Origin of the sequence: Streptococcus oralis, assembly GCF_001983955.1 — a bacterium.
GTDB lineage: Bacteria > Bacillota > Bacilli > Lactobacillales > Streptococcaceae > Streptococcus > Streptococcus jiangnanensis.
This window is the reverse complement of record NZ_CP019562.1, coordinates 1496280-1608733: the sequence shown is the minus strand read 5'-3', so window position 1 is coordinate 1608733 and position 112454 is coordinate 1496280. Positions and strand designations below refer to the sequence as shown.

Genomic DNA, 112454 nt, shown 5'->3' with positions numbered 1-112454 from the left:
CTTGCCAAGTCTCGCGGATATTTTTGTCTATACGGCAGTGGGCTGTCTATTTGCCTGGCTGACACGTTATACGAAGAGTATCTATCCCTCTTATTCGATTCATATTGTTAATAATATCATCGCAAACCTACCATTTTTACTCACTTTTCTACATAGGGTCTTGGGGTAAAAAACCAAAAGACTTGCTTTTCAGTCATAGAGGAGGTCATCATGTATAAACATTTATTTTTCCTAGATTCAAAAAAAATAGATTGGTTGACGCCCTATATTCTAGACTTGGCTTCTGACACCATTGCCTTTAATGTTTTTGTGCTAACCTTTGTATCTGTTGTGGTCTTTTATTTCCTAAATCCCATGCTATCTTTAATGGCTATCTTCTTAGGGGGTGGTTATGTGGTCGTATTTTGGATACTCAAATGGTTTGTTTTGGAAAGGCTAGAGCTTAAGGATGACGTGTAGGGAAGTCTGTTTGGTGGGGAGGATAGTTTTATGGTCATTTTCAATAAATGTCATGCCTTGTTTTTGGGATTTTTAGTCTTTGCAATCGTTGGTGCAGCGGGATATTCCGTCAATCAAGGAGATTATTTTCAACACCAGTACACATTCATTATGATAAAGAGTCTCTTGCTTTTCCTTAGTTTTGGCTATGCGAAATGGTTTGATATGATTTCTTTGGGGATGTTAAGCAGGAAACAACTCTTGCTGTTCATTGGAATCTTTCTTTTCACTGTGCTGGTAAGTATTAGCTATCATGCTTTTTTCTCAGTTGTTTCTGGTGCTTCGGTTCAACATCTTGAGGAAGCTAGTAGAGGACTTTCGCTTTCCTTTATTGTTAGTGCCACAGTTTTAGCACCAATCCAGGAGGAACTCATGTTCAGAGGACTTCTTCAGGGGGCTGTATTTGAAAATTCTTGGCTGGGGCTTGTGCTGACATCCTCTCTCTTTTCTTTCATACATGAACCTTATGATATTCCTTCGTTTTTCTATTATTTACTCGGGGGCTTGTTACTGGGCTTTGCTTATAAAAAGAGTCAAAACCTATGGGTCTCCACTTTAGTTCATATGTTTTACAACAGTTTGCCACTCTTAACTTATATTTAATGAAAATCAAAGAGCAAACTAGGAAACTAGCCGCAGGTTGCTCAAAGCACTGCTTTGAGGTTGTAGATAGAACTGACGAAGTCAGCTCAAAACATGTTTTTGAGGTTGCGGATGAAACTGACGAAGTCAGTAACATATACCTACGGCAAGGCGATGTTGACGTGGTTTGAAGAAATTTTCGAAGAGTATAAAATGATTTGTTTTGGAAAGACTAGCACTAAAGGATGACTTGTAGGGAAGTCTGTTTGTTGAGGAGGATAATTTTATGGAGTTTTTTGATAAATTTCATGCCTTTTGTTTTGGATTTTTAGTACTACTAATCGTCATTACAGTTCCTTATACGATTAACCATAGGGATTTTTTTCAAAATGAATCTGCATTGATTATTGTAAGTCTTCTTGTAACCGCGCTGAGTGTTGCTTATGCTAGAAAGTTTGAAATGATTTCTTTTGGGATGTTAAGCAAGAAAGAACTTTTGCTTTTCATTGTAATCTTTCTTCTAAGTATACTTGAGACACTGGTTTATATTCATTTCTTCGCTGTTTCTTCTGGCGCAGGAGTTCAACACTTGTCGGAAGTTAGCAGAGGAATTTCTCTGTCTTTGATTTTGACTTCCTCAGTTTTTGGACCCATCCAGGAGGAACTTATTTTCAGAGGACTTCTTCAAGGTGCCGTTTTTGACAATTCTTGGTTAGGGCTTGTGCTAACTTCCTCTCTCTTTTCTTTCATGCATGGACCTTCTAATGTCCCTTCGTTTATTTTTTATCTACTTGGGGGCTTGTTGCTGGGCTTTGCTTATAAAAAGAGCCAAAACTTATGGGTTTCTACTTTAGTTCATATGTTTTACAATGCTTGGCCACTCTTATATTATTTATAAAAATCATGAAAGGTAAGCAGAAGATAGTGCTTGCCTTTTCTTTCTATAATGATACCCAAGCCAATCCAGAGGCTTTTCTTTGAGAATCAGGTGTGGACCGGTTGACGAATAGGCCAAAAACTAGTAGAATAGTAAGGAAACTTTATACGGAGGAAAGAAATGGACTTGGGTGATAATGAGCTAACGCTGACCCCGATACCAGGGAAGAGCGGTAAGGCTTATATGGGAAGCTACCCTGATGGGAAGCGCGTCTTTGTAAAAATGAACACCTCTCCAATCCTACCTGGCCTTGCCAGAGAACAAATCGCTCCTCAATTACTATGGACTCGTCGTTTAGCGGATGGTCGTGATATGTGTGCTCAGGAATGGCTGACGGGCAAAATCTTGACCCCTTACGATATGAATCGCAAGCAGATTATCAATATCTTGAACCGCCTTCACCGCTCGCGTCCCTTGATGAAGCAGTTGAGCCGTTTGGGATATACCATGGAAACACCAGTTGATTTGCTACGTTCTTGGCAGCAAGGAGTTCCAGAAATCTTGAAGCAGAACCACTATTTGAACAGTGTGATTGCTGAGCTAGGTAAGACGGTTCCAGGTTTTAGGGAAGACCATGCAACGATTGTGCATGGGGATCTTCGTCATAGTAATTGGATTGAGACTGAGAGTGGACTTGTTTATCTAGTGGATTGGGATTCGGTTCGCCTGACGGATCGTATGTTTGATGTGGCGCATTTGCTATGCCACTACATTCCAGATCATCAGTGGCGTCAATGGTTGAGAGACTACGGCTATAAGTACAATCAGACAGTGTTAGATAAATTGTATTGGTATGGTCAGTATTCTTACTTGAACCAGATTGCCAAATACTGTGAAAATCAAGATTTAGACAATGTAAACCGGGAGATTTATGCCTTGCGTGTCTTCCGTGACAAGTATGGAAAGAAGAGATGAGAGTTAGAAATCGTAAAGGGGCGACAGAATTACTAGAGGCCAATCCTCAGTATGTGGTCCTCAATCCCTTGGAAGCTAAAGGGAAATGGCGAGACTTGTTTGGAAATGATCATCCTATTCATGTAGAGGTTGGAAGTGGGAAAGGGGCCTTCGTATCTGGAATGGCCAAGCAAAATCCTGACATCAACTATATCGGGATTGATATCCAAAAGTCGGTATTGAGTTATGCCTTGGATAAGGTATTAGAAGTTGGAGTGCCCAACATCAAGTTGCTGTGGGTAGATGGTTCAGATTTGACAGACTACTTTGAAGACGGTGAGATTGATCGTCTCTACCTAAACTTTTCAGATCCCTGGCCTAAAAAACGCCATGAAAAACGTCGTTTGACTTACAAGAGTTTCTTGGATACCTTCAAGCGCATCTTGCCTGAGAATGGGGAAATCCATTTCAAGACAGACAATCGTGGCTTGTTTGAGTACAGCTTGGTAAGCTTTTCTCAGTATGGGATGAAACTCAATGGGGTTTGGTTGGACTTGCATGCCAGTGATTTTGAAGGCAATGTCATGACGGAATATGAGCAAAAATTCTCCAGCAAAGGTCAAGTGATCTACCGAGTTGAAGCAGAATTTTAAGAAATAGCTTGTAAACCAGCCGTTTGAGTGCTAATGCTTTACATAAATTGACAAACGTGCTATACTGATAGTAAGAATATGAGAAAGAGAGGCGGGGAAATATCTTCGCCTCTTGCTTATGAGGAGGTGGACGCAATCGCAACAATCGTAGAATTAGTCAGAGAAGTTGTAGAACCTGTCATCCAAGCACCTTTCGAGCTCGTGGATATCGAGTATGGAAAGATTGGCAGTGACATGATTCTCAGTATTTTTGTAGATAAACCCGAAGGAATTACCTTGAACGATACGGCAGACTTGACAGAAATCATTAGTCCTGTCCTAGATACTATCAAGCCCGATCCCTTCCCAGAACAATATTTCCTAGAAATCACCAGTCCAGGCTTGGAACGTCCTTTGAAAACCAAGGATGCTATCGCTGGAGCAGTTGGGAAATACATCCATGTCGGGCTCTACCAAGCCATTGATAAGCAAAAAGTCTTTGAAGGAACTTTGGTATCCTTTGAAGAAGACGAGTTGACCATGGAATATATGGACAAGACACGTAAGAAAACTGTCCAAATTCCATACAGTTTAGTATCAAAAGCACGTTTAGCAGTAAAACTATAGAAAAGAAAGGATAGCTTTTGAGGATTCAAAAGTAAAAAGAACATGAGTAAAGAAATGCTAGAGGCCTTCCGCATTTTGGAAGAAGACAAGGGAATCAAAAAAGAAGACATCATCGACGCAGTAGTAGAGTCGCTTCGTTCCGCCTATCGCAGACGTTATGGTCAGTCTGATAGCGTAGCCATCGACTTCAACGAAAAAACAGGTGACTTTACAGTTTATACTGTCCGTGAAGTTGTAGATGAAGTATTTGATAGCCGTTTGGAAATTAGCTTGAAAGATGCCCTTGCCATTAATTCAGCCTATGAACTTGGTGACAAAATCAAGTTTGAAGAAGCGCCAGCTGAGTTTGGTCGTGTAGCAGCCCAATCTGCTAAACAAACCATCATGGAAAAAATGCGCAAGCAAACACGTGCTATCACTTACAATACTTATAAAGAACATGAACAAGAAATCATGTCTGGTACAGTAGAACGTTTTGACAACCGCTTTATCTATGTCAACCTTGGCAGCATCGAAGCCCAATTGTCAAAACAAGACCAAATCCCTGGAGAAGTCTTTGCTTCCCACGACCGTATCGAAGTCTACGTTTACAAGGTTGAAGACAACCCTCGTGGTGTCAACGTATTTGTTAGCCGTAGCCATCCTGAAATGATCAAACGCTTGATGGAGCAAGAAATTCCAGAAGTTTACGATGGAACTGTCGAAATCATGAGCGTAGCCCGTGAAGCTGGTGATCGTACGAAAGTTGCCGTTCGTAGCCACAATCCAAACGTGGACGCTATCGGGACAATCGTTGGACGTGGTGGTGCCAATATCAAGAAAATCACCAGCAAATTCCACCCAGCTCGCTACGATGCCAAGAGCGATCGCATGATTCCTGTAGAAGAAAACATTGACGTTATCGAGTGGGTAGCGGATCCAGCTGAATTTATTTACAATGCCATTGCTCCTGCTGAAGTTGACCAAGTTATCTTTGATGAAAATGACAGCAAGCGTGCCTTGGTCGTTGTACCTGATAACAAGCTTTCTCTTGCCATCGGTCGTCGTGGACAAAACGTTCGCTTGGCAGCTCACTTGACGGGTTACCGTATTGATATCAAGTCTGCCAGTGAGTTTGAAGCTATGGAAGAAGCAGGTCAAGTTGATTACGCAGTTGCGGATGAATTGATCGAAGAATAAAAGCTGCTAGAGGAGGGAAAGATGAAAACAAGAAAAATCCCTTTGCGCAAGTCTGTTGTATCTAACGAAGTGATTGATAAGCGTGATTTGCTCCGCATTGTCAAGAACAAAGAAGGAGAGATCTTTATCGATCCGACAGGCAAGGCCAATGGCCGTGGCGCTTATATCAAGCTAGACAATGCAGAAGCCCTAGAGGCCAAAAAGAAGAAAGTCTTTAACCGTAGCTTTAACATGGAAGTGGAAGAAAGCTTTTATGACGAGTTGATCGCCTATGTGGATCACAAAGTAAAAAGAAGAGAGTTAGGACTTGAATAAGCAAAAGATTAGCAATCTCTTGGGACTTGCTCAACGAGCAGGCAGGATCATATCGGGTGAGGAATTGGTGGTCAAGGCCATTCAAGACCAGAAAGCCAAGCTAGTCTTTCTAGCCCATGATGCTGGTCCCAATCTGACCAAGAAGATTCAAGATAAAAGTGACTATTATCAAGTAGAAGTTATAACCGTGTTTTCAACACTGGAATTAAGCATAGCAGTCGGAAAATCGAGAAAGGTTTTGGCTGTGACAGATGCTGGATTTACAAAGAAAATGAGGTCTCTTATGGAATAGAAGAGGAGGACATGATTTGTCTAAGAAAAGATTGTACGAAATCGCAAAAGAACTTGGAAAAGAAAGTAAAGAAGTTGTAGCGCGTGCAAAAGAGTTGGGCTTGGATGTAAAAAGCCACTCATCGAGCGTGGAAGCTGCTGCTGCTGAACAAATCGCAGCTAGCTTTAAACCTGCACCTGCTCCTAAGGCAGAAGCAAAACCTGCAGCACCAAAAGCAAGTGTAGAAAAGAAAGCGGAAAACCCTGCGTCAGCTAAACCAGTAGCCGCTAAGGAAGAAAGCAAATCAGCTACACCTGCAGCTCCTAAGGAAGAAAAAGTGGTGGCCGCAAGACCACAGAGCCGAAATTTCAAGGCGGAGCGTGAGGCGCGTGCCAAAGAGCAGGCAGAGCGACGCAAACAAAACAAGGGTAACAACCGTGACCAACAACAAAACGGCAACCGTCAGAAAAACGATGGTCGTAATGGTGGCAAACTTGGTCAAGGAAACCGCGACAATCGCCGTTTCAACGACCAAGGGAAAAAACCACAAGGTCAAGGAAATCGTGGCAATGATCGCCGTCAGCAACAAGACTTCCAGCCAAAACAAGCTGGACCACGTGTTGACTTTAAAGCCCGTGCAGCAGCCCTAAAAGCAGAGCAAAATGCAGAGTACGCACGCTCAAGTGAGGAGCGCTTCAAACAATCGCAAGCTGCCAAAGAAGCCTTGGCTCAAGCTAATAAACGCAAGGAGCCTGAAGAAATCTTTGAGGAAGCTGCTAAGTTAGCTGAACAAACTCAGCCAGCTGTAGCAGTAGCTCCTGTAGCGAAAGAAGCGCCAGTGGATACACGTCGTAAAAAACAAGCTCGACCAGACAAAGAACGTGACGATTATGATCACGAAGAAGATGGTCCTAGAAAACAACAAAAGAATCGAAGTAGTCAGAATCAAGTGAGAAATCAAAGAAATAGTAACTGGAATAACAACAAGAAAAATAAAAAAGGGAACAAGCAAAACAACCGTAACCAAACTCCAAAACCTGTTACAGAGCGTAAGTTCCACGAATTGCCAACAGAATTTGAGTATACAGATGGTATGACTGTTGCGGAAATCGCAAAACGTATCAAACGTGAACCAGCTGAAATCGTTAAGAAACTCTTTATGATGGGTGTTATGGCCACACAAAACCAATCCTTGGATGGAGAAACCATTGAACTCCTATTGGTAGATTATGGTATCGAAGCCAAACAAAAGGTTGAAGTGGACAATGCCGACATCGAACGTTTCTTCGTCGAAGATGGTTATCTCAATGAAGATGAATTGGTTGAGCGTCCACCAGTTGTGACCATCATGGGGCACGTTGACCATGGTAAAACCACCCTTCTAGATACCCTTCGTAACTCTCGTGTTGCGACAGGTGAAGCAGGTGGTATCACTCAGCATATCGGAGCCTACCAAATCGTGGAAAATGGCAAGAAGATTACCTTCCTTGATACACCTGGACACGCGGCCTTTACATCTATGCGTGCGCGTGGTGCATCTGTTACCGATATTACCATCTTGGTTGTAGCAGCCGACGATGGTGTTATGCCTCAGACTATCGAAGCCATCAACCACTCAAAAGCGGCCAACGTTCCAATTATCGTGGCTATCAACAAGATTGATAAACCAGGTGCCAACCCAGAACGCGTTATCGGTGAATTGGCAGAGCATGGTGTTATGTCAACAGCTTGGGGTGGTGATTCTGAATTTGTTGAAATCTCAGCTAAATTTAACCAAAATATCGAAGAATTGTTGGAAACAGTCCTTCTTGTGGCTGAAATCCAAGAACTCAAGGCAGATCCAACAGTGCGTGCTATCGGTACGGTTATCGAAGCTCGTTTGGATAAAGGAAAAGGTGCGGTCGCAACTCTTCTTGTGCAACAAGGTACTCTGAATGTACAAGACCCTATCGTTGTCGGAAATACCTTCGGTCGTGTACGTGCCATGACCAATGACCTTGGTCGTCGTGTCAAGGTTGCTGGACCATCAACGCCAGTTTCTATCACAGGTTTGAACGAAGCGCCAATGGCGGGTGACCACTTTGCTGTTTACGAAGATGAAAAATCTGCGCGTGCAGCCGGTGAAGAGCGTGCAAAACGTGCTCTCATGAAACAACGTCAAGCTACCCAACGTGTCAGCCTTGAAAACCTCTTTGATACGCTTAAAGCTGGTGAGCTTAAGTCAGTTAACGTTATCATCAAGGCCGACGTACAAGGTTCTGTTGAAGCCCTTTCTGCCTCACTTCAAAAGATTGACGTAGAAGGTGTCAAAGTTACCATCGTTCACTCAGCAGTCGGTGCTATCAATGAATCTGACGTGACCCTTGCGGAAGCTTCAAATGCCTTTATCGTTGGTTTCAACGTACGCCCTACACCACAAGCACGTCAACAAGCTGAAGCTGACGATGTAGAAATCCGTCTCCACAGCATTATCTACAAGGTTATCGAAGAGATGGAAGAAGCCATGAAAGGGATGTTGGATCCTGAATTCGAAGAAAAAATCATCGGTGAAGCAGTTATCCGTGAAACCTTCAAAGTGTCTAAAGTGGGAACCATCGGTGGATTTATGGTTACTAGCGGTAAGGTTACTCGTGACTCTAAAGTTCGTGTTATCCGTGACGGTGTCGTTATCTATGACGGCGAACTCGCAAGCTTGAAACACTACAAAGACGACGTCAAAGAAGTTACAAACGGTCGTGAAGGTGGATTGATGATTGATGGCTACAATGATATCAAGACTGATGATGTGATTGAGGCTTATGTCATGGAAGAAATCAAGAGATAAGATTTTTGCTCCTTTCTTAGGTGGTGAGGGACGCAAGCAAACCGATGGTTTCATTGCTTATTTTTGAGCCTAGTGTCTCAAAAATCCCCTGTGATAGGACTGATAAATCAGTTCCATCACTTTCACCACAGCGAAAGAAGCGAATGAGTTCAAATTGCACTTCGTTTCAATTTGAACTGAAAATCAATAAATTTAAAAATAGCTAGGTCTGCTGGCCTAGCTTTTGGTTCAAAGTAGAGAAAGGAATATCATGGCAAATCATTTCCGTACGGATCGTGTGGGCATGGAAATCAAGCGTGAAGTCAATGAGATTTTGCAAAAGAAGGTCCGTGATCCACGTGTCCAAGGTGTGACCATCACAGATGTTCAGATGCTAGGTGATTTGTCTGTAGCCAAGGTTTACTACACCATTTTGAGTAACCTTGCTTCGGATAATCAAAAAGCCCAAATCGGGCTTGAAAAAGCAACTGGTACGATCAAACGTGAACTTGGTCGCAATTTGAAATTGTACAAAATCCCAGATTTGACCTTCGTCAAAGACGAATCCATCGAATATGGAAACAAGATTGACGAAATGCTACGCAATCTGGATAAGAACTAAGAAAGAGGGGCAACCCTCTTTTTTGTTGCCAGAGTAATCTGTTTGCTAATCATCGATATGTTGCCCTTGTAAAACGCAGTTTAAAAAATTTGTAAATTTCAAATAGTATGATATGATAAAGCTTGATATAAATGAAAAACGGAGAGATATATGGCTAAACAAGATATAGCTATGCAAGTACTGCAACAAGTGGTGAAATTACCCGTAGTCAAAGTTGATCGAGAGAAATTTTTGGTGGAAAAGTTTTCTAAGGAATTAGATCGCAAGGATATTGCAACCTTATTAGAACAAGGGCCGACGGCTTTATTACCCCAGGAAAGCTTGGATAGAGTGGCCAAGGCCTGTATTAAGGATAATGTCCTGTTAGCCAGTGGCACTTCGGTATTGGCAGGTCTACCTGGAGGCCTAGCTATGGCAATCACTATCCCGACAGACGTAGCCCAGTTTTATGGTTTTTCATTGAAATTAGCTCAAGAACTAGGGTATATTTACGGATTTGATGATCTTTGGGCATCGCGCAATGAGTTAAGCGAGGAAGCTAAAAACACACTCCTACTGTATCTCGGTGTGATGCTGGGAGTAAATGGCGCAGGTGCCCTGCTTCGATCAGGCGGTGTGACAGTAGCCAAGCAAGTCATAAAAGTAGTGAACAAGAAAGCCTTGACAAAAACTCTTTGGTATCCAATTTTAGAAAAAGTTTTGAAGATTTTTGGAGTCAATCTGACAAAAGGAGGCCTAGCCAAAGGGATGGGGAAAGTGATTCCTATCCTAGGTGGAGTCATTTCTGGGGGCTTAACCTTTGCGACTATGAAACCGATGGGAGAAAGATTGCAACAGGAACTGTCCAAACTAGTCAACTACAATGAAGTTCAATATCAAAAAGATGTTGATATTATCCGAAAAGAGGTCGAAATCATCGAAGGAGAGTAACATGGGTCTCATAAAAATGTTAGCTAAAACTTACGGGAATTACTTTTTTACGATGCAAGGTTTAAAAGTGATGAAAACAATGAAAAAAGATGACAATCTTGTTGTTGGTCTAGGGAAGTTATTTCTTGTAGATAAGTTAATGGATACGGCTCACTGGTTAGCAAAACTGGAGGATAAAGAATGATTCTTGCGTTAAAAGAGTCATTTTAAAGAAAAATGAAAGAAACTAGCAGGAACTCCACTGCTAGTTTTTTAATCTCTTTCCATATGGTATAATATAAGCAGTAAAATCATTTTATACTCTTCGAAAATCTCTTCAAACCACGTCAGCTTCACCTTGCCGTACTTAAGTACAGCCTGCGGCTAGCTTCCTAGTTTGCTCTTTGATTTTCATTGAGTATTAGAACATACAATGGAGGTCGTCATGGACAATATCATCGATGTGTCAATTCCCGTTGCAGAAGTGGTGGACAAGCATCCAGAAGTCTTGGAAATCCTAGTAGAGCTCGGTTTTAAACCACTTGCTAATCCCTTGATGCGCAATACAGTCGGTCGCAAGGTATCGCTCAAACAGGGTTCTAAGCTTGAAGGAACTCCTATGGACAAGATTGTCCGCACACTGGAAGCGAATGGTTACGAAGTGATTGGATTAGACTAATGGCAGATGAACGGATTCATATCCTACGGGATATTTTGTTAGAATTGCACAATGGCGCCTCTCCTGAGTCAGTTCAGGAGCGTTTTGATGCGACCTTTACAGGTGTGTCAGCCATCGAGATTTCTCTCATGGAGCACGAGCTGATGAACTCAGATTCGGGTGTCACCTTTGAAGACGTCATGGAGCTTTGTGATGTCCATGCTAATCTTTTTAAAAATGCTGTTAAGGGTGTTGAAGTAGAGGATACCGAGCATCCTGGCCACCCCGTTCGCGTCTTTAAGGATGAAAATCTGGCCCTCCGTGCTGCCTTGATTCGCATTCGGAGATTGTTAGATACCTATGAGTCTATGGAAGACGAGGAAATGCTGGTAGAGATGCGCAAGGGTTTGGTCCGTCAAATGGGGCTTTTGGGGCAATTTGATATCCACTACCAGCGCAAGGAAGAGCTCTTCTTTCCTATCATGGAGCGTTATGGACACGATTCACCTCCAAAAGTTATGTGGGGAGTGGATGATCAGATCAGAGAACTCTTTCAGACAGCTCTAGCGACGGCTAAGGCACTACCAGAAGTGCCGATTAGCAGTGTAAAGGAAAACTTCGAAGCTTTTGCGACAGAGTTTGAAAGTATGATTTTCAAGGAAGAGTCTATCCTTCTCATGATTCTTCTTGAGTCCTTCACCCAGGATGACTGGATTCAGATTGCGGAGGAGAGTGATGCCTACGGCTATGCCATCATCCGTCCGTCTGAGAAATGGGTGCCAGAACGTCAGAGTTTCGTTGAGGAAAAGAGCGCAGAGGAGCCCGTGCAGCTAGACACGGCTGAAGGTCAAGTTCAGCAAGTTATCGATACACCAGAAGGCCAGTTCACCATTACCTTTACCCCTAAGGAAAAGGAATCAGTGCTGGACCGCCATAGTCAACAGGCTTTTGGGAATGGCTATCTCTCCGTCGATCAGGCCAACCTCATCCTCAATCACCTCCCTATGGAGATCACTTTTGTCAATAAAGACGATATTTTCCAGTATTATAATGACAATGCGCCAGCTGATGAGATGATTTTCAAACGGACGCCGTCCCAAGTTGGGCGCAATGTTGAACTCTGCCATCCGCCTAAGTACCTAGAAAAGGTGAAGGCTGTTATGAAAGGTCTTCGTGAAGGTAAAAAGGACAAGTATGAAATGTGGTTCAAGTCAGAGTCGCGAGGCAAGTTTGTCCACATCACCTATGCTGCGGTACACGATGAAAACGGAGAATTTCAAGGGGTGTTGGAGTATGTTCAGGATATTCAGCCCTACCGAGAGATTGATACGGACTACTTCCGTGGATTAGAATAAGGAGAATCAATGAGTTACGAACAGGAATTTATGAAGGAATTTGAAGCTTGGGTCAATACCCAGATCATGATCAACGACATGGCGCACAAGGAAAGTCAAAAAGTCTACGAAGAAGACCAAGACGAGCGTGCTAAAGATGCCATGATTCGCTACGAAAGTCGCTTGGATGCTTATCAGTTCTTGCTTGGTAAGTTTGAAAACTTCAAAGCAGGCAAGGGGTTCCATGATTTGCCAGAAGGATTGTTTGGTGAACGAAACTATTAAAATTCAGATACTTTCTTGATTTTTTGCCAAAATCTTGATAGAATATCTTTATTAAATCCTTGTCAGAGCAGGGATTTTTTATTGAAAGGATTTTATCATGTCAAAGAAACTCCAACGTAAAAAACAATTGCGAAATAGCCTTCGTCGCTCAGGTGCCTTTTCAAGTACGGTGACCAAAGTTGTCGAAGAGACCAAAAAAGTCGTGAAACACGCAGAAAAATCTGCCAGCGAAGCAGGAAAAGTTGTCTCTAAAAAAGTGGAACAAGCAGTAGAAGCGACCAAGGAACAAGCTCAAAAAGTAGCCAATTCAGTAGAAGATTTCGCAGCTACTTTGGGTGGCCTCTCAGAAGATCGTGCTAAGACTTTCTATGATGAGGGGATCAAGTCGGCTGCTGACTTTAAAAACTGGACTGAAAAAGAACTCCTTGCCTTGAAAGGAATTGGCCCAGCTACCATTAAGAAATTAAAAGAGCACGGAATCAGCTTCAAGTAATCTTTCTTGCCCCTTGCATTTCCGAGAAAAACTTGCTACAATAGAGCCATTAGAGGTGTTTTGGATCCCACATTTTACAGAAAGTGGCGGTGCTGAGAAGTCCACAAATGTGTCAAAACTGGTTGCTGATGGATGAAAAATGAAATAATATTGTCTTTTTATTATAAAGACGAGAGTTGCGGGCTCTGCCCGAAATTGGGTGGTACCGCGGATAAGCACATTCGTCCCTGTCATGTAGATGGCAGGGGCGATTTTTTGTAGAAAGCGAGGTAGAAGGATGACAAGAGCAACATTGCCAGAACGTTTAGAAACCGAACGGCTAGTCTTGCGAGTCCGTACCGTGGCTGATGTTGTGGATATCTTTGACTATGCCAGCAGGCCAGAAGTTTCCTACCCAGCAGGCTTTCCGCCCGTCAAGAGCTTGGAAGATGAGATTTATTATCTGGAGCATATTCTGCCCGAGCGTAATGAAAAGAACGATCTTCCAGCGGGCTATGGAATTGTCGCTAAAGGAACCGATAAGGTCATCGGCTCTGTTGATTTCCCTCGTCGTCACGAGGATGATGTCTTGGAGATTGGCTATATCTTACATCCAGACCATTGGGGTCTAGGTTATGTTCCAGAAGCAGCGCATGCCTTGATTGACCTAGCTTTTAAAGAACTGGGTCTTCATAAGATTGAACTGACTTGCTTTGGGTATAACCTTCAAAGTCAACGAGTCGCAGAGAAACTTGGCTTTACCTTAGAAGCTCGAATCCGAGACCGTAAAGATGCCCAAGGCAACCGCTGTGACGATTTGAGATACGGCTTGCTGAGGAGTGAGTGGGAGGAGATTTGATGCATCTTTTCATCATTGGGGCTCCAGCTTCTGGGAAAATGACGATTGGTCAAGAGTTATCTCGACTGACAAATGCTACCCTCTTTTATAACCATCAAGCCATCGATTTTGCACTAGAAATCTATCAGGACTATACAGAGGAAATGTGGGAATTTGTTCGTGGAATTACCTTTTCTTTCCTTGGAGCAAGTGCTAGGAATCAGCGATCTGTGATTTTAACAGACGTAATTGATTTTTCAAATCAGTACCAGCTGCTGTATTTGAAGCAAATTCAGGATCTGTTGGATGATTATCATCAAGAGATTCTGTTTGTTGAGTTGGAAACGACACTTGAAGAGCGCTTACGTCGAAATCGAACGGAGAATCGATTAAAGCATAAACCCTTAAAACGACATATTGAGGTATCTGAAAGAGAAATTTTGGAGACTGCTGAAACACTTCAATTAAATTCCCAACATCAACCGAATGAGTTGCACCACTACTTTAAAATAAATAATACGAATCTGTCTGCAGAAGAAGTTGCCAAGCAGATTCAAAATAAAATGAATACAATAGAGAAAGGACACACACATGTCTAAAGAACTTTCACCTAAGTACAATCCAGCCGAGGTTGAGGCTGGTCGTTACCAAAAATGGCTTGATTCCGATGTTTTCAAGCCTTCAGGAGATCAAAAAGCTAAGCCTTATTCAATCGTGATTCCACCACCAAACGTAACTGGGAAACTCCACCTTGGTCACGCTTGGGATACAACCTTGCAAGATATCATCATCCGTCAAAAACGTATGCAAGGCTTTGATACGCTTTGGCTTCCAGGGATGGACCACGCGGGGATTGCGACTCAGGCTAAGGTTGAGGAGCGCTTGCGTGGTGAGGGCATTTCCCGCTATGACCTTGGTCGTGAAAAATTCCTAGATAAAGTCTGGGAATGGAAAGACGAATATGCCACTACCATCAAGGAACAATGGGGCAAGATGGGCCTCTCTGTAGACTACTCTCGTGAGCGTTTCACTCTTGATGAAGGTTTGTCAAAAGCTGTCCGCAAGGTCTTTGTGGACCTTTACAAGAAAGGCTGGATCTACCGTGGTGAGTTTATCATCAACTGGGACCCAGCAGCTCGCACAGCCCTTTCTGATATCGAGGTGATCCATAAGGACGTCGAAGGTGCCTTCTATCACATGAACTACATGCTAGAAGATGGTTCACGCGCCCTTGAAGTTGCGACAACTCGTCCTGAGACCATGTTTGGGGACGTTGCCGTTGCGGTCAATCCAGAAGACCCACGCTACAAGGACTTGATTGGAAAAAATGTTATCCTTCCAATCGCTAATAAATTGATTCCAATCGTTGGGGACGAACACGCAGATCCTGAGTTTGGTACTGGTGTCGTGAAAATCACGCCTGCCCACGATCCAAATGACTTTTTGGTTGGTCAACGCCATAACTTGCCACAAGTTAATGTCATGAACGACGACGGAACCATGAATGACTTGGCCTTCGAATTTGCAGGCATGGACCGTTTCGAAGCTCGTAAGGCAGTCGTTGCTAAGTTGGAAGAAATCGGTGCCCTCGTTAAAATCGAAAAACGTGTCCACAGTGTTGGTCACTCTGAACGTACAGGTGTCGTGGTTGAACCACGCTTGTCTACGCAATGGTTCGTCAAGATGGACCAATTGGCTAAGAACGCTATCGCCAACCAAGACACAGAGGACAAGGTAGAATTCTACCCACCTCGTTTCAACGATACCTTCCTCCAATGGATGGAAAATGTCCACGACTGGGTTATCTCTCGCCAGCTTTGGTGGGGTCACCAAATCCCTGCTTGGTACAATGCTGAGGGTGAAATATATGTCGGCGAAGAAGCTCCAGAAGGTGACGGTTGGACTCAGGACGAAGACGTCTTGGATACGTGGTTCAGTTCGGCTCTTTGGCCATTCTCTACCATGGGCTGGCCGGATGTCGACTCAGAAGACTTTAAACGTTATTATCCAACATCAACTTTGGTGACTGGTTATGATATTATTCCGTTCTGGGTGTCTCGGATGATTTTCCAAGGTTTGGAATTTACTGGCAAGTCGCCATTCAAAAATGCCTTGATTCATGGTCTCATTCGTGATGAGCAAGGACGCAAGATGTCGAAATCTCTCGGTAACGGGATTGACCCGATGGATGTTATTGATAAGTACGGAACAGATAGCCTGCGTTGGTTCCTGTCAAATGGTTCTGCACCAGGACAAGACGTGCGCTTCTCTTACGAGAAAATGGATGCTTCTTGGAACTTCATTAACAAGATCTGGAACATCTCTCGCTACATCCTCATGAACAATGAAGATTTGACTCTTGAGCAGGCAACTGCCAATGTGGAAAAAGTGGTTAACAAGGAAGCTGGAAATGTCACAGACCGCTGGATTCTCCACAACCTCAATGAAACGATCGGCAAAGTTACTGAAAACTTTGACAAGTTTGAGTTTGGTGTAGCTGGCCACATCCTCTACAACTTCATCTGGGACGAGTTTGCGGACTGGTACGTTGAATTGACCAAGGAAGTCCTTTATAGCGAAAATGAAGAAGAGAAGGTCATCACACGTTCCGTTCTCCTTTACACTTTGGACAAGATCCTTCGTCTCCTTCACCCTATCATGCCGTTCGTGACAGAGGAAATCTTTGGACAAATCTCAGAAGGCTCTATTGTCATAGCAGAATACCCAACTGTTAACCCAGCCTTTGAAGACCTTGCTGCTCACACTGGTGTCGAAAGCCTCAAAGACTTGATTCGTGCAGTTCGTAATGCGCGTGCGGAAGTAAACGTAGCACCAAGCAAGCCTATCACAATCCTTGTTAAGACAAGCGATAGCGACTTGGAAACCTTCTTTAACAGCAATGTCAACTACATCAAACGCTTCACAAATCCAGAACACCTGGAAATCGCATCAACCATCCCTGCACCTGAACTCGCCATGTCAAGCGTCATCACTGGAGCAGAAATCTACCTGCCACTGGCAGACCTCCTTAATGTCGAAGAAGAACTAGCTCGTCTCGACAAGGAACTCGCTAAATGGCAAAAAGAACTGGATATGGTCGGTAAGAAGCTCTCTAACGAACGCTTCGTAGCCAACGCCAAACCAGAAGTCGTTCAAAAAGAACGCGACAAACAAGCCGACTACCAAGCCAAATACGATGCGACCGTAGCACGTATTGATGAGATGAAGAAATTAGTGAAATAAATATTATAAAAAGGAAAAATAAAATGAGTTGTAAAATTAAGGTCTTTTCCCACACAATAGAACAAAATAGTTCTGGCAAAGAGTTACAATGTTATTTAATCGGAATGAAATTAAATGATTACTTAAATAATCTTCCTTCAGATTATCAAGACTACGATATTCAGCGAGGTATCGTTCGTAATAATTATTTAGATAATATAGGAAAAGATATTATAAAAGGTAATCATCTCCCAATAATAACTTTGACTACAGATAGTTCGATTGACAAAGAAAATGATTTAATTGAAGGTTTTAAAATATTAGATGGTTTACAAAGAACCTTTAGAATTCACCAATTATATCTTTTCTTAAAGAAAATATCGGAGGAAGAAATTAAGAATGAAATTTTTGATGTAGTTAAAAGTGAGAATAAAAATGATTTTAGAAGAAAATACCGTTCTGAATGGAAATTATCTGATGAATTTTCTTACACTGTTTTAGAAGCTAGAAACATTGTTGAGACTTTTATAAATTATAGAAAGGAATTAGTTCCTAATAATTTGCTTGATATTTTTGATAGGGAACAGTGGTTTGAAGTTTGGGAAAATTTATTAATTGAAGACGAGATTAGAAAAATGATCCTTTTAAATGCTGGTCACAAACCGATGAATAACTATCATCAGTTAGAATTGCTATTTTTAAATCAACTTTCTCTTATAAAGAAAGAGTTCTCAAAAATCGAAATAGTTAGAGGAAAAGATATGTCTACATTGGCATATGCAAAATCTCGAAAAAAGCATCAATTTTATTTTGCTCACATTATTGAAACAATTTTATCATTTTTAAACGAGGATGTAGTTACTTTAAATTCATCGCTAATCCAATCTATTCAAGAAGGGGACGATGCATCCATTCGTATACAAGAGAATCCTGAAATCATTTCTGAAACAATTAATTTTCTACTGGAGTTTGATGATATTTTAGATTCTCAATTTGGTAACGAAGGAACTAAATGGATTGCAAAAGATACAGTTTTAACAGCAGTTGTTGTTGCAATTTCTAGAAAAGGAATTTCATATAAAGATTTTATTGAACTTTTAAATAAATATCCTAACAAGTTGAATGTTGAAGGTTTCAATGATTGGAGAAAAACTCTTGATATTTCTAGTATAAATATTGGAAAACATACTAAGGAAACCGTTATTTTAGGTATTTCAGATTTTATAGAAAATCATAATCTTATAAATTGGAAGTTATATTCTGGAGGGTTAAATGACTAATTTGATAAAAATAGATTTTACCCCCGTATCAGACTATATAATAGAGAAGGATGTAGGTGATGACCTCTTAGATCAATTTGAGTTTCTATCAATTAATGATGATTATAATTTTGATGATTTTACTGAAGATAAATTTTTCGAGTGGTTTGGATACTACTTTAATAACGACTATTTAAATGAAATAGATATTTTTATTAACAACTATTTTCTGCCACTAGGTCTATCATTATATCTTGCACTATACAAAATCATTTGTGAAAATAGTAATGCTTTAGATAGTTTTATTGATGGCGGCGATAGTCTTTCTGATCTTATTACTGATAGCAGTTATTCAATTGAAAATTTGGGAATTGAAGATATAAATATTAATGAATCATTCAAGATTAATCATTCAACTTTTTTTATTAAAAATGATGAAGCTGACGCTCAAAGCGAACTTGAAAAATTCAACAAATTATGCAAGTTTATCGGGGAGAACATCCCAAATTTAATTAAGCAAATTCAACTTCTAAATGCTTTAACAGAATTTAATTTTGCTTCTCAAACAAATGATTGTATTTTTATTTATTCAAAACCTGAAAAGGAGTTGGCTCTTGAAGATTTGATAAGCAAATTGAAACTTTATTCAATTATTATTAATGGCAAGACAATTCATAATCCGGTCACAGTAAGTAACATTACTTATCAAAATATAGATGTTTCATTTGAAAATAACTCTGTACAGTATAGACAATTTGATGATATTGCAAATCTTTTGAGTCAGTTTAACAGCGAAAATCGTCTTCTTTCTAAATTTTTAATTCTTTATCAAATATTAGAAAATTTTGAAATAAAACATGATGTTGTAAAAGCAATGAAACATGGTGGCCAGTTTAAGGTTAGAGATTTCACGAAAATTGCCAACAATTTACCGACAAGTGAGTTAGCTTATCTTAAAAAGATTCTAAAAGAATTATTTAAATTAAGCTCTCAAGAAATCACTACTAATGGAAATCCTGTAAATCGTCATATATTAGATATAGTCAGAGATAGTTGGAATTATATTAACTCTAAAGGAGTTGATTTAAATAAGTTGAATTACCAACTAGAACAGATTGGCTTAGATAACGTTCAATTAGCTAATTTTTCTAATTTAATTATGAATTCTTCTGCAAGTAAATTTAATAACTTACAGAAGAATTCTAAAGAAGAGCAACTAATTAATTTTTTAGCTAATAGTATCTATAAACTAAGATGTTCTATTGTACACTATAAGACTCATGAATTTCATCTAAATGATGGTACTCTAGATAATATGGCAGAATTAAAATTATTTTTAACAGATTTTTTAGTACCACTTTTACATAAAATTATTTCAATTTCAATATTCTCTGATATTAGCCCAGTTGCATATACAGATAATAAATTAATTCTATTCTAATTTTAAAAATAGAAAGCAGGTTACTACATGACAAATTCTGTAAGTTCGAACCGACCTGAGAAGTACAACATTGCAGCTTTCTTCTCAGGTGTTGGGGGAATTGAGTTGGGATTTGAACAGACCAACGAGTTCAGAGTGGTGTATGCCAATGAATTTGATAAGTATGCGCGTCAGACTTATCAGTTAAACCATCCAGATACCTATTTGGATGGTCGTGATATTCACGATGTTCAGCCGGAGGATATTCCAGCTGAGCGCGTGGATGTGATTATGGGAGGATTCCCTTGTCAGGCCTTTAGTATTGCGGGTTATCGCAAGGGCTTTGATGATGATCGTGGCGATCTTTTCTTCGAATTGCTTCGCATGATTGAGGGGTGCAAACCTCGCGCTATTTTCATCGAAAACGTCAAGAATATGGTCGGTCATGACCATGGCAATACCTTCAAGGTTATTCGTGAAGCCTTGACTGAGAACAACTACTTTATCAAGTGGAAGGTTCTTAACGGGAAAGACTATGGGAATATCCCACAAAACCGTGAGCGGATCTATATTGTTGGTTTTGATACCAAGGAAGCTTATGACTTGTTTGAGTTCCCAGAGGAAATCAAGCTGACTACGAGTCTTCAGGATGTGATTAACTTTGGTGATCAGCTAGACGAGGTCTACTACTACCGTGAAGGCAAGCAGAATTTCTATGACCAGTTGAAATTTGAAGTCACCAGTCAAGATACAGTTTACCAATGGCGCCGTCAGTATGTCCGTGAAAATAAAAACGGTGTTGTCCCTACCCTGACAGCAAATATGGGAACAGGTGGACACAACGTTCCATTGATCTTGACAGACAGCGGCGAGATTCGTAAGTTGACTCCTAAAGAAACCTTTAATGTTCAAGGCTATCCTAAATCCTTTAAAATCCCAGAAGGTGTTTCTAACGGTCAGCTCTATAAACAAGCTGGAAATAGCGTAGTTGTTCCTGTGATTAAACGCATCGCAGAGAATGTTGCCAAGGCTTTAAATGAGGGCCAAGGGCAATCTCAACTTGATCGCTCTGGAAAATTCGCCATTATCTACACCAAAATGAACGGCCAGTTTGAAGGCCAATCCTATGTCAAGGATTTTGTGGATAGCTATGACCAGGCTCTTGAAAAAATCAAGGCTTATGACGATGGTTTAGCCGTTTTATCAGACGAAGAGTATTTGAGACTCGTAAAAAAACAAGGCAAACTCGAATTTTACAGTATTAATTAACGAATATATAAGAGGATTAGTGAAAAACTAATCTTCTTTTGATATACTGAAAATAGAAAAGAGGGTGCTTATGTGGGAACATCTAAAGTCTGAACAAAAAGACAAATACAAAACCTTAATTACCAACTTCGCTAGTTTGAGCCAAGCTTTCTCTCAAAAGGCAGAATCTGAAGATGAGGGACAAACAGAGAATTATGTGGCTCCGATTGTTAACTCCAAGTTTCAGGAGACTGTTTTCCAGAAGGCTTTTAATGCCGTAGGGGAAGATATTGCCAATACTTCTTATGATGCTTCTGTCGTTGTGGATGAAAATCATAAATACCTAGTGGGTATCAAGTCTTTTGGGATTAATTCTGGAGACCAAAAAATCGCTCAGTTCAAGAAAGATTCTCAATCTTGGACAGACTTGTTGGGTGATATCAAGTTTCATGCAGATATTGCTGCTGATAAAGAAGCAGCAGACAAGGAAAACTATCAACGTTATGAAGAGTTGGCACGAAAGATTTCGACTTTGAGAAACCAGAGAATCGAGTCCTCTAAGGCACAAATCAAGGGTTTCAACTCGGATTCGGTCAATGTTGAAGCTGTTTATCACGTTCTGATGCCAACACCGAAGGGGGAAAATCCTAAAATTTTTGTTGGGGAGACGACTTATTTACCAGTCGATATTGATAATCTGGTCATTGAGGGCTCAACTACCAAAAATAATCCAACCAATTTTCGTTTTACAGATGGGAAACACCACTACAAGTACACCGCAGCTGACAGCCAGCTTCATATGACCTTTAACAATAAAGACATTGTTGTAGATACTTGGGACGTCCATTATATCGAAGACCCTTTTTCTCTCTTTGAAAATCTTCATTTGCTGACAGCTGAAAAGGAACAATCCGATATCTTAGAAACAGTGTCTTGGGTGATTACAGATAAACATGGAAATGTGGAAGAAAACTCTGGTTTCAATGCCTTTAACGGCGGTTCAAAATTAGCTAAGAAAGATCGCCTGCCTCGAATTTTAAAGATTCAAGATAAATTTAAGGATAGTCTGGCTCCAGAGGAACTAGCTTTTGTGAGCTTCTCTCTGGAAGAAATACTCTTGAAGAAATGGACCAGCAAGGAAGAAAAAGCTCAGATGAAGGCTATTCGTGAGGACTTGATTCACTTTGCTCACAATACTGGCAATGAAAAACTCATTAAAGAAATTGAACAGCTGGTTTATCGTCCAGTTAGCGAGGTTTACATTCCTCTGCCTGACTCCAAAAATTTCCATGATGAAAGACCTGATTTCTTTGGTCCTAGATTTGGGACTTTTGAACCCGGCACTAAAAAACTAGCTCTACCAAAAGAGGAAAGAACTTTTAAATTACGTTTCTTATCTTCTGGTGATGTTATTAACGCCTATATCAACCAAGAAGCTGGTAAGGCGATTCAGTCAACTGATAAGCAAGAAATCCTTGGAAATTGGATCTTGCGTGGTGTTTTCCAGTTGAAAGAACGAGAAGTCTTGACAGGTCAACGACTCAATGAGCTGGAAATCAACGGCATTCGATTGACCAAATTTAAAAATGGTGAAATTGGTATTGAATTCATCTGGCTTGATACCGAAAACCCACCTAGCGATGCTATCGGCTGGGTAGCAAAGAAATAAAAAAGTCCTGTCACTTTCTCTCATTAAACCTTTGACTATTCCGCAAAATTATCGTACAATAAAGAGTACATGATAAAATGAGGTCAGAGTCTGTTTGCTCTGGCGATAGTAGTAAAAATGAGGAGAAACGCTTTGGAATTAGAAGTATTTGCTGGGCAAGAAAAAAGTGAACTATCTATGATTGAGGTAGCGCGTGCTATCTTGGAACTTCGTGGTCGCGATAATGAGATGCATTTTAGCGATCTTGTAAATGAAATTCAAAACTACCTTGGAACATCAAACAGCGATATTCGTGAAGCCTTGCCTTTGTTCTACACAGAGTTGAACTTTGACGGTAGCTTCATCTCACTTGGAGACAACAAATGGGGTCTTCGTTCATGGTATGGTGTAGACGAAATTGACGAAGAAATCATCGCTCTTGAAGAAAGTGATGATGATGAAGTAGCACCAAAAGCTAAGAAGCAGCGTGTCAATGCCTTCATGGATGGAGATTCAGATGCCATTGACTACAATGCGGATGATCCAGAAGACGAAGACGCATACGAAGCAGATCCAGCTCTTTCATACGATGATGAAAATCCAGATGATGAGAAAAATGAAGTGGAAGCTTACGATGCGGAAATAAACGAAATCGCCCCTGATGACTTGGGTGAAGACGTGGATCTCAACGAAGAAGACGACGAGTTTTCTGACGATGACGCTGAAACAAGTGAAGAAGAGTAAAGTGCCTTAAGAAGGAGATCGCTGGATCTCCTTTTTTGTTCCTTGAGCGTGTTGCCCGTTTGAATGCGGATCTTTAGTTTTTTTCTGAAAACAATCTCCTTTTTTGATCTTTTACCAATTCGGGTTGACAAATGATCTGCTTTGAGGTATTATATTGTTCGGGCACCTCTTTTAGAGGTCGGGGCTCCCTAGTTACTAGGGAGCTGTTTTTGTTTTTTCAGGAAGTTTTCTTGAAATGTCGTTATTCATAAGGGTCTTGTTTTCTATCTCCCCTCGTAGTTAACAAGACCTTGAGCATTTTAGAAAGAGGAATCTATGTCTACGAAATATATTTTTGTAACTGGTGGTGTGGTGTCGTCTATTGGGAAAGGGATTGTCGCAGCCAGTCTGGGGCGTCTCTTGAAAAATCGTGGTCTCAAAGTGACTATTCAGAAGTTTGACCCTTATATCAATATCGATCCGGGAACCATGAGTCCTTACCAGCACGGGGAAGTCTTTGTGACAGATGATGGAGCTGAGACAGATTTGGACTTGGGTCACTATGAACGTTTCATTGATATCAATCTTAACAAATATTCCAACGTGACCACTGGTAAAATCTACAGTGAAGTTCTTCGTAAAGAACGCCGTGGCGAGTACCTTGGCGCAACTGTTCAAGTCATTCCTCATATCACAGATGCTTTGAAAGAAAAAATCAAGCGTGCTGCTGTAACGACTGACTCTGATGTCATTATCACAGAGGTTGGTGGAACTGTTGGGGATATCGAGTCCTTGCCATTCCTAGAGGCCCTTCGTCAGATGAAGGCAGATGTGGGTGCGGATAATGTCATGTACATTCATACAACCTTGCTTCCTTATCTCAAGGCTGCTGGTGAAATGAAGACCAAGCCAACTCAACACTCTGTAAAAGAATTGCGTGGATTGGGAATCCAGCCAAATATGTTGGTCATTCGTACAGAAAAACCAGCTGGTCAAGGAATTAAAAACAAACTAGCTCAGTTTTGTGACGTGGCTCCAGAAGCTGTTATCGAGTCTTTGGATGTCGAACACCTTTACCAAATTCCATTGAACTTGCAGGCGCAAGGCATGGACCAAATTGTCTGTGATCATTTGAAATTAGATGCACCAGCAGCGGATATGGCAGAATGGTCAGCTATGGTGGACAAAGTCATGAACCTGAAAAAACAAGTCAAGATTTCTCTCGTTGGTAAGTATGTGGAGTTGCAAGATGCCTACATCTCTGTGGTCGAAGCCTTGAAACACTCTGGTTATGCCAACGACGCAGAAGTGAAGATTAATTGGGTCAATGCCAATGATGTGACAGCAGAAAATGTGGCAGAGCTCTTGTCGGATGCGGACGGAATCATCGTACCAGGAGGTTTTGGCCAACGTGGTACGGAAGGGAAAATCCAAGCCATCCGTTATGCGCGTGAAAATGATGTTCCAATGTTGGGTGTCTGCTTAGGAATGCAGTTGACTTGTATCGAGTTTGCTCGTCACGTTTTGGGTCTTGAAGGTGCCAATTCTGCTGAACTTGCACCAGAAACAAAATATCCTATCATTGATATCATGCGTGATCAGGTTGATGTTGAAGATATGGGTGGAACCCTTCGTTTGGGACTTTACCCATCTAAGTTGAAACGTGGTTCTAAGGCAGCAACTGCTTATCATAATCAAGAAGTGGTGCAACGTCGTCACCGTCACCGTTATGAGTTTAACAACGCCTTTCGTGAACAGTTTGAGGCAGCAGGTTTTGTCTTTTCAGGAGTTTCACCTGATAATCGTTTGGTCGAAATTGTGGAAATTCCTGAAAATAAATTCTTTGTGGCTTGTCAGTATCACCCTGAACTTTCCAGCCGTCCAAACCGTCCAGAAGAACTCTACACTGCCTTTGTTACTGCAGCAGTTGAAAATAGTAACTAGTTATCTTCTAATCTCTGAGAATAATCTCAGAGGTTTTTTGCTTGCATATTTAGGATAAGATTTGCAAAAAAAATAGATAGTGATATAATTAACATAATAAATCCTAAGGAGGAACTACAATGAAAAAAATCACACTATTTGGTTTGTCTCTAGCAGGTCTAGCTTTACTGACTTTTCCTCATTCAGGGCAGGCATTTGAGCTTAAAGAAGAATGGGTTATTAAGTGTGGAGTGCAGTATCAAGATGGCAAGATTCTTCGTTTTAACAATGGTCATGAAGTGGATATCAAAGTCTTGGATTTGCCAAAAACCGAGAAAATCGAGTGGACGGTTAGTCTCAATGGTCAAGATCAGACTGTCAATTTCCTAGGTCAAGAAAAGGACAAGTCTATGATTGGTGTAGAGGGGCGTTACCTGAATTTCTATGTTCCATATGGCTATAGAGGAGATATCAAGGTAGAAGCCAAGAGCGGAAATGAAGTAAAGACCTGGTCAACGAAAGTGGTTGACGATGTACATCATGAAGGTGGAAAGAGAGGCTACTACCGTATTAACGAATCAAATGATCAATACACTTACCTTGATGCTAAATGGGACTATCAAACCAAGACTTACACTGCCACCTTACCAGAGACTGTCAATGGTCAAAAAGTTTATGCTTGGAAAGACCTTGACAATGGTGAGTTAAAACTTACAAAACCAGAATCTATCAGTCATTCCTACAAGGGGGGAGGAGCCTTCCGAGAACTTTATCCGATTGTAAAAGCAGAAAGCTGGCTAAAATCAGACCAAAATTGGTACTATCAAAAACAAGGCCAACTAGTTCAAAATGCTTGGGTTAAAGACAATGGAACTTGGTACTTTATGAATGATAAAGGGATTATGTTTAATCAAACTTGGCTCTATCAAGGTGGCAAATGGTATGCCTTTAAATCATCAGGAGCTATGATTGCTAGTGATTGGCTTTACGACCAAGGCAAGTGGTACTATTTATCAACTTCAGGCTCTATGAAAGCAAGCACTTGGATTTTTGACAAGGGAGAATGGTATTATGTAAGTTCTTCTGGTGCCATGATTGCGAATGATTGGGTCAAAGACAATGGTAAGTGGTATTATCTAGCTTCATCAGGTAAGATGCTTCGCAATACCTACACACCAGATGGCTACTACGTTGGCAACTCAGGTGCCTGGCAATAAGAATTAGACTCACTGAGGTAAGAGATTTTCCTTGCTCGTATACGGCTTCCCTATTTGTCCTAGAGCCCTTTTTGTGTTACAATGAATGGTATGAAAGCTAAGAAATTATGGATGACTGGCTTGACTGTGGCTGGTCTAAGTGCCCTTGCTTTGGGGGCTAAAAAAGCAGCAGATAACCACAAACTCATGAAGACTCAAGAAGAGTTGACCGCTATCGTGCGCGAACTTTTCTCAGATATGGGTGAGATTGCGACCCTCTATGTTCAAGTCTACGAAAGTAGCCTAGAGCGACTCGTCGGAGGAGTCGTTTTCGAGGATGGTCGTCACTATACCTTTGTCTATGAAAATGAAGACCTGGTCTATGAGGAGGAAGTCTTATGATTACTCCCAATAGTATAGAAGAACTAGCAGGTTTTGTCGAGCAAGATGGCAAGAAGGTCTTCCTTTTTGTGGCAGACTGGTGTGGCGATTGTCGTTATATCTATCCATCCTTGCCAGAGATTGAGGAGACCAATCCAGAGTTCACATTTATTCGAGTGGACCGAGACCAGTATCTGGATCTGGCCAAACTCTGGGATGTGTACGGCATTCCTAGCCTTGTTGTGCTAGAAAAGGACAAGGAAATCGGCCGTTTTGTCAATCGCGACCGTAAAAGCAAGGAAGAAATTAACGACTTTTTAGCAGGACTGAAATAGGAGAAGAGGGAAACAATGATTTTTACATATAACAAAGAGCATGTCGGCGATGTCCTTATGGTCATCGTGAAAAATAGCGGAGATGCCAAACTGGACGTGGAGCGCAAAGGCAAAGTAGCCCGTGTTTTCCTCAAAGAAAATGGAGAAACAGTGGCTTGGAATATTTTCGAAGTTTCAAGTTTGTTTGAAATTGCAGAGCGTGGTCAAGTCTTTTTGACAGATGAACAAGTAGAACGTTTGAACCAAGAATTGCGAGCGGAAGGCTTTGCAGAAGAGATTGTCAATGACAAAGAACTTAAGTTTGTTGTCGGTGAGATTATCGAGATGGTAGCTCATCCAGATAGTGACCACCTCAACATCTGCCAAGTTGCAGTCGCAAGTGACAAGACAGTTCAAATCGTGGCAGGAGCACCTAATGCGCGTGTTGGGTTGAAAACCATTGTAGCTCTTCCTGGAGCGATGATGCCAAAAGGAAATCTCATTTTTCCAGGCGAGCTTCGTGGTGAAAAGAGTTTTGGCATGATGTGTAGCCCACGTGAGTTGCATTTGCCAAATGCTCCGCAAAAACGTGGGGTTATTGAATTATCAGAAGAACAAGTTGTCGGAACTCCATTTGACCCAGCCAAACACTGGACGGCCTAGGAAATTGTCGGTATTTGATAGACCAGATAGAGGGGGATAAGATGGCGAAAAATGTAGTGATTACAGGAGCGACCTCAGGAATCGGTGAAGCCATTGCGCGTGCTTATCTGAAGCAGGGGGAGAATGTCGTCCTAACTGGGCGACGGACAGACAGACTAGAAGCCCTCAAGTCAGAGTTTGCAGAAACGTTTCCAAATCAAACCGTTTGGACCTTTGCACTGGATGTCACGGATATGACCATGGTCAAGACTGTCTGCTCCGATATTTTGGAAACGATAGGGCAGATTGATATCTTGGTCAATAATGCCGGACTAGCTCTTGGCTTGGCTCCCTATCAGGACTACGAAGAGTTGGATATGCTGACCATGTTGGATACCAATGTCAAGGGTTTGATGGCAGTTACTCGCTGTTTCTTGCCAGCAATGGTAAAAGCCAATCAGGGTCATATTATCAACATGGGATCGACCGCAGGAATCTATGCCTATGCGGGTGCAGCAGTTTATTCAGCCACCAAGGCAGCAGTTAAAACCTTTTCAGATGGCCTGCGAATTGATACCATCGCAACGGATATCAAGGTGACCACCATTCAGCCAGGAATTGTCGAAACAGATTTTTCTGCGGTACGTTTCCACGGTGACAAAGAGCGAGCTGCGACCGTATATCAAGGAATTGAGGCCTTGCAGGCACAAGATATCGCAGATACGGTGGTCTATGTGACCAGTCAGCCTCGTCGTGTGCAGATTACAGATATGACCATTATGGCCAATCAACAGGCAACAGGTTTCATGGTTCATAAAAAATAAAAAATTTCTTCGAAAAGTTACAAATTTCTGTAACTTTTTTTGATTCCTTGCGAATAGATAAGTAGGAGGAAGAAAATATGTATAATAAAGTTATCATGATCGGGCGCTTAACGTCTACACCAGAATTGCACAAAACCAACAATGACAAGTCAGTAGCGCGAGCAACTATCGCTGTGAATCGTCGTTACAAAGACCAAAACGGTGAACGTGAAGCTGATTTTGTCAATTTGGTTCTTTGGGGGAAATTGGCTGAAACCTTGGCAAGCTACGCAACTAAAGGTAGTCTTATCTCTGTGGATGGAGAACTTCGTACCCGTCGCTTTGAGAAAAATGGCCAGATGAACTATGTGACTGAAGTCCTTGCCACAGGATTCCAACTTTTGGAAAGCCGCGCCCAACGTGCTATGCGTGAAAATAACGCAGGACAGGATTTGGCAGATTTGGTCTTGGAAGAGGAAGAATTGCCATTTTAAACATTGAAAAGTCTGAGTCAATCTCAGGCTTTTTATCTTGAGAAAGTCAGACTTTTTTCTTGACTATTTCTGACCAAGTGATACAATAGAACTATGAATTAGCACTCAGATACAAAGAGTGCTAATAATATGTATTTCATCATGGAGGAAAACAGATGTTGAAACCATTAGGAGACCGTGTGGTCTTGAAAATCGAAGAAAAAGAACAAACTGTTGGAGGCTTTGTCCTTGCGGGCTCAGCCCAAGAAAAAACAAAAACAGCCCAAGTTGTAGCTACTGGACAAGGGGTTCGTACCTTGAACGGTGACTTGGTTGCTCCAAGCGTTAAGCCTGGAGACCGTGTCTTAGTTGAAGCTCACGCAGGTATTGATGTCAAAGATGGCGATGAAAAGTATATCATCGTAGGCGAAGCTAACATCTTGGCTATCATTGAAGAATAGAAGGAGAAAGTAAGTATGTCAAAAGAAATTAAATTTTCATCTGATGCTCGTTCAGCCATGGTTCGTGGTGTTGATATCCTAGCAGACACTGTTAAAGTAACCTTAGGACCAAAAGGTCGTAATGTTGTGTTGGAAAAATCATTTGGCTCACCATTGATTACCAATGACGGGGTGACCATTGCCAAAGAAATCGAGTTGGAAGACCATTTTGAAAATATGGGTGCCAAATTGGTATCAGAAGTAGCTTCAAAAACCAATGATATCGCAGGTGACGGAACGACAACTGCAACAGTCTTGACTCAAGCTATCGTCCGCGAAGGAATTAAAAACGTCACTGCAGGTGCCAACCCAATCGGCATTCGTCGTGGGATTGAAGCAGCGGTTGCCGCAGCTGTAGAAGCCTTGAAAAACAATGCCATCCCTGTTGCCAATAAAGAAGCCATCGCTCAGGTTGCCGCTGTATCTTCTCGTTCTGAAAAAGTCGGCGAATACATCTCTGAAGCCATGGAAAAAGTTGGTAAAGACGGAGTCATTACTATTGAAGAGTCACGTGGTATGGAAACAGAGCTTGAAGTCGTGGAAGGGATGCAGTTTGACCGCGGTTACCTATCACAGTACATGGTGACAGATAGCGAAAAAATGGTGGCTGACCTCGAAAATCCATACATTTTGATTACTGATAAGAAGATTTCAAATATCCAAGAAATCTTGCCACTCCTAGAAAGTATTCTCCAAAGCAATCGTCCACTCTTGATTATTGCGGATGATGTGGATGGTGAAGCTCTTCCGACTCTTGTATTGAACAAGATTCGTGGAACCTTCAACGTAGTAGCAGTTAAGGCCCCTGGCTTTGGTGACCGTCGTAAGGCTATGTTAGAAGACATCGCTATCTTGACAGGCGGAACAGTCATCACAGAAGATCTTGGTCTTGAGTTGAAAGACGCTACTATTGAGGCGCTAGGTCAAGCAGCGAGAGTAACTGTGGACAAAGATAGCACGGTTATCGTAGAAGGTGCTGGAAATCCTGAAGCCATTTCCCACCGTGTTGCGGTTATCAAGTCACAAATTGAAACTACAACATCTGAATTTGACCGCGAAAAATTGCAAGAACGCTTGGCAAAATTGTCAGGTGGTGTCGCAGTCATCAAGGTCGGTGCTGCAACTGAAACTGAGTTGAAAGAAATGAAACTCCGCATTGAAGATGCCCTCAACGCTACTCGTGCAGCCGTTGAAGAAGGAATCGTTGCAGGTGGTGGAACTGCTCTTGCCAATGTCATTCCAGCCGTTGCTGATTTGGAATTGACAGGAGATGAAGCAACAGGACGCAATATTGTTCTCCGCGCCTTGGAAGAACCAGTTCGTCAAATCGCCCACAATGCAGGATTCGAAGGGTCTATCGTCATTGACCGTTTGAAAAATGCTGAAGTTGGTACAGGCTTCAACGCAGCAACTGGCGAGTGGGTCAACATGATTGAAGAGGGAATCATCGACCCAGTTAAAGTGAGCCGTTCAGCCCTTCAAAATGCAGCCTCTGTAGCTAGCTTGATTTTAACAACAGAAGCAGTCGTAGCCAATAAACCAGAACCAGTAGCCCCAGCTCCAGCAATGGATCCAAGCATGATGGGCGGGATGATGTAAAAGCAACTTATAAAAAACACAAAAGGAGGGAACATAATCCCTCCTTTTAAGGTTTTCTCTTCTAAATAGATTTGAGCTCTCCTAACTTATATGATAAAATAAAACTAGAAAAAGGAGAAGAACATGATCGATGTAGAAGAAATTCTGAGCAAGATGAATCCCAATCAGAAGATTAATTATGACCGTGTTATGCAAAAAATGGTACAGATTTGGGAGAAAAATGAGCAACGTCCCACTATTCTCATGCATGTTTGCTGTGCTCCTTGTAGTACCTACACCCTAGAGTATCTGACCAAGTACGCTGATGTGACCATCTATTTTGCCAATTCCAATATCCATCCTAAGGCAGAATACCACAAGAGAGCTTACGTCACCAAGAAATTTGTCAGTGATTTCAATGAGAGGACAGGAAATACGGTTCAGTATTTAGAAGCGCCTTATGAACCCAATGAATACCGGAAGTTAGTCAGAGGACTGGAAGAAGAACCCGAAGGTGGCGATCGTTGCAAGGTTTGTTTTGATTACCGTTTGGATAAAACAGCACAGGTAGCTATGGACTTGGGCTTTGACTACTTTGGTTCAGCTTTGACCATCAGTCCCCATAAGAACTCTCAAACCATCAACAGCATCGGAATCGATGTGCAAAAGATTTACACCACCCACTATCTCCCAAGTGATTTCAAGAAAAATCAAGGCTACAAGCGTTCGGTGGAGATGTGCGAGGAGTATGATATCTATCGTCAATGTTATTGTGGATGCGTCTATGCAGCTCAAGCCCAGAATATTGACCTGGTTCAGGTTAAGAAGGATGCCACGGCTTTCTTGTTGGATAAGGATGTTGAAAAAGACTATTCCCACATCAAGTTTACTGTCACTAAATTAGATATATAGAAATCAACCCAGCTGAAAAGCTGGGTTTTTCAAATAAAAAAACCAGGGTTTTCACCCCAGTTTGACAACTTTACCGATTCTTTAGTTCTATGTAGCGTTTGTACCAAATGTTGACATAGGCCTCTGAGAAAGGACCGCGTCCATTGTTAATCCAATCAACAAGGATTTTAACATGCTCTTTCAAAATATAGTCTAAATCATCAGAATACTTCATTTTGCGTTTATGGCGCTCATACTCTTCAACGTCCAAGAGACGCTTTTCACCATCAGTGAAGACCTTGACATCCAAATCATAATCAATGTATTTCAGGGCTTCTTCATCGAGATAGTAAGGACTTGCCATATTGCAATAGTAGGAAATCCCATTATCACGAATCATGGCAATGATATTAAACCAATATTTTTTGTGAAAGTAAACAATAGCCGGTTCTCGAGTCACCCAACGACGACCGTCACTTTCGGTAACAAGTGTGTGGTCGTTGACGCCGATAATAGCGTTCTCTGTTGTTTTTAGTACCATGGTGTCCCGCCAAGTACGGTGAAGACTCCCATCATGCTTATAACTTTGAATTGTAATAAAGTCGCCTTCTTTTGGAAGTTTCATAACTAACCAACTTTCTACAATTTATAAGTTTATCGTCTATTATTATATCATAAATTGGTCTAATTTTTTTGAATTTTACCTGAAAATGTTAAAGATATTCTCTGAGAGCGCTTGCTATATCCGAAAAATCATAGCCTTTTCTAGCTAAAACTTGGGTCAAACGTTGCTTTAGTTCGTAACCTTCATATTTGCTAGCGTATTTAGTATATTGTTTGTCTAGCTCTTTAAAAATGAGTTCTTGAGTCGTTTCTTGGTCGACTTGACTGTCCAAGTTATCAAAGGCACTTTTAGCATCAGAATAGGAGAAGCCTTTGTTCGTCAAGTTTTGAATAATTTTATCCTGCAAGGCACGAGCGGGAAGTTTTCCCGTGTATTTTTTAAGAAGTTTCTCCGCTACACGTTGAGCGACCTCTGAAAAATCAAAATCCTTTAAAACCTCTTCAATCGTTGATTTGGCAATCCCTTTTTGAGACAGTTTTTGAGCTAGCACATAGGGTCCCTTATCTCCAGAAAGTTGATTGGCATTGATGATAGAGTAGACATACTGACGATCATTTATCCAGTTATCTTCTTTAAGATTAGCGATAACTTGACTAGTGATTGTTTCATCAAGATCATACTTTTTCAGATACTCTCTCACTTCCTTTTCAGTATGAGCCTTAAATGATAGATGGTAGAGGGCGAGATTCTTACCATAAGAAAACTGAGCAAAGCCCTGAATCTCGGTCAATTCTTCAGTGCTAACCACCTTATCTTTAGACAACATAAAACGGACAATGGTATCTTCCGTGATATATGATGTTTGCTGTCCATCTAACTCCATCAAGTAGAGACGTTTTTTCTTTTCAAGTTTTGTGATTTTCATAGTTCTATTATACCCTAAAATGTGATAAGATAGGGGTATGAATCTGAAAGTCAAACAAAAAATACCTTTAAAAATCAAGCGGATGGGCATCAATGGTGAGGGAATCGGTTTCTATCAGAAAACCCTCGTTTTTGTGCCAGGCGCCCTCAAAGGAGAAGACATCTATTGTCAAATTACTTCTATTAAACGCAACTTTGTTGAAGCCAAATTACTAAAGGTTAATAAGAAGTCTAAATTTCGAGTCGTGCCAGCTTGTACGATTTATAATGAATGTGGTGGTTGCCAAATCATGCACCTCCACTATGATAAACAGTTAGAGTTCAAAACGGATCTGCTCCATCAAGCCCTGAAAAAATTTGCTCCTGCAGGATATGAAAACTATGAAATCCGTCCAACTATCGGAATGCAGGAACCAAAGTACTACCGTGCTAAGCTTCAATTCCAGACTCGGAAATTTAAAAATCAGGTCAAGGCAGGTTTGTATGCGCAAAACTCTCATTATCTCGTAGAGTTGAAAGACTGTTTGGTGCAAGATAAGGAAACCCAAGTAATAGCGAATCGCCTAGCTGAACTTCTTACTTACCACCAAATTCCAATTACAGATGAGAGAAAAACGTTAGGCGTTCGTACTATCATGGTACGCAGAGCAAGAAAAACGGGGCAAGTTCAGATTATCATTGTCACAAATCGCCAGCTTAATTTAAATCAACTGGTCAAAGACTTAGTCAAGGATTTTCCAGAAGTCGTCACAGTTGCAGTCAATACAAATACAGCAAAAACAAGTGAAATCTATGGTGAAAAGACGGAAATTATCTGGGGCCAAGAGAGCATTCAAGAAGGAGTACTCGACTATGAGTTTTCTCTCTCGCCCCGAGCTTTTTATCAACTTAATCCGGAGCAGACAGAAATTCTCTATAGTGAAGCAATTAAGGCTCTGGATGTCAGCAAAGAAGACCATCTAATCGATGCCTATTGCGGTGTTGGGACGATCGGATTTGCCTTCGCAAAGAAGGTCAAGAGTCTCAGAGGAATGGATATTATTCCGGAAGCTATTGAAGATGCCAAGCGAAATGCTCAAAAAATGGGGTTTGACAATACCCATTACGAAGCGGGGACAGCAGAAGAGATTATTCCACGCTGGTATCAAGATGGCTACCGAGCGGATGCCTTGATAGTCGACCCTCCTCGTACAGGCTTAGATGATAAGCTACTGGATACCATTCTGACCTATGTTCCAAAAAAAATGGTCTATGTATCCTGCAATGTTTCAACCTTGGCACGAGATTTGGTTAAACTAGTAAAAGTCTATGATCTCAAGTATATCCAGTCGGTCGATATGTTTCCCCACACTGCACGAACAGAAGCAGTGGTTAAATTAGTGAAGAAAAGAAAAAATTAAATTCACTGAAAAAAGTCCTTGACAAAGGTAAAAAAGTAGGTATAATAGAAAGAGTTGAAAAGCTCAGGTCCGTTGGTCAAGGGGTTAAGACACCGCCTTTTCACGGCGGTAACACGGGTTCGAATCCCGTACGGACTATGGTGTATTGCGGTTAAAAAAACTTGAAAAAAGTTTAAAAAATCTGTTGACAGAGACAGGTAGCTGTGATATACTAATATAGTTGTCGCTTGAGAGAGAATGAGTGACAAAGACCTTTGAAAACTGAACAAGACGAACCAATGTGCAGGGCACTATAACTGAGGTTATAGTACTGAACAATGAAAAAACAATAAATCTGTCAGTGACAGAAATGAGTGAGAACTCAAACTTTTAATGAGAGTTTGATCCTGGCTCAGGACGAACGCTGGCGGCGTGCCTAATACATGCAAGTAGAACGCTGAAGGAGGAGCTTGCTTCTCTGGATGAGTTGCGAACGGGTGAGTAACGCGTAGGTAACCTGCCTGGTAGCGGGGGATAACTATTGGAAACGATAGCTAATACCGCATAAGAGTAGATGTTGCATGACATTTGCTTAAAAGGTGCAATTGCATCACTACCAGATGGACCTGCGTTGTATTAGCTAGTTGGTGAGGTAACGGCTCACCAAGGCGACGATACATAGCCGACCTGAGAGGGTGATCGGCCACACTGGGACTGAGACACGGCCCAGACTCCTACGGGAGGCAGCAGTAGGGAATCTTCGGCAATGGACGGAAGTCTGACCGAGCAACGCCGCGTGAGTGAAGAAGGTTTTCGGATCGTAAAGCTCTGTTGTAAGAGAAGAACGAGTGTGAGAGTGGAAAGTTCACACTGTGACGGTATCTTACCAGAAAGGGACGGCTAACTACGTGCCAGCAGCCGCGGTAATACGTAGGTCCCGAGCGTTGTCCGGATTTATTGGGCGTAAAGCGAGCGCAGGCGGTTAGATAAGTCTGAAGTTAAAGGCTGTGGCTTAACCATAGTACGCTTTGGAAACTGTTTAACTTGAGTGCAAGAGGGGAGAGTGGAATTCCATGTGTAGCGGTGAAATGCGTAGATATATGGAGGAACACCGGTGGCGAAAGCGGCTCTCTGGCTTGTAACTGACGCTGAGGCTCGAAAGCGTGGGGAGCAAACAGGATTAGATACCCTGGTAGTCCACGCCGTAAACGATGAGTGCTAGGTGTTAGACCCTTTCCGGGGTTTAGTGCCGCAGCTAACGCATTAAGCACTCCGCCTGGGGAGTACGACCGCAAGGTTGAAACTCAAAGGAATTGACGGGGGCCCGCACAAGCGGTGGAGCATGTGGTTTAATTCGAAGCAACGCGAAGAACCTTACCAGGTCTTGACATCCCTCTGACCGCTCTAGAGATAGAGTTTTCCTTCGGGACAGAGGTGACAGGTGGTGCATGGTTGTCGTCAGCTCGTGTCGTGAGATGTTGGGTTAAGTCCCGCAACGAGCGCAACCCCTATTGTTAGTTGCCATCATTCAGTTGGGCACTCTAGCGAGACTGCCGGTAATAAACCGGAGGAAGGTGGGGATGACGTCAAATCATCATGCCCCTTATGACCTGGGCTACACACGTGCTACAATGGCTGGTACAACGAGTCGCAAGCCGGTGACGGCAAGCTAATCTCTTAAAGCCAGTCTCAGTTCGGATTGTAGGCTGCAACTTGCCTACATGAAGTCGGAATCGCTAGTAATCGCGGATCAGCACGCCGCGGTGAATACGTTCCCGGGCCTTGTACACACCGCCCGTCACACCACGAGAGTTTGTAACACCCGAAGTCGGTGAGGTAACCTTTTAGGAGCCAGCCGCCTAAGGTGGGATAGATGATTGGGGTGAAGTCGTAACAAGGTAGCCGTATCGGAAGGTGCGGCTGGATCACCTCCTTTCTAAGGATAAGGAACTGCACATTGGTCTTGTTTAGTCTTGAGAGGTCTTGTGGGGCCTTAGCTCAGCTGGGAGAGCGCCTGCTTTGCACGCAGGAGGTCAGCGGTTCGATCCCGCTAGGCTCCATTGGTGAGAGATCACCAAGTAATGCACATTGAAAATTGAATATCTATATCAAATAGTAACAAGAAAATGAACCGAAACGCTGTAGTATTAAAAGAGTTTATGACTGAAAGGTCAAAAAATAAGGTTAAGTTAATAAGGGCGCACGGTGGATGCCTTGGCACTAGGAGCCGAAGAAGGACGTGACAAACGACGATATGCCTTGGGTAGCTGTAAGTAAGCGATGATCCAGGGATTTCCGAATGGGGGAACCCAACAGGTACTACCTGTTACCCGCATCTGTTAAGGATGTGAGGAGGAAGACGCAGTGAACTGAAACATCTAAGTAGCTGCAGGAAGAGAAAGCAAAAGCGATTGCCTTAGTAGCGGCGAGCGAAACGGCAGGAGGGCAAACCGAAGAGTTTACTCTTCGGGGTTGTAGGACTGCAATGTGGACTCAAAGATTATAGAAGAATGATTTGGGAAGATCAGCCAAAGAGAGTAATAGCCTCGTATTTAAAATAGTCTTTGTACCTAGCAGTATCCTGAGTACGGCGGGACACGTGAAATCCCGTCGGAATCTGGGAGGACCATCTCCCAACCCTAAATACTCCCTAGTGACCGATAGTGAACCAGTACCGTGAGGGAAAGGTGAAAAGCACCCCGGGAGGGGAGTGAAATAGAACCTGAAACCGTGTGCCTACAACAAGTTCGAGCCCGTTAATGGGTGAGAGCGTGCCTTTTGTAGAATGAACCGGCGAGTTACGATATGATGCGAGGTTAAGTTGAAGAGACGGAGCCGCAGGGAAACCGAGTCTGAATAGGGCGCCTTAGTATCATGTCGTAGACCCGAAACCATGTGACCTACCCATGAGCAGGTTGAAGGTGCGGTAAGACGCACTGGAGGACCGAACCAGGGCACGTTGAAAAGTGCTTGGATGACTTGTGGGTAGCGGAGAAATTCCAAACGAACTTGGAGATAGCTGGTTCTCTCCGAAATAGCTTTAGGGCTAGCGTCGACATCAAGATTCTTGGAGGTAGAGCACTGTTTGGGTGAGGGGTCCATCCCGGATTACCAATCTCAGATAAACTCCGAATGCCAATGAATTATGGTCGGCAGTCAGACTGCGAGTGCTAAGATCCGTAGTCGAAAGGGAAACAGCCCAGACCACCAGCTAAGGTCCCAAAATAATTGTTAAGTGGAAAAGGATGTGGGGTTGCACAGACAACTAGGATGTTAGCTTAGAAGCAGCTATTCATTCAAAGAGTGCGTAATAGCTCACTAGTCGAGTGACCCTGCGCCGAAAATGTACCGGGGCTAAAACAATTTACCGAAGCTGTGGATACCTTTATAGGTATGGTAGGAGAGCGTTCTATGTGTGAAGAAGGTATACCGTGAGGAGTGCTGGAACGCATAGAAGTGAGAATGCCGGTATGAGTAGCGAAAGACAGGTGAGAATCCTGTCCACCGTAAGACTAAGGTTTCCAGGGGAAGGCTCGTCCGCCCTGGGTTAGTCGGGACCTAAGGAGAGACCGAAAGGTGTATCCGATGGACAACAGGTTGATATTCCTGTACTAGAGTATGTAGTGATGGAGGGACGCAGTAGGCTAACTAAAGCAGACGAATGGAAGTGTCTGTCTAAGCAGTGAGGTGTGATATGAGTCAAATGCTTATATCTATAACATTGAGCTGTGATGGGGAGCGAAGTTTAGTAGCGAAGTTAGTGACGTCACACTGCCAAGAAAAGCTTCTAGCGTTTAAACATACTCTACCCGTACCGCAAACCGACACAGGTAGTCGAGGCGAGTAGCCTCAGGTGAGCGAGAGAACTCTCGTTAAGGAACTCGGCAAAATGACCCCGTAACTTCGGGAGAAGGGGTGCTGACTTTAGGTCAGCCGCAGTGAATAGGCCCAAGCAACTGTTTATCAAAAACACAGCTCTCTGCTAAATCGTAAGATGATGTATAGGGGGTGACGCCTGCCCGGTGCTGGAAGGTTAAGAGGAGTGCTTAGCGTAAGCGAAGGTATGAATTGAAGCCCCAGTAAACGGCGGCCGTAACTATAACGGTCCTAAGGTAGCGAAATTCCTTGTCGGGTAAGTTCCGACCCGCACGAAAGGCGTAATGATTTGGGCACTGTCTCAACGAGAGACTCGGTGAAATTTTAGTACCTGTGAAGATGCAGGTTACCCGCGACAGGACGGAAAGACCCCATGGAGCTTTACTGCAGTTTGATATTGAGTGTCTGTACCACATGTACAGGATAGGTAGGAGTCTATGAGATCGGGACGCCAGTTTCGAAGGAGACGTTGTTGGGATACTACCCTTGTGTTATGGCCACTCTAACCCGGATAGGTTATCCCTATCGGAGACAGTGTCTGACGGGCAGTTTGACTGGGGCGGTCGCCTCCTAAAAGGTAACGGAGGCGCCCAAAGGTTCCCTCAGAATGGTTGGAAATCATTCGCAGAGTGTAAAGGTATAAGGGAGCTTGACTGCGAGAGCTACAACTCGAGCAGGGACGAAAGTCGGGCTTAGTGATCCGGTGGTTCCGTATGGAAGGGCCATCGCTCAACGGATAAAAGCTACCCTGGGGATAACAGGCTTATCTCCCCCAAGAGTTCACATCGACGGGGAGGTTTGGCACCTCGATGTCGGCTCGTCGCATCCTGGGGCTGTAGTCGGTCCCAAGGGTTGGGCTGTTCGCCCATTAAAGCGGCACGCGAGCTGGGTTCAGAACGTCGTGAGACAGTTCGGTCCCTATCCGTCGCGGGCGTAGGAAATTTGAGAGGATCTGCTCCTAGTACGAGAGGACCAGAGTGGACTTACCGCTGGTGTACCAGTTGTCTTGCCAAAGGCATCGCTGGGTAGCTATGTAGGGAAGGGATAAACGCTGAAAGCATCTAAGTGTGAAACCCACCTCAAGATGAGATTTCCCATGATTTTATATCAGTAAGAGCCCTGAGAGATGATCAGGTAGATAGGTTAGAAGTGGAAGTGTGGCGACACATGTAGCGGACTAATACTAATAGCTCGAGGACTTATCCAAAGTAACTGAGAATACGAAGTGTGAGGTTTTCTTGGTATTTGATAGATATTCAATTTTGAGTAGGTATTACTCAGAGTTAAGTGACGATAGCCTAGGAGATACACCTGTACCCATGCCGAACACAGCAGTTAAGCCCTAGAACGCCGGAAGTAGTTGGGGGTTGCCCCCTGTGAGATATGGAAGTCGCTTAGCAGAATAGGAAGTTTAGAGACTTCCTTTTTGGGAGTTTAGCTCAGCTGGGAGAGCATCTGCCTTACAAGCAGAGGGTCAGCGGTTCGATCCCGTTAACTCCCATAGGTCCCGTAGTGTAGCGGTTATCACGTCGCCCTGTCACGGCGAAGATCGCGGGTTCGATTCCCGTCGGGACCGTTTAAGATAACGGAAGTTATTTTAGACTCGTTAGCTCAGTTGGTAGAGCAATTGACTTTTAATCAATGGGTCACTGGTTCGAGCCCAGTACGGGTCATATTTGCGGGTTTGGCGGAATTGGCAGACGCACCAGATTTAGGATCTGGCGCTTAACGGCGTGGGGGTTCAAGTCCCTTAACCCGCATAATAGAAAGTAGCCGGCTTAGCTCAGTTGGTAGAGCATCTGATTTGTAATCAGAGGGTCGCGTGTTCAAGTCATGTAGCCGGCATTTTTTTATATAGAATAAGAGGTCGATGCGAACGTAGTTCAGTGGTAGAACACCACCTTGCCAAGGTGGGGGTCGCGGGTTCGAATCCCGTCGTTCGCTTAGAGAGGCCGGGGTGGCGGAACTGGCAGACGCACAGGACTTAAAATCCTGCGATTGGTAACGATCGTACCGGTTCGATTCCGGTCCTCGGCATATAATGATGAGCACCCTTAGCTCAACTGGATAGAGTACCTGACTACGAATCAGGCGGTTAGAGGTTCGACTCCTCTAGGGTGCATTTTTTTATTTAGCGCGGGAAGTAGCTCAGCTTGGTAGAGTACTTGGTTTGGGACCAAGGTGTCGCAGGTTCGAATCCTGTCTTCCCGATTCATGGCGGTGTAGCTCAGCTGGCTAGAGCGTCCGGTTCATACCCGGGAGGTCGGGGGTTCGATCCCCTTCGCCGCTATATTGATCTTGTTGGACCTTTAGCTCAGCTGGTTAGAGCTCTCGGCTCATAACCGAGTGGTCGTAGGTTCAAGTCCTACAAGGTCCATTGTAAATAATGGAGGATTACCCAAGTCCGGCTGAAGGGAACGGTCTTGAAAACCGTCAGGCGTGTAAAAGCGTGCGTGGGTTCGAATCCCACATCCTCCTTTTTATATTAACGCGGGATGGAGCAGCTCGGTAGCTCGTCGGGCTCATAACCCGAAGGTCGTAGGTTCAAATCCTGCTCCCGCAATTTGGCTCGGTAGCTCAGTTGGTAGAGCAATGGATTGAAGCTCCATGTGTCGGCGGTTCGATTCCGTCTCGCGCCATATATTGTTTTATTAAGCGGGTGTAGTTTAGTGGTAAAACTACAGCCTTCCAAGCTGTTGTCGCGAGTTCGATTCTCGTCACCCGCTTTGAACGAAAGTTCATACCAAGTTTTTGAACTTGGGCGCGTAGCTCAGGTGGTTAGAGCGCACGCCTGATAAGCGTGAGGTCGGTGGTTCGAGTCCACTCGTGCCCATTAATAGGAGAATTACTCAAGAGGCTGAAGAGGACGGTTTGCTAAATCGTTAGGTCGGGTAACCGGCGCGGGGGTTCGAATCCCCCATTCTCCGTACGATAAGAGCTGCTAGGCTCTTTTTTTGTATGTAAATCTCCCTTCTAAATCGTTAAAAGGGGGATTTGTTTATTACCAATTTGTTAGTGATATTTCTCCGCTATTTAGCCAGATAGTATGTTTATCTTCAAGTTCGACTTGAAGTTGGCCGGATTCTGAGATTTCTTTTGCAAGACCTTTTTTCAATTTTCCATCTAGCTGGAAGGTAACTTCTTTTCCAAGAACGATTGATCTTTCTTTATAGATATAAAGTAGTTCATCTGAATCCGTATTGTAGAAACAATTCCATATTTCGCTGATGAGCTGATTACGACTAATTGGTGCAGGTGGCATAAATAGGCTGCCTGCTTTTTCTTTTAGGTCTTCTGGGAAGTCTGTTATAGAAAAATTTATACCTAGTCCGATAATGACGTCTGTAACCAAGCCTGTCTCAACTGATGTCATCGCTTCAGTGAGGATACCTGCTATTTTTTTATTCTTAAAGTAGATGTCATTTACCCATTTGATATCTACTTCTATCATAGTTAGATTTTTAATGGCTTTGTAGACCGCAGCAGCTACAAGGAGAGTATAGGATGGGAGTTTTTCATAGGGAAGATTGGGTTGAATATGCAGGGACGTATAGATTCCACCCTGAGATGGAGAATAGTAGGGGCGCTGAAAGCGGCCACGACCTGCTGTTTGACAGGTTGAAAGATAGAGTGTATTTCCTTTGTTTCCAACTTCAATCCCTTCTTTTGCATCTGTTTGGGTTGATTTTGTCTCAGGTTTGTAGCGAATGGTTAAGTTGGTGTTCTCTTGAATCAATTCAGGCAATATCAAATCGCCTTGAATAAGTTTGTAGCCTCTATTTTTGATACTGTCAATTTCTAGGCCTTCATGTTGAAGACGTTGGATCGCTTTCCATATAGATGTACGGCTTAAATTCAGTTCTTCTCCGATTTTTTCTCCGCTAACATAATCGTTTTCTCTAGCTAATATTTGGTAGACTAGTTGGTGTGATTTCATTGATTTTCCTTTATACAGATTTGTTCTATAGTGATTTTTATAGCTTTCTTTTATTCTACCACAGCTTTCTTTAATTTAGGGAAATGAATAGTTGTAGGGGAGCAATAATTGCTTTGTAAAATTTCTCTCCTTAAAAATTTTTCTAAATATTCACTGATATTTTCTTTTTGGTAGCGTGTTCATTGTTCCCAAATGACGGAAAAAATGGTAGAATATAAAGATAGTTTAGCATTTATCTTCTGGAGAAATCCAGAACAGAAAGGATCCGTTTTGAAATCAATTGGATTACTGGATAAGATAAGAGGGCTTTCGAAAAAAGATTTCTTTTTGTATTTGATGATCATAAGTATCTTTTTACCTTTTTATTTGTTCTTAGCGCTTTTTGCTTTATATTTGATAGGTTTACTTGTTACTGGGGAGATGAAGGGAATTATCAAAGGATTGGCCAAACATCCTGTACTTCTCTTTTTTATTGCCTACAGTAGTATCATCTCTATCGTCGCCAAGAACTGGCTTGGATTGGTTGCATCTTTACTGATGTTTCTCTTCCTCATTTTCTTTAGTTTTTACCAGAAACGTCTGACACATGCTTTCTTTCGAATGATACTGCAGACAATCTTGTTTGGTAGTGTGCTCTCTGCGGCTTTCGCTACCTTGGAGCATTTCCAAATTGTAAAGAAATTTAACTATGCCTTTCTTTCGCCTAATATGCAAGTATGGCACCAGAACCGTGCAGAGGTCACCTTCTTTAATCCTAACTACTATGGGATCATTTGTTGCTTCTGTATCATGATTGCCTTTTACCTCTTTACAACGACGAAGTTAAGATGGTTGAAAGTCTTTTGTGTGCTAGCAGGTTTTGTGAATCTATTTGGTTTGAATTTTACGCAAAACAGAACAGCCTTTCCTGCCATCATCGCTGGTGCCATCATTTATCTCTTTACAACCATTAAAAACTGGCGTGCCTTCTGGCTCAGTATTGGTGTTTTCGGGATTGGCCTTTGTTTCCTCTTCTCAAGCGATTTGGGTGTCCGTATGGGAACGCTAGATTCTTCAATGGAGGAGCGTGTTTCAATCTGGAATGCGGGTATGACTTTGTTCAAGCAAAATCCGATTTGGGGTGAGGGTCCACTGACCTATATGAATTCTTTCCCGAGAATCCATGCACCTTATCATGAACACGCGCATAGTCTTTATATCGATACTATTTTAAGTTATGGTTTGATTGGAACCATTCTCCTATCCATTTCATCGGTAATCCCGGTTCACATGATGATGGATATGAGTCAGGAGTCTGGCAAACGACCAATTATCGGTCTTTATCTCTCCTTCCTTACAGTAGTTGCTGTACATGGAATTTTTGACTTGGCTCTCTTTTGGATTCAGTCAGGATTCATCTTCTTGCTAGTTATGTGCAGTCTACCACTGGAACATCGAACACTGGTGTCTGAAATGACAGATTAAGTTACTCAAGAACGAAGATCTTCTACTTTAGGTAGGAGGTCTTTTTTGTTGGTGAAAATTATTTCTAAATCGAAATAGTTGACAGATGGAACGAGAGGTGTTACAATAAAAATAATTCGATATAGAAACAAATTGGAGGTGTTATGAAAGATAGTCATTTGGTAGCCCATCATATTCGTTTGTTGAATGGGCGGATTTTTCAAAAGTTACTGAGTCAGGATCCTGAGGCTCTTTATCGGAGTGAACAGGGCAAGATTTTAGCGGTTTTATGGAATAGTGAGACAGGTTGTGCTACGGCCACAGATATTGCGCTTGCGACTGGTCTCGCCAACAATACGCTAACAACCATGCTAAAGAAACTTGAGGAGCAAAACCTGGTCATTATTAGTCCATGTGGAATAGATAAGAGAAAGAAATATGTCAAGTTGACAGAGCAGGGTTGGTCCCAGAAAGAAGTGGGCCATCGCATCAGTCAAAAGTTGGATGCTATTTTTTATAAAGGCTTCTCAGAGGAAGAAATTCGCCAGTTTGAAAGTTATCAAGAACGCATTTTGGACAATCTGAAAGAGAAAGCAAATGAGGAATAAATCATGTCAAAACAAGTTGAAAATGCACAAAATCTATATATTCATGCCATTCAAGATGGGCGTGTTGCCGAGGCTCAAGCTCAGTCAGTAGGGGATACCTACATTCAACACTCGACAGGTGTGCCAGATGGGAAAGAAGGGTTTGCGGCTTTCTTTGCAAATTTCTTTGAGCGCCATCCCGAGCGTGAGATGAAGATTGTTCGCACTATTGAAGACGGCAATCTAGTCTTCGTCCATGTTCATCAATATCTCAATGGTGGGGAAGCTCAATGGGTGACGACAGATACTTTCCGTGCGGATGAGAATGGTCGTATCGTGGAGCATTGGGATGTTATTGACTACTATCGAACACCTGAAAATGACCAATTAGACCAGGTTTTTGGAGATTTTGAGATCAATGATCTGGATAAGACAGCAGAAAATAAAAAGTTGGTTCGCCGTTTCTTGACAGAAATTTTCCAAAATGGGGAACTGGAGCAGTGGAGTGATTATGTGGCGGACGATTTGATTCAGCATAATCATGAGATTGGACAAGGAAGTGATGCTTATAAAAACTATGTGGCTGAGCACGGGGTTACTTTCGACTTTGTTTTCCAGCTTTTGGGACAAGGAAATTATGTGGTTAGCTATGGCCAGACTCAGATTGACGGAGTTGCCTATGCCCAGTACGATATCTTCCGTTTGGAGAATGGCTTGATTGTGGAGCATTGGGATAATAAGGAAGTTATGCCTAAGGTAGAAGACTTGACCAACCGAGGGAAGTTTTAAAAGGAGATACTAAGATGAAAGCTGTGCTTGTCAAGGAAGCTGGGGGACCAGAAGTTCTGCAGGTTGTGGAAGTTCCAAAACCGACTGTTAAAGAAGGTTGGACCTTGGTCAAGGTGCAAGGATTTGGAATCAACCATAGCGAGATTTTTACTCGTCAAGGACTATCACCGTCCGTTCAATTCCCACGGATTTTAGGAATTGAATGTGTGGGACTTGTAGAGGAGACCAATCGTCCCGATTTGCAGGTCGGGCAGCAAGTCATCTCCATAATGGGAGAAATGGGGCGCGCTTTTGATGGTGGTTATGCTGAGTATGTTTTGCTACCAGATGAACAGGTTTATCCTGTGAGGACAGGGCTTGCTTTGGAAAGTTTAATCGCTCTGCCTGAAACCTACTATACAGCATTTGGCTCTTATTTCAATCTCAAGATTGAAGAGGGAAACCGAGTTCTGGTTCGAGCAGCGACGAGTGGTGTTGGGCTTGCTTTTGCAAAACTTCTCAAGGGGCAATTTCCAAATGTCTATCTAGCGGGAAGTAGCCGTAGTCTGAGCAAGGAAATGCAATTAAAAGAGGCAGGATTTGACCAGGTGATTTTGGACAAGGACGGTGTCTTGCAAACGGAAGAGCAGTTTGACAAGGTCTTGGATCTTGTCGGTCCGAGTGCTATTTTTGATACATTTGCTCGGACGGCAGATGGTGGTATCATCTGTTCTTTTGGCTTGCTGGGCGGTCAATGGACTATTCCAGACTTTGACCCGATCGAAATGCTTTATCGTAATCTCTACTTAACAACCTTTGCTTCTGGTAATGTGTCTCAAAGCAAGCTTCAAGCTTTGGTGGACTTTGTAGAGCGTTATCAGGTAGATGTACGACCTGAAAAAGTATTTTCTATTGAACAAATCCAGGATGCACATGCTTATCTGGAAAGTAGCCAATCTTTTGGCAAGGTTATCGTAAAAATTGAGGACAAAGAATGATTGAATATAAAAATGTAGCGCTACGCTACACAGAAAAAGATGTTTTGAGAGATGTCAATTTACGGATTGAGAATGGGGAATTTATGGTTTTAGTTGGACCTTCTGGGTCCGGTAAGACGACCATGATTAAGATCATTAACCGTCTTTTGGAACCCACTGATGGAAATATTTATATGGATAACAAGCGCATCAAAGACTATGATGAGCGTGAGCTTCGCCTTTCTACTGGTTATGTTTTACAGGCTATTGCTCTGTTCCCCAATCTAACGGTTGCGGAAAATATTGCCCTCATTCCTGAGATGAAGGGTTGGAGCAAGGAAGAGATTGCTCAGAAAACAGAAGAGCTCTTGGAAAAAGTTGGCTTGCCAGTAGCTGACTATGGTCATCGTCTTCCTAGTGAACTGTCTGGTGGGGAGCAACAACGGGTCGGTATTGTCCGTGCCATGATTGGTCAGCCTAAGATTCTCCTCATGGATGAACCTTTTTCAGCCTTGGATGCTATTTCGAGAAAACAGCTACAGGTTCTGACGAAAGAATTGCATAAGGAGTTTGGGATGACAACGATTTTTGTGACCCATGATACGGATGAAGCTTTGAAATTAGCGGACCGTATTGCTGTCTTGCAGGATGGAGAGATTCGTCAGGTGGCGAATCCTGAGATGATTTTAAAGGCTCCTGCAACAGACTTTGTAGCAGACTTGTTTGGAGGTAGTGTTCATGACTAATTTGATATCAACTTTTCAGGATCGTTTTGGTGATTGGGTAACAGCTCTATCTCAACATTTGCAGTTGTCACTTTTAACCTTGTTACTAGCTATTTTTATCGCGATTCCCTTGGCTGTTTATCTTCGTTATCATGAAAAGATGGCGGACTGGGTCTTGCAGATTGCAGGGATTTTCCAGACCATTCCGTCTCTGGCCTTGTTAGGACTCTTTATTCCCTTGATGGGAATTGGAACCTTGCCTGCTTTGACAGCACTAGTGATTTATGCGATTTTCCCGATTTTGCAAAATACCATCACGGGGTTAAAGGGAATTGATCCAAGTCTGCAAGAGGCTGGGATTGCCTTTGGGATGACCAGATGGGAGCGTCTCAAGAAATTTGAAATTCCACTTGCCATGCCTGTCATAATGTCTGGGATTCGGACGGCAGCGGTCTTGATTATCGGTACGGCGACCTTGGCAGCCTTGATTGGGGCTGGCGGACTGGGTTCCTTTATCCTTTTGGGAATTGACCGTAATAATACTAGTCTGATTTTGATTGGGGCCCTTTCTTCTGCAGTGCTTGCTATTGCCTTTAACTTCCTACTAAAAGTGATGGAAAAAGCAAAATTGCGGACGATTTTCTCTGGTTTTGCCTTGGTGACCATATTGCTCGGTCTGTCTTATAGTCCAGCCCTCTTGGCTCAAAAAGAGAAAGAAAACTTGGTGATTGCTGGGAAATTGGGGCCTGAACCAGAAATCTTGGCCAATATGTATAAGTTGCTGATTGAAGAAAATACCAGTATGACTGCGACTGTTAAGCCGAATTTTGGGAAAACAAGCTTCCTCTATGAAGCTCTGAAAAAAGGGGATATTGATATCTATCCTGAATTTACTGGTACGGTGACTGAAAGTTTGCTTCAGCCATCACCTAAAGTGGGTCATGAGCCAGATCAGGTTTATCAGGTGGCGCGTGATGGCATTGCCAAACAGGATCATCTAGCCTATCTCAAACCTATGTCTTATCAAAATACCTACGCTGTAGCTGTTCCGAAAAAAATTGCTCAAGAATATGGCTTGAAGACCATTTCGGACTTGAAAAAAGTGGAAGGACAGTTGAAGGCAGGCTTTACACTCGAATTTAATGACCGTGAAGATGGCAATAAGGGATTGCAATCAATGTATGGTCTCAATCTCAACGTAGCGACCATGGAGCCAGCCCTTCGCTATCAGGCAATTCAGTCAGGCGATATTCAAATCACAGATGCCTATTCGACAGATGCAGAGTTGGCGCGTTATGATTTGCAGGTCTTGGAAGATGACAAGCAACTCTTCCCGCCTTATCAAGGGGCACCACTTATGAAAGAAGCTCTTCTCAAGAAACATCCTGAGTTGGAGACAGTTCTCAATAAATTGGCTGGTAAAATCACGGAAAGCCAGATGAGCCAGCTCAACTACCAAGTCGGTGTTGAAGGCAAGTCAGCAGAACAAGTAGCCAAAGAATTTCTACAAGAACAAGGTTTGTTGAAGAAATAGCTTGAAAATGCTAAACTCAACTTGGTTATACGCCTATACAGAAGAATGCTCAGACAATGTCGTCTGGGCTTTTTTGGTATAAGAGTTACTAGATGTCATTTAAAATGGAAAATAATACTCAATGAAAATCAAAGAGCAAACTAGGAAGCTAGCCGCAGGTTGTACTTGAGTACGGTAAGGCGACGCTGACGTAGTTTGAATTTAATTTTCGAAGACTATAAGAGAAAATTTTCAGGAATTTCCAAGATTTTACTGTAAATACACTTGACTATTCAGATAATAGGTGTATAATGTGTTGTGAACTACTTAACAAATAAGGATTTCCAGCTCATGTCGACTAAGGATGGAATTCTTGTGTATAGACAGTTCAGTAGATATATAATAGAGCGTTGCGTCCGAAAGTCTATCCAGACACGGCTCTTTAAAAACAAAAGGAGAAAATATGACGACTTATTTGCAAACAAAACTCAAGAACATCAAAATTACTCTTGGTGAGATGTCTGGCGGTTACCGCCGTATGGTTGCTGCTATGGCTGATTTGGGATTTTCAGGAACCATGAAGGCTATCTGGAATGACCTCTTTGCCAATCGTAGTTTTGCTCAGTGGCTTTACCTGCTGGTTTTAGGAAGTTTTCCAATCTGGCTGGAGTTGATTTATGAACACCGCATTGTTGACTGGGTTGGGATGATTTGTAGTCTAACTGGTATTATCTGTGTCATCTTTGTATCGGAAGGTCGAGCAAGTAATTACCTTTTTGGCTTGATTAACTCTGTCATTTACCTTATCTTGGCTTTGCAGAAAGGCTTTTATGGTGAGGTGCTAACGACACTTTACTTTACGGCCATGCAGCCAATTGGACTTCTAGTTTGGATCTACCAGGCACAGTTCAAGAAAGAAAAGCAGGAGTTTGTCGCGCGTGAACTGGATGGCAAGGGTTGGACCAAGTATCTTTCCATTAGTGTTCTTTGGTGGTTGGTATTTGGGTTCATTTATCAGTCTATCGGAGCCAATCGTCCTTATCGTGATTCCATCACCGATGCGACCAATGGGGTTGGGCAAATCCTCATGACAGCTGTTTACCGTGAACAATGGATATTCTGGGCAGCTACCAATGTCTTTTCAATCTATCTCTGGTGGGGAGAAAGCCTGCAAATCCAAGGGAAATACCTGATTTACTTGATCAATAGTCTAGTTGGGTGGTATCAGTGGAGCAAGGCCGCAAAGAGTGTTTAAAAAGTAAAAAAGGATCAGATGATCCTTTTTTTGTGTTAGAGCAAAATGAGTAACACTGTAATAACGATAGCGCTCGTTATACGAATGATGTGGTGCGATATATGTTGACTTTCTGTCTGTTGGCCGTTCCAGTAGGCTCCATAGCAGACAATACTCGCACCCACAATCCATAGAAGAATGGTTGCAACTGGAACGAAGTAAAAGATGGCTAGAGCCAGAGAAGTGAGGCAACTGCCGACCAAGATGCACTTATTTCCTAGACTGTAGTTCTTTTGTTTCATAGCTGAAAAAGCAGCAGCAAGGTGAAGCAATGAGAAGGCGAGAGCTAGTACAATTGTTAGTATTCCTAGAATCATCGAAGTTAACATAGTTGGTTCCTTTCTGATTTACAGGCTTAGTTATCAAGTGGAGTTGTAGAGTTTATCTCAATTACATCAAGGTAAAATCTCACCACTTGGTCTTCGGTATAGGATTTTCCTTTTTTTAGCCACCAAGTTAGGGTCTCAATAAAGTTCGTCACAACAAAATGCTGGAGGTAGGAGTCCGGAATGTTTGGATAGGCCTCTTGCAAGTCATCCGCCACCATGGGATAAACGTGGTGTTCGAGTTCCTTGTGTAGTTGGCGGAGGAAGTAGTCGTTTTTGGAAAAAAGGAGACTGGTGACATGGTCCTGGTTTTTCTGAAAATGTAAAAAGATATGTGCGAGGTAGTCCTCGGTAGTCAAGTGTTCTTCCCTTTCAAAGAGATGGTGAAAGAGGTAGCGACAGAGCTCATCTAAAAGGAGTTCCTTACTTTCGTAATGACAGTAAAAAGTAGAACGTCCAATATCTGCTAGGTCAATGATATCCTGAACAGTAGTGGCATCATAGCCTTTGTCGTTCAAAAGTTGTAAAAAAGCTTGATAGATGGCTTTTTTCGTCTTACTGACTCGACGGTCTCTTTTTTGCATATAGACACTTGAGACAAACTGTTCAGAACTGAACAGGACTGACAGTTTGCTTCTATCCTTTCTTTGGATTTTATTAGATAATACAAATGAAAGAAGTATGTATATACCCATTATACCAAAGGAGGGAGAGAAATGAGTTCTAAAACATCTATCTGGTTAGCTTTTTTCTTAAATTTAAGCTATGCGATTGTTGAGTTTATCGCAGGAGGAATCTTTGGTTCGAGTGCAGTTCTTGCTGATTCTGTTCATGACCTGGGGGATGCTATAGCCATTGGTATATCAGCCCTTCTAGAAACAATTTCAAACCGTGAAGAAGATAGACAGTACACCTTGGGTTACAAACGTTTTAGCCTTTTAGGGGCCATGCTAACGGCTGTGATTCTTATGATAGGGTCTGTCCTAGTGATCTTGGAAAATATCACAAAGATCGTTCACCCGCAACCCGTTAATGAAAATGGTATCCTCTGGCTGGGAATCATTGCAGTGGCTATTAATGTGCTAGCTAGTCTAGTAGTCCGTAAAGGAAAGACAAAGAACGAGTCAATTCTTAGCCTGCATTTTTTGGAAGACACTCTTGGTTGGTTGGCTGTCATCCTAATGGCGATTATCCTCCGATTTACAGATTGGTATATCCTTGATCCGCTTTTATCGCTGGTTATTTCTATCTTTATTCTGTCGAAAGCCATTCCTCGCTTTTGGAGCGCACTGAAAATTTTCCTAGATTCTGTGCCAGAAGGGGTCGAGACATATGATTTGGAGAAGGATTTAGAGGCTCTACCCAATGTCAAAAGTGTCAATCAACTTAGCATTTGGTCCATGGACGGTTTAGAGAACAATGCTATTGTCCACATCTGTATCGAGGACTGGGAGCAGATGATGGAGACCAAAGAAGTGGTGCGTCAATTTTTAGAAGAAAGAGGCGTGCTGAATATCACTATTGAAGTGGATAGCAGTAAAAGCAATCATGCACAACATAAGCGGAGGGTGAGAAAGTTAGAGCAGAAGCATGGGCATCATCATTAGAAAAACGATCTCGCTAGAGGTCGTTTTGTTATCCTATTCATTCCTCGTACTTTCTCTCAAAGTCAGTCTGGTTCCCAGCATAGTCAAGCTGGGGATTTTGCGACCGTGTAGAACTTCCTTATTAAGAATATCCATGCCTGCTCGGCCCATTTCTTCGGTATAGACAGTGATACTGGAGAGGGGAGGATAGACCTGCTTGGTCAGGCTAGTGTCGTTAAAAGAAATGAGACTGACACGGTCTGGTAGGCTGATTCCAGCTTCTTGAAGGGCACGAAGGGCACCGATGGCTAAACTATCGCTGGCTGCGAAAAAGGCTGGTGGGAGTTGTTCTCCTAGCTTGTGAATGGCCTCTTTCATCAAGTCATAGCCAGACTGGGCAGTAAAGCTTCCCTGAAAGACCAGTTCTTCATGGTAGATTCCCTTTGCTTGGGTAATGTCTTTGAAATTTTCTAGTCGCTTATCCTGGATTATTTCTTCCTGGTCGGTTGTTTCCTCAAGGCCTGTGAGAATTCCGATACGGTTCATCCCTTGGCTGAGGAAATGGTCTACAACTTGTTTCACAGCAGTGTAAAAGTCAGTAATAATACAGGTATGACCTAGTGAGAGGGTATCGCTGTCTATAAAGACTAAAGGTTTTTGGTATTCTTCAAAGGCAGCAATCTGAGCTCGGCTGAACTTTCCGATGCAGAGAATGCCAATCACTTCCTCGCTCAGTGTAAAAGGATGGTCATTAAAATAGCGCAAGATGTCATAGTCCAACTCTTGGGCTCTTTTTTCAATACCTAGACGAATCTGATAATAGTAGAGGTCGTCCAACTCCCCTTGTTCGCTGACCCATTGGATAATGGCAATCTTTTGCTTGGGCTTGTGGGATTCGCCTGTCTTGAGATGCTTGGTGTAGCCCAGCTCTTCAGCGACAGTTAAAATACGGTGTCTGGTTTCTTCTGTAACAGATAGACTCTGGTCGCGATTGAGGACACGAGATACGGTCGCGATAGAGACAGAGGCTAGCTGTGCGATATCTTTTAAGGTAGCCATAAATCCTCCTCCTTTTAGGTTAGTATATCATATTTTTCTGCTTTTTACTGATAGTTTAGTAAAAGTTTAGTAAAAAGGATTGACCTTGGTAAATTCCTTGGATACAATAGAAGAAAACGATTACACGTTAAGGTGACTTAACGGACAGTCAAAGGAGAATTTATATGACACAAGATCTTACTGCTCAAGCCCTTCGCAAAGACTTTCTTGCCGTTTTTGGTCAAGAAGCAGACCAAACCTTCTTTTCACCTGGCCGCATCAATTTAATTGGTGAACACACGGACTACAATGGCGGTCACGTTTTTCCTGCTGCGATTTCCTTGGGAACTTATGGGGCGGCTCGAAAACGTGACGACCAAGTTTTGCGTTTCTACTCAGCCAACTTTGAGGACAAGGGTATCATCGAAGTGCCTCTTGCTGACCTCAAATTTGAAAAAGAGCACAGCTGGACCAACTATCCAAAAGGGGTTCTTCATTTCTTGCAAGAAGCTGGACACGTGATTGACAAAGGGTTTGATTTTTATGTTTATGGGAATATCCCAAATGGAGCTGGCTTGTCATCATCAGCATCTTTGGAACTCTTGACTGGTGTTGTGGCAGAGCATCTCTTTGATTTAAAACTAGATCGTTTGGATTTGGTTAAAATCGGAAAACAAACAGAAAACAACTTTATCGGAGTAAACTCTGGTATCATGGACCAGTTTGCCATCGGTATGGGTGCTGACCAACGTGCCATTTACCTAGATACCAATACGTTAGAATACGACTTGGTGCCGCTTGATTTGAAGGACAATGTCGTTGTTATCATGAACACCAACAAACGTCGTGAATTGGCAGATTCTAAATACAATGAACGCCGTGCTGAGTGTGAAAAAGCTGTGGAAGAATTGCAAGTTGCCTTGGATATTCAGACCTTGGGTGAATTGGATGAGTGGGCCTTTGACCAATACAGCTATCTGATTAAAGATGAAAATCGCTTAAAACGTGCTCGCCATGCTGTGCTTGAAAACCAACGTACTCTTAAAGCTCAAGCAGCACTTCAAGCAGGTGATTTGGAAACATTTGGTCGCTTGATGAATGCGTCACACGTTTCTCTAGAACATGACTATGAAGTGACTGGCTTGGAATTGGATACCCTTGTTCACACAGCTTGGGCCCAAGAAGGTGTTCTTGGTGCTCGTATGACAGGGGCAGGATTTGGCGGATGTGCCATTGCCTTGGTTCAAAAAGACGCTGTTGAGGCCTTTAAGGAAGCTGTAGGCAAGCACTACGAGGAAGTCGTTGGATATGCTCCAAGCTTCTATATCGCTGAAGTTGCAGGTGGCACTCGCGTTTTAGACTAGGAGAGAAGTAAATGGACGCTGTAATATTTGATTTAGATGGCTTATTAGCTGATACTGAGATCATTTCTCTAAAAGTTTATCAAGAATTGCTTAAAGATTTTGGAATTCCTTTCACAGAAGAAACATATTCTAGAGAATACAGTGGACATAGGGAAGAGGAGAATGTTCAACGATTTTTAGATACCTATGATTTACCTTGGAACTTTGACCAAACCTTGGAAAAAGTTTATGAACTGGAAGCTCGAATATTAGCCAAAGGTGTAAATTTAAAAAAAGGTGCTAAAAATTTGCTTGCTTTTTTGCAAAGAGAAGGTATTCCAATCGCTTTAGCAACTTCAAGTGTTGAATCTAGAGCTAGAATGATTTTGGATAGCAATGGTATACTGTCCTTATTTGACCATCTAGTTTTTGCAAAAGATGTAAAGAGAAGCAAACCTTACCCTGATATATTTTTAAAGGCCTGTAGTGATTTGAATGTTTTACCAGAGAATTGCTTAGTATTAGAGGATAGTGAAGCAGGGATTGAAGCAGCGTATAGAGCTGGGATACCAGTTATTTGTATTCCAGACTTGAAAATGCCAGCACAGTCTTTCTTAAATAAAACAGAACAAGTTTTTCAGGATTTAGATGCTGTCAGAGACTATTTAGAAAGTAAGAAGGAGAATCAATGAGTCAAGGAGTTCTAGATGCATTTATCACGGAAGTTATTGCTGAAAGTGCTTTTGAGGAAATGGATCGAATCTACCTAACCAATCGTGTCTTGGCACGAGTGGGAGATGGTGTTTTGGAGGTTGAGACGGATCTGGATAAATTGATTGACCTCAAGGACCAGTTGGTTGAGGAGGCGGTTCGATTAGAGACGATTGAGGATAGTCAGACTGCGCGTGAAATCCTCGGTGCTGAATTGATGGACTTGGTGACACCTTGTCCAAGTCAGGTCAATCGTGACTTTTGGAAAACCTATGCCCAATCTCCCGAGCAGGCAATTGCGGACTTCTACCAACTTAGCCAGAAAAATGACTACATCAAGCTCAAGGCCATTGCTAAGAATATTGCTTATCGTGTACCATCTGACTACGGAGAACTTGAGATTACCATCAATCTGTCTAAACCTGAAAAGGATCCAAAAGAGATTGCGGCAGCTAAGTTGGTTCAAGCTAGCAATTACCCACAGTGTCAACTCTGTCTAGAGAACGAAGGCTACCATGGTCGGGTTAACCACCCAGCTCGCAGCAATCACCGCATTATCCGTTTCGAAATGGCGGGCCAGGAGTGGGGCTTCCAGTATTCGCCCTATGCTTATTTTAATGAGCACTGTATTTTCTTAGATGGTCAGCATCGTCCCATGGCTATTAGTCGTCAGAGTTTTGAGCGTCTGCTGGCTATCGTAGAGCAGTTTCCGGGCTATTTTGCGGGCTCTAATGCCGACCTGCCAATCGTGGGAGGCTCTATTCTGACTCATGATCACTATCAGGGAGGCCGACATGTTTTCCCTATGGAATTAGCTCCTTTACAAAAGACTTTCTGTTTTGCTGGTTTTGAGCAGGTCAAGGCTGGGATTGTCAAGTGGCCTATGTCAGTGCTACGTTTGACCTCGGATTCAAAAGAGTATTTGATCAACTTGGCTGACAAGATTTTGCAAGAATGGCGCCAGTATTCAGATCCTGCAGTGCAGATTTTAGCAGGGACAGACGGGACACCGCATCACACCATTACACCCATTGCCCGTAAACGAGATGGTCAGTTTGAATTGGACTTGGTCTTGCGGGATAATCAGACATCGCCAGAGCATCCTGATGGTATCTATCATCCCCACAAGGATGTTCAACATATCAAGAAGGAAAATATCGGCTTGATTGAGGTCATGGGCTTGGCTATCTTACCACCTCGTCTGAAAGCGGAAGTGGAGCAGGTTGCTAGCTACCTCGTGGGAGATGATGATATAGTTGCCGACTATCATCAGGAATGGGCAGACCAGCTCAAAGCCCAACATCCGGATCTAGCAGATAAAGAAAAAGCCCTTGAAATCGTCAAGGACTCTGTGGGCACTATTTTTGCGCGTGTTTTGGAGGACGCAGGGGTTTACAAGCAGACTGAGCAGGGACAGGTAGCCTTTATGCGCTTTGTAGAACAGGTCGGAATTTTGCCAGACTAGGAGCTTTCTCCTTGCGCAGTCCTATAAAAAGTAGTATCATAGTGTCGTTTGAACTATCAGGAGGAAACGATGAAAGATTTTCATTTTGACGCTATATCTGCCTTTGAAAATTACGAAATTGAACAAATGAGAGATGGTCAGGTTGTAGTGACGACCAAAGTGGTGGACTCGTCACTCAACTACTATGGCAATGCCCATGGTGGCTATCTCTTCACCCTTTGTGACCAGATTAGTGGTTTGGTGGTTATCTCGCTAGGGCTTGATGGAGTGACGCTCCAGTCCTCTATCAACTACCTTAAGGCAGGAAAACTCGACGATGTGCTGACCATTAAAGGAGAATGTGTCCATCAAGGTCGCACAACCTGTGTCGTGGATGTCGATATCACCAATCAAGAAGGCAGAAATGTCTGCAAGGCAACCTTTACCATGTTTGTGACAGGCCAGCGGTCAGAAGACAGACAGGTGAGGATATAAATAAACAAAAAAGAGGCTCACACCTCTTTTTCTTATTTCTTTTTCCGGTTTAATACTGCATTGAGGACAATGGCCAGTAGGCTGGCTACGACGATTCCGTTTGAGAAGAACATTTGGAAGGCTGTCGGCATGCTGACAAAGAGATTACTATTGTTGAGTCCGACACCTGCAGCGATGGAGACAGCTGCAATAAGGAAGTTGTGTTCATTGTTAGCAAAATCAACGCGAGCGAGGATTTGCATCCCTTGAAGGGAAACAAAACCAAACATCACCAGCATGGCCCCTCCAAGAACAGGGCTCGGAATGATTTGGGCGAGGGCGCCAAACTTAGGAAGGAGTCCAAGGAGGACTAGGAAACCAGCTGCGTAGTAGATTGGTAGACGGGTTTTGATACCTGATAATTTAACCAAACCAACGTTTTGTGAAAATCCTGTGTAAGGGAAGGTGTTAAAAATTCCTCCGAGAAGTACGGCCAGACCTTCTGCACGATAACCGTTGCGCAGGCGCGTGCTGTCGATTGGGTCATTGGTGATATCAGACAAGGCTAGGTAAACACCAGTGGACTCAACCATAGAAACCGTTGCGATGATACACATCATGACAATAGATGAGATTTCAAAGGTTGGCATTCCAAAGTAGAGTGGAGTTGGGACATGAACAAGCGGTGCTGCAGCCACAGGAGAGAAGTCAACCAAGCCCATAGTGGCAGCAATGGCAGTTCCGACAACCAGTCCAATCAAAATGGAGATAGACTTGATAAATCCTTTGGTAAAGATGTTGATCAAGAGGATAATCAGAACAGTGATAGCAGCAAGCAAGAGACTTTGACCAGTTGGTTCTGGGACGTTATTTCCCATATTTCCAATAGCGACAGGAATCAGGGTCAATCCAATCGTGGTAATGACAGAGCCTGTTACGATAGAAGGGAAAAGATTAGCTACTTTTGAAAAAATTCCTGAAATCAGAACTACATAAATCCCTGAAACGATAAGGGCACCAAACATAGCACCGCTACCGTGACTTTGCCCAATCATAATCAAGGGAGCGACGGATTGGAAGGCAACTCCGAGAACGACTGGTAGTCCAATCCCAAAGTATTTGTTGAGTTGGAGTTGGAGGAAGGTGGCCACCCCACACATGAAGATATCTGTGGAGATCAGGTAGGTCAACTGCTCAGCTGAATAGCCAAGAGCTGTCGCAATCATGATAGGAACCAGGATAGAACCTGAGTACATGGCTAGTAAGTGTTGCAAGCCAAGAACGGCTGCTTGTGAATGTTTTTCTTGTTGTTGCATTAGAGATCTGCCTCCTTAAATACGACCTGACCATTTTCGAAACGATCCAAGCGAGCCAGTGATAGGACTGGATACCCTGCTTTTTCAAGCAAATCACGACCATCTTGGAAAGATTTTTCAATCACGATACCTATCGCTTCAACTTTTGCTCCGGCTTGTTCGATGATTTGGATCAAGCCTTTGGCAGCTTGTCCATTAGCAAGGAAATCGTCAATAATCACGACCTTGTCCTCTGGTGAGAGGAATTTTCCAGCGATGGAAACGGTGCTGGTCACCTGCTTGGTAAAGGAGTAGACTTGGGCGGTTAATATGCCTTCGTTCATGGTGATGTTTTTAGCTTTCTTGGCGAAAATCATGGGAACATTCAAAGCTTCAGCTGTAAAAACAGCTGGGGGAATGCCTGAAGCTTCAATGGTCACGACCTTGGTAATGCCAGCAGAAGCGAATTTTTCCGCGAATACCTTACCAATCTCTCGCATCAAGCTAAAGTCAACTTGGTGAGTTAAAAAGGAATCCACCTTGAGGATGTTGTCCCCCAAGATATGACCATCCTTGAGGATGCGCTCTTCTAATAATTTCATAAGACCTCCTAAAGTCTAAAAGCCAGTTTACTTGTTGGTTAAATATTTCTATAGTGAACCAGTTTGCTAGTACTATATATTTGATAAAACTAGTACGAGCGAAGCGAGTTTTATCAAATATTTCCCGCCGTAGTGGTATCATAGACAATAATCTTGTTATTGTCTATGACGGGATTTTTGAGACTTTTGGCTCAAAAATTAGGGATGAAATTCCGAAGGAAGTTGCTCCCGTCCGCACTAATTAAGGGAAATATTAAAAATATTTAGTTTACACTTAAAGGCGTGCTTTAACAAAAATATTCAAAAAGGACCTACTTAATCCCCTAAGTAAGTCCCCAAAATAGGTATGGCCAAAACCATACCTCCAGCTGACATACTCATTGTTAGGTGTTCCGGCACCTTGTAGAAACGTCGTGCCAATTCACGACATAAACAAGTAAAATGATATTCAATTTTAAATAGGCTGCTACCAATGTTTTTATTTTACACCAATTAGCTTTATAAATCAAATATTTTGTTAGTAAATAGATCATAAAAGCGAACGAATAAAAGGCTGCAACACTAGAAAGTATTGTAGCCTTTTATTCTTCTATTCGCTAAATCTTAAAAAATAACCATCAGGATCCAAGACTGCAAATTCGTGAGGATAGATGTAGTGATCCCCAACACGAAATGTTCTCTTAGTCAAAGGACGATAAATAGGATAGTCAGCTTCCAGCAGTTTTTGGTGGAGCTGAGGGACATCTTCAATACCAAAGGAAATATTGACACCGCGCCCGAAAGGATAGGTTAGTTGGGCTAATTCTTCTGTGCTGCCTTCTTCTAGCATAAGTTGGCAGTCTTCAAGCGAGAGGAAGAGAAATTTCTCCTCTGGACGCTCGTATTCGACAGAAAATCCCAGCAAGTCGCAGTAGAAGTGGCGTGACTTTTCGAGGTCAGATACTACAAATTCAGGAATGACAGCTTGATAGTCCATTAGCTTTCTCCTTAGAGTTCAATTTCCAATACAATCGGCGTATGGTCTTGACGCGCACCTGAGTCAATCATGTCAGACTTGGTCACCTTGTCAGCCACACGGTTGCTAGTGAGCCAGTAGTCGATTCTCCAGCCTGTATTGTTGATTTTAGAAGTCTTGCTGCGTTGCGCCCACCAAGTGTAGCGCTCTGGGACATCGCCGTGAAGATGACGGAAGGTGTCGGTAAATCCAGTTGCCAAGAGGTTGGTAAAGCCAGCACGTTCCTCGTCTGTAAATCCTGGTGAACGGCGGTTGCTGGCAGGATTTGCAAGGTCGATTTCCTTGTGAGCTACGTTGTAGTCTCCAGTCGCAAGGACTGGTTTTTCTTTGTCTAGTTGCGCCAAATACTCAGCATATTTGACGTCCCAGACTTGACGCTCTTCCAAGCGTTTGAGACCGTCGCCAGCGTTTGGAGTGTAAACTTGGGTCACGAAAAATGTATCAAATTCCAAGGTGATGATGCGGCCTTCCAAGTCCATGGTAGAAGGAGCACCGATTTCTGGGAAGCTAATCGTTGGTGTGAGTTCTTTCTTATAAAGGAACATGGTTCCAGCGTAGCCTTTGCGGGCAGGCTCTTGAGAGGAACGCCAAGTGTTTTCATAACCTGGGAAGAGTTCTTCTAAAATTTCCAAGTGTTTTTTAGTAGGACCCTTGGCAGAAAGCTTGGTTTCCTGGATAGCGATAATATCAGCATTTTCAGCTACCAAAGTTTGTAGGACTTCTTGGGACAATTTTGCACGAGCTGAGTCGCTCGTTAGGGCTGCATTGAGGGAATCAATATTCCATGAGATGAGTTTCATAAAGTTACCTTTTTCATTCAGATTACAGACTATATTATACCAAAAAAAGGCGCATTTCCCCAACGTATGGTTTGAAAAATCACCCTCTTTCGTTTATAATTAAGAATGATTTTATGAAAGGGAGTGAAAATACATGAAATTCTATTCTTATGACTATGTCCTCAGCCAAATCGGTCAGCAAAATGGCATCATGATTGCTTTAGGGATTGTCCTATTAGCTGTGACAGGATTTTTAGCTTTCAAGGCTTACCATGATAAAAAGGGCACCAAGTTTCGTGAGTTGGTCATGATTTCAGCTTTGACCTTATTAGCTCTCCTTTTGGTCAGCATCACGACTTATCAAAACAATCAAGTTTCTAACAATAAATTTCAAGCTTCACTTCATTTCATCGAGCTTGTTTCCAAAGAATTGGGAGTAGACAAGTCAGAGGTCTATGTCAATACTTCTGCGGACACGGATGGCGCACTTATCAAGGTGGGAGATCGCTATTATCGTGCCTTGAACGGAAGTGAGCCAGACAAGTACCTGCTAGAGAAAGTCGAATTGTATAAAACAGATGCAATTGAACTGGTGGAGGTGAACAAATGACACTCAATTATATCGAAATTTTAATCAAACTAGCCTTGGGTCTCTTTTCTCTGGTTTTCGTAATTAATGTGACCGGAAAGGGCAACCTAGCGCCTAACTCAGCAATAGATCAAATTCAGAACTATGTACTCGGGGGTATCATCGGTGGGGTGATTTACAATAGCGCTATCAGTATCCTTCAGTATGCAGTTATCTTGATCATGTGGACCATTCTGGTCTTGACTCTCAAATGGCTCAACAACAATGTTCACTTTGTGAAACGTTTGATTGATGGGAAGCCAACCCTGCTCATCAAAAATGGGAAGATTGACCCAGAAGCCTGTCGTTCAGTTGGTTTGTCTGCGGCAGATGTTGCTCTCAAACTTCGTAGCCAGGGAATTTTCCAAATGAAACAAGTCAAACGCGCTATGCAGGAGCAAAATGGTCAACTCATCGTAGTCCAAATGGGAGATGAGAATCCCAAGTATCCTGTTGTCACAGACGGTGTGATCCAAGTTGAAATTTTGGAGACCATTGGTCGGAGCGAAGAATGGCTGCTTGATAATCTCAGCAAACAAGGGTATGACAATGTGGCCAATATCTTTATCGCTGAGTATGACAAGGGTGTCGTCTCAGTCGTAACTTATGAATAAGAAAAACCTGAGGTCTTGTACTCTTCAAAAATCAAATTCAAACTGCGTCAACGTCGCCTTGCCGTATGTAGGTTACTGACTTCGTCAGTTCTATCTACAACCTCAAAGCAGTGCTTTGAGCAGCCTGCGGCTAGTTTCCTAGTTTGCTCTTTGATTTTCATTGAGTCTTGGCCTCAGGTTTCCATTTGTCATTAGAAAGGGATTTTATGTCCATTATTCAAAAACTCTGGTGGTTTTTCAAGTTAGAAAAGCGCCGTTATCTAGTCGGGATTGTGGCCTTGGTCTTGGTTTCCGTCCTCAACCTTATTCCCCCCATGGTCATGGGGCGGGTCATTGATGCCATTACATCAGGGCGATTAACTCAGCAGGACCTGCTTCTTAATCTATTTTATCTACTGCTGGCAGCCTTTGGGATGTACTATCTGCGCTATGTTTGGCGCATGTATATCCTTGGAACTTCCTATCGTTTGGGGCAGATTATGCGGTCTCGATTGTTTGAGCATTTTACTAAAATGTCGCCAGCCTTTTATCAGACCTATAGGACGGGGGACTTGATGGCACACGCCACCAATGATATCAATGCCCTAACTCGTCTCGCAGGTGGCGGAGTCATGTCAGCAGTGGATGCTTCTATCACGGCACTGGTGACTTTGCTGACTATGCTTTTTAGTATTTCCTGGCAGATGACTCTGGTTGCTATTTTGCCCCTGCCTTTCATGGCTTATGCGACCAGTCGTCTAGGGAGAAAGACCCACAAGGCCTTTGGCGAATCTCAAGCTGCCTTTTCTGAACTCAATAACAAGGTACAGGAGTCTGTATCAGGTATCAAGGTGACCAAGTCTTTCGGTTATCAGGCGGATGAGTTGAAGTCCTTTCAAGCGGTCAATGAATTGACCTTCCAAAAGAATCTCCAAACCATGAAATACGATAGTCTCTTTGACCCCATGGTTCTCTTGTTTGTTGGTTCATCCTATGTTTTAACCCTCTTGGTCGGTTCCTTAATGGTGCAGGAGGGGCAGATCACTGTTGGAAATCTGGTTACCTTTATCAGCTACTTGGATATGCTGGTCTGGCCTCTTATGGCTATTGGTTTCCTCTTTAATATTACTCAGCGAGGAAAGGTTTCTTACCAGCGGATTGAAAATCTTTTGTCTCAGGAATCACCTGTACAAGATCCTGAATTTCCTCTGGACGGTATTGAAAATGGACGTTTGGAGTACGCCATTGACAGCTTTGCCTTTGAAAATGAGGAAACACTGACGGATATTCACTTTAGTTTAGAAAAAGGGCAAACTCTGGGCTTGGTCGGTCAGACAGGCTCTGGGAAAACGTCCTTGATTAAGCTCCTCTTGCGTGAATACGATGTGGATAAGGGAGCTATTTATCTAAACGGTCACGATATTCGGGATTATCGTCTGACAGACCTTCGTGGTCTCATGGGATATGTCCCTCAGGACCAGTTCCTCTTTGCGACCTCTATCTTAGACAATATCCGCTTCGGCAATCCTAATTTGCCCCTTTCAGCGGTCGAGGAAGCGACTAAACTAGCTCAAGTTTACCAAGATATTGTAGACATGCCTCAAGGATTTGATACGTTGATCGGTGAAAAAGGAGTTAGTCTATCAGGTGGTCAAAAGCAACGTCTGGCTATGAGTCGGGCGATGATTTTAGACCCTGACATCTTGATTTTAGATGATTCCTTGTCTGCCGTGGATGCCAAGACAGAGTATGCGATTATTGACAATCTCAAGGAGACGCGAAAGGACAAGACAACCATTATTACGGCTCATCGCCTCAGTGCAGTCGTCCATGCAGATCTAATCTTGGTTCTGCAAAATGGTCAAATTATCGAACGGGGCAGGCACGATGACTTGCTAGCCCTGGATGGCTGGTATGCCCAAACTTACCAGTCTCAGCAGTTGGAAATGAAAGGAGAAGAAGATGCAGAATAAGAAAGAACAATGGGCTGTATTGAAGCGCTTGATGTCCTATCTCAAGCCCTATGGCCTCCTGACCTTTTTGGCACTCAGTTTTCTCCTCGCGACGACGGTCATTAAAAGTGTCATTCCCCTTGTAGCTTCCCACTTTATCGACCAGTACCTCAGCAATCTCAATCAGTTTGCTATTACAGTTTTATTAGCCTACTATGGCCTCTATATCCTACAAACTCTGGTCCAGTATGTCGGAAATCTTCTCTTTGCGCGGGTGTCCTACAGTATTGTCAGAGATATTCGTCGCGATGCCTTTGCCAATATGGAGAAACTCGGCATGTCTTATTTTGACAAGACGCCAGCAGGCTCCATCGTTTCTCGTTTGACCAATGATACCGAGACCATCAGTGATATGTTTTCAGGGATTTTATCCAGCTTTATTTCAGCAGTTTTCATCTTTCTGACAACTCTGTATACCATGTTGGTGCTGGATTTTCGTTTGACAGCTTTAGTCTTGCTCTTTCTACCCTTGATTTTTCTGTTGGTCAATCTCTACCGGAAAAAGTCAGTGAAAATCATCGAGAAAACCAGAAGTCTCTTGTCAGATATCAATAGTAAGCTGGCAGAGAATATCGAGGGGATCAGGATTATCCAGGCCTTTAATCAAGAGAAGCGCCTGCAGGCAGAATTTGATGAAATCAACCAAGAACACTTGGTCTATGCCAACCGTTCTGTAGCCTTGGATGCCCTCTTTTTGCGCCCTGCCATGAGTTTGCTGAAACTCCTAGGCTACGCCGTTTTGATGGCCTACTTTGGTTACCGTGGTCTTTCTATCGGAATAACGGCCGGAACCATGTATGCCTTTATCCAGTATATCAACCGCCTTTTTGATCCCCTAATTGAGGTGACGCAAAACTTTTCAATCCTTCAAACGTCCATGGTATCTGCAGGCCGTGTCTTTGCCTTGATTGACGAGACGACCTATGAGCCTCTTCAAGAAGATGGGCAAGCCAAAGTCCAAGAAGGCAATATTCGTTTTGAACATGTGTGTTTCTCTTATGATGGCAAACATCCGATTCTGGATGACATTTCCTTTTCAGTTAAGAAGGGTGAAACCATTGCCTTTGTAGGTCATACAGGTTCCGGGAAATCTTCCATTATCAATGTCCTCATGCGCTTTTATGAATTTCAGTCAGGCCGCGTTCTCTTGGATGATGTGGATATCCGAAACTACAGTCAGGAAGAACTGAGAAAAAACATCGGTTTGGTCTTACAGGATCCCTTCCTCTATCACGGGACTATCAAGTCCAATATCGCCATGTACCAAGACATTAGTGATGAAGAGGTCCAGGCTGCGGCTGCCTTTGTGGATGCAGATTCCTTTATTCAGGACCTTCCGCAGGGTTATGATGCCCCTGTTTCCGAGCGTGGTTCGAGCTTTTCTACTGGACAGCGCCGGCTTCTTGCCTTTGCCAGAACTGTCGCCAGTCAGCCTAAAATCCTGATTTTGGATGAAGCGACAGCCAATATTGACTCTGAAACAGAAAGTTTGGTTCAAGATTCCCTAGCTAAGATGAGACAGGGACGGACAACCATTGCCATTGCTCATCGCCTTTCGACCATCCAGGACGCCAACTGTATTTATGTCTTGGATAAGGGGCGCATCATCGAGAGTGGAACCCATGAGGAACTCTTGGACTTGGGAGGAACCTATCACAAGATGTATAGCTTGCAGGCAGGGGCCATGTCCTAATACTCTTTGAAAACCTCTTCAAACCAGGTCAGCTTTATCTGGAACCTCAAAGCTGTACTTTGATTTTCATTGAGCACCAGAAGGAAATCCTTCAAATTACAGATTTCTTGCACTGCCTTTTCCATTTTGTGGTATAATGAGAAATGTTGACAAATAGTATAATAAAAACAAAGGAGAAACAGCATGCTGAAATGGGAAGACTTGCCCGTGGAAATGCAATCAAGCGAGGTTGAGTCTTATTACCAGCTTGTCTCTAAAAGGAAGGGTTCGCTGATTTTCAAGCGTTGCCTGGACTGGGTTCTGGCCCTGTTTTTGCTAGTTTTGACTTCTCCCGTCTTTCTTATCTTGAGCATTTGGATCAAGTTGGATAGCAAGGGACCTGTCATTTACAAGCAAGAGCGCGTGACCCAGTACAACCGTCCGTTCAAGATTTGGAAGTTCCGTACTATGGTAACGGATGCGGATAAAAAAGGAAGTCTGGTGACTTCAGCTAACGATAGCCGTATTACCAAAGTGGGAAATTTCATTCGCCGTGTGCGTTTGGACGAACTACCTCAGCTGGTCAATGTCCTTAAAGGTGAGATGTCCTTTGTCGGCACACGACCTGAAGTGCCACGTTACACCGAGCAATATAGCCCTGAAATGATGGCGACCTTGCTCTTGCCAGCAGGAATCACCTCTCCAGCCAGTATCAACTACAAGGATGAGGACACGATCATCAGTCAGATGACAGAGAAAGGTCTGTCGGTTGACCAGGCCTATGTAGAGCACGTCCTCCCTGAAAAGATGCGCTATAACCTCGCCTATCTCCGAGAGTTTAGTTTCCTTGGAGACATCAAAATCATGTTTCAAACCGTGTTTGAAGTGCTAAAATAAAGTAGTCATGAGAAAATGAGTACAGATAAAAGGAGCAAATCAATGCCAAATTACAATATTCCATTTTCACCTCCCGATATTACCGAAGCTGAAATTGCTGAAGTAGCGGATACCCTTCGTTCTGGTTGGATCACAACAGGTCCTAAGACAAAAGAACTGGAGCGTCGCTTGTCCCAATACACACAGACACCTAAGACAGTCTGCCTCAACTCTGCGACAGCCGCTCTTGAGTTGATTTTGCGTGTGTTGGAAGTGGGACCTGGGGATGAAGTCATCGTTCCAGCTATGACTTATACAGCTTCATGTAGTGTGATCACTCACGTAGGAGCGACCCCTGTCATGGTGGATATTCAAGCAGATACTTTTGAAATGGACTATGACTTGCTTGAGCAAGCCATCACTGAAAAGACTAAGGTGATTATTCCGGTTGAGCTTGCAGGGATTGTTTGCGACTATGACCGTTTGTTCCAAGTCGTGGAGAAGAAACGGGATCTCTTTACAGCTGCTAGCAAGTGGCAAAAAGCCTTTAACCGTATCGTGATTGTCTCTGATAGTGCCCATGCTTTAGGATCTACTTACAAAGGGCAGCCAGCTGGTTCTATCGCTGACTTTACTTCCTTCTCATTCCACGCCGTTAAAAACTTTACAACTGCTGAGGGAGGAAGTGCCACTTGGAAGGCCAATCCAGCTATTGACGACGAAGAGATGTATAAGGAATTCCAAATTCTTTCCCTTCATGGTCAAACAAAGGATGCCCTTGCCAAGATGCAACTGGGTTCATGGGAATACGATATCGTTACACCGGCCTACAAGTGCAATATGACGGATATCATGGCTTCGATTGGTTTGGTACAATTGGACCGTTACCCAGCTTTGCTACAACGTCGTAAGGACATCGTGGACCGCTATGATCGTGGTTTTGCGGGTACTCGTATTCACCCACTGGCACACAAGACTGATACTGTCGAATCTTCACGCCACCTCTACATCACCCATGTTGAAGGTGCTAGCCTAGAAGAGCGTAACCTCATCATCCAAGAATTAGCCAAAGCAGGAATTGCAAGTAATGTACACTACAAACCGCTTCCTCTTTTGACAGCCTATAAGAATCTTGGCTTTGATATGGCAGATTATCCAAGAGCCTATGCCTTCTTTGAAAACGAAATTACCCTCCCTCTTCACACTAAATTAAGCGATGAAGAAGTAGACTATATCGTTAAGACTTTGGTGAGAATTTCTGAAGAAATCCTCGGTTCTGGAAAAAAATAATAAAAAATCTTGACAAAAAGCGGACAATAGCATATAATATTCTCAACAAATCAGAAAAGTAACTATGTTTGATCTTCAGGGAGCCTGTGGTGATTGTGAACAGGTGGTTGGAAGTAGTGAAAGTGGGCTGATTTTAAAAATGAATTTGAAACAATGAAAATTCGGTGCGCACACCTTACAGTGCAACTTGTTGTTAGACAAGGTAGAGATGTAAAGGGAATAGTCCCTTTATAATTGAGGTGGCACCGCGTTACCAACGCCCTCACATGGAAGTGGATTCTGTGTGTGGGCTTTTTTCATATCTTTAAATTAATACTGAAAGAGGAAAAATTTTATGACAACTAAAGGATATTTTGGACAATTTGGTGGTAGTTTTGTACCGGAGCCGATTCAGGCTTTGTTGGATGAGTTAGAAGTGACATTTGATAAATACAAGGATGATCCAGAGTTTTTGGCAGAATTTCGTCATTACTTAAAAGACTATTCCGGTCGCGAAACACCGCTTTATTTTGCGGAAAGTTTGACAGACCACCTAGGTGGAGCTAAGATTTATCTCAAGCGCGAAGACCTTAATCACCTTGGTTCTCACAAGCTCAACAACGTTTTAGGGCAAATTCTTCTTGCCAAACGTATGGGCAAAAAACGAGTGATTGCAGAAACAGGAGCTGGTCAGCACGGTGTTGCGACAGCGGCTGCTGCAGCCAAGTTTGGTATGGCCTGTGATGTCTACATGGGGGCAGAAGATGTGGAGCGTCAACGTCTCAATGTTTTCCGTATGGAGATGATGGGAGCGACTGTTCACGCAGTTGAAACGGGGACACGAACTCTTAAGGATGCGGTCGATGCAGCCTTTGGAGCATGGATGAATGACCTTGAAGCCTTCTACGTTTTGGGATCTGCTGTAGGCCCTCATCCTTATCCTACAATTGTTCATGAATTCCAAAAGGTCATCAGTGAAGAATCTCGCCGTCAAATCTTAGAAAAAGAAGGCCGTTTACCAGACTATGTCATTGCCTGTGTAGGTGGTGGTTCGAATGCTATCGGTGCTTTTTCACAGTATGTGGCTGATGAAGAAGTCAAATTGGTTGGGGTCGAAGCTGCTGGTCATGGACTTGATACAGACAAGCACGCAGCTACTATGACAAAAGGTAGTATCGGAATTGTCGACGGCATGAAGACCTATGCAGTCTTTAAGGAAGATGGAGAGCTGGCGCCAGTTTACTCTATCTCAGCTGGTTTGGACTATCCAGGGGTTGGCCCAGAACACGCCTACTTTAAAGATTCAGGCCGCGTAGAATACGTAGCAGCGACAGACGAAGAAGCTGTTCAAGCCTTGCTCCTTCTCAGCAAGACAGAAGGGATTATCCCAGCGATCGAAAGTTCGCATGCTATCGCAGAAGCGGTTAAACGTGCACCGAAACTAAGTAAAGATGACATTATCATCATCAATGTCTCTGGTCGTGGAGACAAGGACGTAGCTGCGATTGCAGACTACCTAGAAGCTAAAAAATAATAGATGGAAAAATTACAGTCTTTTCTCTCACAGAGAGCTTGTGGTTGCTGGAAGCAAGCAGAGAAAGCTGTAAGGTTGGGTCCATTTGAAACGAGAGAAGAAAACATAATTCTCAAGGGAGTGCCCTTTATCGCACAGCCTGTTACAGGAAGGTTCTGAGACAGGAATGAGAGATAGGGGAAATCCTATAATTGAGGTGGCACCGCGAATTTCGTCCTCACGCAAGTTATTTTGCGTGGGGATTTTTATATATTTATCGTAGATATGGTCATCAGTTTTAAATTATGCTTCATCATTAGATAGATTTCTATAAAATATTTGCTAACGAAGTGAGCATTGACCCGCTATTTCCCGCTATAGTGGTATTCTAGAGAAGCAAAGATGCTTCTCTAGAACGGAATTTTTGAGACCTAAGTCTCGAAAATTAGGGATGAAATTTCGGAGAAAGTTGCTCCCGTCCGCACTATTTAAGGGAAATAGAAAAAAGACCAAAAATTAAAAATAAGAAATTGAAAGGGAAATTGCAATGGAACGAATCATTCATGGAGATGTCTTATCACCAATCTTGGCTTATATGCGCCTAAAGGGGCAACACAAGGTGATCTTAGAGAGTATTCCGAGAGACAAGGAAACCGCTCGTTTTTCTATCCTAGCCTATAATCCGGTTTTTGAGATTAAGTTTGAAAATGGAGTCCTTTATCAAAATGGTCAAGTGATTGATCGGGATCCCTTGGATTACCTTTATGAAGTAACTCATAAGAGCCAGCATCATTCAGACCTACCTTTTGGTGGGGGAGCTATTGGCTTTGTCGGTTACGATATGATTTCGCTCTATGAAGAAATCGGTCAAATCCCTGAAGATACCATTGGGACGCCAGACATGCATTTCTTTGTCTATGAGAGTTATGTGGTCTTTGACCATAAGAAGGAAAAAATCCATGTCATCGAAGATGCTCTTTACAGCGAGCGTAGTCAAGAAGATTTGCAAGAAGCCTTGAACCAAGTGCTTGAGGAATTACGCATTCCTGCTTCAAATGAATTTGAAGACTTGGATTTATCTCCGCTAGACTTCAAACTGCATATCGCTCCTCAGAAGTTTGAGCAAATGGTCGAAACAGCTCGTGGCTTGATTCGTAATGGTGATATGTTCCAATGTGTGCTCAGTCAACGCTTCTCAGCAGAAGTTACTGGAAATCCATTTGACTTCTACAGAAATCTCCGCGTGACCAATCCATCTAATTACCTCTATTTCTATGACTTTGGGGATTATCAAATCATCGGTGCCAGTCCAGAAAGTTTGGTTTCAGTTAAAAATGGCATCGTGACAACCAATCCGATTGCCGGTACACGGCCAAGAGGGGCTACGGATGAAGAGGACAAGGCCTTGGCGACAGACCTGCTTTCTGATGAGAAGGAAACAGCAGAACATCGAATGTTAGTAGACTTGGGGCGTAACGATATCGGTAGAATTGCTGAAACGGCAAGTGTCCAAGTCACCAAGTATATGGAAGTGGAGCTCTTCCGCTATGTCATGCATTTGACCAGCGTGGTCAAGGGACGTTTGCTTCCAGAACTCACTGCCATGGATGCCTTGAAAGCTACACTTCCAGCTGGAACAGTTTCAGGAGCACCAAAGATTCGGGCCATGAGACGGATCTATGAACTGGAGACGGAAAAACGAGGCGTATACGCAGGAGCAATCGGCTACTTGTCTGCGACGGGCGATATGGATTTCGCCATTGCCATCCGAACTATGATTCTCAAGAATCAAACAGCCTATGTGCAGGCTGGGGCAGGGATTGTCTATGACTCTATTGCCCAAAACGAATACCAAGAAACCATTAACAAGGCTAAATCTATGACTAGAATTGGAGAACTAAGACCATGATTTTATTGATTGATAACTATGATTCTTTTACCTATAACTTGGCGCAGTACATTGGGAATTTTGCAGAAGTGCAGGTCTTGAGAAATGATGATCCCAAGCTGTATGAAGAAGCTGAAAAAGCAGATGGTCTGGTCTTTTCTCCCGGTCCTGGTTGGCCGGTTGATGCTGGAAAGATGGAAGATATGATTCGTGACTTTGCAGGTAAGAAGCCGATTCTAGGGATTTGTTTGGGTCACCAAGCTATCGCAGAAGTCTTTGGTGGGAAGCTAGGCTTGGCTCCAAAAGTCATGCATGGGAAACAGAGCAATATCAGCTTTGAAGCGCCATCTGTACTCTATCAAGGCATTGAGGATGGTCGTCCAGTCATGCGTTATCACAGTATTTTGATTGAAGAAATGCCTGAAGACTTTGAAGTGACAGCTCGTTCGACTGATGACCAGACCATTATGGGAATTCAACACAAAACCCTTCCAATTTATGGCTTCCAGTACCATCCAGAGAGTATCGGAACGCCAGACGGCTTGTCTTCTATTCGAAATTTTATCGAGAAGGTTGTAAAGTGAGGAAACTAGGATGAAAGAGATTATTGAGAAATTAGCAAAATTTGAAAATTTATCAGGTGTGGAAATGACGGATGTCATTGAGCGTATCGTTACTGGACGTGTCACTGAAGCGCAGATTGCTTCTCTCCTCTTGGCACTTAAGATGAAGGGGGAAACACCGGAAGAACGCACAGCCATTGCCCAAGTCATGAGAGGCCATGCCCAACACATTCCAACTGAAATCCATGACGCTATGGACAACTGTGGTACTGGTGGGGACAAGTCCTTCAGCTTTAACATTTCGACAACTGCAGCCTTTGTCTTGGCTGGTGGCGGCATTCATATGGCCAAGCACGGTAACCGTTCGATTTCTTCTAAATCGGGTTCGGCAGATGTCCTTCAAGCCTTGGGTATCAATCTAGACCTCAAACCAGCTGAACTTGGTAAGGTTTTCGATAAAACTGGAATCGTCTTTCTCTTCGCTAAAAATATGCACCCAGCAATGAAATACATCATGCCCGCTCGTTTGGAGTTGGGAATTCCAACGATTATGAACTTGACTGGTCCACTGATTCATCCAATGGCCTTGGAAACACAGTTGCTTGGTATTAGTCGTCCAGAACTGCTAGAAAGTACAGCTCAGGTATTGAAAAATATGGGTCGCAAACGTGCAATCGTAGTTGCTGGACCAGAAGGGCTTGATGAAGCTGGCTTGAACGGAACAACCAATATTGCTCTTCTTGAAAATGGCGAAATAACCTTGTCAAGCTTCACTCCAGAGGATTTGGGAATGGAACGCATTGCAATTGAGGACATTCGAGGAGGAAACGCTCAGGAAAATGCAGAAATTTTGCTTAGCGTTCTTAAAAATGAACCAAGTCCATTCTTGGAAACTACAGTTTTAAATGCTGGTCTTGGTTTCTATGCTAATGGTAAGGTAGATAATATCAAGGAAGGAGTTGCCTTGGCTCGCGAAGTCATTGCTAGTGGCAAGGCCCTAGAAAAACTTAGACTGTTACAGGAGTACCAAAAATGAGTCAGGAATTTTTAGCACGAATTTTGGATCAGAAGGCGCGTGAGGTTGAGCAGATGGAGCTGGAGCAAATCCAGCCCTTGCGCCAAACCTATCGCTTGGGTGAATTTTTGAAGCATCATCAAGACCGTTTGCAGGTGATTGCAGAAGTCAAGAAAGCTAGCCCTAGTCTGGGAGATATCAATCTCGATGTGGATATTGTGCAACAGGCCCAGACTTATGAAGCGAATGGCGCAGTGATGATTTCAGTTTTGACAGATGAAGTTTTCTTTAAAGGGCATTTGGATTATTTACGGGAGATTTCCAGTCAGGTAAACATTCCAACGCTCAACAAGGACTTTATCATCGATGAAAAGCAAATCATCCGTGCTCGCAATGCCGGCGCGACAGTTATCTTGCTCATCGTCGCGGCCTTGTCAGAAGAACGCCTCAAGGAACTGTACGACTACGCGACAGAGCTTGGTCTGGAAGTCTTGGCGGAGACTCACAATCTAGCTGAACTGGAAGTGGCCCACAGACTTGGAGCGGAGATTATCGGGGTCAACAACCGCAATTTGACCACCTTTGAAGTCGACTTGCAGACCAGTGTAGACTTGGCTAAACACTTCAAAGATGATTGCTTGTACATATCTGAATCTGCTATTTTCACAGGGCAGGATGCGGAACGAGTAGCACCGTACTTTAACGGAATTTTGGTAGGGACAGCTCTTATGCAGGCAGAGGATGTGGCTCAAAGAATCAAGGAGTTGCAGATTGACAAAGGTTAAGATTTGTGGACTATCGACCAAAGAAGCGGTAGAGACAGCCGTATCAGCAGAGGCGAATTACATCGGTTTTGTCTTCGCACCTAGTAAAAGGCAGGTGACCTTGGAACAAGCTGCTGAGCTGGCAAAGCTCATTCCTGTCAATGTTAAAAAGGTTGGTGTATTTGTTTCACCAAGTCGAGCTCAACTGCTAGAAGCGATTGACAAAGTTGGCTTGGACTTGGTTCAAGTTCATGGTCAGGTAGGGGATGATTTGCTTGAGGATTTACCTTGTGCCAGCATTCAGGCGGTGCAGGTGGATGGAGATGGTCATGTGCCTCATTCTCGGGCAGATTATCTACTCTTTGATGCTCCTGTGGCAGGAAGTGGTCAGACATTTGACTGGGGCCAACTGGATACGACAGGACTAGCTCAGCCCTTCTTTATCGCAGGTGGGCTTAATGAAGATAATGTAGTAAAAGCAATTCAACACTTTGCTCCCTATGCAGTAGATGTATCGAGCGGAGTGGAGACAGATGGACAAAAAGATCAGGAAAAGATTAGAAGATTTATAGAGAGGGCAAAGAATGGCATATCAAGAACCAAATAAAGATGGATTTTACGGAAAATTCGGCGGACGTTTCGTCCCAGAAACATTGATGACAGCAGTTTTGGAGTTGGAGAAGGCCTACCGCGAAAGTCAAGCAGACCCAAGTTTCCAAGAGGAATTAAACCAACTCTTGCGTCAGTATGTAGGGCGTGAAACTCCCCTTTACTACGCAAAAAACTTGACCCAGCATATCGGCGGAGCCAAGATTTACCTCAAACGGGAAGACCTCAACCATACAGGTGCCCACAAGATTAACAATGCCTTGGGACAGGTTCTTCTGGCTAGACGCATGGGTAAAAAGAAAATTATCGCTGAAACAGGTGCTGGTCAGCACGGTGTGGCAACTGCAACTGCTGCAGCTCTCTTCAACATGGAATGTACCATCTACATGGGTGAAGAGGATGTCAAACGCCAAGCCCTCAATGTTTTCAGGATGGAGCTTTTGGGAGCCAAGGTAGAGGCCGTGACAGATGGTTCGCGCGTGCTCAAGGATGCAGTTAATGCAGCCCTTCGTTCATGGGTAGCTAACATTGATGATACTCACTATATCCTTGGTTCTGCCTTGGGGCCTCATCCTTTCCCAGAAATCGTTCGTGACTTCCAAAGTGTCATCGGTCGAGAGGCTAAACAACAGTACCGTGACTTGACAGGCCAAGCCCTACCAGATGCCCTAGTAGCCTGTGTTGGTGGTGGTTCTAATGCTATCGGACTCTTCCATCCCTTTGTAGAAGATGAGTCAGTAGCCATGTATGGGGCTGAAGCAGCTGGACTTGGTGTGGATACAGAGCACCACGCAGCTACCTTGACCAAGGGACGTCCAGGTGTTCTCCATGGTTCTCTTATGGATGTGCTCCAAGATGCGCATGGTCAAATTCTTGAAGCCTTCTCTATCTCAGCAGGTTTGGACTATCCTGGTATCGGTCCAGAACATTCTCACTACCACGATATTAAACGTGCCAACTATGCTCCTGTGACAGACGAAGAAGCCTTGGAAGGGTTCCAACTCTTGTCTCGTGTGGAAGGGATTATCCCAGCCTTGGAATCTAGCCATGCTATCGCTTTTGCAGTGAAATTGGCCAAAGAACTCGGTCCAGACAAATCCATGATTGTCTGTCTATCAGGTCGTGGGGACAAGGATGTGGTCCAAGTCAAAGACCGCTTGGAAGCAGATGCAGCAAAGAAGGGAGAAGCCCATGCCTAAGACACTAACAGAAAAATTGAATGCTATCAAAGCAACCGGAAAAGGAATTTTCGTTCCCTATATCATGGCTGGAGACCATGAAAAAGGTTTGGAAGGTCTCGGTGAAACAATCCACTTTTTAGAAGATTTGGGTGTTTCAGCTATTGAAGTGGGCATTCCCTTTTCAGATCCTGTTGCAGATGGACCTGTGATCGAAGAAGCAGGCTTGCGCAGTCTAGCTCGCGGGACTTCTACCCAGACTTTGGTTGAAACCTTGAAAACCATTCAGACTGAGGTGCCACTGGTCATCATGACCTACTTTAACCCCCTCTTTCAGTACGGTGTGGAGAAATTTGTCAAAGATCTGACAGGTACAGCCGTTAAGGGATTGATTATCCCAGACCTGCCTCATGAACATGCCAACTTTGTGGAGCCTTTTTTGGCAGACACAGATATCGCTTTAATTCCCCTAGTTAGTTTGACGACAGGACTTGAGCGTCAGAAAGAGTTGATCAAGGGAGCGGAAGGTTTTATCTATGCCGTTGCCATCAATGGGGTGACAGGGAAATCAGGCAATTACCGAGTAGACTTGAACAAGCACTTGTTGCAACTGCATCAAGTAGCAGATATCCCAGTCTTGACAGGTTTTGGCGTATCTAGTCAAGCCGATGTGGAACGCTTCAATGCGGTATCAGATGGCGTTATCGTCGGTTCGAAAATTGTAAAAGCTCTCCACCAAGGAGAGCCGATTGAGAACTTTATCAAACAAGCAGTAGCTTACCAAAAATAATCAAACAAGTAGCAAGTAAGAGGAAAGGCACAAAAGGAAGTCTTTCCTTTTTCTTTTGCAGGAGAAAGGCTAAAATCCCTGCCGCAGAAAGCTACGAAAGTACTTTGATTTAGTTATTGAAATCAGTTTAGAAGATTTTAAATGTGTAAAAAAGCCCTCTAAGAGTAAGAGAGCAATAATATGGTGTATTTAAACCGATAAACAAAATATATTAAAATAGAAATAAGGGAGTTATTGTATTTCGTCTATATCAATGATCAAATTGTCTCCAAGATTAATTCCGTTAGGTGTGAAAACGCTTAGTGCATGATTTGCAATAACTTGTGTAGAAACAGTATCAACTCCTGCACCAATAAGTGCACCTGCAACAGGAATCATTTTTCCTAGATTTACTACTCCCTTTTCTCCAAATTTTGTGACTAATCTGAATCCAACTGCTTGATTGATTTTCTTTAGCACCTCTCCAGGAACTTTTTTAATCATGCCTTGAGCCAATTTTTCAGCAACTACAATTCCAGCTTTCTTGGCAATATCAGCTACAGTAGTTCCTGTAAGTGCCGCATATACAAAGGTCTGAACCTGGTCACTTTTTAGGTCATATCCACGCATATAGGCAATAGTTGCAATCATCCTCATTTGAACGAGAATGACAGATGTAATATTTGCAGGAATAGTTACTGGTAGTGTCAAAAAACCTCCGAAACCAGTGACAAAGCCAGAGAGAGCGGCCTTACTGGTTTGAAAAGTAATCATTTTAGAAATGGCAGTATCAACATCATCATATTTAAGATAGTCATCTGCTAATTCTTGAATAGTTTTCTGTCCAGGAATTCCATTAATAGTTGTATCGTATGCCCAATCTAGGACTTGCATCATAGAATTTTCATCAATTTTTGGGACATCTAGTTTTGGTAATTCAAAATTGATGTTTGGTAATTCGAATTTCATAATAATTCTCCTTGTTATGGATATAATTAGTATACACTATTGTGTTTTGATTTACAATATTAATTTACACCAAATAATCACACAAGTAGCAAGTAAGAGGAAAGGCACAAAAGGAAGTCTTTCCTTTTTCTTTTGCGAAAGAAAGGCTAAAATCCCTGCCGCAGAAGCAAACTGGATCAAGATGAGTAATTCGGTCGCGCTAAAGACGAGAGCACAAGAAGCCAGAAAGAGAAAATCCCCTGCGCCCATGCGAATATCGATAAAATGGGCTATGATTCCTAGAACAAGGAAGAAGAGCATAATCAGACTCCAACCACAGAAAGCCATGAGGATTAGATGGAACGTCAGCCAGACTAGTAAGGGATATTCCTGATGGCGAAAGTCGTAGATGCCCAAGGTCAAACCAGCAGTGATTAGGATGACTTGACCCAAGGAAATCCACCCCCAAGACCAAGCTAGAAAGAGGAGTCCTAAGCCTAGTTCAAAGAGGGCATACCAGAATGGATAGCGAATCTTGCAGTAGCGACAGCGAAAACGATTAACCACCTGCGAAAGGATAGGAATCAAATCTAGCGGACGCAAGCGAGTTTGACAGGAATCGCAGTGGCTAGAAGGAAAGATAATAGACTGCTCTGGAAAACGGTCAATGACCAAACCCAAGAAAGAAGCGAGAATGCTCCCGACAAGAAAAAAATAAAGATCAATCATACTTATCTATTCGTAAAAAATAGGAGAAGTAGTATAATAAAGAAACATAGATAAGATGGTGAGGTCAAGATGACAATTCGTTTTGAAGAAAATGTGAGCCCAGAAAGTGCTCAACTCGTATGCCAATGGTCTAACTCCCTTGGCAAATCCTTTCAAGAACAATGGATGGGACCAATGATTCCTTTTCCCTTGACCATTCAAGTCTTGCAAGATTTGGAAGGAATCTTTTCAATCTTTGATGGACAAGAGTTTGTGGGGCTTATCCAGAAAATCAGGCTAGAAGACAGGAATCTTCATATCGGGAGATTTTTTATCAACCCCCAGAAACAGGGACAAGGCTTAGGTAGCCAGGCTTTAAGGAAATTTGTTAGTTTGGCCTTTGAAAATGAAAACATAGATACTATTTCTCTAAATGTCTACGAGGCAAATCAAACAGCTCACAAGCTTTACCAAAAAGAAGGATTTGAAATCGTTCAAATGGTTGAAACACCTATACGAAAATACATCATGAAAAAAGGTAGATAGCAGTCACTTGAGATAGAGTCCCAAGGATATCCGAGTATAAGGCAGTTACCTTTCAAAGTTGGAAACAAGATTTCTATGATTTCTTAGATAGAGGAGATAAAAATGTCGAGACCTAGAAAAATATGAATCTTACTCGCTTCTGTACTTGCCTTAGTTGTTGGTATCAATCATTATTTTCAGTATCAAAGCCACCAAGAACGCTTCCAATTAAAGACTTTCTTTGAAGAAAAGGACACTATAGCTGTCTTACAACATTTAATGGATTCAGGAAAATATGCGTCTGACATGCGAAAAGCAGGCTATGTCGTTCCTCCCGACGGTGCTATCCGCTTGGATGGAGGAATTGACTCTATAGGGATAAAAGGAGACATCGATTTGAAAATGTTGAATCCTAGTAGGGATGAAGTCTCGGTTTTATTTGAAACAATGGTAAATGAGGAAAAAATAAATGTCTACTATATTTTAGACAATCAATTAACCCTGAAACGTAGATACTATTCTCATATTAGGAATCAAAATAAAGAAAGTGTGAACATCTCTCAAGCCGATTGACAGTTCCTTTTAAGGAAGATACGGAATCGTTTTTAGGGTCCTATATACAAAAAAAGAGGACATTTGCGGTCCTCTTTTTGACTACTATATATAAAAAGGTCAATTAATGTTTAGCCTTATTTTTCGTCTTTGTGAAGCATGTTTTTAACACCTTCAATAGCGCCTTCAACAGCATCTTTAGCATCTTCAGCAACTTCTTTTACTTTAGAAACAACTTTTTCAGCTGTTCCTCCTTTTTCCATTTTTTCATCGCCAATCATTTTGCCGACACCTTCTTTAATGGAACCTTTTGCTTGGTTTAATTTTTCTTCTGTTGACATGATTCTGCCTCCTTTAAATTGATTGATTTAGACCAGATGAATTAGTGTACGCGAGCATTTTCCTTTGCTTCGCCCTTAACGGCTTCAACACCTTCGCCTACTTTTTCTTGAACAGCAGCAACACCTGAACCGATACCAGATTTCACTTTTTCAAATTGTTCTGAAGCAAATTCTCCTGTTGAAGAAGCCACGTCAGTTACTCGGTCTTGAAGGCTAACTGAATCTGCTTCATGCTGTTCCTTCGTTTTGATATCAACAACATTCACATTGACTTCAACAACTTCTAGATCAGTCATTTTTGTAACTTGTGATACGACAACATCTTTGATTTCTTTGTACAAAGCTGGAACATTTTTTTGGTATTCAACAACAATGTTCAAGTCAACTGCGACTTGTTCTTTCCCAACTTCAACATTGACACCATGAGTGACATTATCTGTATTGATAATTTTTTCTGTTAGATTAGAGAAGAATCCTCCATCCACATCCAAAAGTCCAGGTACTTTTTCAAGTGAAAGACCAATGATTTTTTGGATGACTTTATCCTCATAAGTGAGTTCCCCTTTAACATCTTGAGAAACAACAGCGACATCTTTTTTTTCTACATTTTTATCTACGTTTGACATACGAGACTCCTTTATTTATTTAAATATTTTTCCTTAACATAGTATCCAGCAAATGCTCCTAAGGCTCCACAAATTAGTACAAATAGTGTTTTGAAAAAGCCAAAGGATAAGATAAAGCAAGCGAGAATGACACCTACTAAACCTGCAATGATTGGATACTGGTATTTTTTAAACCATTCCATTTTTACTTCCTTACTTTACACGACTAACAGTCTTTTTGGTCGTTTTTCGAGGTTCAACTTCTTTTACTTTAACTTCAAGTTTTACCTCACGTTCAATACCAAAGAACTGCTTTAATCCATGAGTTATTTCATTCTGAATGACTAGACATCGATTTGAGATGTTGTCTGAAGGAAGAATTTTCCCTTCAACAGAAACGAAACATTTATTTTTGCGGCTATTTACATGGACCGTTGGTTCTTTCATCAACTGATGATCAATGACCAAACATCGAACAAAGCCTTCGATAGCTGAATTTTTTAGTTTTAATGTATCTTCTTGAGTTTCTAATTGAATCTCTAGATATTGTTTAGGATAAAAGAGTATCACTAAGATTGAAATTAACACTAAAACAGATAGGACAAGTGTCCCCCAAAAGACATATCTAGCAATCAGAAATTCAGCGTAGAAATCTCTCCAACTGAATAAGTGGATATCTAAATCACTGACCTGATGATAATCTATGAGAATAGGAAGGAAAATAGTCAAGATTAAGATACAGAAAATAAGTAACAATATTTTCTTTGATTTTGACATATTAAATCCTTTCAAATGAAAAGCTTTAAACCATAATTTTACCCGTCTACAGTATTCAAAATTATGGCTTATCACTTTTAATGTTCTATTAGGTAAGGCTTATTTTTTACCAAATAGAAATGAAACGACTGCAACAACAATCACTGCACCAACGATTGACGGAATAATAGCCATTCCAGCCAATGAAGGTCCCCAGCTACCTAGAAGTGATTGCCCTACAGATGAACCGATAAGACCTGCAAAGATATTTGCAATCAATCCCATTGAACCCCCTTTTTTAGTGATTGCACCTGCGATGAGACCAATAAGACCTCCTACAATAATGGACCACAACATAGTGTATCCTCCTTTTCTATTTCTAAATCAAAGAGTCAATTTCTTTGATTGAACTAATTATATAGTATTTCAACTTGGAAACATAATAGTTTGTCTTGAATTACGTACCGTAAAAATGCACTTTAGATACAAATAAATAAGAAAATCTTGATGCTGCTGGATTTCTAAGGGATTAGACTGGTCTTTTTATGACAAGCAAAAGTCGTTGTAAGAGGATAAATGGACTCCATGTGGTATAATTGCATGAAGATTGAAAGACAATCGTTTAGTTTATTATAAAGAGAGAAAAGCTATTCATGAGAGATTTATTATCGAAAAAAAGTCACAGACAATTAGAATTATTGGAATTACTATTTGAAAACAAACGCTGGTTTCATATTTCAGAACTAGCAGAATTATTGCACTGTACAGAACGTTCTGTAAAAAATGACTTGTCCCATGTCAGGTCTTCTTTTCCTGACTTGATATTTCATTCCTCAACAAACGGCATCCGTATCATTAATACCGATGATAGTGATATTGAGATGGTCTATCATCATTTTTTTAAGCATTCAACCCACTTTTCAATTTTAGAATTTATCTTCTTTAATGAAGGATGTGATACTGATAGTATTTGCAAAGAGTTTTATATCAGTTCTTCCTCTCTTTACCGTATCATCAGTCATATTAATAAAATTATTAAGAAGCAATATCGTTTTGAAATTAGCCTCAATTCAGTTCGAATCACTGGAAATGAAATCGATATCCGTTACTTTTTTGCCCAATATTTTTCAGAGAAATATTATTTCCTTGAATGGCCCTTTGAAGATTTTTCTGTAGAACCCTTGTGTAAGCTGTTGGCACTGGTCTATAAAGAAACTGCATTTCCAGTCAATTTCGCCACTCAACGAATGTTAAAGTTGCTCCTCGTTACAAATTTATACCGAATAAAGTTTGGTCATTTCTTGGAAGTTGAGAAAAATTCTTTTAACAATCAATTGTTGGAATCTTTCATGCAGGCAGAAGGAATCGAAGACATTGTAGCGATCTTTGACTCTGAATATCATATCTCTTTGAATAAAGAAGTGATCGGTCAACTGTTTGTATCCTATTTTCAAAAAATGTTTTTCATAGACGAAGAAGTATTTCTCAACCATGCAAAAACAGACAGCTATGTGAAAAAATCGTATCAGTTATTGGGAGATCTAGTAGATCAGGTATCAAGAGAGTATAGTCTCCAAGTAGACAATAAAGACAATCTGATTTGGCATATGCACAATACGGCACATCTGCATCGCCAGGAATTATCAACAGAGTTTATCTTATTTGATCAAAAAGGCAATACAATCAAGAACTTTCAAAATATTTTCCCTCGCTTTGTTTCGGAGGTGAAGGAAGGGATTGAACATTACCTAGAGACTTTGGATATGGATTACAATTCAATGAAAGTCAATCACTTGAGCTATACTTTTATTACCCATAGCAAACACTTAGTGTTAAATCTTTTACAAAATCAACCTAAATTAAAGGTTTTGGTTATGAGTAATTTTGATCAGTATCATGCAAAATCAGTAGCAGAGACACTTGCTTACTATTGCAGCAACAATTTTGAACTGGAGGTCTGGAGTGAATTAGAGTTATCACTTGATGCTCTAAAAGAATCACCTTACGACATCATTATTTCTAATTTTATTATTCCTCCTATTGAAAATAAGAGATTGATCTATTCCAATAATGTCAATACAGTCGCTCTCATCTCTTTGCTTAACGCAATGATGTTTATTCGACTAGACGAGTAACTAAGAATAACAAAAAACGCTACATAGCGTTTTTTGTTTTATAAGAAAAGAATTTCCTCTATACTAGACTCAGAATATCCTAAGAACTTAAACAAAAAAGCCCTGAAACCAAGGCTTTTCCTGTTGATTTAGATGCCCCCTGCAGGGCTCGAACCTGCGACCCATAGATTAAGAGTCTACTGCTCTACCAACTGAGCTAAGGAGGCAAAGAAAAAGCTGTATTGGTGCCGAAACTTCACGGTTTGTATTGAACCCGCGCAATTAAGCAGGTGGGCAACTCGCTCTAACTGAAGCTGTTTCCGTGTGAGACGGCCTACATGCTGTTAGAAGACTTTTGTTTCCCTAATAATACAAAAAATAGTCGGTCAACACTTAAGTGTGAAGTCGTACACCACAGCGTTTCTATGTTTATATGATACCACTTTTTCAAAAAAAATCAAGAGGAAAATGCAATTATTTGAAAAGGATTTCACAAGTCCCGTAATTTATCAATGGTTTCCTTGCGTTGAGCTAAAGCCCGTTCGTATTTGCCAGTATCTTCCGGAGTGAAGTAGTGCTGGTCTTTGATTTTTTCTGGCAGATAGTCTTGCTTGACCCAGTTTCCAGGATAGTTGTGCGGATAGAGATAGTTTTGGGCGTTCCCAAGTTCCTTGCTTCCACTGTAGTGGCCATCGCGCAGGTGTCGAGGGATAGGCAAATGCCCTGATGTTTTGAGATCAGCAAGGGCCTTGTCCATGGCCACATAGGCTGAGTTGGATTTTGGAGAGAGGGCCAAGTCAATCACGACATTGGCAATGAGAATGCGAGCTTCTGGGAACCCAATCTTTTGAGCAGCATCTAGAGCAGTTACGGTATGAATCTGAGCTTCAGGATTGGCCAAACCGATATCTTCATAAGCAATAACAGTCAAGCGACGAGCGAGACTAGGCAGATCCCCAGCCTCAATCAAGCGGGCCGCGTAGTGGAGACTGGCATCAACATCCGAGCCACGGATAGACTTTTGCAGGGCTGAAAGGACATCGTAGTGACCGTCCCCATCCTTATCCATGGTAATGTAACTCCTCTGCAGGCTGTTTTCCATGATATCCAGTGTGATATGGCGGATGCCCTTGTCATTTTCGGGAGTAGAGAGAACAGCCAAATCTAGCGAATTAAAAGCAGAACGCAGGTCTCCATTTGTAGAGGTCGCGATGAAATCAAGGGCATCCTCATCTAGCTCAACTGGGAAATCAAAACCACGCTCAGGGTCAGATAGAGCGATTTGAATCGCCTCTTTGACATCTTGGTTGGACAAGGGTTCTAATTCAAAAATCTGAACACGACTGCGGATGGCTGGAGTGACAGAAAAGAAGGGATTTTCAGTCGTAGCCCCAATCATGATAACCAGTCCGCTTTCTAAGAGTGGCAAGAGGAAGTCTTGTTTAGTCTTGTCAAGACGATGAATCTCGTCCAGTAGCAGAACTAGTCCACCTGAGAATTTAGCCTCTTCAGCAATTTCTTGCAGTCGCTTCTTACTATCGACTGTCGCATTAAAGGTCCGAAAGGCATACTTGGTGGTCCCAGCGATGGCAGAGGCGATACTGGTCTTTCCGATTCCTGGAGGTCCGTAGAGAATCATGGAGGACAGACGATTGGCTTCCACCATGCGACGGATAATTTTTCCAGGTCCGATTAGATGCTCCTGACCGATGACCTGGTCGATGGTTTTGGGGCGCATGCGAAGCGCGAGATTGTCTGGCATAGCAGTCCTTTCTAACATGGATTTTCTGATGTATATGTGGTAAGATGGTAGTATCTATTTTAGCATATTTCCGAGCAATCGGGGCGATTAAAGAGTCGCATAGAAAGAGGACAAAATGGCAACATACGGATTTTTAGATGTTTTAGAGGAAGAATTGGAGAAGAACTTTCCCTTTGACTTTGAGATTAGTTGGGACAAGCGCAACCATGCGGTAGAAGTGAGTTTTCTTTTGGAAGCACAAAACGCTGCAGGTGTGGAGATGGTGGACGAGGACGGAGAGGTATCATCAGACGATATCCTCTTTGAAGAAGCAGTCCTTTTCTACAATCCTGCCAAGTCAACAGTCAATGAGGAAGACTATTTGACAGTTATCCCTTACCTACCTAAAAAAGGTTTTTCTCGTGAATTTTTAAACTATTTTGCGCTATTCCTCAAAGACACTGCAGAGGTTGGGCTGGATGCGCTCATGGACTTTTTGGAAGACCCAGAAGCAGAAGAATTTGTCATGGAATGGAACCAAGAAGTCTTTGAAGAAGGAAAAGTCGGTTTGGAAGAAGGAGAATTTTACCCTTATCCGAGATACTAGGAAACTTTAAAAATAAGGAATTCAAAGAGGAGAGAGCATGTTAGAGAAAATCAAACAAATTTTTATGAGAAAGTCAGATAAATCTGAGTTTTCTTCCTCTTCTCTTCCTCGCAATCGCTTTGCGGATCTAGATTTCGAGCGAGTATTGAAGTTTGGAACTCGTCGCCTCGTTAATGAGGAGGGACGCTACGCAGAGGATGGTAAAATCACAGAACTTGAATTTCCTGAAGATTTTGCGGAATTTGAATTTCTAGTTGGTTTTAAGACGGAGGAAGAAGAGCAGTTTCAACAACTATTAGCTCGTTTAAATAGTATTGACAATGCCATTCAGTCTTGTTTGGAAAGTGAGATGCAACAACCCATCCCTCAGTTTGCCAAGGATTTGGGCTATACTCAGAAGAGGTGGGAAAGGACATTTTACTTCCATCCTTGGGTATTAAGTTTTGAGGAAAATCCGCCTAATCTTCGCTATGTTGCAGATTATGTAAATGATGAGTTTACCGTTTATTTTGCTAAAAAACATGGTAGATGGCAGGCATACTGGGATGCAGATTGCCAAAAGGTGATTGAAGAAAGCTAGCTAGGGGTTTTCTATAGAGTAGTAGTTATGATAAGAAAAGGTCATCATCATGGAATTATTGGATAAACACTTGGATTTTACGGGTTGTAAAATTGCCCTCTTTTGTGGAGATAAGCTACTGACCATCTTGCGTGATGACAAGGACAATATCCCTTGGCCCAATATGTGGGAATTGCCAGGTGGTGGTCGCGAAGGGGACGAAAGTCCTTTCGAGTGCGCAGCGCGTGAAGTTTATGAAGAACTAGGAATTCATCTGACTGAGGATTGCCTGCTCTGGAGTAAGGTGTACCCAAGTATGCTTTTTGAGGGGAAGGAATCCGTCTTTCTGGTTGGTAAGTTAACGCAGGAACAGTTTGATAGTATCGTCTTTGGTGATGAAGGGCAGGGCTACAAACTGATGGGCATTGACGAGTTTCTTGGCTCAGATAGGGTTGTACCCCAGTTGCAGGATAGAGTGAGGGATTATATGGAGGAAATGAAGTGATTTATATAATTGGAACAACGACGTTAAATAAAAAAGTTAAACGCAGACTAGAAACTGGGCAATACTCTAAGGAAGAGGCTACATTCATCTATATGGAATATTTAAAGTTAAAAAAACAAAGGGAAGGTGGCACTAAAGTAGCAGGGATTTCTATGGCCCTTATCTGGGGGTTGCTGTATGTTCTGTCTTTACAAGGTGAGAATAATCAAGCACTTTCATTTTCAGAATATTTTTTGTTTCTGATACTGTTTGAAGGAATTGTTCTATTTGTTTATTATCTTACGTTTGGTATTTTTAAACAGCAGATTCATAGTGCAATGAAAGAACACTATACAGATGTGATTGAAGAATTTGAGAAGAATAAGGAAAATACAAAATGGAAACATGGCAAGAGTTAAAAGTTACAGTGAAGCGCGAGGGAGAGGAGCTGGTCTCCAATCTCTTGATTGAGTTGGGGGCGCAAGGTGTTGCGATTGAAGACAGTATGGACTATGTGGGGAATGTCGACCGTTTTGGTGAGATTTTCCCAGAGGTTGAGCAACAAGAAGAAATCGTAGTGACAGCCTACTATCCGGATACGGTTGATGTGGCAGTGGTTGAGGCGGACTTGCAGGCTCGCCTAGCAGAATTGACCGATTTTATGGATCTAGGAGAGGTCAAGATGGGGACGACTGACTTGGCTGAGGAAGACTGGGCAGACAACTGGAAGAAATACTATGAGCCAGCTCGTATCACCCATGACTTGACCATCGTGCCGTCTTGGACAGACTATGAGGCGACTGCGGGAGAAAAGATTATCAAGCTGGACCCTGGCATGGCCTTTGGGACTGGGACGCATCCAACCACTAAGATGAGCCTTTTTGCCTTGGAGCAGGTTCTTCGTGGTGGCGAAACGGTGCTTGATGTGGGAACTGGTTCAGGTGTCCTCTCCATTTCCAGCTCGCTTCTGGGTGCCAAGGAAATTTTCGCCTATGACCTGGATGATGTGGCGGTTCGTGTCGCTCAGGAAAATATTGAGCTCAACCCTGGCATGGAGAATATACATGTAGCGGCTGGAGATTTGCTTAAGGGTGTTGAGATTGAGGCAGATGTGATTGTGGCTAATATCTTGGCGGATATTCTCATTCATCTGACAGACGATGCTTATCGTTTGGTCAAGGACGAAGGCTACCTCATCATGAGTGGGATTATCAAGGACAAGTGGGACATGGTACGCGAGTCAGCTGAGTCAGCTGGATTTTTCCTTGAAACCCACATGATTCAAGGGGAATGGAATGCCTGTGTCTTTAAGAAGACTAAGGATATTTCAGGTGTGATTGGAGGCTAACATGCAGCAGTATTTTGTCAAGGGTAGTGCAGTCTCTCCTGTCACCATTGAGGACAAGGAATCCAGCAAGCATATGTTTCAGGTTATGCGCCTGAAAGAAGAGGATGAAGTGACCTTGGTCTTTGATGATGGGATCAAGCGCTTGGCGCGCGTGCTAGATGTGGAAAATCGTCAGTTTGAGTTGGTCCAAGAATTAGCTGAAAATGTCGAACTTCCCATCCAAGTGACTATCGCATCAGGCTTTCCCAAGGGAGACAAGCTGGAGTTTATCACTCAAAAAGTAACGGAACTGGGTGCCAGCCAAATTTGGGCCTTCCCTGCTGACTGGTCAGTTGCCAAGTGGGACGGCAAGAAATTGGGTAAAAAGGTTGAAAAACTAGAAAAAATCACCCTTGGAGCGGCAGAACAAAGCAAGCGTAATATCGTTCCAAGTATCCAGCTTTTCGAGAAGAAAGCAGATTTTCTAACTCAGTTTGACCAGTTTGACTCTATTATAGTAGCCTATGAAGAATCAGCAAAAGAGGGAGAAGCCGCGGCCCTCTTACAAGCAGTCACTGGTCTTGAAAAGGGAGCTAAATTGCTCTTTATCTTTGGTCCAGAAGGCGGTCTCTCACCTGCAGAAATTGAAAGTTTTGAAGCTAAAGGAGCAGTCTTGGCAGGTCTTGGTCCTCGCATTTTGCGAGCGGAAACAGCACCGCTTTATGCCTTATCAGCCCTTAGTGTTTTAGTAGAATTAGAGAAATAAGAGGAAGAAAATGGAACAAAAACACCGTTCAGAATTTCCAGAAAAGGAACTTTGGGACTTAACAGCCCTATACCAAGACCGTGAGGATTTCTTGCGTGCAATCGAGAAAACGCGCGAAGACATCAACCAATTTAGCCGTGACTACAAGGGCAATCTTCACACTTTTGAGGATTTCGAGAAGGCCTTTGCGGAATTGGAGCAAATTTATATCCAGATGAGCCATATCGGTAATTACGCCTTTATGCCTCAGACGACAGACTATAGCAATGAAGATTTTGCTAATATTGCCCAAGCTGGGATGGAATTTGAAACAGATGCCAGTGTAGCCTTGACCTTTTTTGACGACGCCTTGGTGGAAGCTGATGAGGAAGTCTTGGACCGTTTGGGTGAATTACCTCACTTGACGGCAGCCATTCGTCAGGCCAAAATCAAAAAAGCCCACTATCTAGGTGCCGATGTGGAGAAGGCTTTGACCAATCTCGGTGAAGTTTTCTACAGTCCACAGGACATTTACACTAAGATGCGAGCTGGGGACTTTGAAATGGCTGACTTTGAAGCCTATGGCAAGACCTATAAAAACAGCTTTGTGACCTATGAAAATTTCTACCAGAACCACGAGGACGCTGAGGTTCGTGAGAAATCTTTCCGTTCTTTCTCAGAGGGACTTCGTAAGCACCAAAATACGGCTGCGGCAGCCTACTTAGCTCAGGTCAAGTCTGAAAAACTGTTGGCAGATATGAAGGGCTACGACTCGGTTTTTGATTATCTTCTAGCTGAGCAAGAAGTGGACCGTGCCATGTTTGACCGTCAGATTGACCTCATCATGAAGGACTTTGCGCCAGTTGCTCAGAGATACCTCAAGCATGTTGCCAAGGTCAATGGTCTTGAAAAGATGACCTTTGCAGACTGGAAATTGGACTTGGACAGCGCCCTTAATCCTGAAGTGACTATTGATGACGCCTATGACTTGGTCATGAAGTCAGTCGCACCATTGGGTCAAGAATACACCCAAGAAATTGCTCGCTATCAAGAAGAGCGCTGGGTGGACTTCGCTGCCAATAGTGGCAAGGATTCTGGTGGTTATGCGGCGGATCCATATCGCGTGCACCCTTATGTCCTCATGAGCTGGACTGGTCGTTTGAGCGATGTTTATACCTTGATTCATGAAATCGGGCATTCTGGTCAATTCATCTTTTCAGATAATCACCAAAGTTACTTCAATGCCCACATGTCTACTTACTATGTCGAAGCGCCATCAACCTTCAATGAATTGCTTCTCAGTGACTACTTGGAGCACCAGTCTGATGATCCACGTCAAAAACGCTTCGCTCTTGCTCATCGCTTGACAGACACCTACTTCCATAATTTCATCACCCACCTCTTGGAAGCAGCATTCCAGCGTAAGGTTTATACATTGATTGAAGAAGGAGAAACCTTCGGAGCAAGCAAACTTAACAGCATTATGAAGGAAGTCTTGACGGATTTCTGGGGAGATGCCATTGAGATTGATGATGATGCAGCTCTGACTTGGATGCGCCAAGCTCACTATTACATGGGCTTGTATAGCTACACCTACTCTGCTGGCCTTGTTATCTCGACTGCGGGTTACCTCCATCTGAAACATTCCGAAACTGGAGCTGAAGACTGGCTAAATCTTCTTAAATCAGGTGGTAGTAAGACACCGCTTGAGTCAGCCATGATTATCGGAGCGGATATCTCAACAGACAAACCACTCCGTGATACTATCCAATTCCTGTCAGACACAGTTGACCAGATTATCGCCTACAGTGCGGAGTTGGGGAATAAAATCATAAAAGTGCAACAATAGAATTATATTGTTGAGATTTTAGAATGATATTTATTTTTGGTGGTGATTAAAAAAAATTGAAGCAGGAATAGTATTGGTATTCTCTGTACTTTTATTTATACTATATAATAAGATCGTCCTAAAAATAGCTGAAGTCTGTACTCCTAAATACTCTCCTGAGAAGGAGTTATGTAGAGAGTACAGATGAAGAGTTACTCGTTTTATTTTGAAATATAAGTAAATATGTTAAAATTAATAATGTAAACGTTTTTAAAGAAAGGTTAATTTTATGAAAAAGGAACAAGTGCTGATTGGTTTGGGAGTTGCAACTGCAATAGTAACTACTTTTAATGGTCATGTCCAAGCAGATGAGGTTACAAATAAACAATCGAATAAAACTACTGTCAGTCAATCAGAGACCAAAAAGGATGTTGAAGTTTCAGAATCAGACGTTAAAAAGGCAGAAGTCAAACTAAATCAAGCAATTGAGGAAGAAAAGAATGCTCAGAAGATTGTTGATAAAACGCAACAAGAGTATGCATCTGCTGTAACAAATAAGAACAAAGCAGATGACGCTTTGAAACAAGCTCAAGAATTTGCTAAACAAGCTACACCTGAGAAAATTAAAAATGCAGAAAAGGATCTTGCCGCAAAACAAGTAACTGTCAAGAAAGCCGAAGAAAATTTGGCTGGAGTAAAACAAGGTGAGAAACAAGCTCAGACAAGTGTCGAGAACCAACAAACAGTTGTTAATAAGGCAAAAACTCAGGTTGATCAAAGAGCAGCAGACGTAAAAAAGGCACAAGACAAAGTAAGGGTAGCAGAGAAAGCTTTTGATTGGAATACATTACGTGAGGTGCAACAAACTGCTGAGAAATTAGATGCGAAGGTGAAAGCTGACCAAGCTAAAGTGAGTTCTTTAACTAGTGAGTTCTCAAAAGCACAACAAGAAAGAAAAGCACTTGTAGAAAGAGGAAATAAGAACCGTTCTACTCTTGAAAAGAATTTAAAATCAGCTGGGAATGAGTTTTTAACAGTTACGGTCCCTCACGAGATTCAATCAAATTCTGTTAGCGAGAGTGATTCCAAGACTCCGCCACTTGAGGAAAAAACTTTCGTAGGAAGAGATGGAAAGACCCTTTATGTTGCTGCGAACGAAGATGTGAATTTTAGCGGAGAAAGAACAGAAACTATCGTTGTCTCATCTAAAGATTATGTCAACGTTCCTCATGTGATTGATTATAAAAAGGTTTCTGAAGAAGTTCGTAAATACTTAATTGAATTGCGTAGAATCAATGGTATTGATATTCCAGTGCCAGCTGTGACTGACAAGGCTTTGAGATATGGAAAAGCAAGAGCAAATGAAATGGTGGCAAATAATAAATTGTCACATGATACAAAATTGAAAAATCAAGATTTTGGTTTTAAGGATGCGACTGAAAATGCAACAGCTGGTTCGGTTCCAGAAAAGAGTGTATTAAGTGAAAAAGAACTTGCTTATAAAGAGGTCTTATCTTACTTTAATGATTATAGTAATGCCTCGTTATATGGCTCATCAACTCCGAAAGAATCAAATACATTTAACTATGGTCATAGAATTCCATTGCTAGCAGCTTCTGGGACAGGGATGGCTGTCGGAGCATCCTCTAGCGAAAAAACAAGCTATGGAAATTATGGAGTATTAACATTTATTAGTGAAAATAAAGATGTTTATAGTACCCTACCTTCTGTGATTAGTCCATCTGAAAGAAGAAGTTATGTTTATAATGGTGAGACATATTATTATGATCCAAGCGATTCATATTCTCTAGCAAGAGCAGAAAATAAAGATAGTAATCCAGATTATAGCGAATTTTACTTTAATGGGAAACGAGTAAAATTCTTGCCTAAAATAACCTTCCGTTATGTTTGGAATGAAATCACACATCCTAAAAATCCAGCCTATACTAAAGCTAAAGAGGCTCTGGATAATTTTAACAGAAAACAAAGGAATGAAGAGACCATAGTAAATGGAAAAATATCGTCTTTCAACAATAATCTTACCATTGCTAAAACGACTTTAGATAAAGATAAAAAAGAACTAGACAAATCTAAAAAACGTCTTGTGGATTTGACAAAACAAAATGAAGCTAAGCTAAACGTTTTGAAATCAGCACAAGCAGAATTGAGTAAACAACAAACTTTGCTGAGTGCTGCTAAAACTGAGTTTTTGAAACAAGAGACTGAACTAAATCGATTGAAAGTAGTCAAAAACGATAAGATAAAATTCGTTAAGACTGCTGAACAATCACTTAAAAATGCTAAAAAAGAGTTGGATACAGAACATCAATATGTTACAAATCTCAAAAATGCTCCAAAAAAACTCGATGAAGCTAAAAAAAGTTTGATTATCGCTAAACAGAAGTTTGAGGAATCAAAAAAAGCACTTGAAAATGCAAATGCTAAATTAAAAAATGCAAAAGTTAAAAAGGAAACTGCTAAGAAAGAATACATCAAAGTATCTGAAGCCTATAAGTTAAAAGTAAGACTTGCTTCAAAAGGAAGTTGGATTCAATCATCTGGTCGTTGGTGGTATAGACATAACAATGGTTCCTATACATCTAATGGTTGGGAACTAATCGACAGTACATGGTATTATTTTGACAGTTCAGGATGGATGCAAACAGGCTGGGTAAAAACAGGCGGTTCATGGTATTATCTTAATTCTTCAGGTGGAATGCAAACAGGCTGGGTAAAAACAGGTGGATTATGGTATTACCTCAATTCTTCAGGAGCAATGCAAACAGGTTGGTTTAGTGTCTCAGGGAAATGGTACTATGCATATGGTTCAGGTGCCTTAGCAATCAGTACAACTACACCAGATGGATATCATGTCAATTATAATGGGGAATGGATTAAATAGAGAGTTCTATGCTATTTAAAAAGATTAATACAAACTCTCATTTTATTCAGTATAGTATAACCATCAAATATAGAGATTTACAACTAATTGCAATACATTAAAAATATACAAATTTTGAAAACAATATTGCAACATATATAAAATTTACAATCAATTTTCTTGAAACCCTTTCCTTCTTTTGATAGACTAATACATAGTTTGAAAAAAGGAGACTTATCATGAAAAAATTTGTTGCTGAATTAATCGGTACATTTATGCTTGTGTTCATCGGGACAGGAGCCGTTGTTTTTGGAAATGGTCTTAATGGCCTTGGACACCTTGGAATTGCTTTTGCCTTTGGTTTAGCAATTGTGGTTGCAGCTTTCTCAATCGGAACTGTTTCAGGTGCTCACTTGAACCCAGCTGTTTCAATTGCTATGTTTGTAAACAAACGTTTGTCATCTTCAGAACTTGTAAACTACATCCTTGGACAAGTAGTTGGAGCTTTCCTTGCGTCAGCTGCAGTATTCTTCCTCTTGTCTAACTCAGGCATGTCAACTGCTAGTCTTGGTGAAAATGCCTTGGCAAACGGTGTCACTGTCTTTGGTGGATTCTTGTTTGAAGTCATCGCAACTTTCTTGTTTGTCCTAGTTATCATGACCGTGACTTCAGAAAGCAAGGGAAATGGTGCGATTGCTGGTTTAGTAATCGGTTTGTCCTTGATGGCCATGATCCTTGTGGGATTGAACATTACTGGCCTTTCAGTAAACCCAGCTCGTAGCTTGGCTCCTGCTGTCTTGGTCGGTGGCACAGCCCTTCAACAAGTATGGATTTTCATACTTGCTCCAATTGTTGGTGGCGTTCTTGCAGCACTTGTTGCGAAAAATTTCCTTGGAACAGAAGAATAATTGAAACTCAAAAAGCCTTGCTCCTCAGTCTGAGGAACAGGGCTTTTTCTATGCAAACAAAAAAGCACTCCCATTTTGAATGGGAGTGTCTCGTGATTAGCTCAATTCAGCAATGATGGCCTTGATTTGTTCTGCAGTGTGAACTCCAGCAACTTGTTTCACCACTTGTCCGTCTTTTTTGAAGAGAAGGGTTGGGATAGACATGATTCCAAAGGCACGAGCTGTGTTTGGATTTTCATCTACGTCCATTTTAACGATTTTCAAGACATCTTCTGAAAGTTCTTCAGACAATTTATCCAAGATTGGACCTTGCATACGACATGGACCACACCAAGTTGCCCAGAAGTCTACCAAGACCAAACCGTCTTTTGTTTCTTGTTCAAATGTTGCATCTGTAATTGCTTTTGCCATTGTATTTCTCCTTTTTTAGTTATATTGGCTTAAATCTTGTTTCATGAGATAGAAGAAAACATCTCCATAAGTCCCATGGTAGTCCAAATCATGACCATTGTAGGTTAATTTTTGGACAGGGTAGTAGTCTGCGACGCCGATAAGGCAGGCGTGTTGAGAACGTTCAAAGTCTTGGTAAGACTCGAAAGTCATGCTTCTCTCTTGTTTGCTTGCGTCTAGATAAGTAATTTCGATCATATAAAACTCCTTTGTTCGATCTTGACTTTATTGTACTCCTTGAAAAGAGGAATGTCAAGAAAAATGATTGCGCACGCAACTTTTTTTAAAAAAATCTGATTACGAAATGAAATCAAGGCTCATTTCCAGTCTTTCTTCGACAGCCTTTTGCAGGTAAGCTAGAGTTGTCTGTCCCTCGTCAGTCAGGCAGATAAAGCTAGCCCGTCTATCCTGATCGCAACACCGACGACTAAGCAGGCCACAGTTTTTCTCTTCCAGGCGAGTCACCATTCGAGAAACTGCGCTTGGACTGAGATGAAGCTTATCTGGCAGGTCAATCTGCCGTAAAGATTTTTCATCAGCTAGGTCCAGATAGTAGAGCAGGTAAAACTCTTTCAAGGTCAACCTTTGTTCACTCTGCTGGGCAATAGTTTCTTCCAATAAGGCTTCCATTTCCTTTTGACGGCGGTTGTAGTCAAACCACTTTTCCAAATAGGTCATTGCTTTCTCCTTTCTTTTCAAAGTAAAAATCACAAAGTCATTACTGATTATCTTTGTAACACAAGATGATTGCGCATGCAATGATTATACTACTTTTAACTAAGTCTTGCAAGAAAGAAGAATTGCAATATTTCCTTGAAATTTTCTGAAAAAAGAGTAAACTGGTATGCAAGAAGTCTATTTCGTGGAGTTTAGGATGAAATTATATGTTCAATTAATGATTCTCTTTGTGATTTCTCTAATCGGTGAGGGAATCTCTAGTTTCTTTCATCTGCCCATCCCAGGCAGTATTATCGGCTTGATTATTCTCTTTCTAGCCCTGCAATTCAGGTGGCTAAGGACCAGGCATGTCAATATGGTCGGGAATTTCTTGTTGGCCAATATGACTATTCTCTTTTTGCCGCCAGCAGTGGGAATCATGGAAAAGTTTGATGTCATTGCCCCCTATCTCTTGCCCATCGTCTTGATTGTCTTTTTTGCGGCAGTCATCAACATTGTACTCATTGCCCTAGTGGTTCAGTTTATCAAGCGACGATTTGAGGGAGATTATGAGAAAGGAGATGCCAAATGAACGAATTTGTATCCAATCCTCTGTTTGGGATTGCATTATCTATCCTAGCTTATCTAGTGGGGATGTTGATTTACAGACGTTTTCCCCATCCATTGACAACACCCTTGCTGTTGTCGGCTATTTTTATCATTATTTTCCTTAAGGCGACGGGTATTTCTTATCAAGATTATTACCAAGGTGGGGTTTATCTGAACAACTTGATTGTCCCATCAACCGTGGCTCTAGGAATTCCGCTTTACAAGAGTTTTCACCTGATGAAGCACCATGCTCGAAGTATTCTCTTTGGTAGTCTGCTGGCAGTAGTTGTCAATACTTGCTTCACTGCCATAGTAGCGAAAATATTTGGTATGGATTTTTTCCTAGCCATTTCTCTCTTTCCCAAGTCAGTGACAACCGCCATGGCAGTGGGAATCACAGAAAAATTGCAAGGATTAACAACTGTAACCTTGGTCGTCGTAGTAGCGACTGGGATCTTAACCAGTGTTATCGGACCAACCCTTTTGAAGTGGTTGAAAATTGATGATCCAGTTGCGGTGGGACTTTCCCTCGGTGGGACCGGTCATGCTGTCGGAACGGGTACGGCCTTTCGATACGGCTCTGTAGCAGGGGCCATGGGTGGCTTGGCAATCGGTGTCACTGGAATTCTTTATGTCTTCGTCAGTCCCATTGTAGCCAGTTTGATCTTAAGTTAAAAAGCAAGGAAGCAGACTTCCTTGCTTTTTCCAATTTTACTTTGTAGAGATTTATTTTTCTTTGCTTAAATGAATGACTTGATCGTAGCGTTTTAAGTCTTCTTCTGTATAGTGGTGAATGACTTCAATTACCGTCTGAGGTAGCGAGAAGAGGAGGTCGCTAATCTTTTTGCTATTCTCTAAGTCAAGATTGGCCTTAATCTCATCAGCCAAGATGAGTTGGCTGTCGTGATAGAGCGCGCGAGCGATTTCGAGTCGTTGTTTTTCGCCACCGGATAGACTTTCATTGCTGAGAGTTCGATTTTTCAAATGTTCTAAACCAGTTGTCTTGAGGATATGATTCAGCCTTTCTCGTTTTTTAGGCATTCCTAGAAGGATATTGTCTTCCAGAGATAAAGTGTCAAAATAATGGCTATCTTGGAGGATATAGGAGCTAACGCTGGTGATTTCTTGGCGTGAAAGGCTTTTGCCAGCAAATGCAATCCATCCACTGGTCGGAGACACCTCGCCATGAATGGTATTGAGTAAGGTCGTTTTTCCAGAGCCACTTTCCCCGATAATGGCTATTTTTTCTCCTTGCTTGATGTACATGGAAAGAGGGGATAAAAGAACCTGTCCTTCTTTTACTAGAGAGATATTCTCTAGTTGGATGGGATAAATGTTTTGGAAGGTGCTAGCAGAAATAGGACTAGAATTTGTCAAAAGTACTTGGTACTTTTCACAGAGGTATTGTGTCGCCTTGCGAGTATTTGTAAAGTAGGCTAATTCTTGGAACTGATAGCCAATATTGTGAGAAACGAGATAAATGGCTACAAAACTGGCTGCGTTTAAATAACCATAATAGGTCATGAAACCACCGATGACGATAGGGGAAACGGAGCAAAAGGCATCGATGCTATTGATAAAGAGACTGTTTAGGGTACGTTGTTTCTCATATCTTATTTCCGCATCCAGACTAGCATGTAACTGATTTTGATAGCGGGCAAAAAAGAAGTCCTGTCCCTGATAATGACGAATCTGCTGGTTTCCTCTAATAAAGTTTGTGAGGCTAGTTAGGTAGCTCTGATTCATTTTTGATCGCTTTTCAGAAAGTGAGTCCAGGCGTTTTGACCCGATGGCACTGCAGAGGACGGGAAAGGAGTAGAAGAGAATAAAAATCAAGCCCAGGTAAAAATTAGTCCACAGAGCATAGAGGATGGAGACGGTTGTGAAACCAAGAGAAGAAATAATGATAACGGTCGGTTCAATATAGCTTTTTTCTAACTGGCTGACGTCGTTTTCTAAATCAGACAAAATATCCTTTTCAGCAATATCATAACTGCTGAGGAATCGCTTGAAAATAGCGCTTTTAATTCCATATTTGAAATCAGTAATCAAACGAGCGTAGTAATAGCGTTTTCCAGCTAGCCCCAGTAAGAGGATGAGGTTTCCAAGAATCCCCAAAATCAAAACTTTCCAAAGAAGTTCCAGTTCTTGATTGGTAAAACTAGCAACGATACTCTGAATGAGCGCTGGCGTAATAATCGCTTCCAGCCATGTGATTGCAATCGAAAAGAAGTAAAGTGTTAAGTGTTTCTTTGTGACATAGGTTCTTAGCATAAAGAGTAGACCTCCTAATCAATATACAGTAATCAGTCTTAAAGTTATTATACTCCTTTTTATCCACATTTTCATACAAAATATCTAAAAGAAAAGATCTAGCGATTCAGAGTCGCTAGACCTTTAACTTATTGCAAGTTAACCTTGTTTTTCAAGATGTAGTAGGTTCCGAGGTAATAGATCGTCGCTAGAACGAGATCACGAAGGATTTCTACTCCAATCATCGTATGAAAGTCGTTTTCGATTCGTAAGAAGAAGGTGATATAACCAATAACGATGGCAATGACGATATAGGCTAGAATCCCCATAGCTGTTCGATACTCATTAAAGAGTTGACCGATTGAGATTGCGAGGTAGATGGACAAGATCCATGTAATCGAACCGACAAGTAGTGAAACCACATAAAGTCCACCGTAACTGAGGTAAGGGGAAATGAAGTTATAGAAGGCAGTGAAGTCTTTTTCTATTGGTGTTAAGAAGATGATGATCAATATACTCAAGATAAAGACGATATAGCTTAAGATGGACCAGACAAGGCCGCCTAAAAGTTTTGCGGTGATGATTTGGTGCTCAGAGACAGGCAAAGTCAAGGTCAAGTAACCTTGGCGATCATAGACACTGCCCTTAAATCTTCGGATGATTAAAAAGATTGTTGCAATCCAAAGAGTGACGCTGAGTCCTCCAAATACCAAAATTAAAAATCCTAATAGGTAGGAGGGATCATTACCATAACTAGTGTAGTGCTGACTGATACCAGAAAAGGATATTCCAATCAAAACTGAAATTGCAAGTACAGCACCGTAGAGTGCAAGATACCATTTATTGATATTTTTAAATTCATAACGAACTAAATTCCAAAACATAATAATCTCCTTTGCTTAGGCTTTAAATTCCTGGCGGAAGAGCTGGTCAATTGATTCGCCTGACTCGTAACGAATATCATCGACATTTCCTTGGCGGACGACTTTTCCGTCTTTGAGGAAGATGATCTCATCCAATATTGGCTCAATATCTGAAATCAAGTGGGTTGAAATCAGCACCGTAGAGGTTGGTGAGTAGTTGTTAATGATGGTATTGAGGATATAGTCACGGGCAGCTGGATCCACGCCTCCGATCGGTTCGTCGAGAACGTAGAGGTGGGCTTCGCGGCTCATAACCAGGATGAGTTGAACTTTTTCCTTGTTCCCTTTTGATAGTTTCTTGAGGCGACTGTTCTCATCAATGCCAAGATCAGCTAACAGGTGTTGGGCTCTTTCGAGATTAAAATCCTGATAGAAGGTTTTAAAATAGGTTAGAGCATCCTTGACCTTCATCTCTTCATTGAGATAAGTCGTGTCAGGCAGATAGGAGACGATCGCCTTGGTAGCAGGACTTGGATCCTGTCCGTTAATGAGGACACGTCCTTTATTTGGCTGAAGGAGGCCATTGATCAGTTTGATCAAGGTTGTTTTTCCGGATCCGTTTGGTCCAAGGAGCCCGACAATCTTTCCGGCTGAGATCTCTAGTGAGATATTGTTAAGTGCCGCAGTTGCTCCATATGATTTTGTTACATTTTCAAGTGCTAGTAGTGTCATAGTCTTAAACTCCTTTAATATAGTCGCTTAATACATTTGGCAGTTCTTCTTTTTGGTAGCCAAATTGAAGCATGCAAGAGACAAAGTGTTGCAGTTGCTCCTCAGAAAGTTGTTTGCGGGACTGAACGATGAGGTCCAAATCCTCTGTGACAAAACGACCAGTTGTCCGCTTGCTGTATACAAATCCTTCACGTTCAAGGTCAGACAAGGCGCGCTGGATGGTATTGGGATTGACCCCAGCCTCGCTCGCCAAATCTCTCACGGTAGGGAGCTGTTGGTTGGGTTCCAGTTCATGGGAAACAATCTGTAATTTGATTTTTTCCATAATCTGTAAATAAATCGGTTTTGTATTATCAAATGACCAGGACATCATAGTCTCCTTTCTTTGTCTTTGTTGTTCTAATCAAATAATACAATAAAACAAAAAACTTGTCAAGTAAAAATAAGAATTGTTTTGGGAATTGCTCAAAAAATGGTATAATGAAAAGAAAACGACAAGGAGGGAAATGCATGCGTTGTCCAAAATGTGGAGCTACCAAGTCTAGTGTTGTTGATAGTCGACAAGCCGAAGAAGGAAATACCATCCGCAGAAGACGTGAGTGCGACGAGTGTCAGCATCGTTTTACAACCTATGAACGAGTAGAAGAAAGAACGCTGGTTGTCGTCAAAAAAGACGGTACGCGAGAGCAGTTTTCGAGAGATAAAATCTTTAATGGGATTATCCGCTCAGCCCAGAAGCGTCCTGTGTCAAGTGATGAAATCAACATGGTGGTCAATCGCATCGAACAAAAACTCCGTAGTCGCAGTGAGAATGAGATCCAAAGTGAATATATTGGGTCTTTAGTCATGGAAGAATTGGCAGAGCTTGATGAGATTACCTATGTTCGTTTTGCCAGTGTTTACCGTAGCTTTAAGGATGTGAGTGAGTTGGAGAGTCTGCTCCAGCAGATCACCCAGTCCTCTAAAAAGAAAAAGGAAAAATAGATGAAACCAAATGACCGTTTTTCTTTTCTAAAGAATAATCGGGTGTCGCAAGATACCTCTTCTCTGGTGCAGTGCTACCTCCCGATTATCGGTCAGGAGGCGCTGAGCCTCTATCTATATGCCATTACCTTTTGGGATGGTGGGCAAAAGGAGCACCTCTTTTCCCATATCCTCAATCACTTAAACTTTGGCATGCCTACCTTGCTCCAATCCTTTAAAGTCTTATCTGCTTTGGATTTGTTGACCCTTTATCAGAAGGGGGAGAACTATGAATTACAGCTTCATTCTCCCCTCTCCAGTCAGGAATTCCTAAGTCATTCTGTCTATAGTAGACTCTTGGAGAGGAAGATTGGGGATACAGCTGTTTCTGCTATGAAGCAGGCTCCAAGTGAGGGAGAAGCACTCTCTGTTTCTTTGAGTCAAGTCTTTCCAACCCTGACTGAAGAAGTGACACCAAGCGAGTCTAAAAGCAAGTTAAAAAATGATTTTGACTTGGAACATTTCCAGCGCCTGATGGCTCGAGATGGCTTGCGTTTTGAAGACGAGCAAACGGATGTTTTGGAATTGTTTGCTATCGCAGAAGACAAAAAATGGACCTGGTTTGAAACCTATCAATTAGCTAAGGCGACAGCGGTGGCTCAGGTTATTTCTGTCAAACGCATGCGTGAAAAGATTGTGCAAAAGCAGGTCTCTTCTGACTTTAACCCCAAAGAAATGACCATTATCAGGGAAGCCAAAAATAAAACTCCCTTGCATTTTTTAGCGGAAATCAAGCAGACTCGTAAGGGGAATATCACCCAGAGTGAGCGAGAACTCCTTCACCAGATGGCGTCTTTAGGCTTGTTGGACGAAGTCATCAATATCGTCTTACTTCTAACCTTTAACAAGGTTGATTCGGCAAATGTCAATGAAAAATATGCCATGAAGGTTGCCAATGACTATGCTTATCAAAAAATTCGGACAGCAGAAGAGGCTGTGCTTCGGATTCGAGAACGTCAGCAAAAAGGCCAGGAAGACCAGAAATCGAAAACTAGCTCGACTAAGACAAATGTTCCTAAGTGGAGCAATCCAGAATATAAAAATCAAACCAGTGAGGAGACTCGTCTGGAACTAGAACGTAAAAAACAAGAAATGTTAGCCCGATTAGAAGAAGGAGGAGACTAGATGGAAAGTGTTGGTGATGTAATCAAACGTCAGACAAGTCGTTTTCAGTATCAGGACTTGGTCCAGCAGATCATGAATGACCCCGATGTAGCGGCTTTTATCCAGAAAGAATCCCTCAGCCAAGAGGAGTTAAATCGTAGCATTTCCAAGTTCAACCAATATATCACAGAGCGGGATAAGTTTCTTCGTGGGGATGTGGACTATATAGCGCGTGGCTACAAGCCTATCTTGGTCATGAATCACGGCTATGCAGATGTATCTTATGAAGAAACACCAGAACTAATCGCGGCTGAAAAAGAGGCGGCAATCAAAAATCGTCTCAAGTTGATCAATCTTCCAGCAAGTCTTAAGAAAGCGAAATTGGCTCAGATTGACCTGGATGATCTAGGACGTTTGCCGATTTTTGAGAGACTCTATGCCTTTGTTGACCTTTACCCAAGTATCCGAAAAGGCCTCTATCTATACGGAGATTTTGGTGTCGGTAAGAGTTTCATGATGGCGGCCCTAGCCCATGACCTATCTGAAAAACGTGGTGCTTCAACAACCATTCTCCACTATCCAAGTTTTGTCATTGATGTGAAAAATGCTATCGGTGAAGGATCTGTGAAGACCTTGGTGGATGAAATCAAGTTAGCAGAAGTCTTGGTCTTGGATGATATTGGTGCAGAACAATCCACCCCTTGGGTGCGTGATGAGATTCTCCAAGTTATTCTCCAGTATCGTATGCAGGAAGATTTGCCGACCTTCTTTACTTCCAACTTTAATTTCCAAGATTTGGAAAAACATTTTGCCAAAGGAAAGAATGGAAATGACGAGACTTGGGAAGCTAGACGGGTCATGGAACGAATCCGTTATTTAGCTGAGGAAACCAGACTAGAAGGAGAAAATCGCCGATGACTGAAACCATTAAACTGATGAAAGCCCATACTTCAGTTCGTCGCTTTAAGGAGCAAGAAATTCCTCAAGCGGACTTGGACGAGATTTTGACTGCTGCCCAAATGGCGTCATCTTGGAAAAATTTCCAATCTTACTCTGTGATTCTTGTACGCAGCCAAGAGAAGAAAGATGCCTTATATGAATTGGTTCCCCAGGAAGCCATTCGCCAGTCAGGTGCTTTCCTACTTTTTGTTGGTGACTTGAACAGAGCTGAAAAGGGAGCAAGCCTTCATACGGACACTTTCCAACCTCAAGGGGTGGAAGGTCTCCTTATCACGTCTGTAGACGCTGCGCTTGCTGGTCAAAATACCTTGCTTGCAGCGGAGAGTCTGGGATATGGTGGTGTGATTATCGGTTTAGTCCGTTACAAGTCAGAAGAAGTGGCAGCGCTTTTTAACCTGCCTGACTATACCTACCCTGTTTTTGGGATTGCCCTTGGCGTGCCAAATCAACAACATGAGGTCAAACCAAGACTGCCTTTGAACCAAGTGGTATTTGAAGAAGAATACCAAGAACAGCCAGTTGAAGCGATTTTGGACTATGACCAAGTACAGGCAGACTATGCTGGTGCGCGTGCGACAACCTCTTGGAGTCAGCGTTTGGCAGAGCAGTTTGGTCAAGCCGAACCTAGTTCAACTCGGAAGAATCTAGAACAGAAAAAGTTATTGTAGAAAGTGAGAAAACATGGCCTTACCAACTGTTGCCATTGTAGGGCGTCCCAATGTTGGGAAATCGACCCTCTTTAACCGAATCGCTGGTGAGCGAATCTCAATCGTAGAAGATGTCGAGGGTGTGACACGTGACCGTATCTATGCAACGGGTGAGTGGCTCAACCGTTCTTTCAGTATGATTGATACTGGAGGGATTGACGACGTCGATGCTCCCTTCATGGAGCAAATCAAACACCAGGCAGAAATTGCCATGGAAGAAGCAGATGTCATCGTCTTTGTAGTGTCTGGTAAAGAAGGGATTACAGATGCGGACGAGTACGTAGCTCGCAAACTCTATAAAACTCATAAGCCTGTTATCCTTGCCGTTAACAAGGTTGACAATCCTGAGATGCGAAATGATATCTTTGATTTCTATGCACTAGGCTTAGGTGAACCGTTGCCAATTTCGTCTGTCCACGGTATCGGGACAGGAGATGTGCTGGATGCTATTGTAGAAAATCTGCCACACGAAGTTGAAGAAGAAAATCCAGACGTGATAAAATTTAGCTTGATTGGTCGTCCTAACGTTGGAAAATCAAGTTTGATCAACGCCATTTTGGGAGAAGACCGCGTGATTGCTAGTCCAGTAGCTGGAACAACGCGTGACGCCATTGATACCCACTTTACAGATACGGATGGACAAGAGTTTATCATGATTGATACAGCTGGTATGCGTAAGTCTGGTAAAGTTTATGAAAATACGGAGAAATATTCTGTCATGCGTGCCATGCGTGCCATTGACCGTTCTGACGTGGTCTTGATGGTCCTCAATGCCGAAGAAGGTATCCGTGAATACGACAAGCGTATCGCAGGTTTTGCCCACGAAGCCGGTAAAGGGATGATTATCGTGGTCAACAAGTGGGATACTCTTGAAAAAGACAACCATACCATGAAGAACTGGGAAGAAGACATCCGTGAGCAGTTCCAATACCTGCCTTACGCACCGATTGTCTTTGTATCAGCTCTTACCAAGCAACGTCTCCATAAACTGCCTGAGATGATCAAGCAAATCAGCGAAAGTCAAAACACTCGGATTCCATCAGCAGTCTTGAATGATGTGATTATGGATGCCATTGCCATAAATCCAACACCGACAGACAAAGGGAAACGCCTCAAGATTTTCTACGCAACCCAAGTGGCAACCAAGCCACCAACCTTTGTCATCTTTGTCAATGAAGAAGAACTCATGCACTTCTCTTACCTGCGTTTCTTGGAAAATCAAATCCGCAAGGCCTTTGTCTTTGAGGGAACCCCGATTCATTTGATTGCAAGAAAACGCAAGTAAGCCTTGCTTATTTTTCAATAAGAATAACTGAAAAGAAGACTAGTCTGTCTTCTTTTTTCTATAAAGTAGGTGAAAAAAATCCTGTCAAATCGAAGGAAAAATCTGTCATCAAAATTCAATCATTTTCTTAGCTTTTGTAATCTATTTGTAATGAAAATGCACTTTCTTTGTAAAAATCAAAATGCTATAATTCCTTAAATCAATTTTCCTTTATCAGGGAGGTTATTATGAAAAAAAGCAGATTATTTAAACATAGTTTGTTGGTTCGCTTGCTTGGATTGCTGATGGTCTTTCTCTTCTTGTCAGCATTCACAGCACCTGAAAAACCAGAGTACGGAATCTATGATCCCAATCACTATCTGACTGATGATACAATCAGACTGATCCAAGGCTTGAATAAGGTAAATAGTCAAAAAGCAGAAAAATTCCAAGTGGGCGTTTACGTTGTGAAAAGCCTGGATGGAGAAACAATCGAAACTGTAGCTAACGAAACAGCTAGAGCTTGGAAGATTGGCTACTCGGGAGACAACAACGGCGCCTTGATTGTGGTCGCTGTTGAGGATAGAAAATCACGGATTGAAACCAGTAATAATGTGGCCAGTAAGATCACAGACTATCAGACTCACAGGTTCTTGACAACAGCACGCCCCTACTTTCAAAATGGTGACTACAACAAGGGAGTTCTCTCTATCGTAAACAATCTCAACTACATGTTTTATAGTGGATCGAGTACACCTTCTTCAAGTTCTAAAAGTAGTTACGACTATGCTACTAATTCTAGTCGTCTAAAAGAAATTGAAAAGTATACCAGTGAGAGTCAATCTTCGAAACGTCATCGAAAAAGCAGTTCGAGCGACGGAGTTATCGTATTTGGAGTTCTCATTTACTTCATCGTGATGATTATCGGATTTCTATTTGGTGGTCGTGGTTCACGTGGAGATGATTCTGGCGGTGGCTGGTGGGGCAGTGACTCATCAGACTCAGGTTCCTCTTGGTCTGATTCAGGTTCTTCTTGGTCTGACTCAGGCTCCGACTCATCTGGAGGCTGGGACGGCGGTGGCTTTGATGGTGGCGGTTCGTCTGATGACTGGTGAGTGATCATATATTGCACAAACCGATTTTTCCATACAGTAAGGTGACTCCTTTGCAAGAGTTCACTCCTTAATTAAAAATAAAAACAAAGTTTGGGAAATTGATTTAAAATCTGAGTATTTTCTCAGAAAAGTTGATAAAAGAAAGTGTTAAGGTTTTGATATGAAACAAAATAAAGTAATTCTCTCAATAGTGGCGATCTTTTTTGGACTACTAGTTCTGGGAAGTTGTTCCGCAGTGACGACCTATAATGGTCTGGTTGGTGAACAGACTAAAGTGGAGCAGGCTCAGGCCGATGTTTCGACAGCCCTCCAACGTCGTTCGGACTTGATTGGTAACTTGGTGGAGTCCGTTAAAGGACAAATGAATCATGAAACCGAAGTCTTTACCAAGATTGCTGATGCTAGAGCTAAAATCGGTAGTAGCTCAGTGACATCGGAAGAAAACCAAAAGGCTCAGGGAGAATTGAGCTCTGCTCTTTCCCGCTTGATTTCCTTGACGGAGAATTATCCAGAACTCAAGAGCAATCAAAATGTTGAGCAACTAATGGTCGAACTTTCAGGCAGTGAAAATCGTATTTTTGTAGCACGCAAGGACTATAATAAGATCGCAGCCGAGTACAATCAAAAGTTGAGAAGTTTTCCAACCGTGCTTTTTGCGAATATGATGAACTTTAAAGAAGCTGAAACTTTTAAAGAAACAGAAGAAGCTAAGACAGTTCCTAAGGTCGATTTTGGAACCTCTTCATCAAGTCAATAAAGTGAATCAGCCTATGAATAAAGGGATTTCTCTAGCATGACTAGTGATTTCAAACCCGAACCTGGAAAGCTTTTTCCAGGTTTTTTTGGTATAATAAAAGGGAAGAGACAGTGACTGAAATGGAGGTTTGCTATGGAGAAAACAAAAGCCTTTCTTGAAGCGCACTACAAGAGATATATCTTTACGATTTGCCTTTTCTGGTTCCTCATGTTTTTCCTTCCATGGGATTGGCAAATAGGAGGAGTTTCAGTATATTATTTCGTTATGAAAAAACTCTTTGTAGTTTTTGGAGTTTTATCCATCCTATACTCCGTGCTGATTAAAAAAATCAGTCTTCTCATCTTTGGAATTATCTTTTGCTTGGCCTTCTGGATCAATCTCTTTTGGTATTTTGGGATATTGCCTGTATTCTTGGGAAATTAAACATTAAAAAATAAAGGACTAGACTAGCTTCTAGTCCTTTTTTTTTCTTATTAAAATAGTTGGAGATATAAAAATAATTTTGTTGACAGCTGTCTGTATGATATAATAAGTCCCGTAAAAAGAAGATTAAGGGATTTGAAAAATGGCTAAAAAAGTAAAAGATTATTATGACTTGGCTTATGCTAGTGATTTGAGTCGACGGTTGAAAGAAGCGTCCCCTGCATTTGATGAGCGAAAGTTTAGGTTGTTGGTAGAAAAAGACTTGGAAGAGTTGGAGTTTAGCCAGCGTCAAGAACTCTTGGCTAAAAGTATCAAAGATTGTCTTCCCCTATCTTATGAGGACTCTCTCAAGGTTTTTGAGAAAATTTTGGGTCCTGAGTTAGAGGGTGGTTTAGGTATGTTTTCAGAAGGATATTGGCTTTGGCCAATCGGAAAATATGTAGAGCTATATGGGGACAAGGAATTTGAATTGAGCGCGGCCTTTAGTAAGGAACTCACCAAGCGATTTACTGGAGAATTTTCTATGAGACCTTTGCTGGCTCGCTATCCTAAGGCTACAATGACTTTGCTGTTAGAATGGAGTCGGGATGAAAATTTGCGCGTTCGTAGACTTGCCAGCGAATGTATGCGTATCCGTCTGCCTTGGGCTAAGAAACAAACCGTGGTATTGGATTATTTTGAGGATTTCACCACTATTCTGACCAATCTAAAGGATGATAGAGACAAGTCCATTCAAAAAAGTGTAGCCAATAATCTAAATGATTTGTACAAGGAAGCCCCCGATAAGTTTGAAAGGATTCTTCAAACTTGGCAAAAGGAGGAACTAAGTCCAAGTTGTGCTTGGATCATCAAGCATGCATCTCGAACAAAAAACAAAAAGGTAGCCACAGAAGATTGATGCAAAAAAAGCTGAGTTTCAGCTGGCCTTTTCCGTTGTAAATTAAGGATTCTTTCTTGAAAAATAATGGTAAATATGCTAAAATGAAAAGAACATTCTAAAATATTCAGAATTAAAAGTAAGGAAAATCATGGCTAATATTTTAAAAACGATTATTGAAAATGATAAAGGAGAACTTCGTCGTCTAGAAAAGATGGCTGATAAGGTTCTAAATTATGAGAGCCAAATGGCTGCGATGTCAGATGAAGAGCTAAAAGCAAAAACTGACGAATTTAAAGAACGTTACAACAAGGGTGAATCACTTGATTCACTGCTATATGAGGCTTTTGCGGTAGTTCGTGAAGCTGCAAAGCGTGTCCTTGGACTTTTCCCTTATAAGGTTCAGGTCATGGGAGGGATTGTTCTTCACCATGGTGACGTTCCAGAGATGCGTACCGGTGAAGGGAAGACCTTGACAGCGACCATGCCAGTGTACCTCAATGCCCTTGCAGGTAAAGGGGTTCACGTAGTTACAGTCAATGAATACCTAACAGAACGTGACGCGACTGAAATGGGTGAATTGTACTCATGGCTCGGTTTGTCAGTAGGGATTAACTTGGCAGCTAAATCTCCAATGGAGAAAAAAGAAGCTTACCTTTGCGACATTACCTACTCAACAAACTCAGAGATTGGTTTTGACTACCTTCGTGACAACATGGTCGTTCGTGCAGAAAACATGGTACAACGTCCGCTCAACTATGCCTTGGTCGATGAGGTTGACTCGATCTTGATTGACGAAGCCCGTACACCATTGATCGTTTCAGGTGCCAACGCAGTTGAGACAAGCCAACTCTACCATATGGCGGACCACTTTGTGAAATCTTTGGACAAGGACGACTATATCATTGACGTTCAGTCTAAGACGATCGGTTTGTCAGATTCTGGTATTGACAAGGCAGAAAGCTACTTTAAACTTGAAAATCTATACGACATCGAAAATGTAGCTCTTACTCACTTTGTTGACAATGCCCTTCGTGCCAACTATATCATGATCCTTGATATCGACTATGTGGTTAGCGAAGAGCAGGAAATCCTAATCGTCGATCAATTTACAGGTCGTACTATGGAAGGTCGCCGTTACTCTGATGGTTTACACCAAGCGATTGAAGCTAAAGAAGGTGTGCCAATCCAAGACGAGACCAAGACTTCAGCTTCTATTACCTACCAAAACCTCTTCCGTATGTATAAGAAATTGGCAGGTATGACGGGTACTGGTAAAACAGAAGAAGAAGAATTCCGTGAAATTTACAACATTCGTGTTATCCCAATCCCAACTAACCGTCCAATTCAACGTATCGACCACTCAGACCTTCTCTATGCAAGCCTTGATGCGAAATTTAAGGCTGTTGTTGAAGATGTAAAAGCTCGTTACCAAAAAGGTCAGCCGGTCTTGGTAGGTACAGTTGCCGTTGAAACGAGTGATTTCCTCTCCAAGAAATTGGTTGCTGCAGGTGTTCCTCACGAAGTCTTGAATGCGAAGAACCACTACAGAGAAGCGCAAATCATCATGAACGCTGGTCAACGTGGTGCAGTTACCATCGCAACCAACATGGCCGGTCGTGGTACCGACATCAAGCTTGGTGAAGGGGTTCGTGAACTTGGTGGTCTTTGCGTCATTGGTACAGAGCGCCACGAAAGTCGCCGTATTGATAACCAGCTTCGTGGACGTTCAGGGCGTCAAGGAGACCCAGGTGAGTCACAATTCTACTTGTCTCTTGAAGATGATTTGATGAAACGTTTCGGTTCAGAACGTTTGAAAGGTGTCTTTGAACGTCTCAACATGTCTGACGAAGCCATCGAATCTCGCATGTTAACGCGTCAAGTTGAAGCAGCTCAAAAACGTGTCGAAGGAAATAACTATGACACTCGTAAACAAGTCCTTCAATACGACGACGTTATGCGAGAACAACGTGAGATCATCTATGCACAACGTTATGATGTCATTACTGCAGATCGTGACTTGGCACCAGAAATCCATGCTATGATTCGTCGTACCATTGGACGTATCGTAGATGCACATGCTCGTTCGAAAGAAGATGAAAAACTGGAAGCAATCTTGAACTTTGCTAAGTATAACTTGCTTCCAGAAGATTCAATTAGCCGTTCAGATCTTGCAGGTCTGTCAGACCAAGCTATCAAAGATGAACTTTTCCAACGTGCCTTGAAAGTCTATGACAGCCAAGTTGCTAAGCTTCGTGACGAAGATGCAGTAAAAGAATTCCAGAAGGTCTTGATCCTACGTGTTGTAGACAACAAGTGGACAGACCATATCGATGCTCTTGACCAGTTGCGAAATGCTGTTGGTCTTCGTGGATATGCTCAAAACAACCCAGTTGTAGAATATCAAGCAGAAGGTTTCCGCATGTTTAACGACATGATTGGATCGATTGAATTCGATGTGACCCGCTTGATGATGAAAGCACAAATCCACGAACAGGAACGTCCTCAAACTGAACACAATATCAGTACAACTGCGACTCGTAATATCGCAGCGCAGCAGACTCAGCTTCCAAAAGATGTGGACTTGAGCCAAGTCGGACGAAATGATCAATGCCCATGTGGATCTGGTAAGAAATTCAAGAACTGTCATGGTAAGAGACAATAATATGAGATAAGATACAGGCGGATACCTGGTAAAAATCATTTTTTGCTTGGTGTCCGTTTGCTTTATAAGGAGATGAATCATGGTATTTAAAGCTAAAAGTCCTAAAATTAACATTGAAGAAGTTCGCGCCTTGTCTAAATTAGAGGGAGCGGCTCTTGCGAGAAAAAATCAACGTGATCAGGAATTGGAAGCCATCATTCGTGGGGAAGACCAGCGTATTCTCTTGGTGATAGGACCATGTTCATCTGATAACGAAGAGGCGGTTCTCGAGTATGCCAAGCGTCTATCTGCTTTGCAAGAAGAGGTCAAAGACCGTATTTTTATGGTCATGCGTGTCTATACAGCTAAACCTCGTACCAATGGGGATGGCTATAAGGGCTTGATTCATCAGCCAAATGCGACAGAAGCTCCTAGTTTGATCAATGGGATCAAGGCTGTTCGCCAACTGCACTATCGTGTGATTACCGAGACGGGAATGACAACAGCGGATGAGATGCTTTATCCTGAAAATCTTCCGCTGGTGGATGATTTGATTTCTTATATGGCTGTTGGAGCCCGCTCTGTAGAGGATCAACAGCACCGTTTTGTAGCGAGTGGAGCAGATTTCTCAACAGGATTTAAAAATCCCACATCTGGAAATCTCAATGTCATGTTTAACGGGATTTATGCAGCGCAAAATAAACAGAGTTTCCTCTTCCTTGGTAAAGAGGTGGAAACAACAGGGAATCCATTGTCCCACGCCATTCTTCGCGGTGCCTTGAATGAATATGGGAAAAATATTCCTAACTACTACTATGACAATTTGATGGATACCATTGATCAGTATGAAAAGATGGGCTTGGAAAATCCCTTTATCATCATCGATACCAATCATGACAATTCAGGCAAGCAGTACATGGATCAAATCCGTATCGTTCGCCAGACCTTGATTAACCGTGACTGGAATGAGAAAATCAAAAAATATGTTCGTGGTTTTATGATTGAGTCCTATCTAGAAGATGGACGTCAAAATGAGCCAGAAGTTTTTGGTAAGTCTATCACGGACCCTTGTCTAGGATGGGACAACACAGAAGCACTTGTTCGCGAAATTTACCAAACGCTAGGAGAGTAAGATGGCATTTATCGAAAAAGGTCAAGAAATTGATATTGAAGCAATCAAGGCTGCGACCCAGCTGTCACCTGAATCCTTGCGAAAGAAAGAAGCCCGCGATAGAGAGTTGGCAGCCATCATCTCGGGTGAGGACGACCGAATCCTTTTGGTGATGGGGCCGTGCTCTTCAGACAATGAAGAAGCAGTGCTTGAATATGCTCGTCGCTTAGCAGACTTGCAGAAAAAAGTTGCGGATAAAATCTTTATCGTGATGCGTGTCTATACAGCAAAACCTCGTACTAATGGAGATGGCTATAAAGGCATGATTCATCAACCAAATACCAGCGAAGCGCCTAGTCTCATCAATGGTTTGCAGGCTGTTCGTCAGCTGCACTACCGTGTGATTACGGAGACTGGTTTGACGACAGCTGATGAGATGCTTTATCCGTCAAATCTCGTTTTGGTTGATGACCTGGTCAGCTACCATGCTGTAGGGGCTCGTTCAGTGGAAGACCAGGAACACCGCTTTGTAGCCTCTGGTATTGATGCTCCAGTTGGGATGAAAAATCCAACATCTGGGAACCTTGGGGTCATGTTTAATGCCATCTATGCGGCTCAAAACAAGCAAACCTTCCTTTACCATGGCCAAGAAGTGGAAACTTCAGGAAATCCTTTGGCCCACGTTATCCTTCGTGGTGCCCTGAACGAATATGGTGAAAATGAACCCAATTTCTACTATGAAACCCTCTTAAATGCCATCAATCGCTATGAGATTATGGGACTTGAAAATCCCTTCATTATCATCGATACCAATCATGACAATTCTGGCAAGCAGTATATGGAACAAATTCGCATTGTTCGTCAAGCCTTGTTGAATCGTGATTGGAATGAAAAGATTAAAAAGACGGTTCGAGGCTTTATGATCGAATCTTACCTAGCAGATGGTCGTCAAAACCAACCAGAGGTCTTTGGCTGCTCCATAACTGACCCTTGTCTAGGTTGGGAAAATACAGTAGCCTTGGTAGAAGAAATTTATACTACCTTAACAAAATAAGTGAAAAGGATGGAGTTGGGGGAATCTCAGCTCCTTTTATGAGTATGATAGTTGGACACGGAATTGACATCGAAGAATTGGCTTCGATAGAACGAGCAGTTACACGGCACAATGGCTTTGCCAAGCGGGTGCTGACTACTAAGGAAATGGAGCGCTTTACCAGTCTCAAAGGGCGCAGACAAATCGAATACTTGG

113 protein-coding genes, 20 tRNA genes, 3 rRNA genes, 3 pseudogenes, 1 riboswitch and 2 other annotated features (2 of these 142 cut by a window edge) are annotated in these 112454 nt (G+C 42.3%); of the genes and pseudogenes, 112 read left to right on the top strand and 27 right to left on the bottom strand.

All coding sequences use genetic code 11. The annotated features are described in order from the left end of the window. The 36 genes from BWR56_RS07885 to BWR56_RS07705 all read left to right on the top strand — a co-directional run. Positions 1-169: the end of a CPBP family intramembrane glutamic endopeptidase gene (locus BWR56_RS07885; RefSeq protein WP_049505112.1), read on the top strand. Its footprint begins 521 nt before the window's first position; only the last 169 of its 690 coding nucleotides appear in the window; its start codon lies beyond the left edge, outside the window; its stop codon occupies positions 167-169. Between the two features lie 41 nt (positions 170-210). Next, positions 211-459, top strand: a complete 249-nt coding sequence (blpZ, locus tag BWR56_RS07880) for an immunity protein BlpZ (RefSeq protein WP_049505111.1) — start codon at positions 211-213, stop codon at positions 457-459. 30 nt (positions 460-489) lie between these two features. Further along, a complete protein-coding gene (locus tag BWR56_RS07875) occupies positions 490-1101 on the top strand; it encodes a CPBP family intramembrane glutamic endopeptidase (RefSeq protein WP_049505109.1) in 612 nt (203 codons plus the stop codon). Positions 1102-1366: 265 nt separating this feature from the next. Next, a complete protein-coding gene (locus tag BWR56_RS07865) occupies positions 1367-1978 on the top strand; it encodes a CPBP family intramembrane glutamic endopeptidase (RefSeq protein ID WP_049505104.1) in 612 nt (203 codons plus the stop codon). Positions 1979-2137: 159 nt separating this feature from the next. Continuing rightward, entirely contained in the window at positions 2138-2932 is a 795-nt protein-coding gene (ccrZ, locus tag BWR56_RS07860; protein WP_000363014.1) for a cell cycle regulator CcrZ, read from the top strand. Continuing rightward, entirely contained in the window at positions 2929-3564 is a 636-nt protein-coding gene (trmB, locus tag BWR56_RS07855; RefSeq protein WP_001266088.1) for a tRNA (guanosine(46)-N7)-methyltransferase TrmB, read from the top strand. Before ccrZ ends, trmB begins: the two co-directional genes overlap by 4 nt. 126 nt (positions 3565-3690) lie before the next feature. Beyond that, positions 3691-4170: a ribosome maturation factor RimP gene (gene rimP / locus BWR56_RS07850; protein WP_076984778.1), complete on the top strand. Its 480-nt coding sequence runs from the start codon at positions 3691-3693 to the stop codon at positions 4168-4170. Between the two features lie 42 nt (positions 4171-4212). Then, the gene (gene nusA, locus BWR56_RS07845; protein ID WP_000032280.1) at positions 4213-5349 is read left to right on the top strand and encodes a transcription termination factor NusA; all 1137 of its coding nucleotides are present in this window, start codon (positions 4213-4215) and stop codon (positions 5347-5349) included. A 21-nt stretch (positions 5350-5370) separates the two neighbouring features. Beyond that, a complete protein-coding gene (gene rnpM / locus BWR56_RS07840) occupies positions 5371-5664 on the top strand; it encodes an RNase P modulator RnpM (protein ID WP_000857555.1) in 294 nt (97 codons plus the stop codon). Then, positions 5657-5956 (top strand): YlxQ-related RNA-binding protein, encoded by a 300-nt coding sequence (locus BWR56_RS07835; RefSeq protein ID WP_001041396.1) that lies wholly within the window; start codon positions 5657-5659, stop codon positions 5954-5956. The genes rnpM and BWR56_RS07835 overlap by 8 nt, the downstream gene beginning before the upstream one ends. A gap of 16 nt (positions 5957-5972) precedes the next feature. After that, positions 5973-8759 carry a translation initiation factor IF-2 gene (gene infB / locus BWR56_RS07830; RefSeq protein WP_076984777.1) on the top strand — a complete coding sequence of 929 codons (2787 nt, stop codon included), beginning with the start codon at positions 5973-5975 and terminating at the stop codon, positions 8757-8759. 250 nt (positions 8760-9009) lie between these two features. Next, positions 9010-9360 carry a 30S ribosome-binding factor RbfA gene (gene rbfA / locus BWR56_RS07825; RefSeq protein ID WP_001273601.1) on the top strand — a complete coding sequence of 117 codons (351 nt, stop codon included), beginning with the start codon at positions 9010-9012 and terminating at the stop codon, positions 9358-9360. Positions 9361-9510: 150 nt separating this feature from the next. Next, positions 9511-10290 carry a hypothetical protein gene (locus tag BWR56_RS07820; protein WP_076984776.1) on the top strand — a complete coding sequence of 260 codons (780 nt, stop codon included), beginning with the start codon at positions 9511-9513 and terminating at the stop codon, positions 10288-10290. A gap of 1 nt (position 10291) precedes the next feature. Beyond that, on the top strand, positions 10292-10474 hold the full coding sequence (locus tag BWR56_RS07815) for a hypothetical protein (protein ID WP_076984775.1): 183 nt from the start codon (positions 10292-10294) through the stop codon (positions 10472-10474). 240 nt (positions 10475-10714) lie between these two features. Further along, a complete protein-coding gene (locus tag BWR56_RS07810; protein WP_000368739.1) occupies positions 10715-10948 on the top strand; it encodes a DUF1858 domain-containing protein in 234 nt (77 codons plus the stop codon). Continuing rightward, on the top strand, positions 10948-12282 hold the full coding sequence (locus BWR56_RS07805) for a DUF438 domain-containing protein (RefSeq protein ID WP_076984774.1): 1335 nt from the start codon (positions 10948-10950) through the stop codon (positions 12280-12282). Before BWR56_RS07810 ends, BWR56_RS07805 begins: the two co-directional genes overlap by 1 nt. Before the next feature lie 9 nt (positions 12283-12291). Further along, positions 12292-12546, top strand: coding sequence for a DUF1912 family protein (locus BWR56_RS07800; RefSeq protein WP_000119707.1), 255 nt, complete (start codon positions 12292-12294; stop codon positions 12544-12546). 97 nt (positions 12547-12643) lie between these two features. After that, entirely contained in the window at positions 12644-13039 is a 396-nt protein-coding gene (locus BWR56_RS07795; RefSeq protein WP_076984773.1) for a helix-hairpin-helix domain-containing protein, read from the top strand. 277 nt (positions 13040-13316) lie between these two features. Next, positions 13317-13877 carry a GNAT family N-acetyltransferase gene (locus BWR56_RS07790; RefSeq protein ID WP_076984772.1) on the top strand — a complete coding sequence of 187 codons (561 nt, stop codon included), beginning with the start codon at positions 13317-13319 and terminating at the stop codon, positions 13875-13877. Continuing rightward, positions 13877-14455 (top strand): AAA family ATPase, encoded by a 579-nt coding sequence (locus BWR56_RS07785; protein ID WP_076984771.1) that lies wholly within the window; start codon positions 13877-13879, stop codon positions 14453-14455. Before BWR56_RS07790 ends, BWR56_RS07785 begins: the two co-directional genes overlap by 1 nt. Continuing rightward, positions 14448-17099, top strand: a complete 2652-nt coding sequence (locus tag BWR56_RS07780) for a valine--tRNA ligase (protein ID WP_076984770.1) — start codon at positions 14448-14450, stop codon at positions 17097-17099. Before BWR56_RS07785 ends, BWR56_RS07780 begins: the two co-directional genes overlap by 8 nt. Before the next feature lie 23 nt (positions 17100-17122). Further along, on the top strand, positions 17123-18358 hold the full coding sequence (locus BWR56_RS07775; RefSeq protein WP_001277664.1) for a hypothetical protein: 1236 nt from the start codon (positions 17123-17125) through the stop codon (positions 18356-18358). After that, a complete protein-coding gene (locus BWR56_RS07770; protein ID WP_000182993.1) occupies positions 18351-19778 on the top strand; it encodes a hypothetical protein in 1428 nt (475 codons plus the stop codon). Before BWR56_RS07775 ends, BWR56_RS07770 begins: the two co-directional genes overlap by 8 nt. Positions 19779-19805: 27 nt before the next feature. After that, positions 19806-21026, top strand: coding sequence for a DNA cytosine methyltransferase (gene dcm, locus BWR56_RS07765; protein ID WP_049478923.1), 1221 nt, complete (start codon positions 19806-19808; stop codon positions 21024-21026). Positions 21027-21096: 70 nt separating this feature from the next. Further along, a complete protein-coding gene (locus BWR56_RS09945) occupies positions 21097-22674 on the top strand; it encodes a hypothetical protein (protein ID WP_196769361.1) in 1578 nt (525 codons plus the stop codon). Positions 22675-22806: 132 nt separating this feature from the next. Next, a complete protein-coding gene (gene rpoE, locus BWR56_RS07755; RefSeq protein ID WP_049478925.1) occupies positions 22807-23397 on the top strand; it encodes a DNA-directed RNA polymerase subunit delta in 591 nt (196 codons plus the stop codon). A gap of 315 nt (positions 23398-23712) precedes the next feature. Further along, complete coding sequence (locus BWR56_RS07750; RefSeq protein WP_076984768.1) at positions 23713-25320, top strand: CTP synthase; 1608 nt, start codon at positions 23713-23715, stop codon at positions 25318-25320. Between the two features lie 119 nt (positions 25321-25439). Further along, positions 25440-26516 carry an N-acetylmuramoyl-L-alanine amidase family protein gene (locus tag BWR56_RS07745; protein ID WP_196769360.1) on the top strand — a complete coding sequence of 359 codons (1077 nt, stop codon included), beginning with the start codon at positions 25440-25442 and terminating at the stop codon, positions 26514-26516. An 81-nt stretch (positions 26517-26597) separates the two neighbouring features. Further along, the gene (locus BWR56_RS07740; protein ID WP_033583672.1) at positions 26598-26897 is read left to right on the top strand and encodes a DUF4651 domain-containing protein; all 300 of its coding nucleotides are present in this window, start codon (positions 26598-26600) and stop codon (positions 26895-26897) included. Continuing rightward, a complete protein-coding gene (locus BWR56_RS07735) occupies positions 26894-27211 on the top strand; it encodes a thioredoxin family protein (protein ID WP_049505072.1) in 318 nt (105 codons plus the stop codon). The genes BWR56_RS07740 and BWR56_RS07735 overlap by 4 nt, the downstream gene beginning before the upstream one ends. Positions 27212-27226: 15 nt before the next feature. Then, positions 27227-27853 (top strand): YtpR family tRNA-binding protein, encoded by a 627-nt coding sequence (ytpR, locus tag BWR56_RS07730; protein WP_049505071.1) that lies wholly within the window; start codon positions 27227-27229, stop codon positions 27851-27853. 41 nt (positions 27854-27894) lie between these two features. After that, entirely contained in the window at positions 27895-28656 is a 762-nt protein-coding gene (locus tag BWR56_RS07725) for an SDR family NAD(P)-dependent oxidoreductase (protein WP_049505070.1), read from the top strand. A 77-nt stretch (positions 28657-28733) separates the two neighbouring features. Then, on the top strand, positions 28734-29129 hold the full coding sequence (locus BWR56_RS07720) for a single-stranded DNA-binding protein (protein ID WP_000282459.1): 396 nt from the start codon (positions 28734-28736) through the stop codon (positions 29127-29129). Positions 29130-29284: 155 nt separating this feature from the next. Then, positions 29285-29569 (top strand): co-chaperone GroES, encoded by a 285-nt coding sequence (groES, locus tag BWR56_RS07715; protein WP_000917326.1) that lies wholly within the window; start codon positions 29285-29287, stop codon positions 29567-29569. Between the two features lie 15 nt (positions 29570-29584). Next, complete coding sequence (groL, locus tag BWR56_RS07710) at positions 29585-31207, top strand: chaperonin GroEL (protein ID WP_000031557.1); 1623 nt, start codon at positions 29585-29587, stop codon at positions 31205-31207. Positions 31208-31330: 123 nt separating this feature from the next. Further along, positions 31331-32098, top strand: coding sequence for an epoxyqueuosine reductase QueH (locus tag BWR56_RS07705; RefSeq protein WP_076984767.1), 768 nt, complete (start codon positions 31331-31333; stop codon positions 32096-32098). Positions 32099-32168: 70 nt separating this feature from the next. On the opposite strand, the gene ntdP is transcribed toward BWR56_RS07705, so the two are convergent. Then, on the bottom strand, positions 32169-32702 hold the full coding sequence (gene ntdP, locus BWR56_RS07700) for a nucleoside tri-diphosphate phosphatase (RefSeq protein WP_000775318.1): 534 nt from the start codon (positions 32700-32702) through the stop codon (positions 32169-32171). Positions 32703-32790: 88 nt separating this feature from the next. Next, positions 32791-33567: a recombination regulator RecX gene (recX, locus tag BWR56_RS07695; protein WP_049505065.1), complete on the bottom strand. Its 777-nt coding sequence runs from the start codon at positions 33565-33567 to the stop codon at positions 32791-32793. A 37-nt stretch (positions 33568-33604) separates the two neighbouring features. On the opposite strand from recX, the gene rlmD reads away from it, so the two are divergent. The 23 genes from rlmD (at position 33605) to BWR56_RS07575 (ending at position 41748) form a co-directional block, all read left to right on the top strand. Further along, complete coding sequence (rlmD, locus tag BWR56_RS07690) at positions 33605-34966, top strand: 23S rRNA (uracil(1939)-C(5))-methyltransferase RlmD (protein ID WP_049505063.1); 1362 nt, start codon at positions 33605-33607, stop codon at positions 34964-34966. 66 nt (positions 34967-35032) lie between these two features. Further along, positions 35033-35104: transfer RNA gene (locus BWR56_RS07685), tRNA-Glu, on the top strand. A 230-nt stretch (positions 35105-35334) separates the two neighbouring features. Beyond that, a 16S ribosomal RNA gene (locus BWR56_RS07675) occupies positions 35335-36881 on the top strand. Between the two features lie 51 nt (positions 36882-36932). After that, a tRNA-Ala gene (locus BWR56_RS07670) sits at positions 36933-37005 on the top strand. A gap of 122 nt (positions 37006-37127) precedes the next feature. Next, positions 37128-40028 (top strand): 23S ribosomal RNA (locus BWR56_RS07665). A 76-nt stretch (positions 40029-40104) separates the two neighbouring features. Continuing rightward, a 5S ribosomal RNA gene (gene rrf / locus BWR56_RS07660) occupies positions 40105-40220 on the top strand. Together the 16S, 23S and 5S rRNA genes with 19 tRNA genes alongside form the textbook arrangement of a ribosomal RNA operon. 29 nt (positions 40221-40249) lie before the next feature. After that, positions 40250-40322 (top strand) — tRNA-Val (locus tag BWR56_RS07655). Positions 40323-40324: 2 nt separating this feature from the next. After that, positions 40325-40397, top strand: a tRNA-Asp gene (locus BWR56_RS07650). A gap of 24 nt (positions 40398-40421) precedes the next feature. Then, positions 40422-40494, top strand: a tRNA-Lys gene (locus BWR56_RS07645). Between the two features lie 5 nt (positions 40495-40499). Then, a tRNA-Leu gene (locus BWR56_RS07640) sits at positions 40500-40581 on the top strand. 12 nt (positions 40582-40593) lie between these two features. Further along, positions 40594-40666 (top strand) — tRNA-Thr (locus BWR56_RS07635). A gap of 27 nt (positions 40667-40693) precedes the next feature. Next, positions 40694-40765, top strand: a tRNA-Gly gene (locus BWR56_RS07630). Between the two features lie 7 nt (positions 40766-40772). Then, a tRNA-Leu gene (locus tag BWR56_RS07625) sits at positions 40773-40858 on the top strand. A gap of 11 nt (positions 40859-40869) precedes the next feature. Next, positions 40870-40943 (top strand) — tRNA-Arg (locus BWR56_RS07620). Positions 40944-40958: 15 nt separating this feature from the next. Continuing rightward, positions 40959-41032: transfer RNA gene (locus tag BWR56_RS07615), tRNA-Pro, on the top strand. A 5-nt stretch (positions 41033-41037) separates the two neighbouring features. After that, positions 41038-41111 (top strand) — tRNA-Met (locus BWR56_RS07610). A 13-nt stretch (positions 41112-41124) separates the two neighbouring features. Further along, positions 41125-41198: transfer RNA gene (locus BWR56_RS07605), tRNA-Ile, on the top strand. A gap of 11 nt (positions 41199-41209) precedes the next feature. Then, positions 41210-41299 (top strand) — tRNA-Ser (locus tag BWR56_RS07600). Positions 41300-41310: 11 nt separating this feature from the next. After that, a tRNA-Met gene (locus BWR56_RS07595) sits at positions 41311-41384 on the top strand. A 3-nt stretch (positions 41385-41387) separates the two neighbouring features. After that, positions 41388-41460: transfer RNA gene (locus BWR56_RS07590), tRNA-Phe, on the top strand. Between the two features lie 16 nt (positions 41461-41476). Beyond that, positions 41477-41547: transfer RNA gene (locus BWR56_RS07585), tRNA-Gly, on the top strand. Between the two features lie 33 nt (positions 41548-41580). Next, positions 41581-41654 (top strand) — tRNA-Ile (locus BWR56_RS07580). Positions 41655-41660: 6 nt separating this feature from the next. Continuing rightward, a tRNA-Ser gene (locus BWR56_RS07575) sits at positions 41661-41748 on the top strand. 74 nt (positions 41749-41822) lie between these two features. On the opposite strand, the gene birA is transcribed toward BWR56_RS07575, so the two are convergent. Then, positions 41823-42758, bottom strand: a complete 936-nt coding sequence (gene birA, locus BWR56_RS07570; RefSeq protein WP_049505586.1) for a bifunctional biotin--[acetyl-CoA-carboxylase] ligase/biotin operon repressor BirA — start codon at positions 42756-42758, stop codon at positions 41823-41825. Between the two features lie 270 nt (positions 42759-43028). On the opposite strand from birA, the gene BWR56_RS07565 reads away from it, so the two are divergent. The 7 genes from BWR56_RS07565 to pnuC all read left to right on the top strand — a co-directional run bounded on the left by BWR56_RS07565 (position 43029) and on the right by pnuC (position 50026). Then, on the top strand, positions 43029-44222 hold the full coding sequence (locus BWR56_RS07565; RefSeq protein ID WP_049505666.1) for an O-antigen ligase family protein: 1194 nt from the start codon (positions 43029-43031) through the stop codon (positions 44220-44222). Positions 44223-44365: 143 nt separating this feature from the next. Continuing rightward, complete coding sequence (locus tag BWR56_RS07560) at positions 44366-44809, top strand: MarR family winged helix-turn-helix transcriptional regulator (RefSeq protein ID WP_049505587.1); 444 nt, start codon at positions 44366-44368, stop codon at positions 44807-44809. 3 nt (positions 44810-44812) lie between these two features. Continuing rightward, positions 44813-45577, top strand: a complete 765-nt coding sequence (locus BWR56_RS07555) for a nuclear transport factor 2 family protein (protein ID WP_049505588.1) — start codon at positions 44813-44815, stop codon at positions 45575-45577. Between the two features lie 14 nt (positions 45578-45591). Next, positions 45592-46554, top strand: a complete 963-nt coding sequence (locus BWR56_RS07550) for a zinc-binding dehydrogenase (protein WP_049505589.1) — start codon at positions 45592-45594, stop codon at positions 46552-46554. Then, positions 46551-47279, top strand: a complete 729-nt coding sequence (locus BWR56_RS07545; RefSeq protein ID WP_049505590.1) for an ATP-binding cassette domain-containing protein — start codon at positions 46551-46553, stop codon at positions 47277-47279. Before BWR56_RS07550 ends, BWR56_RS07545 begins: the two co-directional genes overlap by 4 nt. Then, the gene (locus tag BWR56_RS07540) at positions 47272-48792 is read left to right on the top strand and encodes an ABC transporter permease/substrate-binding protein (RefSeq protein WP_049505591.1); all 1521 of its coding nucleotides are present in this window, start codon (positions 47272-47274) and stop codon (positions 48790-48792) included. The genes BWR56_RS07545 and BWR56_RS07540 overlap by 8 nt, the downstream gene beginning before the upstream one ends. A 442-nt stretch (positions 48793-49234) precedes the next feature. After that, positions 49235-50026: a nicotinamide riboside transporter PnuC gene (pnuC, locus tag BWR56_RS07535; RefSeq protein ID WP_049505592.1), complete on the top strand. Its 792-nt coding sequence runs from the start codon at positions 49235-49237 to the stop codon at positions 50024-50026. 35 nt (positions 50027-50061) lie between these two features. On the opposite strand, the gene BWR56_RS07530 is transcribed toward pnuC, so the two are convergent. Next, the gene (locus BWR56_RS07530) at positions 50062-50394 is read right to left on the bottom strand and encodes a hypothetical protein (protein ID WP_049505593.1); all 333 of its coding nucleotides are present in this window, start codon (positions 50392-50394) and stop codon (positions 50062-50064) included. Between the two features lie 26 nt (positions 50395-50420). Further along, the gene (locus BWR56_RS07525) at positions 50421-50975 is read right to left on the bottom strand and encodes a TetR/AcrR family transcriptional regulator (protein ID WP_049505594.1); all 555 of its coding nucleotides are present in this window, start codon (positions 50973-50975) and stop codon (positions 50421-50423) included. A 132-nt stretch (positions 50976-51107) separates the two neighbouring features. Between BWR56_RS07525 and BWR56_RS07520 the strand changes: the two genes are divergently transcribed. Further along, the gene (locus BWR56_RS07520) at positions 51108-51998 is read left to right on the top strand and encodes a cation diffusion facilitator family transporter (RefSeq protein WP_076984766.1); all 891 of its coding nucleotides are present in this window, start codon (positions 51108-51110) and stop codon (positions 51996-51998) included. A gap of 33 nt (positions 51999-52031) precedes the next feature. On the opposite strand, the gene galR is transcribed toward BWR56_RS07520, so the two are convergent. Further along, positions 52032-53036, bottom strand: coding sequence for a DNA-binding transcriptional regulator GalR (galR, locus tag BWR56_RS07515; protein ID WP_076984765.1), 1005 nt, complete (start codon positions 53034-53036; stop codon positions 52032-52034). A gap of 164 nt (positions 53037-53200) precedes the next feature. Here galR and BWR56_RS07510 point away from each other — a divergent pair, with 164 nt between their 5' ends. From BWR56_RS07510 to BWR56_RS07495, 4 genes are all read left to right on the top strand, one after another. After that, positions 53201-54379: a galactokinase gene (locus tag BWR56_RS07510; RefSeq protein ID WP_049505597.1), complete on the top strand. Its 1179-nt coding sequence runs from the start codon at positions 53201-53203 to the stop codon at positions 54377-54379. Between the two features lie 11 nt (positions 54380-54390). Further along, a complete protein-coding gene (locus tag BWR56_RS07505) occupies positions 54391-55050 on the top strand; it encodes an HAD family hydrolase (RefSeq protein ID WP_000340244.1) in 660 nt (219 codons plus the stop codon). Continuing rightward, complete coding sequence (locus tag BWR56_RS07500) at positions 55047-56534, top strand: UDP-glucose--hexose-1-phosphate uridylyltransferase (protein ID WP_049505598.1); 1488 nt, start codon at positions 55047-55049, stop codon at positions 56532-56534. The genes BWR56_RS07505 and BWR56_RS07500 overlap by 4 nt, the downstream gene beginning before the upstream one ends. 69 nt (positions 56535-56603) lie before the next feature. Beyond that, positions 56604-57008, top strand: a complete 405-nt coding sequence (locus BWR56_RS07495; protein WP_049505599.1) for a PaaI family thioesterase — start codon at positions 56604-56606, stop codon at positions 57006-57008. Between the two features lie 32 nt (positions 57009-57040). Here the strand turns inward: BWR56_RS07495 and BWR56_RS07490 are convergent, their stop codons facing one another. From BWR56_RS07490 to BWR56_RS07470, 4 genes are all read right to left on the bottom strand, one after another. After that, on the bottom strand, positions 57041-58303 hold the full coding sequence (locus BWR56_RS07490; protein WP_049505600.1) for a nucleobase:cation symporter-2 family protein: 1263 nt from the start codon (positions 58301-58303) through the stop codon (positions 57041-57043). Continuing rightward, positions 58303-58884 carry a xanthine phosphoribosyltransferase gene (locus BWR56_RS07485; protein ID WP_049505601.1) on the bottom strand — a complete coding sequence of 194 codons (582 nt, stop codon included), beginning with the start codon at positions 58882-58884 and terminating at the stop codon, positions 58303-58305. Before BWR56_RS07485 ends, BWR56_RS07490 begins: the two co-directional genes overlap by 1 nt. Before the next feature lie 360 nt (positions 58885-59244). Next, positions 59245-59340, bottom strand: a riboswitch (purine riboswitch). A 133-nt stretch (positions 59341-59473) separates the two neighbouring features. Then, a complete protein-coding gene (locus BWR56_RS07475; protein WP_042902628.1) occupies positions 59474-59860 on the bottom strand; it encodes a bleomycin resistance protein in 387 nt (128 codons plus the stop codon). A gap of 11 nt (positions 59861-59871) precedes the next feature. Beyond that, positions 59872-60699: an exodeoxyribonuclease III gene (locus tag BWR56_RS07470; RefSeq protein ID WP_076984764.1), complete on the bottom strand. Its 828-nt coding sequence runs from the start codon at positions 60697-60699 to the stop codon at positions 59872-59874. A gap of 133 nt (positions 60700-60832) precedes the next feature. Here BWR56_RS07470 and BWR56_RS07465 point away from each other — a divergent pair, with 133 nt between their 5' ends. The 14 genes from BWR56_RS07465 to trpA all read left to right on the top strand — a co-directional run bounded on the left by BWR56_RS07465 (position 60833) and on the right by trpA (position 76048). Further along, the gene (locus BWR56_RS07465; RefSeq protein ID WP_000675318.1) at positions 60833-61288 is read left to right on the top strand and encodes a DUF3290 family protein; all 456 of its coding nucleotides are present in this window, start codon (positions 60833-60835) and stop codon (positions 61286-61288) included. Further along, positions 61285-61920: a DUF421 domain-containing protein gene (locus BWR56_RS07460; RefSeq protein WP_000174434.1), complete on the top strand. Its 636-nt coding sequence runs from the start codon at positions 61285-61287 to the stop codon at positions 61918-61920. The genes BWR56_RS07465 and BWR56_RS07460 overlap by 4 nt, the downstream gene beginning before the upstream one ends. A gap of 206 nt (positions 61921-62126) precedes the next feature. Beyond that, on the top strand, positions 62127-63872 hold the full coding sequence (locus tag BWR56_RS07455; RefSeq protein ID WP_076984763.1) for an ABC transporter ATP-binding protein: 1746 nt from the start codon (positions 62127-62129) through the stop codon (positions 63870-63872). Continuing rightward, positions 63862-65604 (top strand): ABC transporter ATP-binding protein, encoded by a 1743-nt coding sequence (locus tag BWR56_RS07450; RefSeq protein ID WP_049505607.1) that lies wholly within the window; start codon positions 63862-63864, stop codon positions 65602-65604. The genes BWR56_RS07455 and BWR56_RS07450 overlap by 11 nt, the downstream gene beginning before the upstream one ends. 183 nt (positions 65605-65787) lie before the next feature. After that, positions 65788-66480, top strand: coding sequence for a sugar transferase (locus tag BWR56_RS07440; protein ID WP_049505609.1), 693 nt, complete (start codon positions 65788-65790; stop codon positions 66478-66480). A 42-nt stretch (positions 66481-66522) separates the two neighbouring features. Next, entirely contained in the window at positions 66523-67749 is a 1227-nt protein-coding gene (locus tag BWR56_RS07435) for a DegT/DnrJ/EryC1/StrS family aminotransferase (RefSeq protein ID WP_049505610.1), read from the top strand. 42 nt (positions 67750-67791) lie between these two features. Further along, positions 67792-68016, top strand: a binding site (T-box leader). Between the two features lie 67 nt (positions 68017-68083). Then, complete coding sequence (gene trpB / locus BWR56_RS07430) at positions 68084-69262, top strand: tryptophan synthase subunit beta (RefSeq protein WP_000208439.1); 1179 nt, start codon at positions 68084-68086, stop codon at positions 69260-69262. Then, positions 69253-69484, top strand: a binding site (T-box leader). It overlaps the preceding gene by 10 nt. Before the next feature lie 304 nt (positions 69485-69788). Next, positions 69789-71150 carry an anthranilate synthase component I gene (gene trpE, locus BWR56_RS07425; protein ID WP_049505611.1) on the top strand — a complete coding sequence of 454 codons (1362 nt, stop codon included), beginning with the start codon at positions 69789-69791 and terminating at the stop codon, positions 71148-71150. Beyond that, on the top strand, positions 71147-71713 hold the full coding sequence (locus BWR56_RS07420; protein WP_076984761.1) for an aminodeoxychorismate/anthranilate synthase component II: 567 nt from the start codon (positions 71147-71149) through the stop codon (positions 71711-71713). Before trpE ends, BWR56_RS07420 begins: the two co-directional genes overlap by 4 nt. Positions 71714-71723: 10 nt before the next feature. Continuing rightward, positions 71724-72728: an anthranilate phosphoribosyltransferase gene (gene trpD / locus BWR56_RS07415; protein ID WP_076984760.1), complete on the top strand. Its 1005-nt coding sequence runs from the start codon at positions 71724-71726 to the stop codon at positions 72726-72728. After that, a complete protein-coding gene (trpC, locus tag BWR56_RS07410; protein WP_076984759.1) occupies positions 72725-73492 on the top strand; it encodes an indole-3-glycerol phosphate synthase TrpC in 768 nt (255 codons plus the stop codon). Before trpD ends, trpC begins: the two co-directional genes overlap by 4 nt. Continuing rightward, positions 73479-74078, top strand: a complete 600-nt coding sequence (locus BWR56_RS07405) for a phosphoribosylanthranilate isomerase (protein ID WP_196769359.1) — start codon at positions 73479-73481, stop codon at positions 74076-74078. Before trpC ends, BWR56_RS07405 begins: the two co-directional genes overlap by 14 nt. Beyond that, complete coding sequence (gene trpB / locus BWR56_RS07400) at positions 74056-75279, top strand: tryptophan synthase subunit beta (protein ID WP_076984757.1); 1224 nt, start codon at positions 74056-74058, stop codon at positions 75277-75279. The genes BWR56_RS07405 and trpB (BWR56_RS07400) overlap by 23 nt, the downstream gene beginning before the upstream one ends. After that, on the top strand, positions 75272-76048 hold the full coding sequence (gene trpA / locus BWR56_RS07395; RefSeq protein WP_076984756.1) for a tryptophan synthase subunit alpha: 777 nt from the start codon (positions 75272-75274) through the stop codon (positions 76046-76048). The genes trpB (BWR56_RS07400) and trpA overlap by 8 nt, the downstream gene beginning before the upstream one ends. Here trpA and BWR56_RS09860 read toward each other — a convergent pair. From BWR56_RS09860 to BWR56_RS07385, 3 genes and pseudogenes are all read right to left on the bottom strand, one after another. Continuing rightward, positions 76020-76136 (bottom strand): annotated as a pseudogene (locus BWR56_RS09860) (prepilin peptidase); the annotation flags it as partial. The gene trpA and the pseudogene BWR56_RS09860 overlap by 29 nt on opposite strands. Positions 76137-76279: 143 nt before the next feature. Beyond that, positions 76280-76996, bottom strand: coding sequence for an EcsC family protein (locus tag BWR56_RS07390; RefSeq protein ID WP_081390681.1), 717 nt, complete (start codon positions 76994-76996; stop codon positions 76280-76282). A 51-nt stretch (positions 76997-77047) separates the two neighbouring features. Then, entirely contained in the window at positions 77048-77704 is a 657-nt protein-coding gene (locus BWR56_RS07385; protein WP_076984754.1) for a prepilin peptidase, read from the bottom strand. Positions 77705-77773: 69 nt separating this feature from the next. On the opposite strand from BWR56_RS07385, the gene BWR56_RS07380 reads away from it, so the two are divergent. Next, positions 77774-78229, top strand: a complete 456-nt coding sequence (locus BWR56_RS07380; RefSeq protein ID WP_076984753.1) for a GNAT family N-acetyltransferase — start codon at positions 77774-77776, stop codon at positions 78227-78229. Between the two features lie 126 nt (positions 78230-78355). Continuing rightward, positions 78356-78778, top strand: a pseudogene (locus BWR56_RS07375) (thiol-disulfide isomerase); the annotation flags it as partial. Between the two features lie 119 nt (positions 78779-78897). Here BWR56_RS07375 and BWR56_RS07370 read toward each other — a convergent pair. From BWR56_RS07370 to BWR56_RS07350, 5 genes are all read right to left on the bottom strand, one after another. Then, positions 78898-79101 carry a CsbD family protein gene (locus BWR56_RS07370; protein WP_076984752.1) on the bottom strand — a complete coding sequence of 68 codons (204 nt, stop codon included), beginning with the start codon at positions 79099-79101 and terminating at the stop codon, positions 78898-78900. A gap of 41 nt (positions 79102-79142) precedes the next feature. Continuing rightward, complete coding sequence (locus tag BWR56_RS07365) at positions 79143-79727, bottom strand: Asp23/Gls24 family envelope stress response protein (protein ID WP_000072931.1); 585 nt, start codon at positions 79725-79727, stop codon at positions 79143-79145. An 11-nt stretch (positions 79728-79738) separates the two neighbouring features. Continuing rightward, positions 79739-79909 (bottom strand): DUF2273 domain-containing protein, encoded by a 171-nt coding sequence (locus BWR56_RS07360; protein ID WP_000454669.1) that lies wholly within the window; start codon positions 79907-79909, stop codon positions 79739-79741. 10 nt (positions 79910-79919) lie between these two features. Beyond that, positions 79920-80483: an alkaline shock response membrane anchor protein AmaP gene (gene amaP, locus BWR56_RS07355; RefSeq protein WP_076984751.1), complete on the bottom strand. Its 564-nt coding sequence runs from the start codon at positions 80481-80483 to the stop codon at positions 79920-79922. Positions 80484-80582: 99 nt separating this feature from the next. Beyond that, positions 80583-80819 (bottom strand): GlsB/YeaQ/YmgE family stress response membrane protein, encoded by a 237-nt coding sequence (locus tag BWR56_RS07350; protein ID WP_000964741.1) that lies wholly within the window; start codon positions 80817-80819, stop codon positions 80583-80585. Between the two features lie 296 nt (positions 80820-81115). On the opposite strand from BWR56_RS07350, the gene BWR56_RS07345 reads away from it, so the two are divergent. Then, positions 81116-82597, top strand: a complete 1482-nt coding sequence (locus BWR56_RS07345; protein WP_076984750.1) for a M protein trans-acting positive regulator PRD domain-containing protein — start codon at positions 81116-81118, stop codon at positions 82595-82597. Between the two features lie 133 nt (positions 82598-82730). Here the strand turns inward: BWR56_RS07345 and BWR56_RS07340 are convergent. After that, a tRNA-Lys gene (locus BWR56_RS07340) sits at positions 82731-82803 on the bottom strand. A gap of 263 nt (positions 82804-83066) precedes the next feature. Continuing rightward, entirely contained in the window at positions 83067-84338 is a 1272-nt protein-coding gene (locus BWR56_RS07335; protein WP_076984749.1) for a replication-associated recombination protein A, read from the bottom strand. Positions 84339-84453: 115 nt separating this feature from the next. Between BWR56_RS07335 and BWR56_RS07330 the strand changes: the two genes are divergently transcribed. The 9 genes and pseudogenes from BWR56_RS07330 (at position 84454) to BWR56_RS07290 (ending at position 93656) form a co-directional block, all read left to right on the top strand. Further along, complete coding sequence (locus BWR56_RS07330; protein WP_076984748.1) at positions 84454-84924, top strand: DUF3013 family protein; 471 nt, start codon at positions 84454-84456, stop codon at positions 84922-84924. Positions 84925-84961: 37 nt separating this feature from the next. Beyond that, positions 84962-85504, top strand: a complete 543-nt coding sequence (locus tag BWR56_RS07325; RefSeq protein ID WP_076984747.1) for a hypothetical protein — start codon at positions 84962-84964, stop codon at positions 85502-85504. A 49-nt stretch (positions 85505-85553) separates the two neighbouring features. Further along, positions 85554-85988, top strand: a complete 435-nt coding sequence (locus BWR56_RS07320) for an NUDIX hydrolase (RefSeq protein ID WP_076984746.1) — start codon at positions 85554-85556, stop codon at positions 85986-85988. Beyond that, positions 85985-86386 (top strand): hypothetical protein, encoded by a 402-nt coding sequence (locus BWR56_RS07315; RefSeq protein WP_076984745.1) that lies wholly within the window; start codon positions 85985-85987, stop codon positions 86384-86386. Before BWR56_RS07320 ends, BWR56_RS07315 begins: the two co-directional genes overlap by 4 nt. Continuing rightward, on the top strand, positions 86365-87315 hold the full coding sequence (gene prmA / locus BWR56_RS07310; protein WP_076984744.1) for a 50S ribosomal protein L11 methyltransferase: 951 nt from the start codon (positions 86365-86367) through the stop codon (positions 87313-87315). Before BWR56_RS07315 ends, prmA begins: the two co-directional genes overlap by 22 nt. Position 87316: 1 nt before the next feature. Continuing rightward, positions 87317-88060 (top strand): 16S rRNA (uracil(1498)-N(3))-methyltransferase, encoded by a 744-nt coding sequence (locus BWR56_RS07305; protein ID WP_076984743.1) that lies wholly within the window; start codon positions 87317-87319, stop codon positions 88058-88060. Between the two features lie 10 nt (positions 88061-88070). Next, positions 88071-89888 (top strand): oligoendopeptidase F, encoded by a 1818-nt coding sequence (gene pepF / locus BWR56_RS07300; protein WP_076984742.1) that lies wholly within the window; start codon positions 88071-88073, stop codon positions 89886-89888. A 2521-nt stretch (positions 89889-92409) separates the two neighbouring features. Next, positions 92410-92769 (top strand): annotated as a pseudogene (locus BWR56_RS10120) (choline-binding protein C); the annotation flags it as partial. Between the two features lie 218 nt (positions 92770-92987). Next, positions 92988-93656 (top strand): MIP/aquaporin family protein, encoded by a 669-nt coding sequence (locus BWR56_RS07290; protein ID WP_049505631.1) that lies wholly within the window; start codon positions 92988-92990, stop codon positions 93654-93656. Positions 93657-93752: 96 nt separating this feature from the next. Here BWR56_RS07290 and trxA read toward each other — a convergent pair whose 3' ends face one another. The 3 genes from trxA to BWR56_RS07275 all read right to left on the bottom strand — a co-directional run bounded on the left by trxA (position 93753) and on the right by BWR56_RS07275 (position 94784). Beyond that, the gene (gene trxA, locus BWR56_RS07285) at positions 93753-94067 is read right to left on the bottom strand and encodes a thioredoxin (RefSeq protein WP_001029580.1); all 315 of its coding nucleotides are present in this window, start codon (positions 94065-94067) and stop codon (positions 93753-93755) included. A 15-nt stretch (positions 94068-94082) separates the two neighbouring features. Further along, positions 94083-94304 carry a DUF4649 family protein gene (locus tag BWR56_RS07280; RefSeq protein ID WP_049505632.1) on the bottom strand — a complete coding sequence of 74 codons (222 nt, stop codon included), beginning with the start codon at positions 94302-94304 and terminating at the stop codon, positions 94083-94085. A 99-nt stretch (positions 94305-94403) separates the two neighbouring features. Continuing rightward, positions 94404-94784, bottom strand: coding sequence for a MarR family winged helix-turn-helix transcriptional regulator (locus BWR56_RS07275; RefSeq protein ID WP_049505633.1), 381 nt, complete (start codon positions 94782-94784; stop codon positions 94404-94406). A gap of 196 nt (positions 94785-94980) precedes the next feature. Between BWR56_RS07275 and BWR56_RS07270 the strand changes: the two genes are divergently transcribed. After that, entirely contained in the window at positions 94981-95355 is a 375-nt protein-coding gene (locus tag BWR56_RS07270; RefSeq protein WP_049505668.1) for a CidA/LrgA family protein, read from the top strand. Beyond that, on the top strand, positions 95352-96047 hold the full coding sequence (locus BWR56_RS07265) for an LrgB family protein (RefSeq protein ID WP_049505634.1): 696 nt from the start codon (positions 95352-95354) through the stop codon (positions 96045-96047). The genes BWR56_RS07270 and BWR56_RS07265 overlap by 4 nt, the downstream gene beginning before the upstream one ends. Before the next feature lie 51 nt (positions 96048-96098). Here BWR56_RS07265 and gggC read toward each other — a convergent pair whose 3' ends face one another. From gggC to BWR56_RS07245, 4 genes are all read right to left on the bottom strand, one after another. Then, the gene (gene gggC / locus BWR56_RS07260; RefSeq protein WP_076984741.1) at positions 96099-97646 is read right to left on the bottom strand and encodes a streptosactin export ABC transporter GggC; all 1548 of its coding nucleotides are present in this window, start codon (positions 97644-97646) and stop codon (positions 96099-96101) included. 128 nt (positions 97647-97774) lie between these two features. Further along, entirely contained in the window at positions 97775-98509 is a 735-nt protein-coding gene (locus BWR56_RS07255) for a hypothetical protein (protein ID WP_049505635.1), read from the bottom strand. Positions 98510-98524: 15 nt separating this feature from the next. Next, positions 98525-99220, bottom strand: a complete 696-nt coding sequence (locus tag BWR56_RS07250) for an ABC transporter ATP-binding protein (protein ID WP_049505636.1) — start codon at positions 99218-99220, stop codon at positions 98525-98527. Between the two features lie 4 nt (positions 99221-99224). Then, positions 99225-99590: a GntR family transcriptional regulator gene (locus BWR56_RS07245; protein ID WP_049505637.1), complete on the bottom strand. Its 366-nt coding sequence runs from the start codon at positions 99588-99590 to the stop codon at positions 99225-99227. A 140-nt stretch (positions 99591-99730) separates the two neighbouring features. Between BWR56_RS07245 and nrdR the strand changes: the two genes are divergently transcribed. The 13 genes from nrdR to acpS form a co-directional block, all read left to right on the top strand. Further along, positions 99731-100204: a transcriptional regulator NrdR gene (gene nrdR, locus BWR56_RS07240; RefSeq protein ID WP_001203678.1), complete on the top strand. Its 474-nt coding sequence runs from the start codon at positions 99731-99733 to the stop codon at positions 100202-100204. Then, positions 100205-101368, top strand: coding sequence for a DnaD domain protein (locus tag BWR56_RS07235; protein WP_076984740.1), 1164 nt, complete (start codon positions 100205-100207; stop codon positions 101366-101368). Beyond that, positions 101369-102265, top strand: a complete 897-nt coding sequence (dnaI, locus tag BWR56_RS07230) for a primosomal protein DnaI (protein ID WP_042768558.1) — start codon at positions 101369-101371, stop codon at positions 102263-102265. Continuing rightward, positions 102262-102975: an NADPH-dependent oxidoreductase gene (locus tag BWR56_RS07225; RefSeq protein ID WP_042768559.1), complete on the top strand. Its 714-nt coding sequence runs from the start codon at positions 102262-102264 to the stop codon at positions 102973-102975. The genes dnaI and BWR56_RS07225 overlap by 4 nt, the downstream gene beginning before the upstream one ends. A 13-nt stretch (positions 102976-102988) precedes the next feature. Continuing rightward, positions 102989-104299, top strand: a complete 1311-nt coding sequence (der, locus tag BWR56_RS07220; RefSeq protein ID WP_076984739.1) for a ribosome biogenesis GTPase Der — start codon at positions 102989-102991, stop codon at positions 104297-104299. A gap of 227 nt (positions 104300-104526) precedes the next feature. Beyond that, complete coding sequence (locus BWR56_RS07215; protein ID WP_071851268.1) at positions 104527-105393, top strand: TPM domain-containing protein; 867 nt, start codon at positions 104527-104529, stop codon at positions 105391-105393. A 160-nt stretch (positions 105394-105553) separates the two neighbouring features. Beyond that, entirely contained in the window at positions 105554-106150 is a 597-nt protein-coding gene (locus BWR56_RS07210) for a LemA family protein (protein WP_071851266.1), read from the top strand. A 132-nt stretch (positions 106151-106282) separates the two neighbouring features. Further along, a complete protein-coding gene (locus BWR56_RS07205; protein WP_071851264.1) occupies positions 106283-106573 on the top strand; it encodes a hypothetical protein in 291 nt (96 codons plus the stop codon). 142 nt (positions 106574-106715) lie between these two features. Then, positions 106716-107471, top strand: a complete 756-nt coding sequence (locus BWR56_RS07200) for a DNA alkylation repair protein (RefSeq protein WP_071851261.1) — start codon at positions 106716-106718, stop codon at positions 107469-107471. Positions 107472-107601: 130 nt separating this feature from the next. Then, positions 107602-110115, top strand: a complete 2514-nt coding sequence (gene secA, locus BWR56_RS07195; protein WP_071851259.1) for a preprotein translocase subunit SecA — start codon at positions 107602-107604, stop codon at positions 110113-110115. A 79-nt stretch (positions 110116-110194) separates the two neighbouring features. Beyond that, positions 110195-111226, top strand: coding sequence for a 3-deoxy-7-phosphoheptulonate synthase (locus tag BWR56_RS07190; protein WP_000231307.1), 1032 nt, complete (start codon positions 110195-110197; stop codon positions 111224-111226). A 1-nt stretch (position 111227) separates the two neighbouring features. Beyond that, entirely contained in the window at positions 111228-112259 is a 1032-nt protein-coding gene (locus BWR56_RS07185) for a 3-deoxy-7-phosphoheptulonate synthase (protein ID WP_071851258.1), read from the top strand. Between the two features lie 44 nt (positions 112260-112303). Next, a protein-coding gene (gene acpS, locus BWR56_RS07180; RefSeq protein WP_049520474.1) for a holo-ACP synthase crosses the window boundary here: on the top strand, positions 112304-112454 show its 5' portion. Its footprint extends 212 nt past the window's final position; the window shows 151 of its 363 coding nt (coding positions 1-151); it begins with the start codon at positions 112304-112306; its stop codon lies beyond the right edge, outside the window.

Excerpts from the sequence above, each read along its gene's own strand:
- birA (WP_049505586.1), bottom strand. The coding sequence starts at position 42,758 with ATGAAATCACACCAACTAGTCTACCAAATATTAGCTAGAGAAAACGAT.
- BWR56_RS07770 (WP_000182993.1), top strand. The coding sequence starts at position 18,351 with ATGACTAATTTGATAAAAATAGATTTTACCCCCGTATCAGACTATATA.
- rlmD (WP_049505063.1), top strand. The coding sequence starts at position 33,605 with ATGAATCTGAAAGTCAAACAAAAAATACCTTTAAAAATCAAGCGGATG.
- BWR56_RS07235 (WP_076984740.1), top strand. The coding sequence starts at position 100,205 with ATGAAACCAAATGACCGTTTTTCTTTTCTAAAGAATAATCGGGTGTCG.
- ntdP (WP_000775318.1), bottom strand. The coding sequence starts at position 32,702 with ATGAAACTTCCAAAAGAAGGCGACTTTATTACAATTCAAAGTTATAAG.
- BWR56_RS07440 (WP_049505609.1), top strand. The coding sequence starts at position 65,788 with ATGCTGAAATGGGAAGACTTGCCCGTGGAAATGCAATCAAGCGAGGTT.
- der (WP_076984739.1), top strand. The coding sequence starts at position 102,989 with ATGGCCTTACCAACTGTTGCCATTGTAGGGCGTCCCAATGTTGGGAAA.
- BWR56_RS07210 (WP_071851266.1), top strand. The coding sequence starts at position 105,554 with ATGAAACAAAATAAAGTAATTCTCTCAATAGTGGCGATCTTTTTTGGA.
- trpA (WP_076984756.1), top strand. The coding sequence starts at position 75,272 with ATGCCTAAGACACTAACAGAAAAATTGAATGCTATCAAAGCAACCGGA.
- BWR56_RS07370 (WP_076984752.1), bottom strand. The coding sequence starts at position 79,101 with ATGTCAACAGAAGAAAAATTAAACCAAGCAAAAGGTTCCATTAAAGAA.
- trpB (WP_076984757.1), top strand. The coding sequence starts at position 74,056 with ATGGCATATCAAGAACCAAATAAAGATGGATTTTACGGAAAATTCGGC.
- BWR56_RS07540 (WP_049505591.1), top strand. The coding sequence starts at position 47,272 with ATGACTAATTTGATATCAACTTTTCAGGATCGTTTTGGTGATTGGGTA.
- BWR56_RS07475 (WP_042902628.1), bottom strand. The coding sequence starts at position 59,860 with ATGGACTATCAAGCTGTCATTCCTGAATTTGTAGTATCTGACCTCGAA.
- BWR56_RS07780 (WP_076984770.1), top strand. The coding sequence starts at position 14,448 with ATGTCTAAAGAACTTTCACCTAAGTACAATCCAGCCGAGGTTGAGGCT.
- BWR56_RS07775 (WP_001277664.1), top strand. The coding sequence starts at position 17,123 with ATGAGTTGTAAAATTAAGGTCTTTTCCCACACAATAGAACAAAATAGT.
- amaP (WP_076984751.1), bottom strand. The coding sequence starts at position 80,483 with ATGTCAAAATCAAAGAAAATATTGTTACTTATTTTCTGTATCTTAATC.
- BWR56_RS07350 (WP_000964741.1), bottom strand. The coding sequence starts at position 80,819 with ATGTTGTGGTCCATTATTGTAGGAGGTCTTATTGGTCTCATCGCAGGT.
- BWR56_RS07790 (WP_076984772.1), top strand. The coding sequence starts at position 13,317 with ATGACAAGAGCAACATTGCCAGAACGTTTAGAAACCGAACGGCTAGTC.
- BWR56_RS07185 (WP_071851258.1), top strand. The coding sequence starts at position 111,228 with ATGGCATTTATCGAAAAAGGTCAAGAAATTGATATTGAAGCAATCAAG.
- galR (WP_076984765.1), bottom strand. The coding sequence starts at position 53,036 with ATGGCTACCTTAAAAGATATCGCACAGCTAGCCTCTGTCTCTATCGCG.
- BWR56_RS07510 (WP_049505597.1), top strand. The coding sequence starts at position 53,201 with ATGACACAAGATCTTACTGCTCAAGCCCTTCGCAAAGACTTTCTTGCC.
- BWR56_RS07545 (WP_049505590.1), top strand. The coding sequence starts at position 46,551 with ATGATTGAATATAAAAATGTAGCGCTACGCTACACAGAAAAAGATGTT.
- BWR56_RS07460 (WP_000174434.1), top strand. The coding sequence starts at position 61,285 with ATGACACTCAATTATATCGAAATTTTAATCAAACTAGCCTTGGGTCTC.
- BWR56_RS07720 (WP_000282459.1), top strand. The coding sequence starts at position 28,734 with ATGTATAATAAAGTTATCATGATCGGGCGCTTAACGTCTACACCAGAA.
- BWR56_RS07360 (WP_000454669.1), bottom strand. The coding sequence starts at position 79,909 with ATGGAATGGTTTAAAAAATACCAGTATCCAATCATTGCAGGTTTAGTA.
- BWR56_RS07245 (WP_049505637.1), bottom strand. The coding sequence starts at position 99,590 with ATGTCCTGGTCATTTGATAATACAAAACCGATTTATTTACAGATTATG.
- BWR56_RS07325 (WP_076984747.1), top strand. The coding sequence starts at position 84,962 with ATGTTAGAGAAAATCAAACAAATTTTTATGAGAAAGTCAGATAAATCT.
- BWR56_RS07290 (WP_049505631.1), top strand. The coding sequence starts at position 92,988 with ATGAAAAAATTTGTTGCTGAATTAATCGGTACATTTATGCTTGTGTTC.
- BWR56_RS07330 (WP_076984748.1), top strand. The coding sequence starts at position 84,454 with ATGGCAACATACGGATTTTTAGATGTTTTAGAGGAAGAATTGGAGAAG.
- BWR56_RS07800 (WP_000119707.1), top strand. The coding sequence starts at position 12,292 with ATGAGTTACGAACAGGAATTTATGAAGGAATTTGAAGCTTGGGTCAAT.
- pepF (WP_076984742.1), top strand. The coding sequence starts at position 88,071 with ATGGAACAAAAACACCGTTCAGAATTTCCAGAAAAGGAACTTTGGGAC.
- BWR56_RS07435 (WP_049505610.1), top strand. The coding sequence starts at position 66,523 with ATGCCAAATTACAATATTCCATTTTCACCTCCCGATATTACCGAAGCT.
- trpC (WP_076984759.1), top strand. The coding sequence starts at position 72,725 with ATGAGTCAGGAATTTTTAGCACGAATTTTGGATCAGAAGGCGCGTGAG.
- BWR56_RS09945 (WP_196769361.1), top strand. The coding sequence starts at position 21,097 with ATGTGGGAACATCTAAAGTCTGAACAAAAAGACAAATACAAAACCTTA.
- BWR56_RS07380 (WP_076984753.1), top strand. The coding sequence starts at position 77,774 with ATGACAATTCGTTTTGAAGAAAATGTGAGCCCAGAAAGTGCTCAACTC.
- BWR56_RS07820 (WP_076984776.1), top strand. The coding sequence starts at position 9,511 with ATGGCTAAACAAGATATAGCTATGCAAGTACTGCAACAAGTGGTGAAA.
- trpE (WP_049505611.1), top strand. The coding sequence starts at position 69,789 with ATGGAACGAATCATTCATGGAGATGTCTTATCACCAATCTTGGCTTAT.
- BWR56_RS07365 (WP_000072931.1), bottom strand. The coding sequence starts at position 79,727 with ATGTCAAACGTAGATAAAAATGTAGAAAAAAAAGATGTCGCTGTTGTT.
- BWR56_RS07255 (WP_049505635.1), bottom strand. The coding sequence starts at position 98,509 with ATGTTTTGGAATTTAGTTCGTTATGAATTTAAAAATATCAATAAATGG.
- BWR56_RS07875 (WP_049505109.1), top strand. The coding sequence starts at position 490 with ATGGTCATTTTCAATAAATGTCATGCCTTGTTTTTGGGATTTTTAGTC.
- recX (WP_049505065.1), bottom strand. The coding sequence starts at position 33,567 with ATGAAAATCACAAAACTTGAAAAGAAAAAACGTCTCTACTTGATGGAG.
- BWR56_RS07805 (WP_076984774.1), top strand. The coding sequence starts at position 10,948 with ATGGCAGATGAACGGATTCATATCCTACGGGATATTTTGTTAGAATTG.
- BWR56_RS07335 (WP_076984749.1), bottom strand. The coding sequence starts at position 84,338 with ATGCCAGACAATCTCGCGCTTCGCATGCGCCCCAAAACCATCGACCAG.
- BWR56_RS07865 (WP_049505104.1), top strand. The coding sequence starts at position 1,367 with ATGGAGTTTTTTGATAAATTTCATGCCTTTTGTTTTGGATTTTTAGTA.
- BWR56_RS07200 (WP_071851261.1), top strand. The coding sequence starts at position 106,716 with ATGGCTAAAAAAGTAAAAGATTATTATGACTTGGCTTATGCTAGTGAT.
- BWR56_RS07745 (WP_196769360.1), top strand. The coding sequence starts at position 25,440 with ATGAAAAAAATCACACTATTTGGTTTGTCTCTAGCAGGTCTAGCTTTA.
- BWR56_RS07750 (WP_076984768.1), top strand. The coding sequence starts at position 23,713 with ATGTCTACGAAATATATTTTTGTAACTGGTGGTGTGGTGTCGTCTATT.
- BWR56_RS07725 (WP_049505070.1), top strand. The coding sequence starts at position 27,895 with ATGGCGAAAAATGTAGTGATTACAGGAGCGACCTCAGGAATCGGTGAA.
- BWR56_RS07455 (WP_076984763.1), top strand. The coding sequence starts at position 62,127 with ATGTCCATTATTCAAAAACTCTGGTGGTTTTTCAAGTTAGAAAAGCGC.
- BWR56_RS07320 (WP_076984746.1), top strand. The coding sequence starts at position 85,554 with ATGGAATTATTGGATAAACACTTGGATTTTACGGGTTGTAAAATTGCC.
- trxA (WP_001029580.1), bottom strand. The coding sequence starts at position 94,067 with ATGGCAAAAGCAATTACAGATGCAACATTTGAACAAGAAACAAAAGAC.
- BWR56_RS07740 (WP_033583672.1), top strand. The coding sequence starts at position 26,598 with ATGAATGGTATGAAAGCTAAGAAATTATGGATGACTGGCTTGACTGTG.
- BWR56_RS07205 (WP_071851264.1), top strand. The coding sequence starts at position 106,283 with ATGGAGAAAACAAAAGCCTTTCTTGAAGCGCACTACAAGAGATATATC.
- BWR56_RS07250 (WP_049505636.1), bottom strand. The coding sequence starts at position 99,220 with ATGACACTACTAGCACTTGAAAATGTAACAAAATCATATGGAGCAACT.
- BWR56_RS07465 (WP_000675318.1), top strand. The coding sequence starts at position 60,833 with ATGAAATTCTATTCTTATGACTATGTCCTCAGCCAAATCGGTCAGCAA.
- BWR56_RS07390 (WP_081390681.1), bottom strand. The coding sequence starts at position 76,996 with ATGAAATTCGAATTACCAAACATCAATTTTGAATTACCAAAACTAGAT.
- blpZ (WP_049505111.1), top strand. The coding sequence starts at position 211 with ATGTATAAACATTTATTTTTCCTAGATTCAAAAAAAATAGATTGGTTG.
- BWR56_RS07785 (WP_076984771.1), top strand. The coding sequence starts at position 13,877 with ATGCATCTTTTCATCATTGGGGCTCCAGCTTCTGGGAAAATGACGATT.
- nrdR (WP_001203678.1), top strand. The coding sequence starts at position 99,731 with ATGCGTTGTCCAAAATGTGGAGCTACCAAGTCTAGTGTTGTTGATAGT.
- BWR56_RS07560 (WP_049505587.1), top strand. The coding sequence starts at position 44,366 with ATGAAAGATAGTCATTTGGTAGCCCATCATATTCGTTTGTTGAATGGG.
- BWR56_RS07525 (WP_049505594.1), bottom strand. The coding sequence starts at position 50,975 with ATGCAAAAAAGAGACCGTCGAGTCAGTAAGACGAAAAAAGCCATCTAT.
- pnuC (WP_049505592.1), top strand. The coding sequence starts at position 49,235 with ATGACGACTTATTTGCAAACAAAACTCAAGAACATCAAAATTACTCTT.
- BWR56_RS07345 (WP_076984750.1), top strand. The coding sequence starts at position 81,116 with ATGAGAGATTTATTATCGAAAAAAAGTCACAGACAATTAGAATTATTG.
- BWR56_RS07505 (WP_000340244.1), top strand. The coding sequence starts at position 54,391 with ATGGACGCTGTAATATTTGATTTAGATGGCTTATTAGCTGATACTGAG.
- groES (WP_000917326.1), top strand. The coding sequence starts at position 29,285 with ATGTTGAAACCATTAGGAGACCGTGTGGTCTTGAAAATCGAAGAAAAA.
- BWR56_RS07265 (WP_049505634.1), top strand. The coding sequence starts at position 95,352 with ATGAACGAATTTGTATCCAATCCTCTGTTTGGGATTGCATTATCTATC.
- groL (WP_000031557.1), top strand. The coding sequence starts at position 29,585 with ATGTCAAAAGAAATTAAATTTTCATCTGATGCTCGTTCAGCCATGGTT.
- BWR56_RS07280 (WP_049505632.1), bottom strand. The coding sequence starts at position 94,304 with ATGATCGAAATTACTTATCTAGACGCAAGCAAACAAGAGAGAAGCATG.
- BWR56_RS07190 (WP_000231307.1), top strand. The coding sequence starts at position 110,195 with ATGGTATTTAAAGCTAAAAGTCCTAAAATTAACATTGAAGAAGTTCGC.
- dcm (WP_049478923.1), top strand. The coding sequence starts at position 19,806 with ATGACAAATTCTGTAAGTTCGAACCGACCTGAGAAGTACAACATTGCA.
- BWR56_RS07495 (WP_049505599.1), top strand. The coding sequence starts at position 56,604 with ATGAAAGATTTTCATTTTGACGCTATATCTGCCTTTGAAAATTACGAA.
- ccrZ (WP_000363014.1), top strand. The coding sequence starts at position 2,138 with ATGGACTTGGGTGATAATGAGCTAACGCTGACCCCGATACCAGGGAAG.
- trpD (WP_076984760.1), top strand. The coding sequence starts at position 71,724 with ATGAAAGAGATTATTGAGAAATTAGCAAAATTTGAAAATTTATCAGGT.
- BWR56_RS07305 (WP_076984743.1), top strand. The coding sequence starts at position 87,317 with ATGCAGCAGTATTTTGTCAAGGGTAGTGCAGTCTCTCCTGTCACCATT.
- BWR56_RS07810 (WP_000368739.1), top strand. The coding sequence starts at position 10,715 with ATGGACAATATCATCGATGTGTCAATTCCCGTTGCAGAAGTGGTGGAC.
- dnaI (WP_042768558.1), top strand. The coding sequence starts at position 101,369 with ATGGAAAGTGTTGGTGATGTAATCAAACGTCAGACAAGTCGTTTTCAG.
- gggC (WP_076984741.1), bottom strand. The coding sequence starts at position 97,646 with ATGCTAAGAACCTATGTCACAAAGAAACACTTAACACTTTACTTCTTT.
- BWR56_RS07520 (WP_076984766.1), top strand. The coding sequence starts at position 51,108 with ATGAGTTCTAAAACATCTATCTGGTTAGCTTTTTTCTTAAATTTAAGC.
- BWR56_RS07385 (WP_076984754.1), bottom strand. The coding sequence starts at position 77,704 with ATGATTGATCTTTATTTTTTTCTTGTCGGGAGCATTCTCGCTTCTTTC.
- BWR56_RS07500 (WP_049505598.1), top strand. The coding sequence starts at position 55,047 with ATGAGTCAAGGAGTTCTAGATGCATTTATCACGGAAGTTATTGCTGAA.
- trpB (WP_000208439.1), top strand. The coding sequence starts at position 68,084 with ATGACAACTAAAGGATATTTTGGACAATTTGGTGGTAGTTTTGTACCG.
- BWR56_RS07550 (WP_049505589.1), top strand. The coding sequence starts at position 45,592 with ATGAAAGCTGTGCTTGTCAAGGAAGCTGGGGGACCAGAAGTTCTGCAG.
- BWR56_RS07470 (WP_076984764.1), bottom strand. The coding sequence starts at position 60,699 with ATGAAACTCATCTCATGGAATATTGATTCCCTCAATGCAGCCCTAACG.
- BWR56_RS07795 (WP_076984773.1), top strand. The coding sequence starts at position 12,644 with ATGTCAAAGAAACTCCAACGTAAAAAACAATTGCGAAATAGCCTTCGT.
- prmA (WP_076984744.1), top strand. The coding sequence starts at position 86,365 with ATGGAAACATGGCAAGAGTTAAAAGTTACAGTGAAGCGCGAGGGAGAG.
- trmB (WP_001266088.1), top strand. The coding sequence starts at position 2,929 with ATGAGAGTTAGAAATCGTAAAGGGGCGACAGAATTACTAGAGGCCAAT.
- BWR56_RS07735 (WP_049505072.1), top strand. The coding sequence starts at position 26,894 with ATGATTACTCCCAATAGTATAGAAGAACTAGCAGGTTTTGTCGAGCAA.
- BWR56_RS07420 (WP_076984761.1), top strand. The coding sequence starts at position 71,147 with ATGATTTTATTGATTGATAACTATGATTCTTTTACCTATAACTTGGCG.
- BWR56_RS07555 (WP_049505588.1), top strand. The coding sequence starts at position 44,813 with ATGTCAAAACAAGTTGAAAATGCACAAAATCTATATATTCATGCCATT.
- BWR56_RS07270 (WP_049505668.1), top strand. The coding sequence starts at position 94,981 with ATGAAATTATATGTTCAATTAATGATTCTCTTTGTGATTTCTCTAATC.
- rbfA (WP_001273601.1), top strand. The coding sequence starts at position 9,010 with ATGGCAAATCATTTCCGTACGGATCGTGTGGGCATGGAAATCAAGCGT.
- rnpM (WP_000857555.1), top strand. The coding sequence starts at position 5,371 with ATGAAAACAAGAAAAATCCCTTTGCGCAAGTCTGTTGTATCTAACGAA.
- BWR56_RS07705 (WP_076984767.1), top strand. The coding sequence starts at position 31,331 with ATGATCGATGTAGAAGAAATTCTGAGCAAGATGAATCCCAATCAGAAG.
- BWR56_RS07225 (WP_042768559.1), top strand. The coding sequence starts at position 102,262 with ATGACTGAAACCATTAAACTGATGAAAGCCCATACTTCAGTTCGTCGC.
- BWR56_RS07815 (WP_076984775.1), top strand. The coding sequence starts at position 10,292 with ATGGGTCTCATAAAAATGTTAGCTAAAACTTACGGGAATTACTTTTTT.
- BWR56_RS07215 (WP_071851268.1), top strand. The coding sequence starts at position 104,527 with ATGAAAAAAAGCAGATTATTTAAACATAGTTTGTTGGTTCGCTTGCTT.
- BWR56_RS07490 (WP_049505600.1), bottom strand. The coding sequence starts at position 58,303 with ATGCAACAACAAGAAAAACATTCACAAGCAGCCGTTCTTGGCTTGCAA.
- nusA (WP_000032280.1), top strand. The coding sequence starts at position 4,213 with ATGAGTAAAGAAATGCTAGAGGCCTTCCGCATTTTGGAAGAAGACAAG.
- secA (WP_071851259.1), top strand. The coding sequence starts at position 107,602 with ATGGCTAATATTTTAAAAACGATTATTGAAAATGATAAAGGAGAACTT.
- BWR56_RS07530 (WP_049505593.1), bottom strand. The coding sequence starts at position 50,394 with ATGTTAACTTCGATGATTCTAGGAATACTAACAATTGTACTAGCTCTC.
- BWR56_RS07485 (WP_049505601.1), bottom strand. The coding sequence starts at position 58,884 with ATGAAATTATTAGAAGAGCGCATCCTCAAGGATGGTCATATCTTGGGG.
- ytpR (WP_049505071.1), top strand. The coding sequence starts at position 27,227 with ATGATTTTTACATATAACAAAGAGCATGTCGGCGATGTCCTTATGGTC.
- BWR56_RS07450 (WP_049505607.1), top strand. The coding sequence starts at position 63,862 with ATGCAGAATAAGAAAGAACAATGGGCTGTATTGAAGCGCTTGATGTCC.
- BWR56_RS07275 (WP_049505633.1), bottom strand. The coding sequence starts at position 94,784 with ATGACCTATTTGGAAAAGTGGTTTGACTACAACCGCCGTCAAAAGGAA.